The 113,991-nt window shown below is 66.5% G+C and carries 101 protein-coding genes and 1 pseudogene (2 of these 102 only partly in view); 68 read left to right on the forward strand and 34 right to left on the reverse strand.

Annotated features, from left to right (window positions below; translation table 11 throughout):
- From CU_RS01895 to CU_RS01915, 5 genes are all read left to right on the forward strand, one after another.
- On the forward strand, positions 1–617 hold the 3' portion of the coding sequence (locus CU_RS01895; RefSeq protein WP_012359630.1) for a bifunctional hydroxymethylpyrimidine kinase/phosphomethylpyrimidine kinase. Its footprint begins 1,021 nt before the window's first position; 617 of the gene's 1,638 nt are visible here — the last part of the coding sequence; its start codon lies beyond the left edge, outside the window; its stop codon occupies positions 615–617.
- A gap of 166 nt (positions 618–783) precedes the next feature.
- Positions 784–2,124, forward strand: coding sequence for a phosphoglucosamine mutase (gene glmM, locus CU_RS01900; RefSeq protein ID WP_012359631.1), 1,341 nt, complete (start codon positions 784–786; stop codon positions 2,122–2,124).
- A gap of 212 nt (positions 2,125–2,336) precedes the next feature.
- Entirely contained in the window at positions 2,337–2,651 is a 315-nt protein-coding gene (locus tag CU_RS01905; RefSeq protein ID WP_231837718.1) for a hypothetical protein, read from the forward strand.
- A complete protein-coding gene (locus CU_RS01910; protein WP_012359633.1) occupies positions 2,648–3,754 on the forward strand; it encodes a hypothetical protein in 1,107 nt (368 codons plus the stop codon). The genes CU_RS01905 and CU_RS01910 overlap by 4 nt, the downstream gene beginning before the upstream one ends.
- Positions 3,748–4,092, forward strand: a complete 345-nt coding sequence (locus tag CU_RS01915) for a hypothetical protein (protein ID WP_012359634.1) — start codon at positions 3,748–3,750, stop codon at positions 4,090–4,092. Before CU_RS01910 ends, CU_RS01915 begins: the two co-directional genes overlap by 7 nt.
- 30 nt (positions 4,093–4,122) lie before the next feature.
- Here the strand turns inward: CU_RS01915 and CU_RS01920 are convergent, their stop codons facing one another.
- Both CU_RS01920 and CU_RS01925 read right to left on the reverse strand, forming a co-directional pair.
- Positions 4,123–4,803 carry an alpha-ketoglutarate-dependent dioxygenase AlkB family protein gene (locus tag CU_RS01920; protein ID WP_012359635.1) on the reverse strand — a complete coding sequence of 227 codons (681 nt, stop codon included), beginning with the start codon at positions 4,801–4,803 and terminating at the stop codon, positions 4,123–4,125.
- Positions 4,804–4,942: 139 nt separating this feature from the next.
- Positions 4,943–5,737, reverse strand: a complete 795-nt coding sequence (locus CU_RS01925) for a MerR family transcriptional regulator (protein WP_231837719.1) — start codon at positions 5,735–5,737, stop codon at positions 4,943–4,945.
- 189 nt (positions 5,738–5,926) lie between these two features.
- Between CU_RS01925 and CU_RS01930 the strand changes: the two genes are divergently transcribed.
- Genes CU_RS01930 through CU_RS01940 form a run of 3 tightly spaced genes read left to right on the forward strand, consistent with a single transcriptional unit; the run spans position 5,927 to position 7,700 of the window.
- Complete coding sequence (locus CU_RS01930; protein ID WP_041628456.1) at positions 5,927–6,247, forward strand: helix-turn-helix domain-containing protein; 321 nt, start codon at positions 5,927–5,929, stop codon at positions 6,245–6,247.
- The gene (locus CU_RS01935; RefSeq protein WP_012359638.1) at positions 6,244–7,068 is read left to right on the forward strand and encodes an ImmA/IrrE family metallo-endopeptidase; all 825 of its coding nucleotides are present in this window, start codon (positions 6,244–6,246) and stop codon (positions 7,066–7,068) included. The genes CU_RS01930 and CU_RS01935 overlap by 4 nt, the downstream gene beginning before the upstream one ends.
- A 17-nt stretch (positions 7,069–7,085) precedes the next feature.
- The gene (locus CU_RS01940) at positions 7,086–7,700 is read left to right on the forward strand and encodes a PIN domain-containing protein (protein WP_012359639.1); all 615 of its coding nucleotides are present in this window, start codon (positions 7,086–7,088) and stop codon (positions 7,698–7,700) included.
- Positions 7,701–7,775: 75 nt separating this feature from the next.
- Here CU_RS01940 and CU_RS01945 read toward each other — a convergent pair whose 3' ends face one another.
- The gene (locus CU_RS01945) at positions 7,776–8,732 is read right to left on the reverse strand and encodes a hypothetical protein (RefSeq protein ID WP_012359640.1); all 957 of its coding nucleotides are present in this window, start codon (positions 8,730–8,732) and stop codon (positions 7,776–7,778) included.
- A gap of 2 nt (positions 8,733–8,734) precedes the next feature.
- Here CU_RS01945 and glmS point away from each other — a divergent pair, with 2 nt between their 5' ends.
- The 7 genes from glmS (at position 8,735) to groL (ending at position 18,693) form a co-directional block, all read left to right on the forward strand.
- On the forward strand, positions 8,735–10,597 hold the full coding sequence (gene glmS, locus CU_RS01950; protein WP_012359641.1) for a glutamine--fructose-6-phosphate transaminase (isomerizing): 1,863 nt from the start codon (positions 8,735–8,737) through the stop codon (positions 10,595–10,597).
- A gap of 112 nt (positions 10,598–10,709) precedes the next feature.
- Positions 10,710–11,639: an ADP-dependent NAD(P)H-hydrate dehydratase gene (locus tag CU_RS10890; protein ID WP_012359642.1), complete on the forward strand. Its 930-nt coding sequence runs from the start codon at positions 10,710–10,712 to the stop codon at positions 11,637–11,639.
- 10 nt (positions 11,640–11,649) lie between these two features.
- Entirely contained in the window at positions 11,650–12,912 is a 1,263-nt protein-coding gene (gene alr, locus CU_RS01955) for an alanine racemase (protein ID WP_231837720.1), read from the forward strand.
- Positions 12,899–13,528, forward strand: coding sequence for a tRNA (adenosine(37)-N6)-threonylcarbamoyltransferase complex ATPase subunit type 1 TsaE (gene tsaE, locus CU_RS01960; RefSeq protein WP_012359644.1), 630 nt, complete (start codon positions 12,899–12,901; stop codon positions 13,526–13,528). Before alr ends, tsaE begins: the two co-directional genes overlap by 14 nt.
- Before the next feature lie 210 nt (positions 13,529–13,738).
- Positions 13,739–16,375 (forward strand): tRNA (adenosine(37)-N6)-threonylcarbamoyltransferase complex transferase subunit TsaD, encoded by a 2,637-nt coding sequence (tsaD, locus tag CU_RS10285; RefSeq protein WP_231837721.1) that lies wholly within the window; start codon positions 13,739–13,741, stop codon positions 16,373–16,375.
- Positions 16,376–16,771: 396 nt separating this feature from the next.
- Positions 16,772–17,071, forward strand: a complete 300-nt coding sequence (gene groES / locus CU_RS01970; RefSeq protein ID WP_041628457.1) for a co-chaperone GroES — start codon at positions 16,772–16,774, stop codon at positions 17,069–17,071.
- 11 nt (positions 17,072–17,082) lie between these two features.
- Positions 17,083–18,693, forward strand: a complete 1,611-nt coding sequence (groL, locus tag CU_RS01975) for a chaperonin GroEL (protein WP_012359647.1) — start codon at positions 17,083–17,085, stop codon at positions 18,691–18,693.
- A 1,186-nt stretch (positions 18,694–19,879) separates the two neighbouring features.
- Here the strand turns inward: groL and CU_RS01980 are convergent.
- Positions 19,880–20,285 (reverse strand): annotated as a pseudogene (locus CU_RS01980) (DUF5319 domain-containing protein).
- A 224-nt stretch (positions 20,286–20,509) separates the two neighbouring features.
- Between CU_RS01980 and guaB the strand changes: the two are divergent.
- The 6 genes from guaB (at position 20,510) to guaA (ending at position 28,225) form a co-directional block, all read left to right on the forward strand.
- Entirely contained in the window at positions 20,510–22,069 is a 1,560-nt protein-coding gene (guaB, locus tag CU_RS01985; protein ID WP_012359649.1) for an IMP dehydrogenase, read from the forward strand.
- Between the two features lie 144 nt (positions 22,070–22,213).
- A complete protein-coding gene (locus CU_RS01990; RefSeq protein ID WP_012359650.1) occupies positions 22,214–23,392 on the forward strand; it encodes a GuaB3 family IMP dehydrogenase-related protein in 1,179 nt (392 codons plus the stop codon).
- A 227-nt stretch (positions 23,393–23,619) separates the two neighbouring features.
- On the forward strand, positions 23,620–24,651 hold the full coding sequence (locus CU_RS01995) for an ABC transporter substrate-binding protein (RefSeq protein WP_012359651.1): 1,032 nt from the start codon (positions 23,620–23,622) through the stop codon (positions 24,649–24,651).
- A gap of 2 nt (positions 24,652–24,653) precedes the next feature.
- The gene (locus CU_RS02000) at positions 24,654–25,760 is read left to right on the forward strand and encodes a FecCD family ABC transporter permease (protein ID WP_012359652.1); all 1,107 of its coding nucleotides are present in this window, start codon (positions 24,654–24,656) and stop codon (positions 25,758–25,760) included.
- Positions 25,757–26,581 carry an ABC transporter ATP-binding protein gene (locus CU_RS02005; RefSeq protein WP_012359653.1) on the forward strand — a complete coding sequence of 275 codons (825 nt, stop codon included), beginning with the start codon at positions 25,757–25,759 and terminating at the stop codon, positions 26,579–26,581. Before CU_RS02000 ends, CU_RS02005 begins: the two co-directional genes overlap by 4 nt.
- A 63-nt stretch (positions 26,582–26,644) precedes the next feature.
- Positions 26,645–28,225 carry a glutamine-hydrolyzing GMP synthase gene (guaA, locus tag CU_RS02010; RefSeq protein WP_041628458.1) on the forward strand — a complete coding sequence of 527 codons (1,581 nt, stop codon included), beginning with the start codon at positions 26,645–26,647 and terminating at the stop codon, positions 28,223–28,225.
- A gap of 187 nt (positions 28,226–28,412) precedes the next feature.
- Here the strand turns inward: guaA and CU_RS02015 are convergent, their stop codons facing one another.
- Positions 28,413–28,796 carry a hypothetical protein gene (locus tag CU_RS02015; RefSeq protein WP_012359655.1) on the reverse strand — a complete coding sequence of 128 codons (384 nt, stop codon included), beginning with the start codon at positions 28,794–28,796 and terminating at the stop codon, positions 28,413–28,415.
- A 588-nt stretch (positions 28,797–29,384) separates the two neighbouring features.
- On the opposite strand from CU_RS02015, the gene CU_RS02020 reads away from it, so the two are divergent.
- The 6 genes from CU_RS02020 (at position 29,385) to CU_RS02045 (ending at position 35,334) form a co-directional block, all read left to right on the forward strand.
- Entirely contained in the window at positions 29,385–30,125 is a 741-nt protein-coding gene (locus CU_RS02020) for a hypothetical protein (protein ID WP_231837722.1), read from the forward strand.
- Positions 30,122–31,792: a Y-family DNA polymerase gene (locus CU_RS02025; RefSeq protein ID WP_012359657.1), complete on the forward strand. Its 1,671-nt coding sequence runs from the start codon at positions 30,122–30,124 to the stop codon at positions 31,790–31,792. The genes CU_RS02020 and CU_RS02025 overlap by 4 nt, the downstream gene beginning before the upstream one ends.
- Positions 31,793–32,056: 264 nt before the next feature.
- Positions 32,057–32,743 carry a hypothetical protein gene (locus tag CU_RS02030; RefSeq protein WP_231837723.1) on the forward strand — a complete coding sequence of 229 codons (687 nt, stop codon included), beginning with the start codon at positions 32,057–32,059 and terminating at the stop codon, positions 32,741–32,743.
- A gap of 122 nt (positions 32,744–32,865) precedes the next feature.
- Positions 32,866–34,029, forward strand: a complete 1,164-nt coding sequence (locus CU_RS02035) for a sucrase ferredoxin (RefSeq protein ID WP_012359659.1) — start codon at positions 32,866–32,868, stop codon at positions 34,027–34,029.
- A gap of 205 nt (positions 34,030–34,234) precedes the next feature.
- Complete coding sequence (locus CU_RS02040; protein WP_050816660.1) at positions 34,235–34,918, forward strand: AzlC family ABC transporter permease; 684 nt, start codon at positions 34,235–34,237, stop codon at positions 34,916–34,918.
- On the forward strand, positions 34,915–35,334 hold the full coding sequence (locus CU_RS02045; RefSeq protein ID WP_012359661.1) for a branched-chain amino acid transporter permease: 420 nt from the start codon (positions 34,915–34,917) through the stop codon (positions 35,332–35,334). The genes CU_RS02040 and CU_RS02045 overlap by 4 nt, the downstream gene beginning before the upstream one ends.
- Positions 35,335–35,569: 235 nt before the next feature.
- On the opposite strand, the gene CU_RS02050 is transcribed toward CU_RS02045, so the two are convergent.
- The 3 genes from CU_RS02050 to CU_RS02060 all read right to left on the reverse strand — a co-directional run bounded on the left by CU_RS02050 (position 35,570) and on the right by CU_RS02060 (position 38,370).
- Positions 35,570–36,226 (reverse strand): methionine ABC transporter permease, encoded by a 657-nt coding sequence (locus tag CU_RS02050; RefSeq protein WP_041628562.1) that lies wholly within the window; start codon positions 36,224–36,226, stop codon positions 35,570–35,572.
- Between the two features lie 98 nt (positions 36,227–36,324).
- Positions 36,325–37,416, reverse strand: coding sequence for a methionine ABC transporter ATP-binding protein (locus tag CU_RS02055; RefSeq protein ID WP_012359663.1), 1,092 nt, complete (start codon positions 37,414–37,416; stop codon positions 36,325–36,327).
- Between the two features lie 84 nt (positions 37,417–37,500).
- On the reverse strand, positions 37,501–38,370 hold the full coding sequence (locus tag CU_RS02060; RefSeq protein ID WP_012359664.1) for a MetQ/NlpA family ABC transporter substrate-binding protein: 870 nt from the start codon (positions 38,368–38,370) through the stop codon (positions 37,501–37,503).
- A gap of 256 nt (positions 38,371–38,626) precedes the next feature.
- Between CU_RS02060 and CU_RS02065 the strand changes: the two genes are divergently transcribed.
- The 6 genes from CU_RS02065 (at position 38,627) to CU_RS02090 (ending at position 47,661) form a co-directional block, all read left to right on the forward strand.
- Positions 38,627–42,100: an error-prone DNA polymerase gene (locus CU_RS02065; RefSeq protein ID WP_012359665.1), complete on the forward strand. Its 3,474-nt coding sequence runs from the start codon at positions 38,627–38,629 to the stop codon at positions 42,098–42,100.
- Between the two features lie 189 nt (positions 42,101–42,289).
- Positions 42,290–43,624, forward strand: coding sequence for a CE1 family esterase (locus CU_RS02070; RefSeq protein WP_012359666.1), 1,335 nt, complete (start codon positions 42,290–42,292; stop codon positions 43,622–43,624).
- Between the two features lie 138 nt (positions 43,625–43,762).
- Entirely contained in the window at positions 43,763–44,422 is a 660-nt protein-coding gene (locus CU_RS02075; protein WP_012359667.1) for an ECF transporter S component, read from the forward strand.
- Positions 44,423–44,445: 23 nt separating this feature from the next.
- Positions 44,446–46,110, forward strand: a complete 1,665-nt coding sequence (locus tag CU_RS02080; protein ID WP_012359668.1) for an ABC transporter ATP-binding protein — start codon at positions 44,446–44,448, stop codon at positions 46,108–46,110.
- Positions 46,107–46,892: an energy-coupling factor transporter transmembrane component T family protein gene (locus CU_RS02085; protein WP_012359669.1), complete on the forward strand. Its 786-nt coding sequence runs from the start codon at positions 46,107–46,109 to the stop codon at positions 46,890–46,892. Before CU_RS02080 ends, CU_RS02085 begins: the two co-directional genes overlap by 4 nt.
- The gene (locus CU_RS02090) at positions 46,885–47,661 is read left to right on the forward strand and encodes a nucleoside/nucleotide kinase family protein (RefSeq protein ID WP_012359670.1); all 777 of its coding nucleotides are present in this window, start codon (positions 46,885–46,887) and stop codon (positions 47,659–47,661) included. The genes CU_RS02085 and CU_RS02090 overlap by 8 nt, the downstream gene beginning before the upstream one ends.
- Positions 47,662–47,689: 28 nt before the next feature.
- Here CU_RS02090 and CU_RS02095 read toward each other — a convergent pair whose 3' ends face one another.
- A complete protein-coding gene (locus CU_RS02095) occupies positions 47,690–49,030 on the reverse strand; it encodes a saccharopine dehydrogenase family protein (protein ID WP_012359671.1) in 1,341 nt (446 codons plus the stop codon).
- A 120-nt stretch (positions 49,031–49,150) separates the two neighbouring features.
- On the opposite strand from CU_RS02095, the gene CU_RS02100 reads away from it, so the two are divergent.
- From CU_RS02100 to CU_RS02110, 3 genes are all read left to right on the forward strand, one after another.
- The gene (locus tag CU_RS02100; RefSeq protein ID WP_012359672.1) at positions 49,151–49,738 is read left to right on the forward strand and encodes a tRNA (cytidine(34)-2'-O)-methyltransferase; all 588 of its coding nucleotides are present in this window, start codon (positions 49,151–49,153) and stop codon (positions 49,736–49,738) included.
- A gap of 85 nt (positions 49,739–49,823) precedes the next feature.
- A complete protein-coding gene (locus CU_RS02105; protein WP_095075337.1) occupies positions 49,824–50,687 on the forward strand; it encodes a bifunctional methylenetetrahydrofolate dehydrogenase/methenyltetrahydrofolate cyclohydrolase in 864 nt (287 codons plus the stop codon).
- A 30-nt stretch (positions 50,688–50,717) separates the two neighbouring features.
- Entirely contained in the window at positions 50,718–51,089 is a 372-nt protein-coding gene (locus CU_RS02110) for a DUF3017 domain-containing protein (protein WP_012359674.1), read from the forward strand.
- A gap of 80 nt (positions 51,090–51,169) precedes the next feature.
- Here CU_RS02110 and metX read toward each other — a convergent pair whose 3' ends face one another.
- Both metX and CU_RS02120 read right to left on the reverse strand, forming a co-directional pair.
- Positions 51,170–52,336, reverse strand: a complete 1,167-nt coding sequence (metX, locus tag CU_RS02115; protein WP_012359675.1) for a homoserine O-acetyltransferase MetX — start codon at positions 52,334–52,336, stop codon at positions 51,170–51,172.
- Positions 52,337–52,351: 15 nt separating this feature from the next.
- Positions 52,352–53,674 carry an O-acetylhomoserine/O-acetylserine sulfhydrylase gene (locus CU_RS02120; RefSeq protein ID WP_012359676.1) on the reverse strand — a complete coding sequence of 441 codons (1,323 nt, stop codon included), beginning with the start codon at positions 53,672–53,674 and terminating at the stop codon, positions 52,352–52,354.
- A 510-nt stretch (positions 53,675–54,184) separates the two neighbouring features.
- On the opposite strand from CU_RS02120, the gene CU_RS02125 reads away from it, so the two are divergent.
- Positions 54,185–54,865: an MOSC domain-containing protein gene (locus CU_RS02125; RefSeq protein ID WP_012359677.1), complete on the forward strand. Its 681-nt coding sequence runs from the start codon at positions 54,185–54,187 to the stop codon at positions 54,863–54,865.
- A 99-nt stretch (positions 54,866–54,964) separates the two neighbouring features.
- On the opposite strand, the gene CU_RS02130 is transcribed toward CU_RS02125, so the two are convergent.
- Positions 54,965–57,202 carry an NADP-dependent isocitrate dehydrogenase gene (locus tag CU_RS02130; RefSeq protein ID WP_012359678.1) on the reverse strand — a complete coding sequence of 746 codons (2,238 nt, stop codon included), beginning with the start codon at positions 57,200–57,202 and terminating at the stop codon, positions 54,965–54,967.
- A 232-nt stretch (positions 57,203–57,434) separates the two neighbouring features.
- On the opposite strand from CU_RS02130, the gene CU_RS02135 reads away from it, so the two are divergent.
- From CU_RS02135 to CU_RS02175, 9 genes are all read left to right on the forward strand, one after another.
- Positions 57,435–58,643 (forward strand): MFS transporter, encoded by a 1,209-nt coding sequence (locus CU_RS02135; protein WP_012359679.1) that lies wholly within the window; start codon positions 57,435–57,437, stop codon positions 58,641–58,643.
- Positions 58,644–58,697: 54 nt separating this feature from the next.
- Entirely contained in the window at positions 58,698–59,732 is a 1,035-nt protein-coding gene (locus CU_RS02140; RefSeq protein ID WP_012359680.1) for an exodeoxyribonuclease III, read from the forward strand.
- 17 nt (positions 59,733–59,749) lie between these two features.
- The gene (locus CU_RS02145) at positions 59,750–60,631 is read left to right on the forward strand and encodes a trimeric intracellular cation channel family protein (RefSeq protein ID WP_012359681.1); all 882 of its coding nucleotides are present in this window, start codon (positions 59,750–59,752) and stop codon (positions 60,629–60,631) included.
- Positions 60,632–60,642: 11 nt separating this feature from the next.
- Entirely contained in the window at positions 60,643–61,695 is a 1,053-nt protein-coding gene (gene trpS / locus CU_RS02150) for a tryptophan--tRNA ligase (protein ID WP_012359682.1), read from the forward strand.
- Positions 61,696–61,842: 147 nt separating this feature from the next.
- Positions 61,843–62,928: an inner membrane protein YhjD gene (gene yhjD, locus CU_RS02155; RefSeq protein ID WP_012359683.1), complete on the forward strand. Its 1,086-nt coding sequence runs from the start codon at positions 61,843–61,845 to the stop codon at positions 62,926–62,928.
- A gap of 92 nt (positions 62,929–63,020) precedes the next feature.
- Complete coding sequence (locus CU_RS02160) at positions 63,021–64,391, forward strand: adenosine deaminase (protein ID WP_012359684.1); 1,371 nt, start codon at positions 63,021–63,023, stop codon at positions 64,389–64,391.
- 212 nt (positions 64,392–64,603) lie between these two features.
- Complete coding sequence (locus CU_RS02165) at positions 64,604–65,578, forward strand: substrate-binding domain-containing protein (RefSeq protein ID WP_173362331.1); 975 nt, start codon at positions 64,604–64,606, stop codon at positions 65,576–65,578.
- Positions 65,579–66,727: an ABC transporter permease gene (locus CU_RS02170; protein WP_012359686.1), complete on the forward strand. Its 1,149-nt coding sequence runs from the start codon at positions 65,579–65,581 to the stop codon at positions 66,725–66,727. It begins immediately after the preceding gene.
- A 155-nt stretch (positions 66,728–66,882) separates the two neighbouring features.
- Positions 66,883–67,626, forward strand: coding sequence for an ATP-binding cassette domain-containing protein (locus CU_RS02175; protein ID WP_173362332.1), 744 nt, complete (start codon positions 66,883–66,885; stop codon positions 67,624–67,626).
- A gap of 128 nt (positions 67,627–67,754) precedes the next feature.
- On the opposite strand, the gene CU_RS02180 is transcribed toward CU_RS02175, so the two are convergent.
- The 4 genes from CU_RS02180 to CU_RS02190 form a co-directional block, all read right to left on the reverse strand.
- Positions 67,755–69,035 carry a hypothetical protein gene (locus tag CU_RS02180; RefSeq protein WP_012359688.1) on the reverse strand — a complete coding sequence of 427 codons (1,281 nt, stop codon included), beginning with the start codon at positions 69,033–69,035 and terminating at the stop codon, positions 67,755–67,757.
- Between the two features lie 11 nt (positions 69,036–69,046).
- Positions 69,047–69,214 carry a hypothetical protein gene (locus CU_RS10740; protein ID WP_162470315.1) on the reverse strand — a complete coding sequence of 56 codons (168 nt, stop codon included), beginning with the start codon at positions 69,212–69,214 and terminating at the stop codon, positions 69,047–69,049.
- Positions 69,215–69,320: 106 nt separating this feature from the next.
- Positions 69,321–70,418 (reverse strand): C40 family peptidase, encoded by a 1,098-nt coding sequence (locus CU_RS02185; RefSeq protein ID WP_012359690.1) that lies wholly within the window; start codon positions 70,416–70,418, stop codon positions 69,321–69,323.
- A complete protein-coding gene (locus CU_RS02190; protein WP_012359691.1) occupies positions 70,418–70,789 on the reverse strand; it encodes a hypothetical protein in 372 nt (123 codons plus the stop codon). Before CU_RS02190 ends, CU_RS02185 begins: the two co-directional genes overlap by 1 nt.
- A gap of 134 nt (positions 70,790–70,923) precedes the next feature.
- Between CU_RS02190 and upp the strand changes: the two genes are divergently transcribed.
- Entirely contained in the window at positions 70,924–71,571 is a 648-nt protein-coding gene (upp, locus tag CU_RS02195; RefSeq protein WP_012359692.1) for a uracil phosphoribosyltransferase, read from the forward strand.
- Here the strand turns inward: upp and CU_RS02200 are convergent.
- Both CU_RS02200 and CU_RS02205 read right to left on the reverse strand, forming a co-directional pair.
- A complete protein-coding gene (locus CU_RS02200) occupies positions 71,512–73,098 on the reverse strand; it encodes a phospho-sugar mutase (RefSeq protein ID WP_407919465.1) in 1,587 nt (528 codons plus the stop codon). The two genes, upp and CU_RS02200, sit on opposite strands and share 60 nt — an antisense overlap.
- Positions 73,099–73,115: 17 nt before the next feature.
- On the reverse strand, positions 73,116–73,964 hold the full coding sequence (locus tag CU_RS02205; protein ID WP_012359694.1) for a purine-nucleoside phosphorylase: 849 nt from the start codon (positions 73,962–73,964) through the stop codon (positions 73,116–73,118).
- A gap of 143 nt (positions 73,965–74,107) precedes the next feature.
- On the opposite strand from CU_RS02205, the gene CU_RS02210 reads away from it, so the two are divergent.
- On the forward strand, positions 74,108–75,319 hold the full coding sequence (locus tag CU_RS02210; RefSeq protein WP_012359695.1) for an amidohydrolase: 1,212 nt from the start codon (positions 74,108–74,110) through the stop codon (positions 75,317–75,319).
- Positions 75,320–75,363: 44 nt separating this feature from the next.
- Here the strand turns inward: CU_RS02210 and CU_RS02215 are convergent, their stop codons facing one another.
- The 4 genes from CU_RS02215 to CU_RS02230 form a co-directional block, all read right to left on the reverse strand.
- Positions 75,364–75,945, reverse strand: a complete 582-nt coding sequence (locus CU_RS02215; RefSeq protein ID WP_012359696.1) for a DUF1707 SHOCT-like domain-containing protein — start codon at positions 75,943–75,945, stop codon at positions 75,364–75,366.
- A gap of 9 nt (positions 75,946–75,954) precedes the next feature.
- Positions 75,955–77,568: a glycerol kinase GlpK gene (glpK, locus tag CU_RS02220; RefSeq protein ID WP_012359697.1), complete on the reverse strand. Its 1,614-nt coding sequence runs from the start codon at positions 77,566–77,568 to the stop codon at positions 75,955–75,957.
- A gap of 18 nt (positions 77,569–77,586) precedes the next feature.
- Positions 77,587–78,165 (reverse strand): hypothetical protein, encoded by a 579-nt coding sequence (locus CU_RS02225; RefSeq protein ID WP_012359698.1) that lies wholly within the window; start codon positions 78,163–78,165, stop codon positions 77,587–77,589.
- Between the two features lie 316 nt (positions 78,166–78,481).
- Positions 78,482–80,224, reverse strand: coding sequence for an acetyl/propionyl/methylcrotonyl-CoA carboxylase subunit alpha (locus tag CU_RS02230; RefSeq protein WP_187289741.1), 1,743 nt, complete (start codon positions 80,222–80,224; stop codon positions 78,482–78,484).
- 333 nt (positions 80,225–80,557) lie between these two features.
- Here CU_RS02230 and prpD point away from each other — a divergent pair, with 333 nt between their 5' ends.
- Together prpD and CU_RS02240 are read left to right on the forward strand one after the other, a co-directional pair.
- On the forward strand, positions 80,558–82,081 hold the full coding sequence (gene prpD, locus CU_RS02235) for a 2-methylcitrate dehydratase PrpD (RefSeq protein WP_012359700.1): 1,524 nt from the start codon (positions 80,558–80,560) through the stop codon (positions 82,079–82,081).
- Positions 82,082–82,221: 140 nt separating this feature from the next.
- Positions 82,222–83,409, forward strand: coding sequence for a bifunctional 2-methylcitrate synthase/citrate synthase (locus CU_RS02240; protein WP_012359701.1), 1,188 nt, complete (start codon positions 82,222–82,224; stop codon positions 83,407–83,409).
- Positions 83,410–83,528: 119 nt separating this feature from the next.
- Here CU_RS02240 and CU_RS02245 read toward each other — a convergent pair whose 3' ends face one another.
- The 3 genes from CU_RS02245 to CU_RS02255 form a co-directional block, all read right to left on the reverse strand.
- The gene (locus tag CU_RS02245) at positions 83,529–84,179 is read right to left on the reverse strand and encodes a Maf family protein (RefSeq protein WP_012359702.1); all 651 of its coding nucleotides are present in this window, start codon (positions 84,177–84,179) and stop codon (positions 83,529–83,531) included.
- A gap of 62 nt (positions 84,180–84,241) precedes the next feature.
- Positions 84,242–84,574, reverse strand: coding sequence for a hypothetical protein (locus CU_RS02250; protein WP_012359703.1), 333 nt, complete (start codon positions 84,572–84,574; stop codon positions 84,242–84,244).
- Positions 84,575–84,622: 48 nt separating this feature from the next.
- A complete protein-coding gene (locus tag CU_RS02255; RefSeq protein ID WP_012359704.1) occupies positions 84,623–86,119 on the reverse strand; it encodes an acyl-CoA carboxylase subunit beta in 1,497 nt (498 codons plus the stop codon).
- Positions 86,120–86,221: 102 nt separating this feature from the next.
- Here CU_RS02255 and CU_RS02260 point away from each other — a divergent pair, with 102 nt between their 5' ends.
- From CU_RS02260 to bsaP, 6 genes are all read left to right on the forward strand, one after another.
- On the forward strand, positions 86,222–87,103 hold the full coding sequence (locus CU_RS02260) for a biotin--[acetyl-CoA-carboxylase] ligase (RefSeq protein ID WP_231837724.1): 882 nt from the start codon (positions 86,222–86,224) through the stop codon (positions 87,101–87,103).
- Positions 87,103–87,645: a hypothetical protein gene (locus CU_RS02265; RefSeq protein WP_012359706.1), complete on the forward strand. Its 543-nt coding sequence runs from the start codon at positions 87,103–87,105 to the stop codon at positions 87,643–87,645. Before CU_RS02260 ends, CU_RS02265 begins: the two co-directional genes overlap by 1 nt.
- Positions 87,642–88,976, forward strand: a complete 1,335-nt coding sequence (locus tag CU_RS02270) for a 5-(carboxyamino)imidazole ribonucleotide synthase (RefSeq protein WP_012359707.1) — start codon at positions 87,642–87,644, stop codon at positions 88,974–88,976. The genes CU_RS02265 and CU_RS02270 overlap by 4 nt, the downstream gene beginning before the upstream one ends.
- Before the next feature lie 30 nt (positions 88,977–89,006).
- On the forward strand, positions 89,007–89,534 hold the full coding sequence (purE, locus tag CU_RS02275) for a 5-(carboxyamino)imidazole ribonucleotide mutase (protein WP_012359708.1): 528 nt from the start codon (positions 89,007–89,009) through the stop codon (positions 89,532–89,534).
- Between the two features lie 107 nt (positions 89,535–89,641).
- A complete protein-coding gene (gene bioB, locus CU_RS02280) occupies positions 89,642–90,658 on the forward strand; it encodes a biotin synthase BioB (protein WP_012359709.1) in 1,017 nt (338 codons plus the stop codon).
- Positions 90,659–90,673: 15 nt separating this feature from the next.
- Positions 90,674–91,036 (forward strand): biotin synthase auxiliary protein BsaP, encoded by a 363-nt coding sequence (bsaP, locus tag CU_RS11085; RefSeq protein ID WP_012359710.1) that lies wholly within the window; start codon positions 90,674–90,676, stop codon positions 91,034–91,036.
- Between the two features lie 122 nt (positions 91,037–91,158).
- On the opposite strand, the gene CU_RS02285 is transcribed toward bsaP, so the two are convergent.
- From CU_RS02285 to CU_RS02305, 5 genes are all read right to left on the reverse strand, one after another.
- Complete coding sequence (locus CU_RS02285; RefSeq protein ID WP_012359711.1) at positions 91,159–91,449, reverse strand: hypothetical protein; 291 nt, start codon at positions 91,447–91,449, stop codon at positions 91,159–91,161.
- 13 nt (positions 91,450–91,462) lie between these two features.
- Positions 91,463–92,293, reverse strand: a complete 831-nt coding sequence (locus tag CU_RS02290) for a carbohydrate ABC transporter permease (RefSeq protein ID WP_012359712.1) — start codon at positions 92,291–92,293, stop codon at positions 91,463–91,465.
- The gene (locus CU_RS02295; RefSeq protein ID WP_231837773.1) at positions 92,290–93,351 is read right to left on the reverse strand and encodes a carbohydrate ABC transporter permease; all 1,062 of its coding nucleotides are present in this window, start codon (positions 93,349–93,351) and stop codon (positions 92,290–92,292) included. The genes CU_RS02290 and CU_RS02295 overlap by 4 nt, the downstream gene beginning before the upstream one ends.
- Before the next feature lie 308 nt (positions 93,352–93,659).
- On the reverse strand, positions 93,660–94,913 hold the full coding sequence (locus tag CU_RS02300) for an ABC transporter substrate-binding protein (RefSeq protein WP_012359714.1): 1,254 nt from the start codon (positions 94,911–94,913) through the stop codon (positions 93,660–93,662).
- Positions 94,914–95,099: 186 nt separating this feature from the next.
- Positions 95,100–96,176 (reverse strand): ABC transporter ATP-binding protein, encoded by a 1,077-nt coding sequence (locus CU_RS02305; protein WP_012359715.1) that lies wholly within the window; start codon positions 96,174–96,176, stop codon positions 95,100–95,102.
- A 61-nt stretch (positions 96,177–96,237) separates the two neighbouring features.
- Between CU_RS02305 and CU_RS02310 the strand changes: the two genes are divergently transcribed.
- The 4 genes from CU_RS02310 to CU_RS02325 all read left to right on the forward strand — a co-directional run bounded on the left by CU_RS02310 (position 96,238) and on the right by CU_RS02325 (position 100,386).
- The gene (locus CU_RS02310; protein ID WP_012359716.1) at positions 96,238–97,491 is read left to right on the forward strand and encodes a sensor histidine kinase; all 1,254 of its coding nucleotides are present in this window, start codon (positions 96,238–96,240) and stop codon (positions 97,489–97,491) included.
- A 96-nt stretch (positions 97,492–97,587) separates the two neighbouring features.
- Positions 97,588–98,382, forward strand: a complete 795-nt coding sequence (locus CU_RS02315; protein WP_012359717.1) for a response regulator — start codon at positions 97,588–97,590, stop codon at positions 98,380–98,382.
- A gap of 181 nt (positions 98,383–98,563) precedes the next feature.
- Positions 98,564–99,550 (forward strand): ABC transporter ATP-binding protein, encoded by a 987-nt coding sequence (locus CU_RS02320; RefSeq protein WP_012359718.1) that lies wholly within the window; start codon positions 98,564–98,566, stop codon positions 99,548–99,550.
- A 77-nt stretch (positions 99,551–99,627) separates the two neighbouring features.
- Entirely contained in the window at positions 99,628–100,386 is a 759-nt protein-coding gene (locus tag CU_RS02325; RefSeq protein WP_012359719.1) for an ABC transporter permease, read from the forward strand.
- A 90-nt stretch (positions 100,387–100,476) separates the two neighbouring features.
- Here CU_RS02325 and CU_RS02330 read toward each other — a convergent pair whose 3' ends face one another.
- Together CU_RS02330 and CU_RS02335 are read right to left on the reverse strand one after the other, a co-directional pair.
- Complete coding sequence (locus CU_RS02330; protein WP_041628460.1) at positions 100,477–101,268, reverse strand: TIGR03089 family protein; 792 nt, start codon at positions 101,266–101,268, stop codon at positions 100,477–100,479.
- 165 nt (positions 101,269–101,433) lie between these two features.
- Positions 101,434–103,218, reverse strand: coding sequence for an LCP family protein (locus CU_RS02335; RefSeq protein ID WP_012359721.1), 1,785 nt, complete (start codon positions 103,216–103,218; stop codon positions 101,434–101,436).
- 186 nt (positions 103,219–103,404) lie between these two features.
- On the opposite strand from CU_RS02335, the gene CU_RS02340 reads away from it, so the two are divergent.
- From CU_RS02340 to CU_RS02355, 4 genes are all read left to right on the forward strand, one after another.
- The gene (locus CU_RS02340) at positions 103,405–104,511 is read left to right on the forward strand and encodes an SDR family oxidoreductase (RefSeq protein WP_231837725.1); all 1,107 of its coding nucleotides are present in this window, start codon (positions 103,405–103,407) and stop codon (positions 104,509–104,511) included.
- Positions 104,512–104,521: 10 nt separating this feature from the next.
- Entirely contained in the window at positions 104,522–105,478 is a 957-nt protein-coding gene (locus CU_RS02345; RefSeq protein WP_012359723.1) for a glycosyltransferase family 2 protein, read from the forward strand.
- 279 nt (positions 105,479–105,757) lie between these two features.
- Positions 105,758–106,870: a mannose-1-phosphate guanylyltransferase gene (manB, locus tag CU_RS02350; RefSeq protein WP_012359724.1), complete on the forward strand. Its 1,113-nt coding sequence runs from the start codon at positions 105,758–105,760 to the stop codon at positions 106,868–106,870.
- Between the two features lie 486 nt (positions 106,871–107,356).
- Entirely contained in the window at positions 107,357–107,665 is a 309-nt protein-coding gene (locus tag CU_RS02355; protein ID WP_012359725.1) for a WhiB family transcriptional regulator, read from the forward strand.
- Between the two features lie 124 nt (positions 107,666–107,789).
- Here the strand turns inward: CU_RS02355 and CU_RS02360 are convergent, their stop codons facing one another.
- Complete coding sequence (locus CU_RS02360; RefSeq protein ID WP_012359727.1) at positions 107,790–108,254, reverse strand: metallopeptidase family protein; 465 nt, start codon at positions 108,252–108,254, stop codon at positions 107,790–107,792.
- Between CU_RS02360 and CU_RS02365 the strand changes: the two genes are divergently transcribed.
- The 3 genes from CU_RS02365 to manA all read left to right on the forward strand — a co-directional run bounded on the left by CU_RS02365 (position 108,253) and on the right by manA (position 111,682).
- Complete coding sequence (locus CU_RS02365; protein ID WP_231837726.1) at positions 108,253–108,816, forward strand: DUF3499 family protein; 564 nt, start codon at positions 108,253–108,255, stop codon at positions 108,814–108,816. The genes CU_RS02360 and CU_RS02365 overlap by 2 nt on opposite strands.
- A 76-nt stretch (positions 108,817–108,892) precedes the next feature.
- Positions 108,893–110,281 (forward strand): phosphomannomutase/phosphoglucomutase, encoded by a 1,389-nt coding sequence (locus CU_RS02370; RefSeq protein ID WP_012359728.1) that lies wholly within the window; start codon positions 108,893–108,895, stop codon positions 110,279–110,281.
- A 129-nt stretch (positions 110,282–110,410) separates the two neighbouring features.
- On the forward strand, positions 110,411–111,682 hold the full coding sequence (manA, locus tag CU_RS02375) for a mannose-6-phosphate isomerase, class I (RefSeq protein WP_012359729.1): 1,272 nt from the start codon (positions 110,411–110,413) through the stop codon (positions 111,680–111,682).
- A gap of 98 nt (positions 111,683–111,780) precedes the next feature.
- Here the strand turns inward: manA and CU_RS02380 are convergent, their stop codons facing one another.
- Positions 111,781–112,599, reverse strand: coding sequence for a hypothetical protein (locus CU_RS02380; RefSeq protein WP_148264191.1), 819 nt, complete (start codon positions 112,597–112,599; stop codon positions 111,781–111,783).
- 247 nt (positions 112,600–112,846) lie between these two features.
- Here CU_RS02380 and ahcY point away from each other — a divergent pair, with 247 nt between their 5' ends.
- On the forward strand, positions 112,847–113,991 hold the 5' portion of the coding sequence (gene ahcY, locus CU_RS02385) for an adenosylhomocysteinase (protein ID WP_012359731.1). The gene runs 343 nt beyond the window's last position; the window shows 1,145 of its 1,488 coding nt (coding positions 1–1,145); its start codon is at positions 112,847–112,849; its stop codon lies beyond the right edge, outside the window.

The following is a 113,991-nucleotide window of genomic DNA, read 5'->3' on the forward strand; positions in this document are numbered from 1 at the left end:
GCCAGGTGTGGCAGGAGATCATGGAGCTGCCGTTCATCCGTGGGCTGGCTTCCGGGCGACTGCCGGAGGAGGATTTCAACTTCTACCTCGCCCAGGACGCCCTGTACCTGAACCGCTACTCGCGCGCGCTGGCGGAGCTGTCCACCAAGGCGCCGGATTCCGCGGGCCAGGTGATGTGGGCGAACTCCGCGGCCGGCTGCATCGAGGGCGAGGCAGAGCTGCACCGTTCCTGGCTGAAGGGCCGTGGGATCGAGGACGCGTCCGCGAATCCGGTGGCGCCGTCCCCGGTCACGCTCGCGTACACGAACTTCCTGGTCGCGACGGCCGCCGTGGAGCCGTATGTGTGCGGGGTCGCCGGGGTGCTGCCGTGCTTCTGGCTGTACGCGGAGATCGGGCTGGAGCTGACGCGGGCGAATCACGACGCCCACCCGTTTAAGGCCTGGCTGGATACTTACGCTGACGAGGAGTTCCTCTCCGGGGCGCGGGAGGCGATCCAGCGCACCGAGGCGGCTTTCGAGGCGGCGAGCGAGGAGGAGCGGGAGGCGGCGACGTCCGCGTATCTCAACGCGGCGGTCTACGAGCGGGAGTTCTTCGACCAGGCAGATCGCCGCTGGTAGCAGGCGGTGGCGCTCGTCCCCACAGCGTGGACGATGACGTCCGTCCCTTCCGCTTAGCTTTCGACGGGGACGTCCCTGCTGGTTAGGGCCCGCCCTTTGGTGCGCCACCGCACCCGCTCGCGCCGCAACCCGGTGGTGTCGCAGCCCTCTTGTAAGCTATTGAGCCATGGGAAGATTGTTCGGAACCGACGGTGTTCGTGGCCTTGCAAATGAGAAGCTGACTGCCCCGCTGGCTATGCGGCTGGGCGCGGCGGCGGCCCGGGTACTGACGGAAAAGAAGTCCACCGACCGCCGCCCGACCGCGATCATCGGCCGGGACCCGCGCGTGTCCGGGGAGATGCTGACTGCCGCCCTGTCCGCGGGCTTGGCTTCGCAGGGCGTGGACGTGCTGGACGTGGGCGTGCTGCCCACCCCGGCGGTTGCGTTCCTGACCGATGATTATGGCTCCGACATGGGGGTTATGGTCTCCGCGAGCCACAACCCCATGCCGGATAACGGCATCAAGTTCTTCGCCATCGGTGGGCGCAAGCTCGAGGACTGGATCGAGGACGAGATCGAGCAGGAGATGGGCAAGCTGCCGGAGGAAGGCCCCACCGGTGCGGCCATCGGCCGGGTTTTCGACCAGTCCCACAGCGCGCTGGACCGCTACCTGCACCACCTGCAGCAGGCGGTGCACACCCGCCTGGACGGCATCAAGGTCGTGGTGGACTGCGCCCACGGCGCGGCATACCAGGCCGCCCCGATGGCCTACGAGGCCGCGGGCGCGGAGGTCGTCGCCGTGTCGAATAAGCCGAATGGCTACAACATCAACGACGGTGTTGGTTCCACGCACATTGACCAGCTGCAGAAGGCTGTCGTCGAGCATGGTGCGGACCTGGGCCTGGCGCACGACGGCGACGCCGACCGCTGCCTCGCCGTGGACGCGCAGGGCAACGTCGTTGATGGGGACCAGATCATGGCCGTCCTCGCACTGTCGATGAAGGACGGCGGTGAGCTGAAGCGCAACACGCTGGTCGCGACGGTGATGTCCAACCTCGGGCTGAAGCTGGCGATGGAGCGCAACGGCATCACACTGCGGCAGACGCAGGTGGGCGACCGTTATGTGGTGGAGGACCTGCGCGCCGGGGATTACTCCCTGGGCGGCGAGCAGTCCGGCCACATCGTGATCCCGGAGCACGGCACGACCGGAGACGGACTGCTCACGGGGCTGTTCCTGATGGCCCGGATGGCGACGACGGGGAAGACGCTGGCGGAGCTGGCGTCCGCGATGCAGGTGTTGCCGCAGACGCTGATTAACGTGCCGGTGTCCAACAAGGCTGCGATCGCCGGTGACGCGCGGGTGAAGCAGGCCATCGCGAAGGCGGAGGAGGAGCTCGGCGAGACCGGCCGGGTGCTGCTGCGCCCGTCGGGCACCGAGGAGCTGTTCCGCGTGATGGTGGAGGCCGCGGATTCCGCGACGGCGCGCAAGATCGCCGGCCAGCTGGCGGCAGTCGTCGCCGAGGTGTAGCCGGGCGCGGGCCTGGGGCTCAGTCTGCGCGCATAGGCGTTGCATCCGGGCCTGGGGTTCGCGCCACGTGCCCACGAAGTCCCGCGGATTTCGGATTTTCGGGAACCTTTCGCCCCGTGGCGTTGTCTAATAGGGCGGAAGGTTTTTTGCTGCCCGGTGCCGGCCACGACCGGTAGGCGTTGGGCGCGATGCGCGAAGGGGGCGCGGGGGACGTGTCTGAGGGGTCGAAGTCGCTTGCGGTGGAGCCGCAGAAGCTGATCGAATACGCGGAGCTGCTGGGGCGCCACCAGCAGTCTTGGTCGCAACTTTTGGCAGGTCAGCGGCCAGACATCGCAGCCAGCGCGTTCGGGGAGGGCTTGAGCGCGCAGGGGCACCGCATCGAGCGTGTGCTCGCGCAGCTGCATGAGCTGCGGCAACGCCAGTCTGAGCAGGTCGCAGCGGAGGCGCGGGCAGCCGCCACACTGGCCCGGGACGCCGAGGACGCCGATCACAGCGCGGCGGGCGCCATCGCTGAGGTGCTCCGATGAAGCAACAGCAGCGCGTGGAGCGCGCCATCAAGCAGCTGGCCAGTTACGGCGTCCCGGTGGGGCCCGCGGAGTCCGCCGCCGGATTCACCCGCGGCCTGGACCCGGATGCCCTGCAGTCCGCCGCCCATCTTCTGTTCCGGACGCCACCGCCGGTACTCCAGGCGGACCCGAAGGATCTTGAGGGCTGCGGTGGTGTGCAGCTGGCCCAGGCGTGTGCCGCGCAGCAGCAGTATGACCAGGGTTTGGTGCATGTTGCGGAGTCCGGCCGGGGCGCCGCGGATCTCATCGGCAACCTCTGTGAGCACACGGCCGCGGAGGTGGAGCGGATCGTTTCCCGCTTTGAGGACCAGGTGGAGCAGTTCCGCATCGCGTTGCCGGAGTGCCCGCCGGAGCTGCTGAAGGCGATGGGGGATTCAGCCCAGCGCGCGGTGTGCGAGCAGCTGGAACGCCGCAACAAGGCGCTTGGCGAGGCGGCTGATCAGCTGGTCGCGGATTGCGAAGCGGCGGTGGCCGGCGGTGAAGGGGAGGTCCAGCTCAGCACCACCGATCCGGCGGTGCTGGAGGCGGTGAACGGACAGGACGTCGGCGGTGGCCACGGTGAGCAGCCAGAGCAGGGTGGCGAGGTTAGCTCGGAGGGGCAGGACGCCACGCCGGCTCTCGGCACGGACTCACCGGAACATGATGGTCGAGGGGGCGAGGCTGCGCTGGTCGCGGAGCCGCAGCCCCAGGAAGCGCCGGGCCCGGAGGGTGACGTGGCAGGTTCGGGCCAGGATGGTGCTGCGAACGACGATGCAGGCGGAACCACGACCTACGGTGGCGATGTGCAGTCGGGTGACGACGGGGCCGTCGTCGAACTGGAGACCTCCGGGGCGCTGCCGCAGGACGTCGAGCCTGCCGAGGTGGCGGCCTGGAGCCCGGATATCTGGCTGGCCGAGGGCGCGGGCACCGCCCAGGCAGAGCAGGCTTTCCATGCTTCCGGCGATGGGGCGATCGGTGGGGTGAATGCTGAGCCCGGAGGCTCACCCGCGGTGAAGCCCGCGACTACCGGGATCACCCTGGAACGGACCTATGAGGTGGGGATTGAAAGGAGCGGGCAGTGGTAGACCGCGATAAGTACGAGGCGATCATGGGGGAGTTCCTCGCCCGCATGGATGAGGCAGCGACGGCCTTCGAGCGTGAGATGTCCCAGCACCGGGATACCCTGGAGAAGCTTGTGGAACGCCAAGCCCAGGCGGGGCAGGATGGCAAGAGCGCTCACGGGGGCTTCGACGCCAGCACCGCCGGTGGCCGAGAGGCCGCGGACCGGGCAGCCGGCGCCACGGGCGTGGATAGTGACGAGCCCGCGAGCAACCGGGCGGGGGTCGGTCATCCCGGCCCGGGCCTGGCAGAGCGCGACATTAAGCGGGCCGGCTGGTGCGTGCCCTCGAACCTCTTCGACTAGGGGCACCAAGCGGGTTTTTCATAGAACCAGCTAGCGGTCATCCAACTGCCTGAAGGTGATGTTGATCCGGCCTTCCTTGAGCCCGCATCCGTCGGGCAGGGTCTCGGGCCTGGTCTGGGGGACGCCGTGGAAAGCCAGGCGCTTCGGTCCGCCGAAGACGATGACGTCGCCGCTGATCAGGGTCACTTCATCCCACGGTTGATTGCGAGTCTCGGTGCTCCCGATGCGGAACAGGGCCTCATCACCGATGGACAGCGAGACGACCGGTGCCAGCGAGTTCTCGTTGCGGTCCTGGTGCATGCCCATGGTCGCGCCGGGCGGGTAGTAGTTGACCAGCGCCATGTCGGGTCGGAAGGTGTCTGCCCAGGCGGACAACGGGGCGTCGTAGCGCGCGGCGCTGGCCAATGCCTGCCTAGCGATCTCCGCGAGGTTCTCCGGCACTTGGGGTACGCGATGCCCTGCGACGTGGGTGACGTAGCGGTACGTCGGTTCGGTCACCCACATGCGGCCCAGGTGCAGCATGAATACCTGCATGCGGCCGCTTTTCAGCTGCGGACGACTCATGCTCAACGGGGTGCCCGCCAGCTCACGGGCGATCTCGCGGAGCTGGGAGACGACCGCGGCCTGCTGCCCAAGCTCGAGCCAGCCCGGAAGATGCACGACGCCAGGGGTGATGCGGGCGTCGTCACGCGGGAGGTCGTCGAAAAGCATAGTGCCCCAAGTCTAGGACGCCTCGGCGCCGACTTGCCCTCGCTGGGAGGAAAGCGGCTGCAAGCGAGGGACGGTGACGCTCAAAGCGTGCCCCGGGGTTAACGCCACATGTTCTTTGTGGTGGCTTTCTATCTTTCGCTTATACCCATTCCGGGTTCTCGAGGTCTACGCCATGTGCAGCGGCGACATGCTCAATCGCGTTGGCGAGCCACTGCGCCAGGCCCTCCTGCTGGCGCTCGTAGTACTCCGTGAACCGCGGGTCGGTGATGTAGCCGCGGGAGATCAGGTAGTGCTTTGCATAGCTGACCGGGAAGAACTCGCTTAACACCTCGCGGTGTTCTGCAACCAGCTGGGCGGCCTCGTCGCTATCCGCGGCGACACCATTGGCCACCGCTGCGGCGAGACGGGCGTCCACAGCGTCGAACTTTTCCTTGTGAGCGGCCCAGTCCTGCGCGCCCCAGTTGCTGGTGCGCTGCTGGCTGATCTGCCAGTCGTCGGTACCTTCGTATCGTTCTTTGGCCTCGGCCTGGTGCTCCGCGAAGTTCGCGTTGCCGATGATGCGGCCGATCTCGTTGAGGTCTGGCTTGTTGTTTGTCATTTCCTTCTCCAATAGTTCGTCGATGGCGGTGAGCATGTCCGTGAGGTGAGCGCGCTGATCGATCAGGCTTTCACGCTGCCTGCGCAGGTGCTCGATAGCGGAGGATTCGCCGGCGAGCAGCTTCTTGATCTCAGCGAGCTTCATCCCAGTGACTCGGTAAATCAGGATGTGCTGGATTCGCTCCACATCCTCAGGGGTGTAGAGGCGGTAGTTAGACCAGCTTCTTTCGGTCGGTGTCACGAGGCCCTGGCTTTCCCAGTGGTGCAGAGTGCGCACTGTGACCTTCAGGGTCTCGGCTACCTCTCCGACGGTGTAGAGAGTGTCTTCTGTAGCCATGAACCTCATTGTGCTGTCTGACGCAGCGTCAGGGTCAAGCCCTTGGGCGAACTTGCCGTTAATTTATTGCCCCAGACTGCTGGTGATCGGAGCTACGGGTGTCTGGCTCGACCTATTGTCTTGTGGTCGGCGTTGCGATAGGCTTGAATCAAGAATCTAAAAGTGATTCACAGTTCGGGGGTGAGTGAAATGATTTCGGCAATTGAGAGCGCTCTTAGCTCTGCAGGCCTCTCGCAGCGTGACCTGGCCGCACGTACTGGACTTTCACAGTCAACGGTGCATCGCATACTCAAGGGGGAGCGGAACGTGAAGATGCCGGAGCTAATTCGCATCGCCGATGCAACTGGCTGCACCGTTGCGCAGCTCACGGGTGAAGGGGTTGCGAAACGTGTCGTGTGCGCAGCGCGCAGCACCAATGGCGCCAAGATGGACGTCATGCGCCAGAGGTTGCTCCACTTTATGGAGCTGGATGCCTACCTGGACGATCAAGCGATCGCGAAGGTCCTATGAACAGCTCGAACGAGACACAAGCGAAAAAGGCAGCCCAAGAATTTCGCACTGCCCATGGGCTGGGTGTGCAACCACTCGGAGACCTGGTCGGGATCGTCGAACGATTCACGGGGTACGACGTCGCGGTTGTTGAGGCGGAAGCAGACGAACACGGGCTGACCATGTTTGATCCGGCGCGTGAGCACATCCTCATAGGTGTGGCCCGCACGCGTCATCCGATGCGGCAGCGCAGCACTCTTGCGCACGAACTGGGGCACGTAATCTTCAAGGATTACCTTGAAGATCCGCAGATCCGTGCAAGTAATTGGGGCTCCCGCCGCCCAGCTGAGGAGGTCCGCGCAGATGCCTTCGCCCGGCACCTGTTGATCCCTCAAGAGGGCCTCAAGGCGTGGTTGGGGGTTGAGGAGCCTATCTCGGAGGTGACGCTTTCGCGGGTTGTGCAGCGTTACCTCGTGTCGCCAGCGATCGCTGCTATTGCGCTCCGGGACACGGGTTATATCAATTCTGATTTAACGGAAAAGTGGCAGCAGATCTCCACCGGTACGCTGGCGACGAAATACGGTTGGCGTGACTATTATCTTGGCCTCCAGGAGGAGGCAGACCGAATCCGAGCGCCGCAGAAACTTTTAGCTCGCGCCACCAGGGGGTATATCGAAGGCGTGGTGAGCGCCCAATCAATTGCCACGCTGCGCGGTATCCCTGAGGCGGAGCTACTTGCTGAGTTTGCCGAAGCAGGAATTGCGCCGAAGCCGCAGCCCGAGGATGAATTTGAGATTCAGCACTTGCCACCAGTGAACGTGGATCTCAGTGATTTGGAATAGGAGGGGGAGGGGGCCCGATGAAACATCGGCCAATCATGGATGCCGGGCCGGGCATTAACTTCTTCTCCACCAATAAAGAGCGTTTACTATTCGCGACGCTGGGCCCACTCGCGGTTCCTGAAGTGGTGAGAGAAGAAATCACACGTAAGGCGACTCAAGATCCCAGGTTTTCGGCTGCGAATAGGGTGATGGCCAAGCTCCCCGATCGGTTGCTGCAGACGCTTTCCGATGACGTAACCCCCGAGCTCAGCGTGGTGGTTAGTCGACTGACGGGGCTGCCACTGACAGAGCGTAAACGTCATAGCCGTGACCTGGGGGAGCTCATGGTCATCGCGCATGCCGTCGTCGCTGCTGAACAGGGGAACGACGTTATCGTCCTGATCGATGACGGAGGGGGACGCCGGATAGCGAATCAGGAGGCGCGCCGCCTCCAAAGACTACGGGCGAACGGATCCTCGGTCGGCAGTCTGGCGCTCATAAGTACGGTGACGGTTCTGAAAAATGCCGTTGGAAAAGAAGAGCTGCCGGACCGTTCTTCATTGCGGAAGTTGTACGCTCGGCTGCGCAGCCTTGACGATGGCTTAAAGCCGCTGGAGGAGACAGGGCTATTAGAACTGGACGTGTGGGGATAAGAGTCCAGTGGAACTTACTCCACCGCTCCAGCATCATCGGGAAACCGAAACGCTCCCGCCCCGCCCAGCAACCAGCTAGCCCAGCCGGATGTTGCTCAGCGCTTCCTCAACGTCGATGTTCTCCGGCAGCTCGCGGTACAGCTCCAGCTGATCCTTCACGCTCGTGTCCTTCAGCTCCGCGCGAGGGTCGCGGAAAGCCTCGTACTTCCGGGACTCATCCGCCAGCACGAAACCAGTCATCAGGCCACGCACCGTCTCCTGCGCGGCGAACTCCGGCAGCCCAGAGCCCATCACTAGGCGGCGGCCGTAATTCTCGTGGAAACCAGCCTGCGAAGCCTTATCCATCCGGCGGTACACAACCTCGCCCTGCCAGTTCGCGGCAAGGCGCTCCGGGTTACCGGACGGGGCGGCGTGAATACCACCAGGGGAGAGCACAAGGCCCGGGGCGTCCACGTGCTGCGCGGCATCGTACGGGCTCGGGTTCGCATCAGCCGGGTACACAGCCATCACACCAGCCAGGGTCGGCTTGTCCCCATAAGAATCAAAGCTGTCCTTGACGTACTCGCGGGCCGTTGCTGCCAGCACCGCTGCCGCCGCGCCCATGCCGTGACCAGCCAGGTACAGCTTCGACGGGTGCACCGTCACGTGGCCCTGACCCAGCTTCACGCCAGCCAGGATCTGCAGGGAGGTCTCCAGGTCGGAGGCGAAGCCACGGTGGTTCGGCAGCACGCCGCGCTCCGTATCGGGAGCGGCCACGGCGAAACCCCAGCTCGCAAGGTGCCGCAACGTCGCGTGGTAAGCCTTTACGCCCACCCGCCAGTCGTGCCCGAAGGCGATGCCCGGGATGCCCTTGCCCTCGGCAGGGGTGTACACGCGGCCCGGGATGCCAGCGAAATTCAGATCGCCGGTGAGCACCCGGTGCGGGCCACGCTTGCCGAGCCTTGGAACGAGGTTTTTCAAACTATCAGCCACGCAACTCACACTAGTAGAAAGTGCTTCCGCATGGGCCAAGCAGGCGTGTATCGTTTCCATTTATGTGCGCAATCGTTGGATACGTAGGAAAGAACCAAGCCCTGGAAATCGGGCTCGATGCACTGCAGAGGATGGAGTACCGCGGATACGATTCCGCCGGTATCGCCGTCAATAACGCAGAGGGTATCCGCGTAGAAAAAGCCGAGGGCAAGCTCAGCAACCTCGTCGAACGCATCGACATCATTGGGCGTGACACCCTGACCGGCAACACCTGCCTGGGGCACACCCGTTGGGCAACCCACGGCCGCCCGAACGACGTCAACGCGCACCCGCACCTCTCCTTCGACGGCAAGGCCGCCATCGTCCACAACGGCATCATCGAGAACTTCGCCGCCCTGCGCGACGAGCTCGAGGCCCGCGGCATCGAGCTGGTCTCCGATACGGACTCCGAGGTCGCTGCCCACCTGCTCGCCATCGAGTACAACGAGGGTGAGCACGCCGGGGACGTCGAGGCCTCCGCACTCGCCGTCCTGCGCCGCCTGGAAGGTGCGTTCACCGTCCTGTTCACCCATGCCGACGCACCGGGGCTCATCGTCGCCGGTCGCCGCAACACCCCGCTGATCGTCGGGGTCGGGGAGGACGGCATGTTCCTGGGGTCGGACGTCGCCGCTTTCATCGCCCACACCAAGAACGCCGTCGAGCTCGGCCAGGACAGCGCCGTCGCGATCACCGCCGATAACTACGAGATCATGGACTTCGACGGCGCCCCGGCCGAGGGCAGCCCGTTCACCATCGACTGGGACCAGGAGGCCGCCGAGAAGGACGGCTTCGACTCCTTCATGATGAAGGAAATCCACGAACAGCCCGCCGCCGTCCGCGACACCCTGGCCGGCCGCTTCGTCGACGGCAAGGTTGTCCTCGACGAGCAGCGCCTTTCCGACGACGATCTGCGCAACATCCAGAAGGTCTACGTCGTCGCCTGTGGTTCCGCCTACCACTCCGGGCTGCTGGCGAAGTACGCCATCGAGCACTGGGCCCGCATCCCGGTGGAGATCGAGGTGGCTTCCGAGTTCCGCTACCGCGACCCGGTGCTGAACCAGCAGACCCTCGTCGTCGCTGTCTCCCAGTCCGGCGAGACCGCCGACACCCTGGAGGCCGTGCGCCACGCCAAGACCCAGGGCGCGCGTGTACTGGCGGTGTGTAACACCAACGGCTCCCAGATCCCGCGCGAATCCGATGCGGTGCTCTACACCCATGCCGGCCCGGAGATCGGCGTGGCCTCCACCAAGGCATTCCTCGCCCAGGTGGCGGCGAACTACGTGGTTGGTCTGGCGCTCGCCCAGGCGCGCGGCACGATGTACCCCGACGAGATCGGCGATATCTACGCAACCCTCGCCGAGCTGCCCACCAAGATCGAAAAGACCCTGGCGCTCGCCGAGCCGATCGAGCAGCTCGCCGAGGAGCTCGGGCCCGTGAAGACGATGCTCTTCCTGGGCCGCCACGTCGGCTTCCCGGTCGCTCTCGAGGGCGCATTGAAGCTCAAGGAGCTGGCCTATATCCACGCCGAGGGCTTCGCCGCCGGTGAGCTCAAGCACGGCCCGATCGCCCTGATTGAGGACGACCTTCCGGTGGTTGTCGTCGTCCCGTCCCCGACGGGCCGCCCGGTGCTGCACTCCAAGATTGTGTCCAATATCCAGGAGATCCGCGCCCGCGGTGCGAAGACGATCGTCATCGCGGAGGAGGGCGACGAGGCGGTGCGCCCGTACGCCAACTGGCTGCTGGAGATCCCGGCGACGGGCACGCTGATGCAGCCGCTGCTGTCCACCGTCCCGCTGCAGTTCCTGGCCGCGGACATCGCCCGCCAGTGCGGTAACGAGGACATCGACAAGCCGCGCAACCTGGCCAAGTCCGTCACCGTGGAGTAGTCCTCGGGGCACCCGGGCTACTCCGCCGACACCTCACCCACCATCACGTTTCACCATCTCACCCGGAACGTTTCCATCACCACACAGGAGCTTCGCCCCATGCCGAATTTTTTTGGACGACACCCCGCCCGGCGAGCTGCTAGCCGCACGCGACTGCCTGGTCGCAGCCGGGGAGGTCTGGCCCTCCCCGCAACCACGGGAGGATAAATACGCCGGTGTGGTGGGCATTTTCGCAGGCTCCGATACGTTCCCGGGGGCCGCGCTGCTGGCACTCAAAGCGGCGGTGAAGTCCACCTCGCCGATGGTGCGCTACGCAGGCCCCGTGGACCCACGCCTGATCGCCCTGGCCCTGCCCGAGGTGGTCAGCGCCCCACGCCCGGAGAAAGCCGGGAGGGTGCAGGCCTGGGTCGCAGGCCCCGGGATCGACGAGGACGCACCGGAAGCACTGAACATCTTGGACTGGCTGGTGCGCCAGCCCGAACCCCTGCTGTTGGACGCCTCGGCGCTGCAGCTGGTGGCGAAGAATACGCAGCTGCTGCGCGGAATCATCAACCGCCACACCACGGGCCGGGCGACCGTGCTGACCCCACATGCTGGGGAGTTCGCCGCTCTCGCACGGGCGCTGGGCAACGAGGAGCAGGCTGAGGCCGCGGCCGTCGACCAGGATTTTGATCGCCGCCGCACCGCGTGCGCCTGGCTTGCCCGGCAGACCAAGTCGGTGGTGCTGCTCAAGGGGCGGCACACGATCGTCTCTGATGGAGACGTCGCCTGGGGCGTGGACGCAGGCCACTCCTGGTCCGCCACCCCGGGCTCCGGGGATGTGCTCGCAGGCATCGCCGGGGCCGTGATTGCGGCGGCCGAAAAGGCCCCGCTGCTGCACTGCATCCTCGGCGCGGTGGCGGTGCACGCGGTGGCGGCACTTCACGCTGCGGAGACCCCGGAGGGCTTCGCCCCGATTTCGGCATCCGACATCGTGGAGAGCATCCACGCTGTGGTCGCGGTCGCGCTCCGGCATGCGCATGAAGAAGCCGACGGCGACTAGCCTTAAGGCCATGACCCACACCCCGAAGGATAAAACGGGTCGCGGCGAGCTCATCCAGCTCGTCGTCGACCTGGGAGCACTGGCCAACAACACCCGCTTCTTCGCGGACTTCGTCGCACCCGCCCAACTCATGGCGGTCGTGAAAGCCGATGGCTATAACCACGGTGCGCTGCGTATCGCGCAGACCGCGCTGGACCACGGTGCGGCAGTGGTGGGGGTGGCCACCGTCCCGGAGGCTCTGCTGTTGCGCGAGCGGGGCCCGGTGAAGGACGGCGAGCCGGCTACCATCTTCGCCTGGATGTGGGAACCAGCCATGGACCTCACCCCGGCCTTCGACGCCGAGCTGACCCTGGGCGTGCCCTCCCTGGCACACGCCCGCAGCCTCATCGACCAAGCCCGTTCCCGGCAGGCTAAGCCACGTCCGGTGGTGGGCGTGATGTCCGATACCGGCATGTCCCGCTCCGGGATCAGCCCGGCTGAATGGCAGGAGACCATCGCGCTGCTCGCCGCCGCAGAGCAGGAAGGCCTCATCGCGGTGGACGGGGTGTTCACGCACCTGGCGTCCGCGGACGAGGACGCACAGCGCGCCGTGACGGACCGGCAGCACCAGCGATTCCAGCAAGCCATCGCCGACTGCCGCGCCGCCGGCATGGCCGTGCCCCGCAACCACATCGCCAACACCCCGGCAACGCTGACTCGCCCGGACATGCACCACGAGCTCGTGCGCCCAGGCCTCGGCGTCTACGGCGTGGACCCGGTGGCAGGCGGAACCCCCACCGGGGCGGCGGAAAACGCCGTACCGGGACTACCGGACGTCCTGCCCCTCCAGCGGACGATGAGCATGCGCGCGAAGGTCATCACCACCCGTGTGGTTCCGAAGGGCGAATCCGTCAGCTACGGCGGTATCTGGACCGCCCCGGAGGACACCCGCACCGCCGTCGTCGCCGCAGGCTACGCGGACGGGGTGCCGCGGTCGGCGTCCGGAAAGATGCAGGTCAGCATCAACGGGGAGAGCTACCAGCAGGTCGGGAGGATCTGCATGGACCAGTTCGTCGTCGCCCTGGGACCGGCCGAGAGCGCTGCCGCGGAGGCCGTGCAGCCGGGCGACTGGGCCGTGATCTTCGGCGACCCGGCGGCAGGGGAACCCAGCGTGGAGGACCTCGCCGCGGCCGCCGGCACCATCCCCTACGAGGTCGTCACGATGCCGCGCGGGCCACGCGTCCAGCGGGTCGTCGTGGACGTGGAAGGGCAGGAACACGTTGTCGAACGCTAAGGCTGGCAACGGGATGGACCTGGGCGAGGCGCAGGGGCACGCGCACGCCCGCACCCCGGAAGACATGCGTGCCATCGGCCGCGAGCTGGGGCAGCAGCTAGCCGCGGGCACCGTCGTGATCCTCACCGGACCGCTCGGGGCGGGCAAAACCACCATCACGCAGGGCATCGCCGACGGGCTGGCGGTCAAGGGGCGCGTGCAGTCGCCGACCTTCACCATCGTGCGCACCCACAAGCCCGGGGCGCGCGGCATCCGGCTGCTGCACATGGACGCTTACCGCCTGCTCGGCGAGGGGGTGGCTGAGTCCATCGCGCCGGGCGAGCAGCTCTCCCGCGACGACGTCCTGGACACGCTCGAATCCCTGGACATCGACGCCGACCTGGATGACGCGGTGCTCGTCGCCGAGTGGGGGCGCGGGGTCGTGGAGGAGCTCGCGGACCGGGTCCTGGACGTGGAGATCACGCGCGCCGTGGGGGCTGAGGTGAGTGATGGCAGCGACGCCGCGGCGGTGGACGTTCTAGGAGATGGTGGCCTCGCGGATAGCGGTGAGGTCATCGACATGACCGACGGCGACGAGGACGACCCGCGCGAGGTCCACTGGCGCTGGTCCGAGTAGCTGGGCTCGGCTGGCAGTCGACGGCGGACGGCGGTCGGCGGACGGCGGGGGCGCACCGACGGCAGACGGCGAGTGGCTGGACGTCGTTGAAAGTGGGACGGTGCCGTCGAAGGGGAGGACGGTGCCGTCGACGACCGGGGACGTCGGCGTCGTAGCGTGCGTTGATGGAGCGCGAAGGGCGTGTCTGCGCGGGGTAGTACACTAACCCCCATGCTCGTGCTCACGATTGATACCGCCACGTCCTACGTTGTTTCTGGCCTCGTTGAGGTCAACCGTCGGGCGGGCAGTTGGGGCACGTTCGAGTACTCCACGACGACGCTCTCCCAGCGGGTGCAGCGCAACCCGCGCGGCCACATGGAGCTGCTCGTTCCGCATATCCAGGAGTCCCTCGCGGAAGCGGGGCTGCGGCCGAAAGACATCGAAGCCGTGGTCGTGGGCGCTGGTCCGGGGCCGTTTACGGGGCTGCGTGTCGGGATGGCGACGGGGGCGGCGTTCGCGGATGCGATCGGTGTGCCGGTGTTCGGGGTGGATTCGTTGTCCGCCACCGCCGCCAGCGTTGCCGCTGGTCACCAGGAGTGCCTTGTTCTTTCCGACGCCAGGAGGCGCGAGTGGTACTCGGCCACCGCCACCGAGGCCGGTCGGCTGATCGCTGGGCCGGCCGTGGGCAAGCCCGTGGATGTGCTGGCCGAGCATGGATCCAAGCCCATCGCGGTGGCGCTGACCGCTGAGGTGGCGCGCGCGATCGAGAAGCTCGAGGGGGAGGAGAAGGCCGCGACTGAGGATTGGCGCATCATCACGGAGGATGCATATCCCACGCCCGAGGGGCTGGCGCTGGCGGGCGCGGATCAGCTGTGGTGGCTCGAGGGGGAGGGCCACTTTGTGGAGCGGCTGGGGCGCCCGCTGGTGGCGCAGTATTTGCGCCGGCCGGATGCCGCGGAGCCGAAGCGCAAGGAGCGCACTGCCGCGGTGAACTTCGCCGCGGCCGCTGAGGATGTGGCGGCTTTTGATCGGCTGGAGGCTGAGCAGCGTACGGCGGAGGCCGCGCTGGAAGGGGCGATGACCGAAGCAGCGGGTGTCGGCGCCGAGTCTGCGAATGCTGAGGCTGCGAAGGCCGAGGCGGCGGATGCTGAAGCTGGGAATGTCGAACCTGCGGATGCTGAACCCGCGAATGCTGAACTCACAGTGGAGCTGCTGACCCTGGATCGCGCATCCCTGGCTGACCTGGAGGAGATGGCGCGGATCGAGCAGGAACTCTTCAGCGAAGAATCCCCCTGGTCCCTGGAGGCCTTCCGCGCTGAGCTCGCCAACCCCCGCAACTACTACGTCGCCCTGCGGGTGGCAGGCCAGCTGCAGGGCTATGCGGGCATCGCGCTCAACGGGCCGCCCGCGGACCCGGAGTGGGAGATCCACACCGTGGCGCTGTCCCCGGAGCAGCAAGGCAAGGGCCACTCGCGGCTGCTGATGGACAAGCTCTTCGAGCCTCTGCAGGTCATCGGCGGGCCGGTGTACCTCGAGGTCCGCGACGGCAACGCCCCGGCCGTGGGGCTCTACGAAAGCTATGGCTTCGCGGTCACCGGCCGCCGTAAGGGCTACTACCAGCCCTCCGGGGCCGATGCCCTCACCATGTTCCGCCCCGACGAGAAGCGCCCGAGCCAGGCGGACGAGGGTGGGCAGGACGGAGCAGAAGGCATCGCCGAGCAGGACGCCGCCACGCCGGGGAGCGCTACTGATGCTGCAGAGTCCATGCTCGTCATGGGTATTGAAAGTTCCTGCGACGAGACCGGGGTCGGCGTCGTGCGCATGAGCAAAACCGACGGTGACCAAGAGGAAACAGGCAGCGCCCCGGTCGTCGAGGAACTCGTCAACCAGGTCGCCAGCTCCATGGAACAGCACGCCCGCTTCGGTGGTGTGGTCCCGGAGATCGCCAGCCGAGCCCACCTGGAAGCCATGCAGCCCACCATGCGGGCGGCGATGCGCAGCCTGCAGAAACAGACCCGTATCGGGCAGCGCCCGGATGCCGTCGCCGTGACCATCGGCCCGGGGCTCGCCGGCGCGCTCATGGTCGGTGCCGCCGCGGCCAAGGCCTACGCCGCGGCCTGGGAGGTGCCCTTCTACGCGGTGAACCACCTGGGCGGGCACGTCGCCGTCGAGGCGCTCACGGAGGAAGGCCGCGAGCCGCTGAAGAACGCCATCGCGCTGCTCGTCAGCGGCGGGCACACCCAGATCCTGCAGGTCGACGGGGTGGGCAAGCCCATGACGGAGCTCGGCAGCACCCTCGATGATGCCGCCGGTGAGGCCTATGACAAGGTCTCCCGCCTCCTCGGGCTCGGCTACCCGGGCGGGCCGGTGATCGACCGCCTCGCCCGCCAGGGCAACCGCAAGGCCATCGCCTTCCCGCGCGGCATGATGCGCCCGCAGGACTCCCGCTACGACTTCTCCTTCTCTGGTCTAAAGACCGCCGTCGCGCGCTTCGTCGAGCGCGCCGAAGCGGCCGGGCAGGTGGGGGAGAACGCCATCCCAGTCGAGGATGTTTGCGCCTCCTTCCAGGAAGCCGTGGCCGACGTGCTCACCGCCAAGGCCCTGCGCGCCTGCGAGGACACCGGCGCGAAGGTGCTGCTGCTCGGCGGGGGAGTCTCCGCGAACTCCCGGCTGCGCGGGCTGGCTGCCGACCGCTGCCGCGACGCCGGGGTGGAGCTGCGGATTCCGCCGCTGCCGCTGTGCACCGATAACGGCGTGATGATCGCCGCCTTGGCCGCGCAGCTCATCAGCGAAGGCGCCCAGCCAACCGCGATGTCCGTCGGCACCGACCCGGCCCTTGAAGTTGAGGTCCCGATCCTCACCGACTAGGCGGGGATAGGCACCAGCGGTGGCGGGGGCGTCGTCCGGGCGGGGCGTCGAACCCCACCGCCGAAACAGACGGACCAGCGGTGGGGGTGGCGTCGTCGTCAAAGAAAAAGAGGGGGACAAAGAACGGGAACGGGAGGGGCTGCGTCGGCGACTGAATCACGACGAGCGACCACGGCGGCAAGTTAAAGCGGGGCTGAGCAAGGCTGAGTAAGCCCGACTCAACCGGCACTGTTGAGGGTTAGCACTTGGGTGGGTAGAGTGCTAGTCAGGTTGTTTGACACACAGTTGTTCACCCGCGACGACGGCTGTGCACGGAAAACAAACCGGCACAAAAGAACCAAGCCCCAAAGAACGGGGCACAAAGAAAACCTTGAGGAATACACGGAGGTATTCAACGTGGCTAACGTCAACATCAAGCCGCTCGAGGACCGCGTTCTGGTCCAGATCGTCGAAGCAGAGACCACCACTGCATCCGGCCTGGTGATCCCAGATTCCGCACAGGAGAAGCCACAGGAAGCAACCGTCGTCGCAGTCGGCCCAGGCCGTTGGGCAGACGATGACGACCGCATCCCGATGGACGTCAAGGAAGGCGACACCGTCATCTTCTCCAAGTTCGGCGGCACCGAGCTGAAGTACGAGGGCCAGGAGTACCTGCTGCTCAACCAGCGCGACATCCTCGCCGTCATCGAAAAGTAAGCGGGTAACGCATGTCCAAACTCATCGCATTTGATCAAGAAGCCCGCCAGGGCCTCCAGAAGGGTGTCGACACGCTCGCTGACGCGGTGAAGGTGACGCTCGGCCCGCGCGGCCGCAACGTCGTGCTGGACCGTGCCTTCGGTGGCCCACTGGTCACCAACGACGGCGTGACCATCGCCCGCGACATCGACCTCGAAGACCCCTTCGAGGATCTCGGTGCGCAGCTGGTGAAGTCCGTCGCCATCAAGACCAACGACATCGCAGGCGACGGCACCACCACCGCCACCCTGCTGGCCCAGGCGCTCATCAACGAGGGCCTGCGCAACGTCGCCGCCGGCGCCAACCCGATCGCGCTGAACCGCGGCATCGCCACCGCCTCCGAGAAGGTCGTGGAGCTGCTGAAGGAGCGCGCGCAGGAAGTTTCCGACGCCGCTGCGATCGCCAACGTCGCCACCGTCTCCTCCCGCGACGAGTCCATCGGCAAGATGGTCTCCGACGCCTTCGAGAAGGTCGGACGCGACGGCGTGGTCACCGTCGAGGAGTCCCAGTCCCTCGAGGACGAAGCCACCGTCACCGAAGGCCTGTCCTTCGACAATGGCTTCCTGTCCCCGTACTTCGTCACCGACACTGACTCCGGTCAGGCCGTCCTGGAGAACCCGCTGGTCCTGCTGGTCCGCGAGAAGATCTCCAGCCTGCCGGACTTCCTGCCAGTCCTGGAGCAGATCGCCCAGTCCGGCAAGGAAGTACTGATCATCGCCGAGGACATCGAGGGCGAGCCCCTGCAGATGCTGGTGGTCAACTCCATCCGCAAGTCCCTGAAGGTCGTGGGCGTGAAGTCCCCGTACTTCGGTGACCGCCGCAAGGCGTTCATGGATGACCTGGCCATCGTCACCGGCGCCACCGTCGTCGACAAGGAACTCGGCGGGAAGCTTTCCGCCGTCACCCTGGACGACATGGGCTCCGCGCGCCGCATCACCGTCACGAAGGACGAGACCGTCATCGTCGACGGCGGCGGCTCCCAGGACGCCGTGGCCGAGCGCCGCACCCAGCTGCGTCGGGACATTGAGAACACCGACTCGAACTGGGACCGCGAGAAGCTCGAGGAGCGCCTCGCGAAGCTCTCCGGCGGCGTGGCTGTGCTGCGCGTCGGCGGCGCGACCGAGACCGAGGTCAACGAGCGCAAGCTGCGCGTCGAGGATGCGATCAACGCGGCCCGCGCCGCGGCGCAGGAGGGCGTGATCGCCGGTGGCGGTTCCGTTCTCGTGCAGATCGCTGAGGAGATCGACAAGCTGGCTGCTGCCGAGACCGGCGACGAGGCCGTGGGCATGAAGACCCTGGCTAAGGCGCTGCGTCGCCCGGCGTTCTGGATCGCTGAGAACGCTGGCCTCGATGGGGCAGTGGTGGTCTCCAAGACCGCGGAGCAGGAGAATGGCTCCGGCTTCAACGCTGCGACCCTCGAGTACGGCGACCTGCTCGAGCAGGGCATCATCGACCCGGTGAAGGTCACGCACAGCGCCGTCGTGAACGCCACCTCGGTGGCGCGCATGGTGCTGACCACCGAGACCGCTGTGGTTGATAAGCCAGAGAAGGCTGAGCCTGCAGCTGGTGGTCACCAGCACTAGCAGGTAGGGCGCTCTTGGAGGCTCTGGGCGCTCGGAAAATGAGCGCCCTGGGGATGCTCTGGGGTGGCGCTAGAAACGCGCCCTGGGGATGCTCTTGGGGGGGCGCCCTGCGCAACCTTGGAGTGATCTGGAACGCATTCTGGGAGCGCGTAGCCCCCGGGACTAGTTCATCGTGAACTGTCCCGGGGGTTTCGCTTTGGGTATTGCTTCCGCCTCGGGCGCGTGGGGCCACCTCGCCCCGTTTTGCAGAGTTTGATGCCGGAAAATCGTGAAAAACCGGCATTAAACTCTGCAAAACATAGAGAGTGGGAGGGATGGGGTGCTGGGGCCAGTGGGTCGGGGCGGACACTTGTGCGGTTTCGGGCCGTGGTGTGTCGGGCTCCGAGGGGTACATCCGGTTTTGGGCCGTGGTGTGTCGGGATCCGAGGGCACATCCGGTTTTGGGCCGTGGTGTGTCAGGAAACGTGCGAATTGTGGCACGGCACAGCCCAAAACGGGGATCCGTGGGGTCCGTGGGGTCCGGGCCGGGTACTGGGCTGTGTCGGGCACCGGGCTGGGCCTCGGGACTGCCAGAGGGGCTGAGGTGCTGGGAGAAGCGGAACGCATGTTTTGCAGAGTTTGATGCCGGAAAATCGTGAAAAACCGGCATTAAACTCTGCAAAACATAGAGAGTGGGAGGGATGGGGTGCTGGGGCCAGTGGGTCGGGGCGGACACTTGTGCGGTTTCGGGCCGTGGTGTGTCGGGCTCCGAGGGGCACATCCGGTTTCGGGCCGTGGTGTGTCGGGCTCCGAGGGGTACATCCGGTTTTGGGCCGTGGTGTGTCGGGCTCCGAGGGGTACATCCGGTTTTGGGCCGTGGTGTGTCAGGAAACGTGCGAATTGTGGCACGGCACAGCCCAAAACGGGGTTGTGGGGGTCGGTTCTCCGGTTTTCCAGGCCTTGCGGGACGTTTTGCAGAGTTTGATGCCGGAAAATCGTGAAAAACCGGCATTGAACTCTGCAAAACATAAAGAGTGGTGGGGTGGGGCGTGCGGCGCGTGGGGCAGGGCACCGGGTTCCGTGTAGAGCGAAAGCCCCGACAGGAAAGGCCGGGGCTTTCGGGGGTCAGTGGGGCTGCTCCAGGTCCTACAGTCGGCCGGTCCAGGGGTGCGCTGGGGTTGGGCTCTTGAAGGGGCTGCTCCAGGCCCTACAGCCGCCCGGTCCAGGGGAAGCGGGCGCGCAGCTGCTCGTTGGCGAAATCCATCGCATCCGCATAACCCAGGCAGTAATCCCAGGTCACATAATCCTGCGGGGAGGGCGCAGCCGAAGGCTCATGCACCGGCAGGTGCTGGTGGTTCAGCATGGAGACGATATTCGACTCGATGATCCCCCAGTCGTAGTAGTGCTGCTCATCGCAGTCCTCGCAGAGCATCGCCACGCCCCGCACGCCGTGCGGCTCCAGCAGCTCCCGGAAAACCCGCACGTTCGCGAGGTCTTCACGCAGCGCGGCTTCCTCAGCCGCGTCGATCGGCTCCATGACATCATCGCCCTCGATGGGCCCCAAAAAGGGACGCCGGATCGTTCGGATCATCCGCGAAGGGATCCGGCGGCATCTGATAGTTACTAAAGCTCACGAAACCCACCGTACCCGCAAGCCAACCCGGAAAACACATTGCAGACGTTTAGCGCTAAAGTAAGGGCTAATAAAAGCTCGTAACCGAAGCTGCGCTAGCGATTCCGGCATAACCCGCAGGCAGGTGCGTGTCTCGCGGGGGATGCGGAAGACCTTCGCCAGTGCGGATCGTGCGCTGACAACGCGATGGAAGGATCAGGCCTTATGGCAAACCCACAGTCCACTAACAACTCTCAGGCATCCCAGCGCGTGGAGACCGGGGGCGACGATCCGAACAAGGTCGCTCTCACCGGGCTCACTTTCGACGACGTCCTTCTGATCCCGGATGCTTCCGAGGTCATCCCTTCCGCCGTGGACACCGCGACCCAGTTCTCGCGCAACATCAAGCTGAACATTCCGATCGCTTCCGCAGCGATGGACACTGTCACCGAGGGCCGCATGGCCATCGCCATGGCTCGCCAGGGCGGCATCGGTGTGCTGCACCGCAATCTCTCCGTCGAGGCGCAGGCCGAGCAGGTCGAGATCGTCAAGCGCTCCGAGGCCGGCATGGTCACCAACCCGGTCACCGCGAGCCCGGACATGACGATCGAGGAGGTCGACGAGATCTGCGGCCGTTTCCGCATTTCCGGCCTGCCGGTCGTCGATGAGGATCAGACCCTCCTGGGCATCATCACCAACCGCGACATGCGCTTCGAGCGCGACATCAACCGCCCTGTCCGCGAGGTCATGACGCCGATGCCGCTCGTCGTTGCCGAACAGGGCGTTTCCGCCGACGCCGCGCTGCGCCTGCTGTCCGAGAACAAGGTTGAGAAGCTGCCGATCGTCGATGGCGCGGGCAAGCTGACCGGCCTGATCACCGTCAAGGACTTCGCGAAGCGCGAGCAGTACCCGAACGCTGCGAAGGATTCCTCCGGCCGTCTCCTCGTCGCCGCAGGTATCGGTACCGGTGAGGACGCCTGGAAGCGCGCCACCGCTCTCGTCGACGCTGGGGTGGACGCCCTCGTCGTCGACACCGCACATGCCCACAACCGCGGCGTGCTGGACATGGTCTCCCGCGTGAAGAAGGAGTTCGGCGACCGCGTGGACGTCATCGGCGGCAACCTCGCGACCCGCGAGGCCGCGCAGGCGATGATCGACGCCGGCGCCGACGGCATCAAGGTCGGTATCGGCCCGGGCTCCATCTGCACCACCCGCGTCGTCGCTGGTGTGGGTGCCCCACAGATCACCGCGATCATGGAGGCAGCCGTGCCGGCCCGCGCCGCTGGCGTCCCGATCATCGCGGACGGCGGCATGCAGTACTCCGGTGACATCGCCAAGGCCCTGGCAGCCGGCGCTTCCACCGTGATGCTGGGCTCCATGCTGGCGGGTTGCGCCGAGACCCCGGGTGAGGTCGTCACCGTCGGTGGCAAGCAGTACAAGCGCTACCGCGGCATGGGCTCCTTGGGCGCGATGCAGGGCCGTGGCCTGACCGGAGAGAAGCGTTCCTACTCCAAGGACCGTTACTTCCAGGCCGATGTGAAGTCCGAGGAGAAGCTGGTGCCGGAGGGTATCGAGGGTCGCGTGCCATTCCGTGGCAGCCTGGACCAGATCCTGCACCAGCAGGTCGGTGGCCTGCGCGCCGCCATGGGCTACACGGGTGCCGCCACGATCGAGGAGCTGAATAACGCTCGTTTCGTGCGCATCACCTCTGCTGGCCTGCGCGAGTCCCACCCGCACGACGTGCAGGGCATCGCCACCGCACCGAACTACGACCCGAACCGCTAACCCCATCGGCCGGCTTCGCACACAGCGGAAGCCGGCCGCTACCGGTTAATCTTTTTCTAGAGATAAGCCTCCCACCCTGGCCAGCGGGGTGCGCCGCCCACACCACCGCAGCGCACCCCGCTGACCCACGAAATAAGGACCAACATGCAGGAATACAAGGACATCGGCCGCGGCCGCTCCGCGCGCCAGGTCTTCGGCCTCAACCAGATCGACATCGTGCCTTCGCGGCGCACCCGTTCTTCCCGGGACGTGGACACCTCCTGGCGCATCGATGCCTATGAGTTCGACTTCCCGATCATGACGCACCCGACCGACGCCGTGGTCAGCCCGGAGTTCGCCATCGAGTTCGGCAAGGCCGGTGGGCTGCCGGTCATCAATGCGGAGGGCCTGTGGGGTCGCGCGAAGGACCTCGACGCCGCCTTCGGCGAGATCGTTTCCGCAGCCGAGCGCGGTTACTTCGGTTCCTTCAACGAGGGCGCGGACGAGGACGTCGCGGCCGAGGCGCTGGAGACCCCGGAGTTCGCCGCGAACCAGGTGCTCCAGCGCCTGCACCAGCAGCCGCTGGACCTGGACCTGCTCCAGGAGCGCCTGCAGCAGGTGCGCGACTCTGGCGTGCGCTTCGGCGTGCGCGTCTCCCCGCAGCGCGCCCGTGAGCTCGCCCCAACGCTGATCGTCGGCGGGCTCGACCTGCTGGTCATTCAGGGCACCCTGATCTCCGCGGAGCACGTGGATACCGACGGCGAGCCGCTGAACCTCAAGGAGTTCATCGGTTCCCTGGACGTTCCGGTCATCGCCGGGGGAGTGGTGGACTACACCACCGCCATGCACCTGATGCGCACCGGCGCGGCCGGCGTGATCGTGGGCGCAGGCCCGGTCACCAACAGCCAGGCCCTGGGTATCGACGTCCCGATGGCCACCGCCATCGCCGACGCCGCCGCTGCCCGTCGCGACTACCTGGACGAGACCGGTGGCCGCTACGTGCACGTCATCGCGGACTCCGAGCTCTCCTGCTCCGGCGACATCGCGAAGGCCATCGCATGTGGCGCGGATGCCGTCGCCCTCGGCGCGCCCCTGGCCGCCGCGGAGGAGGCCGGCGCCCCGAACTGGTTCTGGCCCTCCAGTGCAGCGCACCCGAAGCTGCCACGCGGCACCGTGGACGCTCTGCTGCCGCCGACCTCCGTGCCGCTGAACCAGCTGCTCTTCGGCCCGACCCCGGACCCGCTGGGCCACGAGAACCTGGTGGGTGGCCTGCGCCGCTCCATGGCGAAGTGCGGCTACACCGAGGTCAAGGCCTTCCAGAAGGTGGATATCGCGGTCCGCTAAAGCCGTGAAATAGGGGCGCAGAAATAGCGGCTATGCGCGCTGTGGCGCCTAACTAATGGCGCCACGCGGCGCCGGAATCATCAGAAGATAAAGCGGTCGAACTCCTGCTTGTGAGTTCGACCGCTTTATTCATGCTTAAAATGACAATCAAATGTTCGCTCGGTAAGTTGAAAACTGTCTGCCTTATTGCAATGGGCGATTGATTCAACTTCTTTTGGAGGAATATTATGCAGCGCGCACACAAGCTCCGCACCGCCGGTCTCATGAGCATTCTGGCTTCCGGGGCTCTCGTCCTCGGGGCGTGCTCGGACGCCGGCGAGAACGGGGCACAGGACTCCCAGAACAACGCCTCGGGGGAGGGCTTCGAGTTCAGCAACTGCGGCTTCACGATGCAGCTGGATAAGCCAGCCGAGCGCATCATGTCCGTCGAGCAGGGCACCACGGATAACGTCCTCGCCTTCGGCCTCGGCGATAAGCTCGCCGGCTACTCCCACCAGAAGGATGCCCCGCTGGAGGGCTACGAGGATGAGATGAAGAAGTCCACGGAGGTCTCCCCGGAGATCGCCACCGCCGAGCAGATCCGCACGGTGGACCCGGACGCCATCGTCTCCCCGTTCGAGTCCGTCTACACCGATGACCAGTCCGGCACCCGCGAGGAGTGGAAGAAGCTGGGCGTTGCGACGTGGTACTCCAACGTCGAGTGCCGTGACAAGGACGGCAACGAGGGCAAGAACGGCTTCGACCTCCTGCTGAAGGACTACCAGCAGCTCGGCCAGCTCTTCGGCGCCGAGGACAAGGCCGCCGAGCTCGAGAAGAAGCACAAGGAGCACGTCGACGCAGCCACGGAGAGCGTCAAGGACGCGCCGAAGGACCTCTCCGGCGCCCTGCTGTACTCCATCTTCGACGGCGCGCCGTACATCGGCGGCAAGCTCTCCATCGCGCAGGACATCTTCGATCTCACCGGCGTGAAGAACGTCTTCGAGGACGCTAACGAGGCATGGCCGGAGCTCAGCTGGGAGGCCCTGGCTGACAAGGACCCGGACTTCATCGTCCTGGCTGACCTGCCGGGCCGCGGCGCACCGGGAGACAAGGCCGAGGAGAAGATCGAGATGCTGGAGAAGGACCCAGCAACCCGTAACCTCAAGGCCGTGAAGGAGAAGCGTTACGTCATCGTGAAGGGCATCGGCCTGTCTGGCTCCGTCCAGTCCTACGAGCCGCTCGAGGACGTCGCTGAGTACGTGAAGAACTGGAAGAACTAGGTATGGCATCGAGCGCTGACACTCGCCGCGAGCCCGGAAAGGGCGCGAAGGCATCCCCCCTGGAGGGCACGAAGCTCGCACCCGCGCGCCGCGTGCCCACCTGGGTGGCGTGGGTCGTCGGGCTGATCCTGCTGGCCCTGGTCTGCTACATGGCCCTGTTCATGGGCGCGGCCACCCTGACTCGCGACGAGGTCTGGGGCTCGATCACCCATAAGCTCGGCATCTTCGCCAGCGATTCCCGCCCCGCACCCAGCCTGATCCGACAGTCGATTCTCTTTGACCTGCGCATTCCGCGCATCGTCATGGGGATCTTCGTCGGCGCGGGCCTCGCGGTCGCGGGTGCCTCGCTGCAGGCGATCACCCGCAACGATCTCGCGGAGCCGTACCTGCTGGGTGTCTCCTACGGTGCCTCCACCGGCGCGGTCGTGGCCCTGCTGCTCATGCCCGTCAGCTTCGCGCTGGGCCTGACCGGCGGCGCGGCCATCGGCGCCCTGCTGAGCTTCGGCCTGCTGATGCTCCTGCTGCGTGGCACGGGCTTCGTCTCCACCCGCGTGGTGCTCACCGGTGTGCTGGTCGGCCAGTTCTTCTCTGCCATCACTAGCCTCATCCTGGTCGCCCGCGGCGACGCGGAATCCGTCCGCGGCATTACCTTCTGGCTGCTGGGTGCGATGGGCGCCTCCCGCGCCAACACGATGTGGATCGTGCTGATCGCCGTGGTCATCACCAGCCTGCTGATCTGGATGATGTCCCGCTACCTGGACGCCATGAGCTTCGGTGACGAGACCGCGAAGTCGATGGGCGTGCCCGTCGTCGGTGTGCGCGCCGCTGTGCTGATCCTGGTCGCCCTCATGACGGCAGCGACGGTCTCCGCCGTCGGCGCGATCGGCTTCATCGGTCTGCTCGTGCCCCACGCGGTGCGCATGATCGTGGGTTCTGCTCACGCGCGCCTCATCCCGCTGTCTGCCTTGGTCGGTGCGATCCTGCTGGTGTTCACCGACGCGCTGGCCCGCAGCGTGTTCCAGCCGCAGGAGGTCCCGGTCGGTGTGTTCACCGCACTGCTGGGCGTGCCACTGTTCTTCTTCATCCTGAACCGGGGGCAGCGAGTATGAGCATCGTCGAAATCCAGAACGTCTCCATCACCTACCACCGCAAGTCCACCCCGACGGTGGCCAACGTGGACGCCTCCTTCGAGGCGGGGACGGTCACCGCGCTGGTGGGGCCGAACGGTGCCGGTAAGTCCACCTTGCTGAAGTCCGTCGCCGACGTCGTGGACTTCGACGGCGAGGTCATGATCGACGGCGCCCCGCTGCGCAGCTACAGCCGACGCGAGAAGGTCAAGCAGGTCGCGTTCGTCGCCCAACACGGTAACGCGAACTCCGAGCTGCTGGTCCGGCAGGTCGTCGAACTGTCCCGGATGGCCTCCAAGGGGCCGTTCGCCCGGCAGACGGACGAGGACCACGACGCCATCTCGCATGCGGTGGAGCACGCGGACGTCGCTCATCTGATGGATCGCACGTGGAACACCCTGTCTGGCGGTGAGCAGCAGCGCGTCCAGCTGGCCCGCGCTATCTCGCAGAGCGCGAAGGTGCTGGTGCTGGACGAGCCGACGAACCACCTGGACATCCACCACCAGTTCCGCCTCATGGAGCAGTTGCGCCACCTCGCGGCCGATCACAATGTGTGCGTGATCGTCGCGATGCATGACCTGGGGCTGGCCTCCCGCTACTGCGACCAGATTGTGCTGCTGGAGGACGGCGCGCTCGTGAAGTCCGGCACCCCGCACGAGGTCTTCACCCCGGAGCGGCTGATGAGCGTGTTCGGGATCGACGCCGAGATCACCACGGTGGGCGGGCACCTGGACCTTGCGGTTAATAGCGCGGTGCCGAATTGGAAGCACCACCACGAGCCGAAGGAAGACCTCGCGCACTAAGGCGGTGCGAAGTGCCCACGGGTGTTACCCACCCCGTGGGGGACTAGCCATATATGCGATAGGATGAGCAGCGTGAATCACCAAAATCATCAGCCAGTCCTCGTGGTGGATTTCGGCGCGCAGTACGCACAGTTGATCGCGCGCCGCGTGCGTGAGGCTCGGGTCTACTCCGAGGTCGTTCCGCACACCGCCACCATTGAAGAAATCAAGGCCAAGAACCCTGCGGCCATCGTGCTGTCGGGTGGTCCGAGCTCGGTCTACGCCGATGGTGCACCGGCCCTGCGGCCGGAGCTGCTGGAGCTGGGCGTGCCGGTGTTTGGCATTTGCTACGGCTTCCAGGCCATGACGCACGCGCTCGGCGGCACCGTTTCCGAGACGGGGCAGCGCGAGTACGGTCGCACCGAGGTCGAGATCCTCGATGACGGCGGCGTGCTGCACGCGGGCCTGGGCTCGCACAAGGCCTGGATGAGCCACGGCGATGCGGTCTCGCAGGCCCCGGAGGGCTTCACCGTTACCGCGAAGTCCGCCGGTGCGCCGGTCGCCGCCTTCGAGTGCCTGGATCGCCGCATGGCCGGCGTGCAGTACCACCCGGAGGTCATGCACAGCCCGCACGGCCAGGAGGTGCTGGAGCGCTTCCTCACGGAGGTCGCGGGCCTGGAGCAGAACTGGACCGCCTCCAACATCGCCGAGGAGCTCATCGAGCAGGTTCGGGAGCAGATCGGTGAGGACGGCCGCGCCATCTGTGGCCTGTCCGGTGGCGTGGACTCCGCCGTGGCCGCTGCGATCGTGCAGCGCGCCGTCGGCGACCGCCTGACCTGTGTGTTCGTGGACCACGGTCTGCTGCGCGCAGGGGAGCGCGAGCAGGTGGAGAACGACTTCGTCGCCGCGACCGGCGCGAAGCTGGTCACCGTGGATGAGCGCGAGGCCTTCCTCAAGCGCCTGGACGGCGTGACCGACCCGGAGGCCAAGCGCAAGGCCATCGGTGCGGAGTTCATCCGCTCCTTCGAGCGCGCCGTCGCTGGCGTGCTGGCCGACTCCCCGGAGGGCTCCACCGTGGACTTCCTGGTCCAGGGCACCCTGTACCCGGACGTCGTCGAGTCCGGCGGCGGCTCCGGCACCGCGAACATCAAGAGCCACCACAACGTCGGTGGCCTGCCGGATGACGTCGAGTTCAAGCTGGTCGAGCCGTTGCGCCAGCTGTTTAAGGACGAGGTCCGCGCGGTGGGCCGCGAGCTCGGCCTGCCGGAGATTATCGTCGCCCGTCAGCCGTTCCCGGGCCCGGGCCTGGGCATCCGCATCATCGGCGCGGTCAACGAGGAGCGACTGGAGACGCTGCGCGCGGCGGACAAGATCGCCCGCGAGGAGCTCAGCGCCGCTGGCCTGGACGGCGAGATCTGGCAGTGCCCGGTCGTCCTGCTCGCGGACGTGCGCTCCGTGGGTGTGCAGGGCGACGGCCGTACTTACGGTCACCCGATCGTGCTGCGCCCGGTCTCCAGTGAGGACGCCATGACCGCCGATTGGTCTCGCATCCCTTATGACGTGCTGGAGAAGGTCTCCACCCGCATCACCAACGAGGTGGCGGAGGTTAACCGCGTGGTGCTGGACATCACCAGCAAGCCGCCGGGAACCATCGAATGGGAGTAATCCCAGCAGCTTGAGGCGCCCAGCGGGGTGTACCCCAAGTAGAAAGCGCGTCGCACGATGAGGTGCGGCGCGCTTTCGCGTTCGTGGGGGTGGGGCGTGGGCTAGCCAGGATCAGCGGGTAGTCCGCACTGTGGGGCAGGGGCACTGGCGTTGAGCGGGGCCGTGTACCTGGCTCAGAACGTGGGGCTTAAGCGTCGTCCCGAACCTGCCCGGTCCCAGGTTCGGCGAGATAGCGGGTGCCGTCGATGCTGGGGAACGAGACCCACGCATAGGCCCCGGCCAGCGCGAGCACGATCAGTGCCGCGATCCAGGAGTGGATCTGGAAGGCGGGCAGGATCATCAGCGTGAGCCAGAGGGGGAATAGCGGCATGATCTGCGCGACGGAGGTCTTGTACTTCCGTCCTGTCGACTCCACGGCCGCGCGCACCTTCTTGCGGTAGGGGTGGCTGAAGGTTACGAGGAAGCCCGCCCCGATGGCGATGACCAGCACCATGACCTGCCAGGTCGTCGCCAGCGGCATGACCATCGCCGCCACGCCGAGCCCGAGCAGGAGAGACGCGGCGGCACGCACGCCCTCGGGGGCGCGGACGAGGATGGTCGCCTCGCTGGGGGCGCTGCCCTGCTTGTTCCGCGCTGCGCGGTCCTGGGATGCGCTGTCCCGTGGTGCGCTATTCTGCCGCGCTGCGCGGTTCTGCGCTGGGCTGTCCTGCTGAGCGCGCGAGGAGCGCTGCGGGGTGGGGCGCTGGACGTTCTTGCGGGGCTGGTTCTTTTTTGCTCATATGTGACGAGTCTAGTTCCTCGCGGGCGCGCGGTCTTTTTCGGCGGTGAGCAGGGCGTTGGTGAACCGCGCCAGGTGGGTCTAGAATCCCTAAATTAGAACACCTGTTCGACTTGTCTGGTCTGTTTTCTAGCTTTTAGGACGTCAATCCGGTCGGCCTGGCCGGAGCTGTGAACTCAACCTTAAACCCCGGCGGGAGCGGGCTGGCCTGCATGTTTCCCGAGCTGATGGTGCCGATATAGAGGAGGGAGTGCTGTGCCCATGCTGATCGACGAGAGCAATGTTGTCCATGCGATCGAAAAGCTCAAAAGCAACCGTGCGGCGGCGCGGGCTGCAGCGCAGACTGTGGCCACGGGTTCGCGTGCGGCGGAACCTCGGGGCATGGCGGAACCTCAGGGCGCAGCGGAGCCACGGGGTGTGGCTGGGCTGCAGAGTGTGGCGCAGCCTCAGGTTGTGGGCCAGGAGGCGGAATCTGCCCGAGCGGCCGCGCCGCTGCGCGCGGTGGCGCCCGAGCCCGCGACGGTGGGGCGGGCGCGGACGCTCGGCATGCCCGAGTGGCTCGCGGGCCAGCTTGCTGGCGGTGGGCTGGCGCGCGGGGCGGTGACCGCGATGGCAGACTGCCCCGCCGCGGTCGTCGATATTCTCGCGCATGTCACCGCGAACGGCGGGTGCGCGGCGGTGGTGGGCTACCCGAAACTCGCGCTGGCGGCCGTCGCCGCGGCGGGTGGGGAGCTCTCCCGGCTGATCATCGTGCCGGATCCCGCGCCACACGTCGGGGCGGTGCTCTCGACCCTGGCCGAAGGGCTGGATCTGGTGGTTTACGTGCCCGTCCAACGGGTCACTCCCACCTTCGCGCGCCCCGTGGAGGCGCGGCTACGCAAGAGCAGCTGCGCACTGCTTAGCTGTGGGACGCCCTGGCCGGGTGCGCGGCTGAACCTCGACGTGCAGGTGGCTGGCGTCCACGGCCTGGGCCGGGGGAGCGGCCGTATCCGCTCGATCGGCGTGACCGGACGCGTTTGGGGCAAGGGGCAGCCGCCGCAGCGCATCACGGCGGAACTGACGGGCCGCCGCGATGGTGCTGGCGGTCAGGCTGATCAGGCTCGGATCGAGGTGGCGCTGTGACTGGCCGGGGGAAGACGGGCGTGCAAGGCAGTGCCGAGGCGGGCGCTGTTGCGGCCGAGCGCGTGACCGTCCTGTGGTTCCCGGATTTCCCGGTCTATGCCGTGAGGCTTGCCCGCGGCTGGGATATGCTGCGGCCTGCTGCCACGATCGCGGATTATCGCGTCCAGGCCTGCAATGCCGCAGCCCGGGCGCAAGGGGTGCGCCAGGGGATGAAGCAGCGTCACGCGCTCGCGACCTGCCCGGAGCTTCGGCACGCGCCCGCCGACCCGGTGCAGGAGGCCGCGATCCACGAGGACATCGTGGCCGCCCTGATGGACGTGGCTGCCGGAGTGGAAACACTACGTCCCGGCCTCGTCGCGCTGCCCACCCGCCCGCTGGCGAATTACTACGGCGGGGAGGCTGCGGCCGTCGAGCTCTTACTGGACTCCGCGGCCCGGCTGGGGGTGGAGTGCCTGGCCGGTACCGCCGACGACCTGATGCCCGCCGTGTGGGCGGCTCGTCGCGGGGTGCATGTCCCGCCCGGCAGGAACTCCAGTTTCGTGCCCACCCTGCCCATCGGGTTTTTGGCGGTGGAAGCTGTGCTGAGTGCCCCCGCTGAGCTGGTCAGCACCCTGCAGGAGCTGGGGGTGCGCAGCCTGCGAGACTTCGCGGCGTTGGGCCGGAAGCACGTAGCGGGGCGCTTCGGCGCCGAAGCTGTGTACTGGCACCGCGTGGCTTGCGGCGAGCCTGGCCGGGAGGTCTCCCCGCAGCGCCCCGCCCAGCCCGTCGAGGTGCTGCACCAGGTAGAGGAGCCTATTCGGAGCACCGAAACCGCGGCCTTCGTGGCCCGCCAGGCAGCCGCCCGGCTGCACGGGGAGCTCTTCCGTCGCGGGGAGGCCTGCCTCCGGCTGACCGTGCGGGTGCACCTCAACCCGCCTGCGGAGTACACCGGTCCCACCGTGGTGGAGCGCGCCTGGCGCTGCCGCGAGCCCCTGACGGAAGAGGACACCGCCCAGCGCGTCCGCTGGCAACTCGATGGCTGGATCACCCGGCTGCGCGCCAAGGTTGGCGAGCCGGAGCAGGAGGGCTTCGAGGATTCCGCCGCCGGCGTGGTCGCCATCGAGCTGCTCCCGGTCGAGACGGTGCCCGCGGGCACCATCGCCGAACCGCTCTGGGGTGGGGCGGACGAGGGGCTGCGCGCGGCCCGCGCCGCCGCTGGGCGCGCGCAGGCCCTCATCGGCATGGCTGCCGTTCAGCAGGTCGTCCACCGGGGTGGGCGGGCCATCGGCGGGCGCGTGCTCACGCTGCCCTATGGCGAGGAGGTGCCCGAGGAGATTTCCGCGCAGCCCACGACCCAATGGCGGGGTGAGCTGCCCGCGCCGCTGCCCGCGACCGTGGGGGAGGCCGCTAACCCCAGCGCGGGGCACCCGGCTGCATCGATCGCGGTGCTCGGCGAGCGCGCACAGCCCGTGCACGTGACCGGCCGTGGCCTGATGAGCGAGCCACCCCAACGGCTGCGGTGGGGTAACCGGACACTACCCATCCGGGGGTGGGCTGGCCCCTGGCCCGTGGACGAGCAGTGGTGGGCCGAAGGCAAGCGCTACGCGCGCCTACAGGTCGCCACCGATGAGGGTGCCTACCTGTTGGTATGCAAGGGGCAGAAGTGGCGAATCGAGGCGACTTACTGAGAGCCGACTGAGTTGCGTTAGCGCTGGAAGATGGGGTGAAGTCGGTGGCGAGAAAAAATAAACCGGAAATAGTTTCTCAAAGGAATGTACTGGTGCTAAGAAAATAGTAAGCTGCCAGACACTGGGGTTGACCCGGGGTCATTCCAGAGAGCGAGATACCTCGGCAAGCGACAGGCGGGACCGCCCAGCGCACCCAGTTCCCAGTCCTCAAAGACACAAAAGGCCAGCGCGCCGGCGCGGGTCAGAATGAAAGGGTCCAAAGAAATGGCGACCAAGAAGATCAACGCAATCGGCAAGGCCACCATTGCCCTCACCGCAGCGACGGCCGTCGCCATGGGCGGCGTCACCGCCGCAGGCGCAAGCCCGCTGGGCAGCCTCGGCAGCCTCGGCTCCTCCTCCCCGAAGGACCTGGAGCAGGCCCAGGGCAAGCTGTACAAGCTCGGTAACGTCGGTGGCCCGGCCTGGAACGTGGACGTCTACAAGCAGCTCGTCACCGGCGCCGAGACCGTGCGCCCGGGCGCGACCGTCAAGACCCGCATCAAGATTCAGGGCGTGAAGGGCGAGACCAAGGTCAGCGACCTCATCGAGCGCATGCCGGAGAGCTTCCAGCTGGTCAAGGTCGAGACCTTCGAGAACGGCCTCCTCGGCGGCAGCATCAAGCAGCTCGACCAGAGCCAGTACGGCGTGACCACCGACAAGGGCGTCAAGCAGGTCAACGTCGGCCTGAAGGAGGGTCTGATCTTCAAGGGTGACAGCACCGTCAGCACCCACAAGTCCCTCGTCGTCGACTTCACCTGGAAGGCCGGCTCGGAGGAGGGCACCTTCGCCACCGGCGGTGGTGCAAAGGTCGGCGCAGCCGTCAACAACTACAAGACCTTCGACAACGGCCCGAAGATCACCGTCAAGAAGGGTGCTTCCAAGCCATCCGGCAGCATCTCCCTCAGCTCCTAAGGGCACCCGCGGGCCTTCCGCCCGCCCCACGGGCGTGAGCCCGTAAACCCTGAAGCGGCCGCGATCAACAGATCCGGCCGCTTAGGTCTGCCTAAGGCCTTCCATTTGGTACCTTGTCAGTTATGGCTACCAGCAGAAATCCACTCGCGGGAGTCTCGCCACACGAGTTCACCACCGAACAGCTCGACGACGCCCCCACCATTTGCTCCACCTTCACCGGAGAGCAACTCGCTGGCACCGCAAAACCCGGAAAAATCGTCCTCTGCCTGGAGTTCTACACCGGCTGGGGGCACGACATCCTCGACGGCACCGCCTTCGGCGCCGAGCTGAACGCGAAGATCAAAACCTTCCTCAAGGACAACGGGGCCGAACTCCAGTTCATCCGCCGCCCCGGCCGGGAAGGCCAGGACCGCCGCCAGAACAACACCCGGGTGCTCTACATCGCCTGGGCCACCGGCACCGAACCTGTCCTCGAAAGGATGGACCTGCCCAGCGTCGAGGCCCTCCTGGACATCGATCTGAGCATCCCGGGCAACACCCCGGGCGCCCGCCGCGTCGAGCACCCAATCCTGCTGGTCTGCACCCACGGGCGCCGCGACCGCTGCTGCGCCGTCCGTGGCCGCCCGCTCGCCGCCGCGCTGAACAACCACTTCGCCGACGCCGCCACAGGGGAAAACCGCACGTCCGGGGCCGGGGAACGCAGCGCTCTCGCCCAGAACCACGCCGATGCCGCCGGAGTGGGAGCCGGGCCGGTGGATCCCAAGCGCACCGAATTCGAGGAATTCGACGACCACCCCTCGGTGGACCCCATCGACCCGATCATCTGGGAGTCCTCCCACACCAAGGGGCACCGCTTCGCGCCCTCCATGCTCCTGCTGCCCGCCAACTATTCCTTCGGCCGCATGGCTGAGGGCGGGGCGCGCAGCATGGTGGAGCACGCCCAACGCGGGGAGCTCTGGCTGCAGGGCAACCGCGGCCGCGGCTGCCTCGACCCCGCCAGCCAGGTCGCCGAACTCCGCGTGGCCCACGAGCTCGACGACCGCGGCCTGCCCGTCGGCCTCGCCGCGCTGACGTCCTGGGAGGAAACCCCAGAGGACAGCGACGAGGACACCACGCAGGCAGCCGCCGACGTCGCCGTCCGCATCGTGGAAGACACCGCCTCGGGCCTGCGCTTCCGGGTCCGCATGGAGCGCCGGGACAGCGTCATGGTCGTGTCCTCCTGCGGCGATAAGCCCAAGCGCGCGAAGTCCTGGATCGCGGTCGGCTGCGAGGAGATTCTTGGGTAGCTCGCGGCGTCCCGAGCAGAGTCAACCCGATCAGGGCAGCACTCAGCCGGGCAACGCCTCGCACGCGACGCCGGAATACAACGGCGCAGCCGGACACGACCCCCAAAAAGACCGCACCACGCCGCACGAGCACGACAGCGAGCAGAAGATCGATAACCAGCACAATCCCGACCAGGGGAGCATCCGGCACGCCATCGGGCTGGCCATGCCGGTGGGCCTCGGCATGGTTCCGCTCGGCCTGGCCTTCGGAATCCTGCTGACCCAGATGGGCTTCGCGTGGTTCTGGGCGCCGATCTTCTCGTTCGTGATCTACGCCGGATCTATGGAATTCCTGGCGCTCAGCCTCGTCACCGGGGGAGTGGGACCACTCTCAGCCGCGCTCTACGGGCTGCTGGTGAACTTCAGGCATGTCTTCTACGCCCTGAACTACCCGCTGCACGTCATCCGCAGAAGGCTCGCCCGCGCCTATGGCATCTACGCACTGACGGACGAGACCTATGCGATCGTCAGCGCCAACCCCAATCAACGCTTCACCGGCCGCCAGGTCATCGCCATCCAGATCGTCCTGCAGTGCGCGTGGGTCGGCGGGGGCGTCCTCGGCGCACTCTTCGGCGACGCCATCCCCTGGAAGCTCGAGGGCATGGAGTTCGCGCTCACCGCGCTGTTCGTCGTGCTGCTGATCGAGTCCTTCCTCGCCACCAGGGACGTCTCCCTGGTCCTTACGGCCGCGGTGACCGCCACGGTGGCGCTGCTGGTCTCCCCGGGCAACATGCTGATGATCGCGATGCTGCTGTACTTCGCCGTGCTGCTCGCCCGTTTCTACCTCCCGGGCCTGGACCGCGCCCTCCAGCTGCGTTGGCGCACCGGGGACGAAAGGCAGGAAGTATGAGCACCCAACCCACTGTTCTGGCCACCGAGGTTGTCCACGCGGCCGATACCCTCCACGCCGCCGAGGCCGCCGGCAGCTACGGCCTGCCGGCTGGCGTGAGCCTCGGCACCACCATCGGCGTGCTGCTCCCGCTCTGCATCGTCACCGTCGCCCTGCGCGGCCTGCCCTTCGCGGCCCTGCGCTCCTTCCGGGAATCCAAGCTCGTCGCATGGCTCGGCATGGGCATGCCCGTGGGCGTAATGAGCATCCTCGTGATCTACACCGCCGCCGACCGGATGGACGCCCCCGGCGGCCTGGCCTCCCTGCTCATCGCGGTGGCTTTCACCACGGCCTGGCATCTGTGGCGCCGCTCCGCCACCCAGTCCATCCTGCTGGGCACGGTGTTCTACGTGCTGCTCGTCAACCTCGTCTTCTAGACGACGACGCCGCGCCCGGCACCGACCCCGGTTCGTCACCGTCGCCCACCCCCGCGGCAGCGCACACCGGTCCTCGCGCTCACCCCCGCTCGGCCAAAGCCCACTCGGTCCAGGCCCACTCGGTCCAGGCCCAGCCCCGCTTTAGACAGAAAAAAGAACGCCGCCCCCCGCACCGAAGTGCAAGGGGGCGACGTCCTCAAAAGAGGGGCACAAAACCCCGGAGAAGGGTGAGCTCCTAGCGGCGCATAACCTTCTTGGCCAGCCAGTTACCGAACAGCTGAGCAGCCTGGACGATAACGATGATGACCAGCACGGTGATCCACGTGACTTCGTCGTTGAAGGCGCGGTAACCGTAGACAATCGCGAAGTCACCCAAACCGCCAGCGCCGATGTAGCCAGCCATCGCGGACATATCCACGATCGCGATGAACATGAACGTAAAGCCCAGGATCAACGGCCCCAGGGCCTCCGGGATAATCACCGTGAAGATGATCCGCAGCGGCGAGGCACCCATGGACTTCGCCGCCTCGATCACGCCCGGGTCGATGGTGACCAGGTTCTGCTCCACGATGCGGGCCGCGCCGAAGGTCGCGGCGATCACCATGCCCAACACCGCGGCCTTCAGACCGATACGGCTGCCCACCAGGGCGTCGCTCAACGGACCGATGGCGGTGAGCAAGATGATGAACGGGATGGGGCGAACGAAGTTCACCAGGAAGTTAATCACCCAGTAGATGGGCTTATTCGACAGCACCCCACCCGGGCGGGTGGTGTACAGCAGCATGCCGAAGACCAGGCCCAGCAGGCCACCGATGACGAGGGTGGCCAGCACCATCGTCAGGGTGTCGTAGATCGCCTGGGTGAAAGTGCCGCCCAGCCGGTCCCAGTCCATCGCGGCGAGCACGAGGGTGTCCGGGGACGCGGTGGCAGGGGCGGTAGCGGCTGTGGTGGCGGTGGAGCCCGCGGCGGTCGGGAAAGTAGTCAGCGCGCTCATCGGATCTCCTCAATATCGGTTCGCTGGGACAGGTCGGCGTAGAACTTCTCGATCGCTGCCTCACCGGCGGCGTCCTGAGCGGTCACGCGCACGGTCAGGCGGCCGAAGGAGTGGTTCTGCAGGGTGGTGACCCCGCCGTGGACGATGTTCACGCTCACATCCGCGGCCGAGAGCTCGGAGACGGCGTCGAAGAAGCCCACACCCTGGTTCATCGTGATGGTGAACAGGCGGCCGTCGCCGGCCTGCAGGGCGTCCGCTTCCACGTTGTCCGGGGTGTTGCGCAGGGAGGTAGCCACGAAGTTCTTCGCGACCTCCGTCTGCGGGTTGGAGAAGACCTCGTAGACCGAGCCCTGCTCCACCACGCGGGCGTTGGACATGACGACGACCTGGTCGGCGATGGAGCGGACGACCTCCATCTCGTGGGTGATCACCACGATGGTGATGCCCAGCTCCTCGTTGACGCGGCGCAGCAGCGCGAGCACGTCGCGGGTGGTGGAGGGGTCCAGCGCGCTGGTTGCCTCGTCGGCGAGCAGCAGGCTCGGGTTCGTCGCCAGGGCGCGGGCGATGCCCACGCGTTGCTTCTGGCCGCCGGAGAGCTGCTCCGGGTAGCTGCGGCCCTTATCAGCCAGCCCCACGAACTCCAGCAGCTCGGCGACGCGTGTCTCGCGCTCGGCCTTCGGCATGCCCTGCAGTTTCAGCGGGTAGGCGATGTTGCCCGCCACGGTGCGGGAGGAGAACAGGTTGAACTGCTGGAAGATCATGCCGATATCGGAGCGCAGCTTGCGCATCTCCGGTTCCTTCAGCGGGACGATGTCCTGCCCGTCGAGCAGGATCTCACCGCTGGTCGGCTTGTCCAGCCCGTTGATCTGGCGCACCAGCGTGGACTTGCCCGCGCCGGAGTAGCCGATGATGCCCACGATGGAGCCCGGCTGGATGGTGATGTTCACGTCCTCCAGAGCGGTGACGGACTTGCGTCCCTGCTTGAAGACCTTGTGGACGTTGCGAAATTCGATTCCCGTTCCCGTGCGGGCGCCCCGCTGGGTTGCGGGGGCGGCCGCGTCGGGGGCGGCGGATGTGCCTTGGGCCATTGGGGTGCCTTCCGGTTTAAAAGGCGTGTCTCGGCTGGCGGGCTGGTGGGCCGGCCATGCGAGACACGCCTTTTGGGGTTGGGTTTACTGCTCCTTGAGCTTCTGCTGGGTGGTGTCCAGCACCTTCTGCAGCTCATCGCCGGACATGGTTACGGCGACGGAGGTTCCCTTGGTCTGCTCGTCGATGGCGTCCTGGACCGGCTTGGAGTGCCAGATCTCGACGAGCTTCTTCAGGTCCTCTTCGTCCTTGCGGTCCTTGGTGGTCACGAAGCCGTTGATGTACGGCTGTGCCTCCTCCTTCTCCGGGTCGTCCTGGAAGATGGCGGTCTTCGGGTCGATGTCCGCGCGGTCCAGGAAGGAGTTGTTGACGATGGCCGGGGTGCCGTCGAGCCAGGAGGTAGCGGTCTGGGCTGCGTCGACCGGGGTGACCTTGATCTTGGACTTGTCGGTGTCGATGTCAGCCGGGGTCGGGGTCAGCAGACCCTCCTTCTTCAGGGTGACCAGGCCAGCCTGGACGAGGACGTTGATGGCGCGGCCCTGGTTGGTGGAGTCGTTCGGGATGGCGACCTCGCCAGCCTTCTCGACGTCCTTCAGGTCGGAGTGGTCCTTGTAGTACAGGCCCAGCGGCAGGATCTCGGTGGCGCCGACCGGTGCGAGGTCGGTGTTGTTGCCGTTGTTGTACTCGGCCAGGAACATCATGTGCTGGAAGTTGTTGACGTCGATCTCGCCGTCGGTCAGCGCACGGTTCGGGATGGAGTAGTCGTTGAAGGACTTGATCTCGGTCTTCAGGCCGGCGTTATCCAGCTCCTGCTTGAAGACCTGCCACTGCTTCTGCTCGGAGTCGGTGGTGCCGATGACGATGGTGTCGTCGTCGTTGCCGCCGGAGCAGGCCACGAGGCTGAAGCTGGTGGTCAGGGCGATCGTCGCGGCCAGGGCCTTGCGTCGAAGAGTCATGGTGATCCTCCTAGATCTGGGGGTGTCCGCCGTGTGCCGTCGTTGGCACGGGTGTTTTTTGTTTGGCGGGTCACTGTTTGTTGAAGGCAAATTTAGCACCGTAGGGCAGCATGGACAACTTGGTCTATTTTCTTGTCATTTATGCACGTGGTGTCGTCGATTTCTGCCTTGAGGGAATGGCGGTACAGGGGCGGTAGGCAGGGGCGAATGCTGTGCTATATCGAATAGATGTTCGATTTAAGGTAGGGTTCTTCCCGTGACGTATACGCGCGGATTCAACAACCCCAAGGCCCTCAGCTGGTCGCGGATCGAGCGTATTCTTTCGGGGAAAACCACAGGTGAGAGCGTTGAAGCCCGATCTCGGAACGAGGTACGGCGCGGCGAACAGGGCGGTGGCCGACGTGTCGATTATTCCGGCGAGGTCCAGCGTGGGAAACGGCCTGGTGGGTCCAGCGGGGTGCAGGCCGCGACGGGGCAGCCGAGCAACAGGGCACGCGCAGCCGCAGCGCACGTGGAATTCGCGGAGCTGCGCGCCGCCAGCAGCTATCACTTCCTCCACGGTGCCAGCGAACCCGAGGAACTGGTGGAGCAGGCTATCGCGCTCGGTATCACCGCGCTGGCCTGCCTCGACCGGGATGGCATGTACGGTGCCGCGCGTTTTGCCACCGCCGCCGCAGAGGCAGAGGGCGAGCTCAAGACCGTCTTCGGCGCGGAGCTCAGCATCGACGGGCCACAGGCTCCCGGCCTGGCGGTGCTCTGCCGCGGCCAGGAGGGCTACCGGCGGCTTAGCCGCAGCATCACCGCCGCCCGGATGGCCCACCGGGACAAGGACGCGGTCGAATACCCCAGCTTCGGCGAGCTCGCCGAAGCAGCTGGTGGGCACTGGCTCGTCCTCATCGACGCCGCCCAGCTTTCCATCCCCGGCCGGGCCGCCGAATTACTAGAAGCCTTCGGCACGCAGCACTGCCTCGTGCAACTGCAGCTGAGCATGGACCCGGCCGACGTGGACCACAACGAGGCCCTCCACGCCTTCGCGACCACCCACGGGCTGCGCGAGATCCTCTCCTCGCAGCCCACCTGCGCGACCCCCAGCCAGGCCCGCTTGGCCGGCGCCAAGGCCGCCCTGCGGCGGCGCTGGGACGTCGCCCGCGCCGAACCCGTTACCCACCCCATGGGCGGATCCTGGCTGCGCTCCGGGGCGGAACTGCGACAGCTCGCCGGGGACTGCGCCTGGCTCGCGGAAGCCACCGCAACCAGCGTGGACGTCGCCGAAGAATGCGCCTTCACCCTCAACCTCGTCGCCCCGGAACTACCGCACTTCCCCGTGCCGGAAGGCCACAGCGAGATGTCCTGGCTCCGCGAGCTCGTGGAAAGAAATGGAACCCACCGCTACGGGTGGCGCGGCTCCACCGCAGCGGCGCAGAAGGCCTGGGAGGTCATCGACCGGGAGCTCGGCGTCATCGAAAAACTGGGCTTCCCCGGCTACTTCCTCATCGTCCACGACATCGTCGACCACTGCCACAGCAACAACATCCTCTGCCAGGGGCGCGGCTCGGCGGCGAACTCCGCCGTCTGCTTCGCACTCGGCATTACCTCCGTCGACGCCGTCGCCGCCGGCCTGCTCTTCGAACGCTTCCTCTCCCCGGAGCGCGAGGGGCCACCCGACATCGACCTCGACATCGAATCCGGACGTCGCGAGGAGGTCATCCAGTACGTCTACCGCCGCTACGGGCGGGATAACGCCGCCCAGGTCGCGAACGTCATCACCTACCGGCGCAAGGGGGCGCTGCGCGATGCCGCCCGCGCGCTCGGCTACCCGGCAGGCCAGGTGGATGCCTGGACCCGGGGGGCCGCGGAGGCCCCCGAGCGGGTCCGCCAGCTCGCCGAACAACTGATCGGCCAGGCCCGCCACCTCGGCATCCACTCCGGCGGCATGGTCATCTGCGACCGCCCCATCGCGGACGTCGTGCCCACCGAGTGGGCGCGCATGGAGAACCGCTCCGTGGTGCAGTGGGATAAGGACGACTGCGCGGCCGTCGGGCTGGTGAAATTCGACCTGCTGGGCCTGGGCATGCTCGAGGCCCTGCACCACGCCATCGACCAGGTGGCCACCCACCGTGGCCGCCGTATCGAGCTGTGGCGGCTGGCCCCGACCGAGGAAGCGGTCTACGAGATGCTCAGCCGCGCCGACGCGGTGGGCGTGTTCCAGGTGGAGTCCCGCGCCCAGATGAACACCCTGCCCCGCCTGCGACCCCGGCGCTTCTACGACCTGGTGGTGCAGGTCGCGCTGATCCGCCCCGGCCCCATCCAGGGTGGGTCGGTCCACCCGTTCATCCGGCGGCGCAACGGCCTGGAGCCGGTGACCTTCGACCACCCGTGCCTGGAACCCGCGCTCAGCAAGACCCTCGGCATCCCACTGTTCCAGGAGCAGTTGATGCAGGTCGTGGTGGACGCCGCCGGGTTCACCGCCGCGGAGGCCGATACGTTGCGCCGCGCGATGGGGTCCAAGCGTTCCCCGGAGCGGATGGCGCGGCTCAAGGAGCGCTTCTACGAGGGCCTGGAGCGCACCAACGGCATCACTGGGGAGGTCGCGGACCGGCTGTGGGAGAAGATCACGGCGTTCGCAGCCTATGGCTTCCCGGAGTCCCACTCCCAGTCCTTCGCCGCGCTGGTCTACTACTCCGCCTGGTTTAAGTACCACTATCCGGCGGAATTCTGCGTGGCCTTGTTGCGCGCCCAGCCGATGGGCTTCTACTCGCCGCAGTCGCTGATCGCGGACGCCCGCCGCCACGGGGTGCGGATCCTGCCGGTGTGCGTCAACGCCTCCGGGGCGCAGGCGGATACGGATCTCTCGGCCGGTTCTGCTGCGTCCCCGTCCGTTTCTTCTTCCTCTTCTTTTAAGGACGTCAACCGCGCCCGCGGGGTGCACGGGCTGGGGCGGGGCACCGCAGAGCCCATCGGTGCGATCCGGCTGGGGCTGGCATCCATCGCGGGGATCAGCGAGGAGGCAGCCGAGCGGATCGTCGCCACGCGGGAAGAGCAGGGGGAGTACCGGCAGGTCAGCGACCTCTCCCGGGAGGCCGGGCTCAGCGTGGCGCAGGTGGCGGCCCTAGCGCGGGCTGGCGCCCTGGAGAGCCTCGGGCTCGATCGGCGGCAGGCGGTGTGGGCTGCGGGGCTGGCGGCCACGGAGAGGGAGGGCATGCTGCCGGGGACGTCCGCCCCGTCGGTGCCCGCGCTGCCCGGCATGAGCGCCTTCGAGCTGGCCGCCGCGGATCTCGCGGCCACGTCGGTGACCCCGGACGGCCACCCCGTGGAGCTGCTCCGGGGCCAGCTTTCCCAGTGGCACGACCTGCCGGTGCGCGCCGGGGTGCGCCGCGGACAACGCAGGGGCGGGGCGGCGGTGGTGCCCGCCGTGGACCTGCTGCACGTGCCAGATGGGTCGCGGATCCGGGTGGCCGGCGTGATCACGCACCGGCAGCGCCCTGCGACCGCGGGCGGGGTCGTCTTCCTCGGGGTGGAGGATGAGACCGGCATCGCGAACGTGATGCTCACCCAGGGCCTATGGAAGAAGCAAAGGCAGGTGGCGATGACAGCACGCATCGTGGTGGTTCGTGGGATCGTGCATAACGCGGAGGGGGCGGCCAGTGTTACCGCCGATCTGCTGGAGGCCGTGGAGCCGGAACTGAGTGGCACGACGGCGCTGGGTAGCCCGTCGCGGGACTTCCGCTGAGCTGTGCCACACTCGCCCACTGTGTCGCCCACTGGGCGAGCCCGGCGGGGCCCAGGGTGTTTGCGGCGCGGGTGAAGGTGCACTCGCGGTCGGGAGAGGAGAGCGCAAAGATTGATCAAAACGTGGGGAATAACACTTATGTGATTTACCGATTGACAATCACCGCGCCCACCCTCCAATATCGAGTGAATGACCACCCCTGACCCTCCCGGGCGACCCACCAGCCAGCGGCGCTATATGCTGCGGCGAATCATCGCCCTTGCACTGGCAGCCGTGGCCATTCTGCTCGCGGCCGGGGCCGGGGTGTGGCTGCAGAAAAACACCGGCTGGAGCGTCGATCACCTCACCCGAAAAAGCCGACACAGCCTGGTCAGCGATCGCACCGAGCACGAATCCGCCGTGGCCATCCCGGAGCGCTCGAGCCGGGCGACGGGAACCAGCAACGACCGCACCCCAGGGGCTGGTGACGCCAAGGAAAATCAGCCCGGTGTGGGCGAACCCAACGCTCGCGATAACCGCGGTGGGGAGCCCGGCCAGGGTGCTGCTGTGGACCCCGCCACCAGCACCAACCCCGCACCCGTGCTGCGCAACACCCAGCATTCCGCCCCGCTGCGGGGAGCCCCACGTCCCGGGCACAATGGCCGAATTCAGCTGAAATCGGGAGGGCTTGACCGGCAGGCAGTGCTGCACGTGCCCGCCGACGCCCTGCCCCGCCAGTCCCAGGCCACCCGGCCCAAGCCACTGATTCTCGCCTTCCACGGTTATGGGCAGTCCGGCGCATCCATGGCCCGCTTCGGCGACCTCGCCAGGGATGGCGCCATCGTCGCCTACCCCGACGGTGTCGACAAAGCCTGGTCGGGGGCGCCTTATGCCACGGCCACCGGGAAGCAAGACCTGGCCCTGGTCCGGGACCTCATCAACCGCATCGCCGCCACCTACCAGGTCGACGACCTGCGCATCTATGCCGCGGGAATGAGCAATGGCGGCGGCTTCGTCGCCAAGCTCGCCTGCGAGATGCCCCAGGAATTCGCCGCCTTCGCCTCGGTGGCAGGGGCCTATTACAAGGGCACCTGGCAGGGCTGCGCAACACGGGCACAGCGTGGCAAGGAACACCCACAGTTCCGCGGCAGCAGGGCGACGTCCTTCCTCGAAATCCACGGGGAGAACGACGGCCGCATCCATTACGAGGGAGGCACCCGCTACGGCACCCCTTACCTCGGGGCGATGAGCTTCACCTCTGCCTACGCCCATCGCGCCTCCTGTTTCGGGGCGCCTGCGGTCCGCAACGTCACCCCCGTCGTACGTCGCTACCAGTGGCGCGACTGCGCAGCGGACAAGGACGTCATGCACATTGCGGTGAAGGGGATGGGGCACACCTGGCCCGGCGAGGGCGAAGCCGCCCGGCCCGGCGAGTCCGGGATCGCCGGCGGGCGTAACGACGGTGGCCAGCAGAAGGCGAACCCCACCCGCGCGGTCAATGCCGGGGCGGAGATCTTGAGTTTCTTCACCCGGCACCGGAAATAGGGCTGTCCAGGGCTGCTGCTAGGGTTAGACCCGACCAACGCGGGAGTCCGGGAGAAAGTCCGGGCTGAGAGGGCGCCAGCACCGTGGTGCCGACCGTTACACCTGATCCGGATCATGCCGGCGATAGGGAGGATAACCGTGAGCATCACGCCCGAAAACCCACCACAGAACAGCGAAACCCGCGGCTTCTCAGGCGAGCAGCAAGCGCCCCAGCACAGCAAGTCCTGGCGGGTGGTGGACATCATCGTCGCCGCCGTGCTGGGTGTGGCCTGCGGCCTGATCTTCTGGGTCTGGAACGGCATCGGGGGCGCGGCCTATGGCGTGTTCGACGCCGCCACCCCGGGCCTCGGCGGACTCGCGGTCGGCATCTGGCTGCTCGGCGGCGTGCTGGGCGGGCTGATCATCCGCAAGCCAGGTGCGGCACTCTTCGTCGAGGTACTCGCCGCCGTCGTCTCCGCGCTGCTGGGTAATCACTGGGGCATCGAGACCGTCTACTCCGGCCTAGCCCAGGGGCTGGGCGCGGAGCTGGTCTTCGCGATCTTCGCCTACCGTCGCGCCGGGCTGGGCGTGGCCATGGCCGCCGGTGCCGTGGCTGCCATCTTCGAGTTCGTCCTGGAGCTGGCTACCAGCGGAAACTACGCGAAGTCCCTGGCATTCAACGCCACCTACCTGTCCACCATGATTCTCTCCGGCATCCTGCTGGCGGGCCTGGTGGGCTGGCTGCTCGTCCGCGGCCTGGCCGCCACCGGCGCGCTCGACCGTTTCCCGGCGGGCAGGCAACGCCAACAACTGGTCTAGGCAGGAAAAAGGGGAGAAAGGCCATGACAAGCCACGGGCGGCCGCCGGGCGGGGCGGTCGTGGAGATCACCGACTTCGGCTGGCGCCACGCCGGCCGAAAGAACCCAGCCATCGCGAACATCACCGCTTGCGTTGAACCCGGCGAGCGCGTCCTACTGCTCGGCGCATCGGGTGCGGGGAAATCCACCCTGCTCGCAGGCATCGCCGGGGTGTTGGGGGACGCTGAGGACGGTGAGCAGCGCGGCACCATCCGCGTGGATGGCAAGGACCCGGCCCAGGCCCGTGGCCTGGTGGGCATGGTGCTGCAGGACCCGGACTCACAGGTCATCGCCGCCCGAGTGGGCGACGATGCCGTCTTCGGTTGCGAGAACCTCGGCATCCCGCGGGAGGAGATGTGGCAGCGCGCCACGGATTCCCTGTGCACCGTCGGACTGGGGGATCTCGACCTCGACCGCTCCACCCATCGGCTGTCTGGCGGGCAGAAACAACGGCTCGCGCTGGCCGGGGTGCTGGCAATGCGCCCCAGGGTGATCGTGCTGGACGAACCCACCGCGAACCTCGACCCGGAAGGCGTGGCTGAGGTGCGCGACGCCGTCATCCGGGCCTGCGAGGACACCGGCGCCACCCTGATCGTGGTCGAGCACCGCGCGGCCACCTGGGCCGGGCACGTCGACCGCATCCTCGTGCTCGGAGAAACCAACCCCAGCGGCGTGGGGGAGCAGGCCAGCGCCGGACGGCAGGCCGGGGGAGTGCTCGCCGATGGCCCAGCCCGGGAAATCTTGAACACCCACGCCGACCGGCTCGCCGAGTCCGGCATCTGGGTGCCGGGCGTCGCACCCGCGCTGCGTCGCATGGGAACCCCGCCGCCCGAGCTGGGCGCAATGAAGGCCGCACCTGGATCGACTGGCCACCAGAGCCACGCTGATCATCGAGGCGATGTTGATCACCCGGTCGACGCTGGTGCCGCGCACGCAGGCAGGAACACGCAGACGAGCGGGAAGCTCCTGCTTCGCACCCAGGACCTAGCCATCGGCTGGGGCGACCACGCCATCCGCACCGGCATCACTGCCGCCCTGGAACCGGGATCGACCTGCCTGACCGGCGGTAACGGCACCGGAAAATCCACCCTGGCTCTTACTCTCGCAGGCCTCGTGCCCGCGGCGGGCGGGGAGCTGGACGCCAGCGGGCTCCAGCCCGCCAAACCCAGGCGTCGGGAAAACCCGGATCCCCGCAGCTGGCGCTCGAAGGACCTGGTCCGCCGCATCGGATACGTCTTCCAAAGCCCGGAGCACCAGCTCGCCGCCCGCACTGTCCGCGATGAGCTGCTGCTCGGCCCCAAGGCCGCCGGGATGGACGCCGCCGCAGCCGAGCACCACGCCGATGAGCTGCTGGGCACCCTCGGGCTGACCCACCTCGCGGCGGCCAATCCCTTCACCCTCTCGGGAGGGGAGAAACGCCGGCTCTCCGTGGCCGCGGTGCTGACCACCGAGCCGCGCCTGCTGATTCTGGACGAACCGACCTTCGGCCAAGACCTCAACACATTCACCGCCCTGGTCGGGTTGCTGCAGCAGCTGGCGGACAGCGGCATGGGGCTGCTGTCCATCACCCACGACGCGGACTACTTCGCCGCCCTGGGTCAGCACCACTGGCACTTGCCCCAGGGCCCCGGCCTGGAGGTGCGAGCATGATCCTGGAACGCATCGACCCATCCACCCGGCTGCTCGCGCTCGCGCTGCTGACCACCCCGCTGCTGATCAGCATCGATATCGTGAGCGCCAGCGTGTCCTTCGCGCTGACGCTGCTGGTCGTCGCGCCCCTGTGTGGGGTCGGTCCTGCCCGGCTGTTCCGCCGGGCCTGGCCGCTGCTGCTCTTAGCTCCGCTGACGGGTGTGAGCATGCTCTTCTACGGCCGTGCCAGCGGGCAGAGCTATGTCGAATGGGGTTTCATCCACATCACCGAAAACTCGGTGCAGCTGGCCATCGCGGTGATGATCCGCGTGCTGGCGGTTGGCGTGCCCGCCGTGGTGCTCACCGCGGACATGGACCCCACCCGCCTGGGGGACGGCCTGGCTCAACTGTGGAAACTGCCCACCCGCTTCGTCATCGGCGCGGTGGCAGGCGTGCGCCTGGTCAGTCTGTTCCGGGAGGACTGGACGGCCGTGGAACGCGCCCGACGCGCCCGCGGCCTAGGGGACGAGGGCAAGCTGAAGCGTGCGCTGCAGCAATCCTTCAGCCTGCTGGTGCTGGCGCTGCGCCGCGGCTCCAAGCTGGCCACCGCGATGGAGGCCCGTGGCTTCGGTGCCACCCATAACGCCGAGGGCCAACCCATCGAACGCACCTGGGCCCGGCAGGCCCGCTTTGGCGGCTGGGACTGGGCCGTGGTTGTGGGCTCGTTGGCCCTGAGCCTGCTCTCCCTGGGGGTCGCGGTGTGGACCGGCCACTTCGTGCTGCTGGGAGTACAGAATGGCTAGCTTGCCGGGGGACCCGCATCCTGAGCACAGCTGCGGGCCTGCTGCTCACCGTGCTGCGGTGACGCCCCCAGCGATATCTCCGGCGGAGGCTATCGGGGAGCTCGCCGCCTGGGTTGCAGGCCAGCCAGGCCACCGAACTGCGCAGATCGAGCCAGCCACTACACCCCGCCGCCACGCAGGCCGCGACCCCCGGTGGGTGATTCTCATTGACGGTCGCAGCGGCTCCGGCAAGACCCGCTTTGCAGAACACCTGATGGCCGCACTCGGTGCGACCAGCGGGCAGGCCGGCGCATCCCGGAGCACGCTGCCGGCCCCCAACACCACGCCCCAGCTGGTACACCTGGAGGATTTCTACCCCGGCTGGGGTGGGCTCTTCGCCGCGGCCCGCATGCTCGCAGCCGAGGTGCTGCAGCTCAATTGCCCGGGCTTTCGCCGCTGGAACTGGGAGAAGAACACCCCCGGGCCGTGGCAGCCCCTGGACCCCGGACGCCCGCTGGTCGTCGAGGGGGTCGGTGCCCTAAGCCCCGAGGTCCTGGCCGTGCTCCGCCGCCGCGGTATCCCACACCGGACCCTGGTGCTGGATGCCCCCACTCCGCTGCGCAAGCACCGTGCGCTGCACCGCGACCCCTACTACGCCCCCTGGTGGAATATGTGGGCGGCACAGGAGCGCGCCCACATCGCCCGGCGCCCCGCCCCGGAACTCGTCGTCGTCAACGGCCCAGCCCGGTCGAAGGGCGAGACCACCGGCCCCGCCCGAAGCGGCGCCTGACTCGCCAGCTACTCGCCAGCTACTGCAGCTACTGCGGCGTGGAGGTGCGGTAGAGCCCGCCCCGCGCGACGTCCAGGCGCATCCCGGATTCCCGCAGGCGACGCACGTACACCATGCCCAAGCCCGTCGCTGGGGTCAGCACGCCACCCTCAGCGCCCGGCAGCTCCGCCTCATCCTTGAGCAGCGTGAGCGCCGCGGTGCCCAGCATCCGGGAAGTCGAGCGGTATCCCGGATCCCCCTGGGAGTACAGGGTGGCGATGTAATCCGGCTCCACGTTCGGCGCCGGGTTCGGCTTCACGAAACCGTGGAATACGCAGCGGAAGTAGCCGTTCTCCTGCGCCTTGCTCGTCGGACCCTCACCCGGCTCGGGTGCCCACTGGGAGATGAAGTCCCGCAGCTTCGGCGCCTTCATCGCGGTCAGCATCGTCCGGTGCACCCCGCCCATGGCGTAGGCCTGCGCGCGGCCCTTCAGACCCGGCCCGGTGGCCTGGAACTCGCGGTAGCGCAGGGACTTGCCGTACTTGAAGCCGCTCAGCGCGTTGGAGCGGCGCACCACGCGGGTGTTCACCGACGCCATGAGGAAAGGACCGGCCCAGCCCTCCGGGGCGCCGACAGTCTCGGTCTGCAGCACGCCATAGTCCGGCTGCTCGCCCAGCTCTGGCTCCGCCTCGCGCGCCGGGCTCAGGGAGTACGGGTCGGCCAGCACGCGCCGCTGCTCCGGGTCGCGCTGTGCGGCCTGGAACTGCTCACGTGCGGATTCCACGGTGCCGCCGGACATCGCCCCGCGCATGCTGACCAGGTTCGTCACCTCGGCCAGCTTCTTACCATCCTTGGCCGCGGCCTCGCTGATCAGCAGCATGCCGATATCGGAGGGCACGGAGTCGAAGCCACAGGCGTGGATGATGCGCGCCCCGTGAGCCTTCGCCACGTCGTCGTACTTGTCGATCATCTTCCGCATGAACAGCACCTCGCCGGTGGAGTCCACGTAGTGCGTGCCGGCCTCCGCACAGGCGCGCACGAGGTCCTCGCCGTAACGCACGAACGGGCCCACCGTGGAGATCACCACGCGGGTGTTCTTCGCCAGCTCGGTCATGGCGTCCTCGTCGAAGGCATCCGCCTCCACGATCCGCCAGTCCATCACGCCCTGGTGGACGGTCAGCAGCTGCTGCTTGAGGAAGACCAGCTTCTCGCGGTTGCGGCCAGCCAGCGCGATGGTGACGTCCTTCGGCGCGTGCTCCGCCAACCAACCCGCGAGGATCTTGCCGACGAATCCGGTCGCGCCGAACAGGGTGATGTCCACCGGGCGCTGCGTGCCGCCGGTCGGGGTCTTCTTGCCTTGCGGTGTTGCGTCCTTCGGTGCATCAGCCATGTCTGATCGACCTCTTTCATCGTCTGATGGGCGTCGTGCCCGATCGTCGGGGTTCTTCCCCTCCATTCTTACCGTGTTCCGGTGCCGTCAGCGCCTGCGGGCACGGTTAAGGTGAGTGGCGTGTCTTCGCAGCCCTCCACTCCCGCTTCCGCCGCAGGTCGCTCTTCTTCTTTAACGACGTCGCCCCGGCCGGCCGCCGAACCGCCCTTCCATATCCTGTTTGATCAGCCGCAGATCCCGCCGAATACGGGCAATGCGATCCGCATGTGTGCGGGCACCGGGGCCACGTTGCACCTGGCGGGCCCACTGGGCTTCAACTTCGAGGAGAAGCACGTCCGCCGCGCCGGGCTGGACTATCACGATCTGGCGAATGTGCAGCTCCACGAGGATTTCGAGGCTGCGGCCGCGCACCTGACCGGGCTGAGCAGACAGCAGGCGGCAGCTGGCGCGCAGCCGCAGACCCGGATCTTCGCCTTCACGACGCACGCGAAAACCTGGTTTACGGACGTGGACTTCCGCCGCGGTGACGTCCTCCTCTTCGGTCCGGAACCCACCGGCCTGGACGAGGAAACCCTGGCGGACCCCCGGATCACCGCGCAGCTGCGGATCCCGATGCTGCCGGCCCGTCGCAGTATGAACCTGTCGAACGCGGCGGCGGTGGCGGCCTACGAGGCGTGGCGGCAACTCGGCTTCCCAGGCGGGCAGTGACCCGCGTTCCGCCACTCGCCCTGAAGTGGGGGAATCGGGGCGCACGCCGGTTGGGTAGCGGTCGCGCTGTGGAATAATGGCGGGCATGGCTGCGATTACCCTGGATGGAAAGAAGTACCGCGACGAGATCTTCGCGGACCTGAAGCAACGAGTCGACGCTCTGCGGGCCAAGGGGGTCACCCCGGGCCTGGCAACGGTCCTGGTCGGGGACGACCCGGCGAGCCACTCCTACGTGCGGATGAAGCACAAGGACTGCGAGCAGATCGGCGTGAAGTCCATCCGTAAGGACCTGCCTGCGGACGTGACCCAGGAGGAGCTCAACGCCGTCATCGACGAGCTCAACGCGGACCCGGAGTGCACCGGCTACATCGTGCAGCTGCCGCTTCCGAAGCACCTCGACGAAAACGCGGTGCTGGAGCGCATCGACCCGGCCAAGGACGCCGACGGCCTGCACCCGGTAAACCTCGGCAAGCTGGTGCTCAATGAGCCCGCCCCGCTGCCGTGCACCCCGAACGGTGCGATCAGCCTGCTGCGCCGCTACGACGTCGAGCTGGACGGCGCGAAGGTCGTCGTCATCGGTCGTGGCGTGACCGTTGGCCGCCCGATCGGCCTGATGCTGACCCGCCGCAGCGAGAACGCCACCGTCACCCTGTGCCACACCGGCACGAAGGACCTGAAGGCGGAGACCACCAACGCGGACATCATCGTCGCTGCTGCAGGTAAGCCGCACATGCTGACCAAGGACATGGTCAAGCCGGGTGCAGCGATCCTGGACGTCGGTGTCTCCCGCCTGGACGGCAAGCTCGCGGGCGACGTGCACCCGGATGTCTGGGAGGTCGCGGGCGCGATCTCGCCGAACCCGGGTGGCGTGGGCCCACTGACCCGCGCCTTCCTGGTCCACAATGTCGTGGAGCGCGCCGAGCTGCTCGCTGAGCAGGGCCAGAACTAGGGGAATAGAGCGCTAGAGGGGCTGGGCACGATGCCAGACACTCCGGAGGAGCGGGCGGAGGCCGCGCAGATCGGCGCCTATCGCCGCAAGCTGTTGGCGAACCCGCACGACCGGGACGTGCCCGCCTCTCGGTTGCCGGTGATCGCCCAGCGGGTGCTCATCGGGGTGTTTTTGCTGCTATTGGCGGTGGGGGTGTTCTTCATCGCGGTGGATCGTTGGCGGCGTGGCACCACGGCGATGGGGGCTAGCCTGGTGTTCTTGGCCACGATCCGGTGGGTCGTGGACTCCGACGTGCTGGGGATTTTCGCGGTCCGCAGCCGTAAATTTGATTGCCTTTTCGCCGGGGGCGTGGGGCTGTTGATGATGTATCTGGCGATCAGCGTGGACACGCTGGGCAGCTAGGGATACCCGGGCAGAGTCCGCGCGAAAGGGGCGCGCGGCGCTGGGGAGGGCAAGGGTAGCGGCTGTTCGGTGGCTGCCCTTTAGTGATGGTGCTGCTGCAGGATGTTCGCGCGCTGCTCCGGATCCTTGGCCAGTTTCTCGGCTGTTACGAGGAACTTCTCTAGCACATTGCCCATCTGGCGGGCCTCGATGAGGAAGCCATCGTGGCCGGTGGGGGAGGTGATCTGGGACAGCCCAAGGAAGGTTCCCAGGTTGCGGGAGAGGTGCTCCTGCTGGTGATAGGGGTAAAGGATGTCAGTGTCGATGCCACAGACCATCGTGGGCACCGTGGAATTACCCAGGGCGGCGTTCATGCCGCCACGGTCCCGACCCAGGTCGTGCCGGTTCAGGGCGTCGGTCAGGGTGACGTAGGAGCCGGCGTCGAAGCGGTTGCGCAGCTTCATCGCCTGCCGGTCCAGGTAGCCCTCGACAGAGAAACGCTGATCGGGGGAGCGGAACTTGCCCAGTGGGTTTTCGCCCTGCTGTGGCTCTGCACCGAAGCGCTCATCGACCTCCAGCTCACCGCGGTAGGTCAGGTGCGCGATGCGGCGGGCCTCGCCCAGGCCCCAGACCGGGCCCATGCCAGCTTCGTAGTAGTCCCCGCCGTGCCATAGCGGGTCGGCCTCGATCACGCGGATCTGGGCGGACTGGATGCCGATTTGCCAGGCGGAGGCGCGGGCGGAGACGGCGATGGGGAGGATGGCGTCCATCATCTCTGGGTAGAGCAGCGACCACTCGAGGGTGCGTGCCCCGCCCATGGAGGCGCCAATGATCACGTGGACCCGTGGGATCTCCAGTACATCCAGCAGCTGCTTTTCGGCCTGTACGAGATCGCGGATGGACAGCCCCGGGAAACGGGAGCCCCAGAAGCCACCCTCCGGGTGCAGCGAGCTGGGGCCCGTGGAGCCTGCGCAACCGCCTAGCGCGTTGGCGCAGAGCACCAGGTACTTGGCGGTGTCGATCGGCTTGCCAACGCCGACCATGTCCGCCCACCAGTCGGCGGCGTTACCGTCGCCGGTGAGGGCATGTTCGATCAAAACGATGGGGCGCTCCTCCGGCGGTGTGGGGACCGCCGCCTGCTCGGCTGCGTCGTAGAACGCGTACAGCCGCAGTGAGGTTTCGGGAATGCTTGCGCCCGCCTCGGTGAGCACCTCGCCGATGGGAATATCAGCGTAGGTACCGGAGGCGGGCAGCAAGTCGGAGCGCATAGAAAACCTCGTGAGTTAAATCTGCTCGAAGCCCTGATCGAGGTCGGCGATGATGTCGCGGACGTCCTCGATACCGACGGACAGGCGAACCGTTGCCTGGGAGATGCCAGCGTTGCGCAGGTTCTCCTCGGTGGACTGCGAGTGCGTGGTGGTGGCCGGGTGGACGACTAGGGAACGTACGTCACCGACGTTAGCGAGGTCGGAGTGCAGCTTCAGGGAGTCGATGAACTTCCATGCAGCCTCGCGTGGATCGGCGTCGCCGGTGGCAAGGTCGAAGGCGAGAACGGAGCCGGTGTACTCCAGGCCCAGCTTCTCCTTGACCTTGTTCCACGGGCTGGACTCCAGGCCGGCGTAGGCGACGCTGGCGACCTTCGGGTGCTTGTCCAGGAACTCGGCAACCTGCTTGGCGTTCTCGTTGTGCTGCTTGACGCGCAGGTTCAGGGTGTCGAGACCCTGGATCGCGAGCCAGGCGTTGAACGGGGAGAGGGAGGCGCCAGTATCGCGCAGCAGACCCGCACGGGCGCGCAGACCGAAGGCCGGCTCGCCAAGGTCGGCGTACTTCAGGCCGTGGTAGGCCGGATCCGGGGTGACGAAGCCCGGGAAGACCGGCTTGCCGTTGCGCTCCTGGGTCCAGTCGAACTTACCGCCGTCGACGAGGATGCCGCCGATGGAGGAGCCGTTACCGGTGTAGAACTTCGTCAGGGAAGAGACGGAGACGTCGGCGCCGAGCTCCAGTGGCTTCACCAGTGCTGCGGTGGCCAGTGTGTTGTCGATGATCAGCGGGACCTTGTTCGCGTGGGCGACCTTGCTGATCTCCGGGATGTCCAGGACATCTGCCTGCGGGTTGGCGAAGGTCTCACCGAAGAAGGCGACGGTGTTGTCCTGCACTGCATCCTGCCAGGACTGCGGGTCGTCTGGGTTCTCGACGAAGGTAGTGGTGATGCCCAGGCGCGGCAGGGTAACGAGAAGCAGGGTTTCGGTGCCGCCGTAGAGGCGCGGGGAGGCGACGATGTGGTCACCGGAGTTCGCGACGTTCAGGAACGCAGCGGTGATGGCAGCCATGCCGGAGCCGAATGCGACAGCGTGGACGCCACCCTCGAGGGTGTTGATGCGGTTCTCGAGGACCTCGACGGTCGGGTTCGTCAGGCGGGAGTAGATCGGGCCCGGATCCTCGAGTGCGAAGCGTTGCTTGGCGTGCTCGGCGCTGTCGAAGACGTAGCTGGTGGTCATGTGGATCGGCAGGTTACGGGAACCAGTCGGGTCCACAGTCTGGCCGGCGTGGATCTGCTGGGTGGCAAAGCCCCACTCTGCCGCGTTGGAGTTGTCGTACTTTGTCATGGCTTTTCCTGTCTCTTTCGTGTGGTCGAGGCGGTGTTGTGAATCGTGGTGATCCCGGGTGGATCCGGGTGGATTGTGCCGCTCGATCGCTGTGTGGTGACCCACTTTATAGTCCGCGTTGAAAAAAAGTAAACCGCTCTGTCTAGTTTTGGCGTTGTGCGGGCTTAAATGCGCAGTTCAGACGTGTTTAAAAATTTATACCACTTGGTCTACTTTTGGGCGTTTTGAAGGATGATGATTGGCACTTGTGGGGTCATATTGGCGATGTTTCGGTACCGCTTGGTTCGGGTTCGTCTTGCCGGCGGAAGTGGTACGCCGAGGCCCGATGTGCGCCGCCTCGTTGGACGCAAATGAGCGAGGGTCAACATATTTTTGGCGAGAAAAAAAAATTTGCGGGTAGCACCAGCAAGTGCCGTGGAGTCACTAGGGTGGGGTGGTATACGGGCTGAGAAAGACTCCCAGCGCAACGAGCAAAAATCGGGCCACAAGGCGCCAGAAAGGACCTGCACCATGGTTAATACAGACGCTGCATTCCTGATTGACGCAGAGCCGAGCGTGCTCCAGGTGGCGGTTGGTCGTCCACAGTCCAACCCCGCCGGAACCTATGAAAACACCGGCATTGAAAAGCTGCCGCAGTCGCACATCGACGTGCTCGCGCCGGGCCCGAACTACGGTGACGGCAGCGGTGTCGTGGGGGACACGATCGGAGACGATAAGCACCACGGCGGGGCAGATAAGGCCGTCTACGCCTTCGCTCGCGAGGAGCTGGACTTCTGGGAAGGGGAGCTCGGCCGTGAGCTCGTCTACGGCAGCTTCGGGGAGAACATCACCACTGCCGGGGTGAAGTGGTCGGAGGTCTACATCGGCCAGCGCGTGTCCATAGGCAGCGCTGAGCTCGAGGTGAGCGTGCCGCGCACCCCGTGTGCAACCTTCGCCGCCTGGCTCGATGAGAAGGGCTGGGTGAAGCGCTTCGCGCAGCGCGGCGACTGCGGATCCTACTTCCGCGTGATTACCGCCGGCCGCATCCGCCCGCTGGACGAGGTCCGCTTCGGACCGGTGCCGGAGCATGGCGTGACGATGGGGGAGGCCTTCGCCGCCAAATTGGGCGACAAGGATGCGGCTCGCAAGGTTTTCGACGCCGGGGTGCTTCCCGGGCACCATCATGAGCAGCTCGGTCGCCTGCTGAACTAAAGCCCGCCAGGCCGAGGCTGGGGGGGGCGGCTGGCGGAAAAGAAAAACTGGGCCTAGCGGCGCTATCTCTAGCTCGCCAGGCCCAGTCGGGGAGAGGTACTAGCCCTCCAGGGAGTTATCTGCTGCAGCGAGATCGTCGATGATCTTGTTGAATGCAGCGACCGGACGCATCACAGCGTTCGCCTTCTCCTCGTCCAGGTGGTAGTGGCCACCCAGCTCCACGGCCTTGCCCTGGATGTCGTTAAGCTCCTTGATGACCTCGTCCTCGGCAGCCTCTAGAGCGTCGGCGACCGGGGCGAAGAGCGCAGCCAGGTCGGCGTCGTCCTTCTGGTCGGCCAGGGCGCGAGCCCAGAACATTGCCAGGTAGAAGTGGGAACCACGGTTGTCGAGGGTCTTGACCTCGCGCTGCGGGGACTTGCCCTCCTCCAGGATCCGCTCGGTGGCAACGTCCAGCGCGTCGCCCAGTACCGGGGTGCGTGGGTTGTTATCCGTGTCGGCCAGCTTGCGCAGGGACTCGGCCAGCGCCAGGAACTCGCCCAGGGAGTCCCAACGCAGGTGGTTCTCCTCGGTCAGCTGCTCGACGTGCTTCGGTGCAGAACCACCAGCGCCGGTCTCGAAGAGGCCACCGCCCGCGATCAGCGGAACGATGGAGAGCATCTTCGCGGAGGTGCCCAGCTCCAGGATCGGGAACAGGTCGGTCAGGTAGTCACGCAGCACGTTACCGGTGACGGAGATGGTGTTCTTGCCCTCGCGGATGCGGTCCACGGAGAGCTGGCAGGCCTCGACCGGGGAGAGGATGCGGATATCCAGGCCCTCGGTGTCGTGGTCCTTCAGGTACTTCTCGACCTGGGTTGCCATGTTGCGGTCGTGGGCGCGCTCCGGGTCCAGCCAGAAGACGGCCGGGTCGCCGGTCTTGCGGGCACGCTCGACGGCCAGCTTCACCCAGTCCTGAACCGGGATGTCCTTGGCCTGGCAGGCGCGCCACAGGTCGCCCTCCGAGACCTCGTGCTCCATGAGCACGTCGCCGGCCTTGTTGAGGACCTGGACCTTGCCGTCCGCCTCGATCTTGAAGGTCTTGTCGTGGGAGCCGTACTCCTCAGCCTTCTGTGCCATCAGGCCAACGTTCGGGACGGTGCCCATCGTGGTCGGGTCGAAGGCACCGTTCTTGCGGCAGTCGTCGATGACGACCTGGTACACGCCTGCGTAGGAGGAGTCCGGCAGTACGGCCAGGGTGTCCTGCCGGGCGTCGTCCTTGTTCCACATCTTGCCGGAGTCACGGATCATGGCCGGCATGGAAGCGTCGACGATGACGTCGGACGGGACGTGCAGGTTGGTGATTCCGCGGTGGGAGTTAACCATCGCGAGATCCGGGCCGTCCTCGAGAGCCTTGTCGAATGCAGCGCGGATCTCCTCGCCGTTGTCCAGCTCGGACAGGCCGTCGAGGATGGCAGCCAGGCCGTCCTCGCCGTCGAGGCCAGCAGCCAGCAGCTGCTCGCCGTACTGCTCGTAGACGTCGGAGAAGTAAGCGCGCACGGCGTGGCCGAAGATGACCGGGTCGGAGACCTTCATCATCGTGGCCTTCAGGTGCACGGAGAACAGCACGCCCTCAGCCTTCGCGCGGGAGACCTGGGCGCGCAGGAACTCGTCGAGCGCGTCAGCGCGCAGGACGGTGGAGTCCACGATCTCGTTCTTCTGGACCGGCAGAGAGTCGCGAAGCACGGTGGTCTCGCCGTTGGCCTTCACCAGCTGGATGCGCAGGTCATCCTCGGCCGGCATGATGACGGACTGCTCGTTGTGGCGGAAGTCGTTGGCCTCCATGGTCGCAACATTGGTCTTGGACTCGGCGGTCCACTCACCCATGGTGTGCGGGTGGGTGCGCACGTAGTTCTTCACGGCCTTCGGCGCACGGCGGTCGGAGTTGCCCTCGCGCAGCACCGGGTTTACGGCGGAGCCCATCACGGAGCTGTAGCGGGCGTAGGCGTCCTTCTCCTCCTCGGTGTTGACCTCGAGAGGGAAGTCCGGCAGGTCGTAGCCCGCCTTCTGCAGCTCGCCGATGGCTGCGCGCATCTGCGGAACGGATGCGGAGATGTTCGGCAGCTTAAGGATATTGGCCTCAGGGGACTGGGTCAGCTCGCCGAGCTCCTTGAGGGCGTCGTTGACCTGCTGCTCCTTCGGGAGCTTATCGTTGAAAGCGGCCAGGATACGACCTGCCAGCGAGATGTCACGCGTTTCCACGTCCACGCCACAAGTCGATGCAAAAGCTTCCACGATCGGCTTCAGTGAATACGTGGCCAGAAGTGGGGCCTCGTCGGTACGGGTGTAAATGATCTTGGCCATAAGGCGGTATCTCCCTGCTTTCACTTCGTCTTCGGTGAACCGTTAAAGTCACTCGATTTTTATCGTGCCACCCAGCTTACGTGAAGTAGAAAAATCATGAATCATACGGGTACTGTCGCAACTTCGCTTGCGAAAGGCGAAAAAAAGTTATTAAAAATATTGATTCTTTTTCGTTACTTCGCATTCATCCAGCCCAGCCGAAAATATTAAGAAAGCGTGCCCCGTGCCAACCATGCCGAACCGCCGCCCCGTGCCAACACAAACCACCATGGGCAACCGCAGGAGGATCATCACCATGCTGGCCATCGCGCTCGGTGGCTTCGGCATCGGCACAACCGAGTTCGTGGCGATGGGGCTGCTGAACCTCATCGCCGAGGACTTCCAGATCTCGGAGTCCACCGCCGGGCACGTCATCTCCGCCTACGCCCTCGGCGTGGTGGTGGGTGCGCCGCTGATCACCACGCTGACCAGTACCGTTCCGCGCCGCCGACTGGCGCTGGTGCTCATGATCGCCTTCACGATCGGTAACGGCCTGACTGTGCTGGCCAGCAGTTATAACATGCTGCTGCTCAGCCGCTTCATCGCCGGCCTGCCGCACGGCGCCTACTTCTCCGTCACCGCGCTCATCGCCGCCTCGATGGCCCCGCCGGGGCAGCGCGGCAAGGCCGTGGCCTTCTCCGGGCTGGGGCTCTCCGTAGCCACCGTCGCGGGCGTGCCCGCCGCACAGTGGCTGGGCACCCATTTCGGCTGGAACTTCGCTTTCCTGCTGGTCGCCGTGATCGGCCTGGTGACCTTCGTAGCGCTGTATATTTCCCTGCCACACATGACTCTCATGCCGAAGAGTAACCCGATCACCGAGCTCGGTGCCCTGATCAACCCGCAGGTGCTGCTCACCCTGGCGATTGGCACGGTCGGCTTCGGCGGCATGTTCGCGGTCTATACCTACATTTCTTGGACGCTGACCGAACGCGCCGGGTTCAATGAAGCCCTCATGTGGATCCCGTTGATGGCCTACGGAATCGGCATGGTCTTTGGCACGTGGTTCGGCGGAGTGCTCGCCGACCGGAACCTGGAGTACACCATCGCCGGCAGCCTCATTTGCCTCATCGTGGTGCTTGGAGCGTTCTACTTCACTTCCACCAATGCCATCACAGGCATCGCCAACTTCGGCCTCATCGGGTTCCTGGGCTCCTGCCTGGTCCCAAGCCTGCAGACCCGCCTGATGGACGTCGCCCGGGACGCCCAGAACCTCGCCGCGGCCCTCAACCACTCTGCGCTGAATATGGCCAACGCTGCTGGTGCTGCCATCGGTGGCGCGGTCATTGGCGCTGGCTTCGGCTACGCTGCCCCCGCCTTCGCGGGCGCGGCGCTGGCTGCCACCGGTGCGGTGGTCTGGCTGCTGGCCTTCCTGCTACGACGTCGCCAGCTCGCCGCCGCCTAGCCCGTCCGCTACGCGGCTGCTGGTGTGTCCGGGCCACGGCCTATATTGGTGGGCATGGGTTTTACAGTCGCTACGGTTAACGTCAACGGAATCAGGGCCGCCGCGAAGGTGCGCCACGAGAACAACCAGGGCATTCTCCCGTGGTTGGCCGCCCACCCGGCTGATGTGGTGCTGATGCAAGAGGTCCGCGCCGACGAAGCGCAGACCGCTAAGGCGATCGCGCCCGCCCTGGAGGATGGCTGGCATCTCGCTCAGGCTCCAGCTGCGGCCAAGGGGCGGGCCGGGGTGGCGATCCTTTCGCGCCTGCCGTTGCAGGACGTGCAGATCGGCTTCGGCCACGAGGCCAACCCGGAGTACCCGGGCGCCGAGGAAGCCGCCCGCGAGTTCGACGGCTCTGGCCGCTACATCGAGGCCACCGTCGACGCCGAGGTCGGGGGAAGCACCCAGCCGATCACCGTGGCCTCCCTCTACCTGCCCAGTGGTGCCAGCGGCACCGAGAAGCAGGACGAGAAATTCCGCTTCCTGGATGCCTTCGCGCCCTTCATGCACCAGCGCGCAGCGGCTGCCGAGGCTGGTGGCCAGCAGATGCTCATCGGTGGCGACTGGAATATCTGCCACCGCCGCGCGGACCTAAAGAACTGGAAGCCCAACCGCAATAAGTCCGGCTTCCTGCCAGCCGAGCGTGCCTTCCTCGACCATGTGCTCGGCACCTACCCGGATGGTGCAACACAGGTGGGGGACGCGGAGGACTCCGGCCGGGCCGGTAATCCTGCCGGGGCGGCCGAGGACTTCTTCGGTGCGGTGGACTACCAGCCCGGCGAGCTCGCCCAGGCCCGCATCGCGGCAGGAGCCGCCACCCAGCCAGGCTGGCACGACGCCGTGCGCCACCTCCACCCCGACGAGGACGGCCCGTACTCCTGGTGGAGCTACCGCGGCAAGGCCTTCGACACGAACGCGGGCTGGCGCATCGACCTGCACGCCGTCACCGGCGGGCTGCTGGAGCACACTACCGTCGCCCGGGTGGACAAGGCACCCACCTACGACCAGCGTTGGTCCGACCACAGCCCCGTGATCCTCGAGTTCCGCTAAACCCACCGGGAGACGGCATGTTCCTGATCGTCCTCTTCGTCATCGGCATCACCGCCGAAGGCGCGACCGGAGCCCTGGCCGCCGGCCGAGAGCGCATGGACCTCTTCGGCGTGGCCATCATCGCCTGCGTGACCGCCATCGGTGGCGGCTCCGTCCGCGACGTGCTGCTGGGGAACTACCCGCTGGTGTGGGTGGAAAACCCGATCTACCTGGTCTTTGTGCTCGTCGCTGCGTTCATCACCGTGGCGATCCCCGTGATGATGACCTACTTCCACTGGGTCTTCCTCATCCTCGACGCCGTCGGGCTATCTGTGTTCACGGTGCTCGGCACGCAGATCGCCCTGGGCGCTGGGCATGGGGCGCTCATCGCAATCGTCGCGGCGGTGCTCACCGGGGTTTTCGGCGGAGTGCTCCGCGACATCATGAGTAACCGCGTCCCTCTGGTTTTCCAGGGGGACCTCTACGCCTCGGTCGCGGTCTCCGGGTCCATCCTGTACCTGGCGCTCAACGCCGCCGGGGTGAACGACAACGTTAACGCGATCATCGTCCTCGCATTCACCTTCGGCCTGCGGCTGTGCGCCATCTTCTTCCACTGGTCCCTGCCTGTCTTCGAGTACCAGGAGCGTGAGTTCACCCGCGACCGGGAGCACAGCCTGTCCAACCGTTTGCTGAACAAGGCCCGGGAACTGCGCCCCGCAGGCCCACGCCAGCTGCGCATCACGGAGGGGATCGCCGGGCTGCGGCACCGTCACCACGGCGAAGACCCGGGCGAGACCGCCACAGGAAAAAATCCACAGACCGGCGGACAACCGGCGCCCGAGGGGGACGTCGACAAGGAATGTGGCTGCGATTGCCACGGACAGGGGGATGGCGACACGCCGCCGAAACCTGGTGAGTAGCATTAGAAAACATGACAAGCAGCGAAAACCCACAGCAGAGCCCTAACGGCGCGAAGAAGCAGCGCGTCGTTTCCGGCCTCCAGCCCACCAGCGATTCCTACCACCTGGGTAATTACCTCGGGGCGGTCAAGCAGTTCATTACCCTGCAGGATGACTACGACGCCTTCTACTTCATCCCGGATCAGCACGCCATCACCGTGCCGGGATATAGCCCGAAGGACCTGCGCAACCGCACCCTCGCCGGTGCCGCGCAGCTACTCGCGCTAGGCATCGACCCGGATCGCTCCACCCTCTTCGTGCAGTCGCACGTCCCGGAACACAGCCAGCTCGCGTGGGTGCTGATGTGCATCACCGGTGACGGTGAAGCCCGCCGCATGACCCAGTTCAAGGACAAGTCCAGCAAGCAGGGCAATGAGAACACCACCTCCGGCCTCTACGCCTACCCGATGCTCATGGCCGCGGACATCCTGCTTTACCGCCCGCACCTCGTGCCAGTGGGGGAGGACCAGCGCCAGCACCTGGAGCTGACCCGCAACCTCGCGGAGCGCTTCAACTCCCGCTACAAGAAGACCTTCGTGGTGCCGGAGGGCATGATCCCGCAGGGCGCGGCGAAGATTTACGACCTGCAGAACCCGACCGCGAAGATGAGCAAGTCCGCCGAGAACCCGCGTGGCCTGGTGAACCTGCTGGATGAGCCGAAGGTCTCCGCCAAGCGCATCCGGAGTGCGGTGACGGATAACGACAACGAGATCCGCTACGACGTCGAGAACAAGCCGGGTGTGTCCAACCTCCTGGTCATCCAGTCCGCCCTCGGTGACAAGAGCATCGACGAGCTCGTCGCCCAGTACCAGGAAGCCGGCTCCGGCTACGGCGACCTGAAGAAGGACACCGCCGAGGTACTCGAGGCCTTCTGCTCCCCGCTGCGCGAGAAGTACAACGAGTACATGGACGACCGCGCGGAGCTGGAGCGCGTCCTGGCCAAGGGTGCGGAGCGTGCCCGCGAGATCGCTGCGAAGACGGTGGAGCAGGTCTACGACCGCGTCGGCTTCCTGCCAAAGCCCTAAACCGGCACACCGCGAATCTTAAAACGACATAATGAGGTACGTGCCCAGGTCGGCCAACTGCCGTCCGGCGCGTGCCACGAAATGATCCGACCCCGGATCGACAACCCGAAGCCCCGACAGCCTGCCCAAGGAAGGATGGACGCGCTGATGGCGAAAACATCAACGACGCCCGACTATGACAAGCTCGATGCCTACGGCGTGGAGCGCAGCCGCAAAGACGACGAAGGGGCGCTGGTCAAGCTCCGCGACAAGTGGCCGTGGTTCGACCACATCATGCGGATGAACGAGCGCTACGGCGAGCAGGGCGGCAACCAGTTCGCCGCGGGTATTACCTACTTCTCCGTCCTGTCCATCTTCCCGCTGACCATGCTCGTGCTGGCAACAGTCGCGATCATCCTGGCGAATAACCAGGAACTGTTGGACAAGGTCATGGATCAGGTGACCTCCATGGGCAGCGGCGAGATGGGCGACACCCTGGGCACCATCGTCGAGGGTGCGATCGATCAGCGTAAGTCCGTGTTCTCCATCGGTCTTCTGCTGGCCCTGTGGTCTGGCCTGAGTTGGATGAATCACCTGCGCATTGGTGCTTCCGAGATGTGGAAGGTCGATAACAGCCCGGAGAATTTCATCAAGGGCAAGCTCTCCGACCTGCTGGGCCTGCTGGGTCTGCTCCTCGCCCTGGTCGTGGCCTTCGCCGTCACCACCATCGGTAACTCGGGGCTCACCGAGAAGCTGCTTGGCGTGGTGGGGCTGGACGAGGTCCCGGGCATCCGATTCATTACCTTCCTCGTGGCTCTGGTCGTTGCGCTGCTGGCCAACCTGCTGGTCTTCTTCTGGCTGATGGTCTACCTGCCGCGGGCGAAGGTGCCGCGCAAGTCCGCTTTCAAGGCGGCCATCATCGGCGCAGTCGCGTTCGAGGTCTTCAAGCAGTTCGCCACAATGTTCTTCTCCAACGCGCTGAGCAACCCGGCGGGCGCTGCCTTCGGTCCGATCATCGGTGTGATGGTGCTGTTCTACTTCATCTGGCGCATCACCCTGTACTGCTCCGCGTGGGCAGCCACCACGCCGGAGTCCCTGGCCATGATGACCCCGCCGGTGCCGCCGGCAGCGGTGATCCGCGTTCGCCAGGAGGTTCGCACCGGCTCCACCGACGCCGGCCGCGCCGGGCTGGTCGGCCTCGGGGCTGCCGTGGGCGTGGTCCTGGGTGGGGCCATCCGCTCGATCTTCAAATAAGTCGCCGGTTTCCTCACCGGGCTTCACATGGCGGGGTGGTTAGACCTCCCGCCCACCACCATGGGGCACAGCTGCCGAGTAAGCTGTGCCCCATGATTGATTCGGACGTCATTGCATCCCTGCCCAAGGTCGAGCTCCACGACCACCTGGACGGCGGCCTCCGGCCAGCCACGATCGTGGAGCTGGCCGCCGAGATCGGCTACGAGCTGCCCACGACGGACCCGGTGGAGCTCGAGAAGTGGTTCTACGACGCCGCGAACTCGGGCGACCTGCCGACGTACCTGACCACCTTCGACCACACCACCGCCGTCATGCAGACGAAGGAAGCGCTGGTGCGCGTCACCCGCGAGGCCGTCGAGGACCTGGCCGCGGACAACGTGGTCTACGCCGAGCTGCGCTATGCCCCCGAGCAGCACCAGGCCAACGGGCTGAGCCTGCAGGAGGTCGTGGAGGCCACCGTGCAGGGCGCGAAGGAGGGCGAGCGCGCCGCCGCCGCGAAGGGCAAGCGCATCCACGCCCGTCTGATCCTGTGCGCCATGCGGCACGCCGACCGCGCCACCGAGATCGCGCAGTTGACCGTGGATAACTACCCGATCTCCAGCCCGGGCGAGGGCTACGTGGTCGGCTTCGATATCGCGGGCGCGGAGGACGGCTTCCCGGCCGCCAACCACGCTGAGGCTTTCCAGCTGCTGCGCGAGAACCTCGTTCCCTTCACCATCCACGCCGGCGAGGCCGCGGGCGTGGAGTCCATCAAGGATGCGCTGGTGCAGGGCACCCTCCGCCTGGGCCACGGCGTGCGCATCTACGAGGATCTCAACGCGACCCTCTCCGGCATCGAGCTGGGGCCGGTAGCCCGCCACGTGCGCGACCGGGGCATTCCGCTGGAGATCTGCCCGACCTCCAACACCCAGACCGGTGTTGCCGAAGAAATCGCCGATCACCCCTTCAACCTGCTCTACGAGCTGGGTTTCGTGTGCACGGTGCACACCGATAACCGCCTGGTCTCCGGCACGACGATGACTCAGGAGTTCGAGCGCCTCGCGGAGGTCTTCGACCTGGAGTACTGGCAGATGCTGGAGCTGACCACCAATGCGCTGGATCACGCTTTCTGTGATGCCCCGCTGCGCGCCGAGCTGGAGCAAACCGTGATCTACCCGGCCTACGCGAAGCTGGGGGAGGAGCTCGGCCTGAGCACCGCGGCTGGCGCGGGTGTTGCTCATGATCACGAGCACGATCACGCGGGCCATGATCACGAGCACATTGGCGGGCCGGGGCAGGGCATCTCCGCGGGACTGCAGGGCCTGCACAGCCCGAACGGTGCGGCAGGCGCACTCGGGGAGGACGCCAACCTGGAGCTGTCCATGGAGAACCTCAAGGCAGAGCTGGAGCAGCTCGGTCTGAGCCTCGACGACGAGCCCGGTAGCGACGAGGACTCCGCCGACGAGGGCTCCGCGGAGAAGTAGTAACCACGACGTCCCGCCGACCGCGCCCCACGCCCGTGGTGCCGCGGGGCGGGGCGTATCGGCGCGGTATCGATGCAGTACAGCGCGTCTTGAAGGATTCAGAAGGCCCGCTCGCGGTTTGACTTAGGCCTCTGACCTGCGAAAAATCGGGAAACGTGCAGAAAAATAATCCCCGAATCAACACCGCGTTCAAGCGGGCCCTCGCGGTGCTCATGGCTCTGTCGGTGGGCGCGGTTGCGGCCTGCTCCGCCACCGGCGGTCGCCCGCGCGAGAACGCGAACGGCGAGGGCGGCGCGGCCGGTGGCGTCGACACTCCCCGCTACACCGTCGCGATGATCAGCCACGGCGCACCCGGCGATACCTTCTGGGATCTGGTCCGCCGTGGCGCCGAGGACGCCGCGAAGAAGAACAACATCGAGCTGCGCTACGCCAGCTCCCCGCAGGCGCCCGACCAGGCCAACCTCGTGCGCAACGCCATCGACTCCCAGGTCGACGGCATCGCGCTCACCATGCCCACCGCCGAGGCGCTGGGCCCCATCGCCCGCCGCGCCACCGAGCAGGGTATCCCCACCGTCGGCCTGAACTCCGGAATGAGCCACTATCAGCGCTACGGGGTGTCCGCCTTCTTCGGCCAGGACGAGCACGTCGCCGGTGAGGCCGCGGGCGAGCGGCTGGCCAAGGATGGCGCGAAGAAGGTGCTTTGCGTGATCCACGAGCAGGGCAACCCCTCCCAGGAAGCCCGCTGCGGCGGTGCCAAGAAGGCCCTCCAGGCCAAGGGCGGCGGCACGCTGGAGACCCTCTACGTCAACGGCATGGATATGACCAGCGTGACCTCCACGGTTCAGGCGAAGCTCGCCCAGGACCGCAGCATCGACTGGGTGCTCAACCTCGTTGCCCCGGTGGCCCTGGCCTCCGTCAACTCTGCCCGCGCCGCCGGGTCTGATGCCAAGATCGTCACCTTCGACACCGACGCCGAGCTCGTCACCGCGATTAAGGACGGCACGGTGCAGTGGGCTGTGGATCAGCAGCCCTACCTGCAGGGTTACCTCGCGGTGGACGCCCTGTGGCTCGCCAAGCGCAATGGTGCGATCCCGGGTGGCGGCCAGCCCGTGTTCACCGGCCCGGCCTTCGTGGATGCCAGCAACGTGGACAAGATCGAGGATGCCGCCAAGGAGGGCCTGCGCTAAATGACTGACGCTAAGCCCGAGCAGGGCACCGGCCCGGCAGCGGCGGAGAAGAATGCCCAGGCGGCGCCGAACCTGACGTCGTCCCTGAACAAAGAGAACACCGCGGAGAAGAACGCGAATAACGCAGCGGAACAGAACGCAGGCAAGGCCGGGGAGAACGCCGTCCTCGCGGCTTTCAAGCGCCCCGAGCTGACCTCCCTGGTCGGCGCGATCCTCATCTTCGCGCTGTTCATGATCCTCGCCCCGGCCTTCCGCAGCGCGGATGCCTTCGCCACCGTGCTGTACTCCAGCTCCACGCTGGGCATCATCGCCCTCGGCGTGGGGCTGCTGATGATCGGCGACGAATTCGACCTCTCCTCCGGCGTGGCCGTGACCACCGCCGCGCTCGCCGCCACGATGCTGAACTACAACCTGTGGCTGAACTCGTGGACGGGCGTGTTCCTCTCCCTGATCATTTCGCTATCCATCGGCGCGATCAACGGCTACCTGGTCACCAAGACCGGCATCCATTCCTTCCTTATCACGCTGGCGATGTTTCTCATGCTGCAGGGCATCAACCTCGCCGTGACGAAGCTGGTCACCGGGCAGGTCGCCACCCCGACGATCTCCGACATGGAGGGCTACAACTCCGCCAAGGCGTTCTTCGCCTCCAGCTTCGAGGTCTTCGGTGTGGACGTGCAGATCACCGTGGTGTGGTGGCTACTGTTCGTGGCACTGGCCAGCTGGTTGCTGTTCAAGACCCGCTTCGGTAACTGGATTTTCGCCGTCGGTGGGGACGCCGACGCCGCCCGCGCCGTGGGTGTCCCCGTACGGCGCGTGAAGATCACCCTGTTCATGTTTGTCGCCTTCTCGGCGTGGTTCGTGGGCATGCACAACCTCTTCGCCTTCGACTCGATCCAGGCCGGGCAGGGCGTGGGTAACGAGTTCCTGTACATCATCGCCGCCGTGATCGGTGGTTGCTCGCTGACGGGCGGCCGGGGCACGGCGATCGGTACGGCCATCGGTGCGCTGATCTTCGGCATGACCAACCAAGGCATCGTCTACGCCGGCTGGAACCCGGACTGGTTCAAGTTCTTCTTGGGCGCGATGCTGCTGCTGGCCGTGCTGACCAATAATTCCTTCTCTCGGGTGCAGGGAGGTGCCAAGTGACTCGCGATAGCAAGCGGAAGGACGCGGCGACGGTGACGTCGACCGGGACGGGCGCGGTAGGCGACATCATCGTCGATAAGGATGCTGTTGTTGACGGCGCTGCTGATAAGGACGTCCCCGGCGCCGAGGACGGTGCCACCCCGCCGATCATCGAGATGCGCGGCCTGGAGAAGGCCTATGGCGAGCGGCTGGTGCTCAAGGGGATCGATATGGAGATCCGCCCCGGCACCGTGACCTGCGTGCTGGGCGATAACGGCGCCGGTAAGTCCACGCTGATTAAGGCGCTTTCTGGGCTGCACCAGCCCACCGGCGGCGAGATGCTGATCGACGGGCAGCCCGCACGGCTGCGCAACCCGAAGGACGCCCTCGACCGGGGGATCGCCACCGTGTATCAGGATCTCGCGGTGGTGGGGCAGATGTCCGTGTGGCGGAACTTCTTCCTCGGCCAGGAGATCACCGGCGCGCTGGGGCGGCTGAAGGCCGACGAGATGCGCAAGATTACCGCCGAGCAGTTGCAGAAGATGGGCGTGGATCTGCCGGACGTGGAGGTGCCGATCAGCACGCTGTCCGGTGGCCAGCGGCAGGTTGTGGCGATCGCCCGGGCGATCTACTTCGGCGCGCGCGTGCTGATCCTGGACGAGCCCACCGCGGCGCTGGGTGTGAAGCAATCCGGCATGGTGCTGCGCTTCGTGAAGAAGGCCCGGGATTCCGGGGTGGCGGTCATCTTCATTACCCACAACCCGCACCACGCCTACCTGGTGGGGGATCGCTTCATGATGCTCAACATGGGCCAGCAGGTGATGAACGCTGACCTGGCGGACGTGACGCTGGAGGAGTTGACCGTGGAGATGTCCGGTGGTGGGGAGCTGGACGCGCTGAGCCACGAGCTGCGCAGCTAGCCGCCACGGCTGGCTGCTGGGGCGGGGCGGACGGTACAAGGCACACCGATGTGAAAAGGGCGCCTGACGAAAGATCATCCTTTCGTCAGGCGCCCTTTTAGCTTCCTGAAGGCAGCTAGCGACTCACACTAGAACTTGCTGAAGCGCTTGATGAGGTCTTCCTCCAGCTGCTTCCAGCCACGCACCTCTTCATCGAAGGGTGCGGTCGGGGTGGTACTCGACGGGGAGCCCGTGACGTAGGCGATGTAGGTCTGCAGGCGCGGGAAGCCGACCAGGACCTTGTTTACGGCGTCATCGCCCGCCCAGTCGGCGGCGTCGGCCAGCAGCTCATATGCGCGGCTCAGCTGCTTCGGATCCACCGCGTCCACGGACTTGGCGATGTCCTCGCGCAGCCCGGTGAAGGTGTACTGGTTCATGTCGTGAACCGTGACCTCCAACTCGCCGGCATTCGCGGCCTGGACGATCTCGCCCCAGGTCTCCATCTCCTCGAGGTCGTGCTGCGGGGCGTCGATGAGCCAGCGCACCAAGGAGCGAGGGTTGGGGAAAGTGTTGATCTGGCCGTGGCGGCCCAGGAACACCGGCTTGCCGTCGACGTAGCAGCGCAGGGTGTAGACCCGCTGGCCGTTTAGAGAGATGCGGATCGGGTCGATACCGGCCTGTGCCCACACCGTCTTGTCGTACGGGTCGGTCTCCTCGTCCGCGGCGTGACCAGCAGCGGACTTCTCCGCAGCGGCATCTTCGCGCTTCTTCGCGGCAGCAGCGCTGGCATCGGCTGCGGCCTTTTCTACTGCGTCGATGCGCTTCTGGGACTCCGTGACGGCATCCTCGGCCACCTCGACCTCGGTGAGTCCGTCCTCGAGGTCGTCGAGCATCTCCGCCCACGCGCCGAGCACGATGCGGCCCATCGCGGTCCACTCTTCGACGCCGTTCTGGCCGGAGTAGTGGTCCGCGCCGCGGTAGACGTTCTGCAGCATGGAGTAGGAGCCGAACCACTTGTTGATCGACTCGATGCCAGCGACACCGCCGATGGACTGCAGCAGGCGGTAGGCGCGGCCGACGTCCCGGACGTTCTCGTAGCTCGCCCGGCCGGCCAGCTGGTTCGGAGCCTCGATCAGGGAGATCTCCTGGATCTTCTGCGCCGACATCTGGGCGTCAGCGTCCGCCTTGAACTCCTGCCACTTCGGGTGTTCGGCGAGCACGTGGTCGTTGCTGCCGACAACGTGGGCGTGGAGCTCGGCGGGGGAGGAGAACACGGAGATCGTGTCGTCCTTACCCAGGAATGCCTGCCACTTTTCGCCCCTGACGACCCACAGCGGGGCCCAGACGGTGTACCAGGTGCCGCTGGTGGTCTCCATCTTCAGCGTCACAAGCTGGTTTGGTTTAAACGTTGTCGGTTTGGAAGCTGCCATGATTGCGGATTCTACCCGGCCGGATCGGAACTCATAGCCTCGACATTGCGAAGCCGGGCGTCGAGCACCTTCGGCACCACCGCAGGGGGTGTGCCCAGGAACTGCGCCTCCAGATATTCCTGCTCCTCTGGCTGCGTGACGATCCGCGCCAAGCCCGGAATGCCCCGGGAAGAATGCACCCCACCCATGTTCTGAAATCCCCCTTTGTTGAACCGGTTCTGCGTGAACTAGTTCTTCTGCGAACTATTTCGGCGAAGCTTCTCAGTGCCCACAGACTAGCCCCAGCTAGCCGGTGGGGCGGTAGAAACCGTGGAAACCCATGCCGATATTCTCCGTGCGGATCGGGCTAATACCCACCGGATCACCGGCCTCGATCAGCTGACCGTCCTCAATGACCATCGCCACGTGGCCGTCCCATACCGCCAGGTCCCCGGGCTGTACCTGGTCCATCGGGATCTGCGGGCCCACCGCTTGCTGATCGGCCAGCCGTGGCAGCTCCACCCCGGCCTGCCCGTAGGCCCACTGAACGAAGCCGGAGCAGTCGAAGCCCTGCCCCGGTGTGGTGCCACCCCACACGTAGGGGGTGCCCAGCTGGGTCTTCGCCGCGGCCACGGCCTTGGCCGCCGCTTCGGTCGGGGCGCCCGCCACAGCGTCGCCGGAATCCGCAGCATCGCTGGAATCTACAGCCGCGCCACCGCGAGCCACCCCGGATGCTGCGGTACTGCCCGCGTTCGCCGGTGCGGCAGGCGCCTCGTTCGACCCCTCGGACGGCGCGGGTGCTGCTGGGATCGCCTCCGCCGGTACCGCGGTGGCCGTGGCCTCCTTCGCCAGACCCAGCAACTCCTGGCCCAGCGACTGCACGCGGGCCTCCGCCCGGCCCAGGTGCTTGCAAGCGATGGCCTGTGCCTTCGCCAGCGCCACCGGCGCAGTCGGGCCGAGCAGCTGCACTGGGTTCACCGTCGCGCCGATCTCCGCCAGAGCTTCCATCGCGATCGCTCCGATATCCTCGATCGCCGCCAGGATGGCCTGTTGCCCGCGCGCGGCGACCGCATCCAGCTCCTGCCGGACCTCCTCAACGAGGTCTACCGCCTCCGAGCCTTGCACGAACTTGGCGGCCATCGCCCCACCGGCCTCCCCGAGCACAGCCGAGCCGACCGTCCGGATCACCTCCCCGGCAAGCCCGCTGACCCCGGAGCCCAGCAGCGCGGAGACTCCTGGCTGCAGTGGCTGTGGGATCAGGGCCGCGATGGGCTCCACAAGCCCCAGAAAATCCGGAACGCAGCCACCCCCGCTGAACAAGGAGCCAGCCACCTGCCCAAGCGCGGAGCCGAGCACTTCCTCGATCACAGCCCCTCCAGCTGGTGCCAATACAGGTGCACTCATCACCGAACACCTCCCTCGAGGGCGGCGAAGCCAGCTTGGGCGGCCTGCTCATGTTCGTCCACGCGCCCCCGGAATTCATCCAACGCGCCTGCCGCACCTTGATAGAACCTCGCCAACTCCCCGGTGGCCTCGTGGTGCCGTGCCCGGGCCTGCTGCAGTGCAGCCAGGAAGCTCCCCAGCTCCGGCAGGAAGGGCAGCTCTACGTGCGGTGTGTGGGGAGGGGCTGTCGCCGCCAGTCCTTCCGCCACCGCCCGCGCCTCCTGCGCCGCTGATTGAATCCGCTCCTGCTCTGCGATCACCTGGCCGTCACTGCGTTCCCCACTGCGTCCCCCAGTGCCGTTTCGCCCAGTACCGTTCGTCAAAGGCACCATTGTTCCCCCTGAATCTTCCTGAATCGTCTCGGTGCGTGAAGCAACTCAGAGGTATTAGACAACGGGGACGGTCATTTGGTTCCCGTCCATGTCAATTTTCTCGCGTGCCCGGTGCTTAACGTAGATTTGGAGTCATGGACATCAAGGTGGTCAATCATCCTCTCGTGCGCGCCCGTCTGACGATTATGCGCGACGCCCGCAGCAACAACGTTGTCTTCCGCGACGCCCTCGCGGACCTCGGTGCGATGCTGATCTACGAGGCCAGCAACGACCTCGAGACCGAATCCTTCGACGTGGAAACCCCCGTCTCCACCGCCGAAGGGCACCGATTGAAGAACCCCCCGATCATCGTCCCCATCATCCGCGCCGGCCTCGGTATGATCGACCCGGCCCTCTCTATGATCCCGGACGCCCAGGTGGGCTTCATCGGCCTGGCCCGCGATGAGAAGACCCACGAGCCGGTCCCGTACCTCGAAGCCCTGCCGGATGACCTCTCCGGCCAGCCCGTCATGCTGGTCGACCCGATGCTCGCCACCGGCGGCTCCCTCCTCAACGCTGTGGAGCTGCTCGTCGAGCACGGGGCGGACGATATCACCTGCGTGTGCATGGTCTCCGCACAGCCGGGCGTGGACAAGCTGGTGAACTCCGGCCTGCCGGTACGCAAGCTCGTCACCGCCACGATCGACCCGGCGCTCGACGAGAACGCCTACATCGATCCGGGCCTAGGAGACGCCGGCGACCGCCTCTACGGCCCGCGGAATATCGACCTCGAGAGCCGCTAGCGCCGCCTCTACCTGCTCGCGGTCCGCGGCCTCGCCCACGGCCTCCAGATAGAATTTCGCCTTCGGCTCCGTCCCGCTCGGTCGGGCGACGACCCGCAGCGCCACGTCATCCGCGTCGCCCACCAGGCGCAGGCCCTCCGTGGCTGCTTCGCCCAGCAGTTCGGCGCTCATCGCGGCCCCCGCCAGGTTTTCCGGCGGTGCGGCCGCGAATTTTTTAATGACGTCCGTGGCCTGCGCAATCGACTCCAAACGAATCGACAGCTGGCTGGAGCGGAAGCAACCGAACTCCTGCTCAATGGCTGCCAGCTCATCCGCCAGGCCCCGTCCCGCAGCGGCGAGCTCAGCCGCCCACGCAGCCGCGATCAGCGCGGTGGCGATGCCGTCCTTATCGGCGACGATGCCGGGGGCAGGGCAGGTGCCGATGGCCTCCTCGTAGGCGAAAGCCAACTCCCCGGGGCGGCCTTCCGCCGCGCGCGCCAGGTGCTTGAAGCCCGTCTTTGTCTCCACGTACTCCCACCCGCTGGCCTGGGCCATGACACCCAATAGCTGGGAGGAGACGTAGGTCGTCGCGACCACCGGCGGGGCAGCGGAGTCTGCCGCAACGCTAGAGAGCACGCGGCGGGCCAGCAGCGGGCCGGCCTCGTTGCCATTCAGCATTCGATAGGCCGGCTCGCCCCCGGTGGGAACGCCAATCATGCAGCGATCCGCATCCGGGTCGAGTGCTATCAGTAGGTCCGCGCCGACCTGCGCCCCCAGTGCGAGAAGCAGGTCAGTCGCGCCGGGCTCCTCCGGGTTGGGGAAGTCCACGCTCGGAAACTCCGGGTCCGGCCAGCGCTGCGCTGCCACCGCATGGATATCCGCGAAGCCATTGGCTTGCAGCACGGACTCCAACGTGTCCCCGCCGACCCCATGCATCGGGGTATAGGCGATGGTCAGGGCGCGCCGTGCGGTGAGCACCGCGTTCTCGCTGCTGACGACCGGGGCGCTGATTGCGGATTCGTAGCCCTGGGACGCTCCGAGTTCCAGCTGCACGCTGCGGGAGCGGGTGATCTCCTCGGCCGCCGGCTGGGACGCGATGGCTGCCTCGATCTCGCGATCGGCGGGGGAGACCAGCTGGGAACCACCGGACAGGTACAGCTTGTAGCCGTTATCGCCCTTCGGGTTGTGGGAGGCGGTGATCTGCACGCCGGCGTCCAGGCCGCGGTCGCGCACCAGCCAGGCCAGCACCGGGGTGGGGTTGTTGCCACCCAACAAGGTGACGGTGAAGCCCTTGGCTGCGAACACCTCGGCGGTGGCTCGCGCGAAGGTCTCAGAGCCGTAGCGGGCGTCGTGGGCGACCGCTACGGCGATATCAGCTGCCGCTCGGTCTGGATGTTGGGCAATCAGCCAGTCGGCCACTCCGGCGGTCGCCCGGGTGACGGTGGCGACGTTCATCCGATCCGGGCCCACGCCCACTGGGGCGCGCAGCCCCGCGGTGCCGAAACTCAGACCCGGCTGGGAACTGTTGTCCTGCTGGGCTGGGCTCATATCCTGCTGGGCAGAGCTCACGACTGGATCACGCTCGCGAGCAGAGAACCCATTTCCTGAGCCGCGGCCTGGCCGGCGGCCAGCACCTCCTCGTGATTCAGTGCCTCGCCGGTCACCCCCGCCGCGAGGTTCGTGACCAGCGAGATGCCGAGCACACCCACGCCGGCCTCCCGGGCAGCGATGGTCTCGTAGACGGTGGACATACCCACCAGGCCCACCCCGAAAGTGCGCAGCATGTGGATCTCCGCCGGGGTCTCATACTGCGGCCCTGGCATCATCGCGTACACCGCCTCACGAATACCGGGGCGCAGAGCCTTGACCTTCTCGCGCAGCTCGGGGGAGTACGCATCCACCAAGTTCACGAAGTTTGCGCCCACCAGTGGGGTCTTCGCCGTGAAGTTGATGTGATCGCTGATCAAAACCGGCTCGCCCACAGACATTCCCTCAGTCAGCCCGCCTGCCGCGTTGGTCAGCACGACCTGTTTCACCCCGGCAGCGGCAGCGGTGCGCACCGCGTGCGCACACCGCCACAGCTCGTGGCCCTCGTAGGCGTGAGTGCGGCCCAGCAGGATCAGCACGTTGCGCTCGCCGATGCGCAGCGCACGAATGGTACCCCCGTGGCCCTCTGCGGTGGGTGGCAAAAAGCCCGGCAGATCGGACATCGGGAACTCCTGGACGTCGCTTTCTGCGGCCTCGCAGACCACGTCCGCAGCTGGTCGCCAACCGGAACCCAGGACGATGGCGGCGTCGAAAGCAGAAAGACCAGTCTTCTGCAGCAACGCCGCGGCAGCCTGCTCAGCGAGCTCGTAGGGGGCCTGCCCGGGATTCGACGCCGCGGGCGAGGATTGCGCATTGTGGCTAGACATGGCCCAAGGCTACCGCGAAGTCACGCGCCACAGGGGTGGGCATATAGAATGGGGTGTTGTGCGGCGTAACTAGACAACTCGGTCTTGAAGCGCCACAATCAGCAGACATCGATAGTTATTGGCTTAAAGCCGGGAGGCATGCAGTGCAACACGGCGGAACCACCTCTGAGGCGGCGCATCTCACTCAGTTCGTCACCCTGTGGCTGAACGAGAACGTGGACCGTCTGATCGAGTGGCGGCGCCACCTGCACCGGAACCCGGAACTCTCCCACATGGAGGACGGCACCACCGCCTTCATCATGGGAATCCTCCGCGACGCCGGCCTCGAACCGCACGAGATGGCCTGCAAGGGAGCCACCGTGGACATCGGGCCCGAGACCGCACCGATGATCGCCTTCCGCGGAGACATCGACGCCCTGCCCGTCACCGAAACCACAGGCCTGGACTTTAGCTCCACCGTGCCCGGCGTGATGCACGCCTGCGGCCACGACATGCACACCACCATCCTGCTGGGCCTCATGGTTGCCCTGGCTGCCTACGTCGAGGAGTACGGCGAGGACGCCCTGAGCGTGCGGGTGCGCGGCATCTTCCAGCCCGCTGAGGAGGTCCTGGACGGCGGGGCTAAGGATGTGATCGAGGCCGGCGCCCTGCGTGGTGTGAACCAGATCTTCGCGGTGCACTGCGAACCGAAGCTGCGCTGCGGGCAGATTGGCGTGCGCGTAGGCGCGATCACCTCCGCCACGGATGTCATGGAGATCGTGCTGCGCGGACCCGGTGGCCACACCTCGCGCCCGCACCTGACGGCGGATCTCATTAACGCTGCTGGCCTGGTGGTCACGATGCTGCCGCAGCTGCTCAGCAGGAGGGTGGACCCGCGCAGCGGCACCGTCGCCGCCTTCGGCTCGATCCACGGTGGCCAGGCCTTCAACGCGATTCCAGAGGAAGTTCGCCTCGTCGGATCCTTCCGCACCGCCGAGGTCGGCGTGTGGCGCGAAAGTGAGGAGATCGTCCGCGAGCTGCTGGACGAGATCGTCGCCCCGACGGGCGCGACCGCGGAACTGCACTACACGAAGGGCGTGCCGCCGGTGACCAACGACGACGTCGCGACCGCGCTGCTCGCGCAGTCCGTGCGCAATGTCGATCCGCACTCCCTGGTGGAGGCGCCGCAGTCCAGCGGCGGGGAGGATTTCTCCTGGTACCTGGAGCACGTGCCGGGCTCGATGGCGCGCCTGGGCACGTGGACCGGTGAGGGAGACAAGCCGGACCTGCACCGGCCGAATATCGTCTTCGACGAACGTGCCCTGGGCATCGGGGTCCGGCTCTTCGCCGGAGTCATCGACCAGTTCCGTCCCTGAGCGACCCACCCCTGCAGGACCTCACACGGGTTGAGTCGCAGGGGCTAGTGCCCGTCGATGCGGCGTTGCAGCCGTTGCTGACGCAGTACCTGGCGTTGCTGGCGTAGTGCTTGCCGCTGTTCACGTTGAATCTGCCGATTCGTCGGCATGTACCAGGACGACGGCCCAATCTTGAGCATGTACAGCAGGATTGCCACGACGGGGATGATCCACATGAACCAATCCGAGACGGTGGTCAGCATGAGTGCGCTGACCACGGAGAGCGCCATGATTCCGCCGCGGATATTGCGCCCCCGACCGGCAGCCGCTGCCACCTCCTCCGCGGTGTAGATCTGCTGACCGTACCCCGGCACCGCCAGCGCTTGCGATGGCAGCGCCTGATTGTCGCGTGGGATGCGGGGGAGATCCAGGAAGACTTCCGAGAGTTCGCCATGCACCCTGGCGTTGGCGATGTGGCGGCAGCGGTCGTCGTACTCTGAGATGTCTAGCCGGCCCGCCTCGAGGTGCTTCGAGAGCAGGTCCATGGCCTCTTCGCGTTCCTTATTCCCGATGCGAACACCGCTGCGGGGGTCGGGCCGCGAACCGTGTGCCCCCGGCCGGTTCTGCGGATCATTCGGAAAAGTCATATCTAGAGCTTACGCTTTCGTGTCCCAATCGAAGGTGCGTTCCACAGCCTTATTCCACATGCGGTAGAGCTCGTCCCGCTCCTCCTCAGAGGCCCGCGGCGTGAAGGTGTGTTCCTCCCGCCAGAGCCGCCGGATCTCCTCCTCATCCCGGAAGAACCCCACCGCGAGTCCCGCGGCATAGGCCGCACCCAGGCAGGTGGTCTCCGTGATCTTCGGGATCGTGACGCTCACGCCCAGCTGATCGGCCTGGAACTGCATCAGCAGGTTATTTTCCACCATGTCGCCGTCAGCCTTCAGACTGGTCAGCGAGACGCCGGAGCCCGCGTTCATCGCCTCGACGACCTCCCGGGTCTGGAAAGCGGTGGCCTCCAGGGCGGCGCGCGCGATGTGGGCTTTGGTGACGTAGCGGGTCAAGCCCGTGATCACCCCGCGGGCCTCGGGGCGCCAGCGGGGCGCGAGCAACCCGGAGAAGGCGGGGACCACGTAGCAGCCACCGTTATCCGCCACGGAGCGGGCGAGGGGCTCGATCTCGTCGGCGGAGTTGAAGAAACCCAGGGAGTCGCTGAGCCACTGCACCAGCGAACCAGTCACCGCGATGGAGCCCTCCAGCGCGTACTTCGGTGGCTGATTCCCGAGACGGTAGGCGATGGTGGTGATCAGCCCGTGCTTACTGCGCTGGGGCTCGTCGCCGGTGTTGAGCAGCAGGAAGCTGCCCGTGCCATAGGTGGACTTTGCATCCCCCGGCTCCAGGCAGGCCTGCCCGAAGGCAGCGGCCTGCTGATCGCCCAGGATTCCCGCGATGGGCACGCCCTGCACCGGGCCGGAGCGACGCACGCGGCCGATGACCTCGCTGGAGGAGACGATCTCCGGCAGCAGGGACATCGGGATGTCCCAAATCTTGCAGAGCTCCTCGTCCCACTGCTGGGTGGACAGGCCCATCAGCATGGTGCGGGAGGCATTCGTGACGTCAGTGACGTGCTTGGCGCGCTGGCGTCCTGGCTTGGCCCCGGAACGGCGACCGGAACGGGAGCGAGAGGAACGGGTCAGCTCCCAGATCACCCAGGTGTCGATCGTGCCGAAGGCCAACTCTCCGCGTTCTGCGCGCTCGCGGGCGCCGTCGACGTTGTCCAGGATCCAGCGGATTTTCGACGCCGCGAAATACGTCGACGGTGGCAGGCCGGTGCGTTCTTGGATGAGCTCCCGCTCCTCCTCTGTCAGTGCGTCGACGAGGTCGGAGGTGCGGGTGTCCTGCCAGACGATCGCGTTGTAGATCGGCTCGCCGGTGGCGCGGTCCCAGATCACCGTGGTTTCACGCTGATTGGTGATGCCGACGGCTGCGATTTCCTCCGGTGTGATGTCTTCGGAGGCAGCCGCATCGGCGATGACGCGGCGGATGTTGAGCCGGATCTCCTCCGGGTCATGCTCCACCCAGCCCGGGTGCGGAAAAATCTGCTCGTGCGGCAGCTGGCTGCAGCTCGCGATATCACCGCGGCCGTCGAAAATGATGCAGCGCGTGGAGGTCGTCCCCTGGTCGATGGAGAGGACGAATCCTCGACGGGAGTTGGTCAGGCGAGCGTACTGCTCGGCGACCTGGTTGGAAAACTGATTCGCGAGGGTGTCCATCGTGTGCGGTTGAGGGACCTAGCGGGTTTCCCGACCGCGGAGAACTGCGGACACGATGAGCAGAGCGATGCCGCTGCCCACGCCGATCATCGAGATCCAGCGGAGGGCATTCAGCGTGCCGCCGGACTTGGTGGAGATGTAGTTCTTTCCCTCGTTGCACTGGATGTGTGCGCCCTGGAGGTTTTCGGTGAACTCCACCCGGGCGTAGACTCCCTTGACCTTGGTGAAAGGAAGGGAGACGTCCTTGATCTTGACGTCCTCGTCGGTGAGGTCCTCCAGGTCCTCGACCTTGTCGTGGATGGGCGTGCTGCCCGGGCCGAAGAAGCCACAGGCGGTCGCCTCGAGGGCGTCCTTATCGGCGAGCAGGTAGTAGGAGGTGTCCGACTTCACTGCGGTGGGGTGATCCTCGGAGAAGCCCTTGATGGAGGAGAGGCTGACGATCCACGTGATCGCGCCGATGACCAGGAATACGGTCCCGATGATTCCCAGCAGCTTGGGGGAGACTCGTTGCGTGCCGCGGTCGTGCTCTTCTGCCTCGGTGAACTTGTTGGTCACCGCATCTGGCTGGTCCGTGGGGTCGATGTGGTTATCGGTCATAGCTTTAAAAACTCCGCAAAACAGGGTGGGCACTGGGTGGAAGCGGACTGTGCCGCGAACTCAAAGCCACGTTCGCGGCCAGGAGCGCCGCCCCCAGGGCATAGGCCAGGCCCCAGCGCTGGGTCGTTGGTGACCACTGGCATGGACCAGATCTAATAATCCATTCTAAACAGACCCACATGCCGGTGGGTAGCCAACCCTCGACCTAGCGCGCTGTATTCGACCGAGCGCGCTGAGTTCAACCTAAGCCCGGTCCGCCTGGGAACTCTTTTGGAAGCGTCGGGAGAGGAAGGGGGAAAGGGGGTAGGGCAGCGGGTTAGTCTTCGAGAATCTCGAAGAGTGCCTGGTTCTTCGTCACGCTGTCGCCCGGGGCGATTGCGAGTCCGGTGACCACGCCAGACTTGTGGGCCTGCAGGGCGTTTTCCATCTTCATGGCCTCCAACACCAGCAGCGTATCGCCCTCGGCGACGGTTTGGCCCTCCGAGACCTCGATCTTCACGATCGTGCCCTGCATTGGGGCGGCGACGGTATCACCGGTGATGGCGGCCTCGCCGGCGGCGGCGCGACGGCGAGGCGCCCGCTTCGTGCGGCCACCGGCGGCCATCAGCTCACCCGGGACGGTGATCTCCACGCGCCGGCCCTCCACCTCGACGGTGACGCGCTGGCGGGGAAGCTTGTCCTCGCCGCTCGCCGCAGCGGGCGCATCCTCGGTGGCCTCGGGCAGGGAGCCGTCCCACTCTTCTTCGATCCAGCGGGTGTAGACCTTAAAGCCATCCTCCGCGGTGAAGTCGGGGTTGTTCAGCATCTGCTGGAAGAAGGGGATGACCGTCGGCAGCCCAGCAACCTGGAACTCCGCCAGGGCACGCTTCGAGCGGGCGATGGCCTGCTCGCGGTCCTCGCCCCACACGATGAGCTTGGCCAGCATGGAGTCGAACTGGCCGCCGATCACGGCGCCCTCCTCGATTCCGGAGTCCATGCGGACGCCCGGGCCGGAGGGCTCACGGTAGGCGGTGATCATGCCCGGGTTTGGCATGAAGTTATTGGCCGCGTCCTCGCCGTTAATGCGGAACTCGATGGCGTGGCCACGCAGCGTCGGGCGGCTCGTCCGGGACAGTGGGCGGCCCTCTGCGATGCGGAACTGCTCGCGCACCAGGTCCCAGCCGGTGATCTCCTCGGTGACGGGGTGCTCGACCTGCAGGCGGGTGTTGACCTCCAAGAAGCTGACCAGACCGTCGGAACCGACCAGGTACTCCACGGTGCCCGCGCCCTGGTAGCCCGCGGCGCGGCAGATTTCCTCGGCGGACTCGTAGATCCGGCGGTTCTGCTCGGCGGTCAGGAACGGGGCCGGGGCTTCCTCGATGAGCTTCTGGAAGCGACGCTGCGTGGAGCAGTCGCGGGTGGAGGCGACCAGGACGTTGCCGTGCTTATCGGCCAGGACCTGCGCCTCCACGTGGCGGGCGCGGTCGAGGTAGCGTTCGACGAAGCACTCACCGCGGCCGAAGGCTGCGATGGCCTCGCGGGTGGCGGAGTCGAAGAGATCCGGGATCTCCTCCATCGTGTAGGCGACCTTCATGCCGCGGCCACCGCCACCGAAGGAAGCCTTCACGGCGACCGGGAGGCCGTGCTCCTTGGCGAATTCCTCAACCTCGGCGGCGCTGGAGACTGGGCTCTTCGTTCCCGGCGTCATGGGAGCATCCACCATCGCTGCGATCTGGCGGGCGGTGACCTTGTCGCCGAGGCGGTCGATGGCCTCCGGCGGTGGGCCGATCCAGTTCAGGCCAGCGTCGATGACGGCGCGGGCGAAATCAGCGTTCTCCGCGAGGAAGCCATAGCCGGGGTGGACGGCGTCCGCGCCGGACTCCTTGGCCACGGTGATCAGCTTGTCGATATTCAGGTAGCTTTCGGCGGAGGTCTGCCCGCCCAGTGCGAAAGCCTCGTCGGCCATGCGGACGTATGGGGCGTCGGCGTCGGGCTCGGCGTAGACCGCGACGGAGGCAATGCCTTCGTCTTGCGCGGCGCGGATGATGCGGATCGCGATTTCGCCACGGTTGGCGATCATCACCTTCTTAATGGGGGTGATGCCCTCGGAGCTCGCCGTCGCAGCAGCATCTTGAGCTGGCGCGCTCGACACCTGATCCGTCTTGGCCGTCACGACGTTAACTCCTCCAATTTGGGTCCTCGTTGAACTCATCACCCTACCGCTATTCGTTGCCGAATTGTTACCTGGCGCGCGGTGTTTCGCCCAAGGTCTTCTGAACTGGGGTGGGGCTGACGTGCTCCTGGCCGGAGAACTATGAATTCTCTCACTAGCGGTCTTGAGGGAAAGCGCTCCGCGTGTCCACCATGCAGTCTATTATTTTCGCCAAGCTAAGGAGTTGTGAGGAGGCTCATAGTGGAAAACCACGTTGTCCGTACCCGAAAGTCTGCCGAAGAGTTCCCCAGGGAAGAACACCTGGCCTGGAAGATCGCGACGATGGCCGCCGACCCTGTCGCCGTCGACGAGGACGTCGAGGAGATGGTCGTCAACCGCGTGATCGACAACGCGGCCGTCGCGGTGGCCTCGGTGCTGCGCCGCCCGGTGTCCTCTGCCCGCGCCCAGGCGCTGTCGGTTGGCCGACCGCTGCAGGGGGAGGGCGCGACCGTTTTCGGTGTTGCAGAAAGGGTGTCCCCGGAGTGGGCGGCCTGGGCCAATGGGGTGGCGGTGCGGGAGCTGGACTTCCACGACACCTTCCTGGCCGCGGACTACTCCCACCCAGGGGATAATATTCCCGCCGTGCTCGCGGTCGCCCAACACCGCGGGGCGGACCTGGGGCTGAGCGGCAAGGACGTGATCCGCGGGATTACCACCGCCTACGAGACCCAGGTCAACCTTGTGAAGGGGATTTGCCTACATAAACACAAGATCGACCACGTGGCCCACCTGGGCCCGGGAGTGGCTGCGGGGCTGGGGACCCTGTTGTCGCTGGATCCGGAGCAGACCTACCAGGCCATCGGCCAGGCGCTGCACACCACGACCGCGACCCGCCAATCCCGCAAGGGAGAGATCTCCAGCTGGAAGGCCCACGCCCCAGCCTTCGCAGGGAAGATGGGCATCGAGGCTGTGGACCGCGCATTGCGCGGAGAGGGTGCGCCCGCCCCGATCTGGGAGGGGGAGGATGGCGTGATCGCCTGGCTCCTCGACGGACCGGAGGGCGAGTACAAGGTTCCGCTGCCGGAGACGGGGGAGCCCAAGCGCGGAATCATGGACACCTACACCAAGGAACACTCAGCCGAGTACCAATCCCAGGCGCCCATCGACCTAGCCCGGCGCATGCGCGATCAGGTCGGCGACCTCAACCAGATCGAATCCATCGTGCTGCACACCAGCCACCACACGCACTACGTCATCGGCACCGGCTCCGGAGACCCGCAGAAATTTGACCCGTACGCCTCGCGCGAGACCCTCGACCACTCGGTGATGTACATCTTCGCCGTGGCTCTCGAGGACGGCACGTGGCACCACGAGCACAGCTACGCCCCGGAACGGGCGCAGCGACCAGAAACCATCGAGCTGTGGCGGAAGATCTCCACGGTGGAGGACCCGGAGTGGACCCGCCGCTACCACTCCGACGACCCCGCGGAAAAGGCCTTCGGGGCACGCGCGGTGATCACGTTGAAGGACGGCACCGTCATCGAGGACGAGCTTGCCGTCGCCGACGCTCACCCGTTGGGCGAACGGCCCTTCGAACGAGCCAACTACGTCGAAAAATTCCGGACCCTGGCGGAGGGCGTCATCGACGAAGCGGAGCAGAACCGCTTCCTGGACGCAGCCGAAAACCTGCCTGCGATGAGTGCTGCGGACTTCGGGGAACTCAACATCCGATTCTCCGCGGACACCCTGGCCCGCGCGCCTCAGATCCCGCGGGGCATCTTCTAGCGCGCAGCAGAGCCCCGGGGGTGCGAAGGAACCGGGAAGACCAGCAGCAACCGATTCCACGCAACACCCGCTTCACAGCAGCGCCAAAACCCAAGTGCACCACCTGAGCCACAGCAACGAGGAGCAAAGGAGCTTCCATCATGAGCACGAACACTCAGAACGCCAACACTCAGAACACCACAGCCGAACAGCCGGAGGTCCGCAAGGGGCTCTACGGTGTGGTCGCCGACTACACCAGCGTGTCAAAGGTCATGCCGGAGACGAACTCGCTGACCTATCGCGGCTACGCGGTCCAAGATCTCGTCGAGAACTGCAGCTTTGAGGAGGTCTTCTACCTCCTGTGGAACGGCGAACTGCCCACCGAAGCCCAGCTCACCGAGTTCAACAAGGCAGGCCGCTCCTACCGCAAGCTCGATGCCGGGCTCATCTCTCTGATCCACTCCCTGCCCACCGACTGCCACCCCATGGACGTCATGCGCACCTCGGTGAGCTACATGGGAACCAAGGATCCGGAGCACTTCACCCCAAACCGGGAGCACATCACGCACGTTGGCCACAACCTGCTGGCACAGCTGCCGATGGCCATGGCGATGGACATCCGCCGCCGAAAGGGCGAGGACATCGTCGCCCCGGACCCGGAGAAGGGGGTGGCGGAAAACCTGCTGGCCATGGTCTTCGGCAACGGGCCGGACTCGCCGGCGAGTAACCCGGAGGACGTGCGAGACTTCGAGAAATCCCTCATCCTCTACGCCGAGCACTCCTTCAACGCCTCCACCTTCACCAGCCGCGTCATCACCTCGACGCGCTCCGACGTGTACTCCGCGATCACCGGCGCGATCGGCGCGCTGAAGGGGCCGCTGCACGGTGGTGCCAATGAGTTCGTCATGCACACCATGCTGGAGGTCGACGACCCGGCGAAGGCAGAGGAGTGGGTGAATAAGACGCTGGATAACAAGGACCTCATCATGGGCTTCGGCCACCGTGTCTATAAGAACGGGGATAGTCGCGTGCCGAGCATGGAGCAGTCCTTCCGCGCACTGGCCGAGCGCCACGATGGGGCCAAGTGGGTGGCGATGTACGAGAACCTCGCCGCGGCGATGGACAAGCGCACCGGGATTAAGCCGAACCTCGACTTCCCAGCCGGCCCTGCCTACTACCTGCTGGGCTTCCCGGTGGACTTCTTCACGCCGCTATTCGTCATCGCCCGCGTGGCGGGGTGGACGGCGCACATCGTGGAGCAGTATGAGAACAACTCGCTGATTCGCCCGCTGTCGACCTACAACGGGCCCGAGCAGCGGAAGGTCGTGCCGATTGCCCAGCGAGGCTGATTTGGGCCCAGCGAAGCTGATGACCAGGTCGCACAGCGAAGTTGGGGGCCGGAGCACCCAGCGAAGCTGATACCGGCGGCGCGCCGGGGCAGTGAGCGTATCAGCTGCCCTGGCTGTGGCTAGCGGTTCCAGAAGTCCGAGACGCTGAACCCGAAGTGCTCCAGCGCCCGGCGCACCAGCGGCAGGGAAAGCCCAATGACGCTGGAGGGATCCCCCTCGATGCGGTCGATGAACCAGCCACCGAGAGCCTCCAGCGTGAAAGCACCCGCGCAGCCCCAGGGCTCACCGGAGGCGGCGTAGGCCTCGATGTCTTTATCGCTGGCATCTGCGAAGAACACGCTGGTGGCCGAGGATCCCTCGAACCATTGCCCGCCGTGGTAGATCGCGTGCCCGGTGATCAGCTCCGCCCGCTTGCCCCGTTGCTGCTGCCAGCGGCGCACGGTTTCCTCCGCGGTGTGGGGCTTGCCCTGCAGTTCCCCGTCGAGCAGCAGCATGCTGTCCCCACCAATCAGGACGTCGCCCTCGCCGAGCTGGAGCCCGTCTTCCAGGACGGCATTCGCCTTGGCCTTGGCCAAGTGGCAGACCTTCTCGGCGGGGGTGGGGGTGCGCCCCTGGCTCGCGGCCTCGTCGATCAAACGCTGAATCGCGGCGTCCTCGTCCACACCGGAGACCTGGACTACTGGCTCCACCCCGGCGCTGCGCAGGATGGACAGCCGGGAGGGGGAGGAGGACGCCAGCACGATGCGTGGGCTGGCCTGTGAATCAGGCATGTCTCGCTCCTTGAAGGGGATGGGAGTAGTCAGCGGCGAGCAGCCGCCATCAGACGTGGTCGCTAGGCCTGCGGCAAATTCGGGCTTCGGAAGCCTGCCGGGTTTGGCTCCGGTGCGTTGGGAAAAGGCTCGGCGGCGGAGCCGTACCAGCCGCGGGTGTCCGGCTTCGCGCGACGGCGCTCCTCGGCCTTTTCGGTGAGCTCACCCACCAACTTCTCTAGGGCCTGGCGCTGTTCTGGCGTGGGATTGCCCTTCACCACCTCGACGGCTGCCTGTCGCCCCGCCTGAGGTGCTTCCTGCTCAGCCGACGCCGCGCCGGTGCGGTGCGTCAACCGTGCGCTGGTGATCTCTGTGGGCTGTGTACTGCGGCGGGCGCGGGAAAACTTTCTGCTCATGGGTGCTCCAAACGGGGGCTCGGCGGGGCTGGGGGGCGCAGCGGGGCGCTAGAACGTGACGATGCTGTGCTTGCGCGGGTAGCCGTCCTCAACCTTGCGCTCCAGCAGGCCGAGGCCTTCGACCAGCTTCTGGCGGGTCTCGCTCGGCGGCAGCACCGCATCCACCAGCCCGCTCGCGGCGGCCTCGTAGGGATCCTGGGCGGTCGCCTCGTCCGCGCCGATCTCGGCGGCGAAGGTATCCGCGTCCGCCACCGCGACCTCCGCGGTCGGCCACGCGAAGACCAGGTCCGTGCCCATCCGCTTCGCAGCCAGGGCCAGGTAGGCGGAGCCGGTGGCCTTGCGGGTGATCACCGTGATCTTGCCGACCGATGCTGCAGCCGTGGTGTGGAAAAGCTTCGCGGTGCGGCGGATGACCGGCGCGTCCGCCTCCTCCGGCAGGAAGCCCGGGGCGTCGACGAAGGAGACCAGGGGGACGTTAAAGGCGTCGCAGAGCTGGATGAAGTAGCTGACCTTTTCCGCGGAGTCGATGTCGATGCCGCCGGCCTTCACGGTCGGCTGGTTGGCGATCACGCCGATTGCTCGTCCCTCGAGGCGGGCGAAGCCGGTGATGATGTTCGGTGCGAAGCCCAGGCCGAGCTCCAGCAGGCTGTCCTCGTCCAGGACTGCGGCCAGCACATCGCGCACGTCGTAGGTTTCGGACGCGGAGTCCGGGATCAGGTGGTTGATCTCGTGGACCAGGGCAGCGTCATCGGCGCCCTCCTCGGCGCGGCGGTTCGCCAGCTCAGTGTTCACCGGCTCCGTGGCCGGGGCGATTGCCCGGTTATTGGAGGGCAGGTAGCTCAGCACGTCGGCCACCGTGTCCTGTGCAGCGGACTCGTCGGGAACCACGATGTGGGCGGTGCCAGTCTCCTGTGCCTCGACCACCCCGCCCGCGTTGGCGTCCATGGACAGGGAGCCCTGCCCGTCGACGGAGATGACGACGTCGGACATCGCGATCCCGTGCACCTGAACGCCACGGCACTCGCCGGCGACGACCGCGATCTGCGGGATCACGCCGGAGGCCTGGGACTGCAGGCGAAGGATGCGGGAGTACATGTCCAGGGCGATGATGCCTTCCTTGAGGCGGGCACCGGCGCCGTCGTAGAAACCGATCACTGGGGTGCCGGACTTCAGTGCCAGCTCCAGCACCTTGATGATCTTCGCGCCGGTCGTCTCGCCGATCTTGCCCTCGAACAGGGTCGCGTCCTGCGAGAAGACACAGACCGGGCGACCGTCGATGGTGCCGTGGCCGGTGACGACGCCATCGGTCAGCGGGCGCTCTTTCTCCAGATCGAAGGCCTTGGAGCGGTGGCGGGCCAGGGCGTCGATCTCCACGAAGCTGCCATCATCCAGCAGTGCTTCCACCCGTTCGCGGGCAGTGAGGCGACCGGCGCCGTGCACCTCCCGCACCGCGTCCTCACCGGCGGGTTGGCGGGATTTCGCCAGGCGATCCTGGAGATCCGCGATCTTGCCGGCCGTGGTGGACGTGTCATTCTGAGGATTCATGGCACACAGTGTAGATCATGCGGCGGCGGAGTCCTCGTGCCACACGGGCTGGGCGGCTGTGGTCGGCGGGGTGTGTCCGCGCCGTGTTCTAACATCAAGGGCATGCAAACTTCTCGTGTTCTTCTCGACTCCGCCACCTTGCGCGAGGTGCTGCCGGCCCTCGGCTGTGGGGCCGTGGAGGTACTCGATCAGACGACGAGCACCAATAGCGTGCTTGCTGAGCAGGTCCGGGCGGCGTTAGCAGCGGGCGAGGAGGTGCCGGAGTTCTCCGTACTCTTCGCCGAGGAGCAGACGCAGGGTCGGGGGCGGCTGGATCGGGCGTGGGGTGCGCCGCGCAGCAGCCAGCTGATCGTCTCTGTGGCAGCCCGACTGCCGGGGGTGGATGTGGCGAACCGGCTGGGCCTTTTGCCGCTGCTGACCGGTGTCGCAGCGGTGGACGCAGTGCGCGCGGTCAGCGCGGCAGCCGGTGCGGAGGTGCCTGCGGAGCTGAAGTGGCCCAATGACCTGATGGTGGACGGCCGCAAGCTCGGTGGAATCCTCGTGGAGGCCGTACAGCTTGAACCCGAACCGATCGTGGTGATCGGCCTGGGACTGAACGTGGATCTTCAGCGCTCGGAGCTGCCGGTGCCGCACGCGACCTCCTTGGTTCTGGAGGGCATGCCGGGGGGCCAGGGGGCCACCGAGCATGGCCCCGGGGTGCGCACCCGCCTGGCCATCGCGCTGATCGACGAGCTGTTCAGCGGGCTGCGCCGCTTCATCCAGCTGGGCGGGGCGCCGCAAAGCGTGCTGCCGCGCTACCGGCAGGTCGTGTCCACCCTGGGCACGAAGGTGGTCGTCCACCTTCCGGACGGCACGACCACCCACGGGGTCGCCCGCGACGTGGAGGGCACCGGTGCGCTGATTGTGGACGTCGACGGTGGCGGCGAGTTGGTCGTCGCCGCCGGGGACGTCACCCACCTCCGGCCCGCGGAAGGGGAACGCTGATGGCTTTCGGGAAAATCACCTTCGAACCAGGCGAGCGGATCCTTGCGGAGCTGTGCCCCAACCGCCGCTCCCTGGTCTTCCCCGTGTTCGAGCTCCTGCTGATCACCGGGGTCACCTGGGCGCTGATCGGGCTGATCGACCACTTCCTCGACGCGGAGGCTCTCCGGCTGCTCGGCTATAGCCTGCGAGTGCCCAGCCAGCTGGCACAGCAGGTTGGCGAACCGCTGTACGTCGCAGCCCAGTGGGGTCGGCGCGCGCTGGTGGTGCTGTGGCTCTTCCTGGCCTGGCGGCGCTGCGGGAGCCAGATGGTCTTCCGCGCCCGCAGTCGGATGATGCTCACCAACGAACGCCTCATCACCGCGACCGGGCACTGGCGCAGCCAGACCGCGCAGGTGCCGCTGGAATACATCGTCGATGCCCGCGCGAAAGGTTCCACCGTCTCCGTGTTCGTGATGGGTACCCGCAATCCGATCGTGCTGCGGGACGTGCCTTATGCCAAACGCTTCGTCCGCCTGATCCGCAGCTACACGCGGGCACTATGATTGGCCGTGTGAAAGATTCAGCTCATTCTTCTGCACCATCCGCTTCCGACTCCAACGCTGAGGCCAGCATGACCCGCGCCGCCGACTGGTCCATCGCCCGAGCGGCTGCCCACGCGCCGGGCGCCCCGCTGGTGACCATCATCGGCGACGGTCAGCTGGCCCGCATGATGCAGCAGGAGGCCGTGGAACTGGGCCTGTCTGCTCGCGTGCTCGCAGGCTCCGCCGCCGCCTCCGCCGCGCAGGTCACCGCGGACGTCGTGCTGGGGGACTACACCAATAAGGCACACGTCCTGGAGGTCTCCACGGACGCCGACGCCGTGACCTTCGACCACGAGCACGTGCCGAATGAGTTCCTCGACGAGCTCATCGCCGCCGGCATCAACGTCCAGCCGCAGCCGAAGGCCCTGATCAATGCGCAGGACAAGCTGATACAGCGTCAGCGACTCTCCGAGCTGGGGGCCCCGGTGCCGGCCTTCACCGCCATCGAGAACACCGAGGACGCCGCCTCGTTCTGGGCCACCACCGGCGGCAAGGTCTGCCTCAAGGCCCGCCGCGGTGGCTACGACGGCAAGGGCGTGTGGTTCCCGGATTCCGAGGCCGAGCTCAATGAGCTGGTCGCCGAGCTGCTGGACCAGGACGTTCCGCTGATGGCTGAGGAAAAGGTGGTGCTGGTCCGCGAGCTCTCCGCGCTGGTTGCCCGCACCCCGTCAGGGGAGGCGAAGGCCTGGCCGATCACCGAATCCGTCCAGGAGCGCGGCATCTGCGTGGAGGCCGTCGCCCCAGCACCGGGCCACGACGGTGAGGTGCTGAACCAGGCCCGCGAACTGTCCCGCACCATCGCCACCGAGCTGGACGTCACCGGCGTGCTCGCCGTCGAGCTCTTTGAGTTCCGAGACGCCGAGGGCGAGCTGGCGATCAGCGTCAACGAGCTGGCCATGCGTCCGCACAACACCGGGCACTGGACCCAGAACGGGTCCGTGACCAGCCAGTTCGAGCAGCACCTGCGTGCGGTGCTGGATCGCCCGCTGGGCAGCACGGATCTCACCGCGCCCGCCACGGTCATGGCCAATGTGCTGGGGCACGACGATGCTGACCCGGCCATGCCGATGCACGAGCGGATGGACCAGGTCTGGCGCCGCTTCCCGGCGGCGAAGATCCACATGTACGGCAAGGACTGGCGCCCGCGCCGCAAGATCGGGCACGTCAATCTCTCCCTGCCCGCCGACCAGCCCGCGACCGACGAGGCGGTGGCACAGCTGCGCCGCGAGGCCCGCCTGGCCGCGGACTTCCTCGTCGCCGCCGAGTGGTCCGACGGCTGGACCGAAGCTTAAAAACCGATCAGCCCCAGGAGGTACACAAACATGACTAGCAACAAGAACTCTGCCCCCACCGGCCCGCAGGTCGGCCTGATCATGGGCTCTGATTCCGACTGGCCGACCGTCGAGCCTGCCGCCGAGGTGCTGGCCGAGTTCGGCATCCCCATGGAGATCGGCGTGGTGTCCGCGCACCGCACCCCGGAGCGCATGCTGGACTACGCCCGCGAGGCGCACAAGAACGGCGTGAAGGTCATCATCGCTTGCGCCGGGGGTGCTGCGCACCTGCCGGGCATGGTCTCTGCCGCCACGCCGCTGCCGGTCATCGGCATCCCGCGGGCGCTGAAGAACCTCGACGGCCTGGACTCCCTGCTCTCCATCGTGCAGATGCCAGCGGGCGTTCCGACCGCCACCGTCTCCATTGACGGCGCGAAGAATGCGGGCCTGCTGGCCGTCCGTATGCTCGCGGTGGCTGACCCGGAGCTCATGGAGCGGATGGTGAAGTACCAGGAGGATATGCGCGATAGCGTCATGGACAAGGACGCCGCCCTCAAGCGCAAGCTCCTCGGCGAGTAGCGCGGCTGCGTCCCCGCGGGCGTGCTGCCTCTCCGGGGAGCCACCCCGATAAGGCAGGTTGCTGGCTCCTGGAGACCCGCTGGGGCCACGTTGTATGGTTTTCTCCTATGAACGACATTTCCTCCCAGACCCCAGGCATTCTGGCCACCGCCCGCGAACAAGTTCTGCAACGTGGGGAAGGCCTCAGCCAGGAACAAGTTCTGGAGGTCCTCAACCTCCCCGATGAGCAGATCGAAGAGCTTCTCGCCCTCGCCCATGAGGTGCGCGTGAAATGGTGCGGCGAGGAGGTTGAGATCGAGGGGATTGTCAGCCTCAAAACGGGAGGATGCCCGGAGGACTGCCACTTCTGCTCGCAGTCGGGCCTGTTCGAAACACCTGTCCGCAGCGTGTGGCTGGATATCCCGCTGCTGGTCGAGCAGGCCAAGCAGACGGCGAAAACCGGAGCTACGGAGTTCTGCATCGTCGCCGCAGTCAAAGGGCCAGACGAGAACTTGATGCGGCAGCTCGAGGTCGCCGTCGAGGCCATCCGCGCAGAGGTAGATATCAACGTCGCTGCCTCCGTGGGCATCCTCACCCAGGAACAAGTGGATCGCCTCACCGCTATCGGCGTGCATCGCTATAACCACAACCTGGAAACCTCCCGCAGCAACTTCCCCAATGTGGTCACTACCCACAGTTGGGAAGAGCGCTACGAGACCCTCAAGATGGTCAAGGAATCCGGGATGGAAGTGTGCTGCGGCGGAATTCTCGGAATGGGGGAGACCCGGGAACAGCGCGCGGAGTTCGCTGCGGAACTGGCATCCCTCGAACCCCACGAGGTCCCGATGAACTTCCTCGACCCGCGCCCTGGCACTCCGTTCGCGGATTATCCCGTCATGGCAGGCTCGGAGGCGCTCAAGACGATCGGTGCCTTCCGCCTCGCCCTGCCACGCACGACCCTGCGCTTCGCCGGTGGCCGGGAACTGACTCTCGAGGACTTCGGCACCGAAGCTGGTCTGCTCGGCGGAATCAACGGCATGATCGTCGGCAACTACTTGACCACCCTTGGCCGTGATCAGGAGGCTGACGTGGATATGCTCAACCGGCTCAGCTTGCCCATCAAAGCACTGAACCGCAGTGTCTAGATCAGGGGCAGGTGCATGACGCGCAAGAACACCTCGGCCGCACCCTGGGCGGTGCCGCCACCGTGGGAGGGGCCACCCCGAACGCAGGTGGTGACCCCACCAGAGGTCGGTGCGGAGCTCTCTGCTGCCACCTTGGCGCTACTCGACCCAACAGTGGCGGAATTCGATCCTTTTACCGGTGCGGGCATCGCCGCAGATACGAGCGCGGAGCAAAGGGCTGAAAGTTATTCTCCGTCGCAGCGCAAGGGGCTGGATGCGCCGCGCTACTGCCCCTGCTGTGGACGGCGGATGAAGGTGCAGGTGCTGCCGACGGGGTGGCTGGCAGAATGCAGCCGCCACGGGATTGTGGATTCGACGATGCTGTATCCCCACACCTAACGGGCACACCTGCGCACCGTGCAGCGCCACCTGCCACAAAGCAAGAAAGCGCCCCTCGGGGCGCTTTCTTTATGCTTGGCCATGGCCGGCAGGAGAGCGTGCTGCCCGGCGTGGGCTCGGCGCTAGTACTCCCGGTAGCGGCGGTAGCTACGCCATACGAGCCAGCTCAGCAGCAGCAGGACCGCGAAGAATACACCAGGCCAGGGGGAGGGCTCGGGCTGGAAAACATTCCACACCGCCTGCACCCCGGCCAGCAGAGTGAAGAAGCCCACGAAGCCCAGGGCGGACTCCCAGACCAGCTTCTTGCGCTGGCCGTCCGGGTCCACCTCGCCGACGGGTTGAGACGGTGTACCAGCCCCGCCGGCAGGCCGGTCCTCGAACGCGTCCCGCGCCGCATCCTCAGGTTTCGACATCCTCAACCAACCCCTACTTCACGCCACCGGCGGTGAGCCCGGAGACGATGCGTCGCTGGAAGACCAGCACCATCACGACCAGCGGCACCGTCACCAGCGCGCCGGCAGCCATCGTCGCCGCATACGGGAACTCGTAGGCCGAGGCACCAGAGAAGCGGGCGATCGCCACGGTCACTGGCTCCACCGCGGGGGTGGACAGCTGCTTGGCGAGCATGAACTCGTTCCAGGTCGCGATGAACGCCAGGATGGCCGTCGTAAACAGAGCGGGCGTGGCCAGCGGAAGAATGACCTTCCGGAAAGCCAGACCACGGGAGGCGCCATCCACCCGGGCAGCCTCCTCCAACTTCCACGGCAGCTCGCGGAAGAAGCTGGTCAGCGTGTACACCGTCAGCGGCAGCACGAAGGAGATATTCGGGATGATCATCGCCTGGTAGGTGCCGATCCACTCGATCTTCGAGAAGAGCTGGAACAGCGGGGTGACCAGCGCGATCCCTGGGAACATCGAGGCCGCCAGGATGATGCCCGTGACCAGCCCCTTGCCGCGGAAGTCCACGCGCGCCAGGGCGTAGGCGGTGAATACTCCCACCGTGAGCGCAATCGCGGTGGTCGCAGCACCGATGAGCAGCGAGTTGCCGATGGCCCGGAGGAAGTTATTGCCCGCGTCGGTGGCGAGAGCGTCCCGGAAGTTCTCCAGCGTCAGGTGGCTGGGCAGCGGGTTGGTGGAGAAGGTGTAGCGCTTGTCGCGTAGGGCGGTGACCACCATCCAGTAGAACGGCGCGAGCCCCCACGCCAGGATCACGATGACGGCGAGGTAGTTGCGCAGAGTCTGGGTTGCCTTCTTCATCGCTGTCCTCCCGTCGCTGCGGTGTCTGCGGTCTGCGTGCTCTTCGCTCCCGCTGCGTTGTTCTGGTCGGTGACGTCGCCGCGACCGATCTCAGCCTTCTGCTCGTCCTTCTTCTTATCGACGACGCTCCCGCCGCGCAGCCTGCTCAGCAGGGACTTCTTTGGCTTGCTGCCCGCCTCCTGGGTACCGCCGATATCGGCGCCCAGGAACCGCACCATCACGTAGGCCACCCCGAAGATCAGCAGGAAGATGAGGGTGGACAGGGCGGAGGCGGAGTTGTAATTGCCCTGCTTGGTGTCTGTGATCACCAGCTGGCTGATCACGGCGGTGGGGGAGTTGGAGGACTCGGAGATCATGATGACCGGCAGATCGTACATGCGCAGCGCATCCAGGGTGCGGAACAGGACTGCGACCATCAGTGCGGGACGAACCAGCGGCAGGGTGATCTGCGTGAACTGCTGCCACTTGGAGGCACCATCCACGCGGGCAGCCTCGTAGACCCCCTTCGGGATCATCTGCAGGCCCGCGAGGATCAACAGCGCCATGAAGGGGGCGGTCTTCCACACGTCTGCGATGATCACTGCGAAGCGAGCGGCCCAGGGGTCGGTGGTCCAGTGGATCTGGGTGCCGAGCAGGGAGTTGATGATGCCCTGGTCCGCGAAGATGAACTGCCAGAGCTTCGCGGTCACCGCAGTGGGGATCGCCCAGGGCACCAGCACGGCGGCGCGCAGCAGGCCACGGCCGAGGAAGCTGCGGTTCATCACCAGCGCCATCCACAGACCCAGCACAGTCTCCAGGCTGACGGTGACCACCACGAAGAAGAGGGTGATGCCCAAGGCAGGGTAGAAGTCCGTTGGCAGCATGCCGGAGGTGCACTCCACCACGGTGCCGTTCGGACTCATGCAGCGCTGGGCGATCCACGTGAGGTAGTGGTCGAAGCCCGCGAAGCCGCCCTCCACGAACATGCCGGTGTCCGGGTTAAGGTGCCGGTTGGCCTGGAAGGAAAGATAGATCGCTCGCAGGATCGGGTAGCCGATGACGAGAGCCAGCAGCAGCATGGCCGGGCCGACGAGCCAGATCGCGCGCAGGTCGCGGCGCGGCGTGCTCCTGCTCGTGTCCGTCGCCTTCCTGCCGTGCGACGTGGCACCCGGTCCAGGCTGCTGGTTGGCCGGTGCCGCCGATGTCGGCGAGGTGCTCACAGGCTTTCTCCTTTTGCCGTTGACGGGCCCGCCGGGGACACCAGCGGGCGGGTTGCATAAAAAGCATAGTCGCCAGTCCCGACAGGAATGGCGAGGCGGCCACCACATCATGGTGATGCGGTGGCCGCCTGAGTGTCGCGCATCGCGACGAGAGGGGTGAAGAGGCTTTAGCCCTGAGCAGACTCGATCGCCTTCTTCATGTCCTCGGTAGCCTTGTCGATTTCGCGCTTCTGGGTCAGCGCTGCGTAGGAGTTATCCTGCACCGCCTTGGACAGGGCGTCGTAGGTCGGGGACGCCGGGCGTGGCTTCGCGTTCTCCAGGGAGACCTTCAGGGCCTCCATGTACGGGAACTCCTCCTGGATGTCCTCCTCGTCGTAGATGCTTGCCAGCACCGGCGGGAAGGAAGCCTTGGCGAAGGAGCGCTGGTTCTCCTCGTTGATGATGAACTCGATGAACTCCTTGGCCGTGGCCTTGTGCTTGGAGTTGATGTTGATGCCGTTGTTGTAGCCACCCAGGGTGGACACGCCGACGCCGTCCTTACCGACCAGCGGGGAGACCTCGGTCTTGCCCTTCACCGCGGAGCCCTCCTCCTCGGCGTTGGTGTACATGTACGGCCAGTTGATGGCCATCGCGGTCTGGCCCTGCGTGAAGGCGAGGTTGACCTCTTCCTCGGTGGCGCCGGTGGAGCCGGAGGAGATGGTCTTGTCCTGGTAGGCGTCCACCAGAGCCTGCAGGCCTTCCTGGGACTTCTCATCGGTGACGGTGACGTTGCCGTCCTCGTCCATGATGGCCCCGCCCCAGCCGCGCATGAAGCTATCGGTCATGACGGTCAGGCCCTCGTACTGCTTCAGGGTTGCGGTCAGGCAGTCCTGGTCCTTGACTTCCTTGCACTGCTCGACGAGCGCGTCCCAGTTCTCCGGGACGTCCTTGACGATGTCGGTGTTGCGGTACAGCAGCTGTGCGTTGGTGTTCTGCGGCAGCGCGTAGAGCTTGTCGTTGTAGGTCGCGGACTCCACGGTCGGCTTCAGCAGCTTGCTGGTGTCGACCTCGAGGTCGCCCTCCAGCGGTGCGAGCCAGCCGTTGGCTGCGAACTGGGCGGTCCAGACGACGTCCAGTGCCATGACGTCGATGTCGTCCTGACCTGCCTGCAGGGACTGCACCAGGGTGTCGCGCTGGGCGTCGGCCTCGCCGGCGAGCTCCTGCAGCTTGACCTGCTCGTCCGGGTGCTCCTTGTTCCATGCGTCGATGATCGGGCGGAGCTTATCGGTGTCGTTCTTGCCCATCGCGAAGGTGATGGGGCCACGGGCGTCGGCGCCCTCCTGTCCCTTGGCGGAGTCGTCGGAGCCGCCGTCGGAGCAGGCAGCCAGGGCCATTCCGGATGCCGCGAGGATGGCCAGCATCTTCTTGTACTGGTTTGCCATAGTGGAGCCTTTCTAGAAGGTATTCCCAGCTGACCCTCCCGGCGGAAGATACAGGGAAGCCACCCACCACTGCGCCGCGGGGCACGGTGGTGAGTGGCAGTCAGCGGGGAAGCTGAAAAGTCTGCACCCCAAGTTTAGGTAATCGGGGGGAAGATCCCACGATGAATATCTTTCTAGTGGTGAATTCTAGCCCCGGCCGTCACCCCCGACCCGCTTCTGGGTCTGGGCGTCGAAGAAGTGGATTCGGGCTCCTGCTGCGGGGGAAAGCACCACGGTCTCCCCGATGGCGGGCTGCGCGCCTGCCCCACCCCGGGCCACGAGGGTGCCGTAGTCCGTCTCCGCATAGATATAGGAGTCCGCGCCGAGTTCCTCGACGAGGCTGACCTCGCCGCGCACGCCGCGAGCCGAGCCCTCGGTATCGACGGTGAGGTGCTCTGGGCGCACGCCCACGATGAGCTCCTTGGAGCCACCATTGCCTGCGTAGCCCGCTGGCGGGGCCTCATCGAAGCCTGGCAGCGGCTCGGTCGTGGGCAACAGGTTCATCGCGGGCGAGCCGATGAAGCCCGCCACGAAGGCGTTATCCGGGTTCTCGTAGAGCTCCTTCGGGCTGTCCACCTGCTGCAACACGCCGTCCTTGAGGACGGCCACGCGGTCGCCCATCGTCATTGCCTCCACCTGGTCGTGGGTGACGTAGACGGTGGTCACCCCCAGGTTCTTCTGCAGCTTCACGATCTGCGCGCGGGTCTGTACGCGCAGCTTGGCATCCAGGTTGGATAGCGGCTCATCCATGAGGAAGACCTGTGGTTCGCGGACGATCGCCCGGCCCATGGCCACGCGCTGCCGCTGGCCACCGGAGAGGTCTTTGGGCTTGCGATCCAGGAACTCCTCCAGTCCCAGGATTTCCGCCGCGCGGTCCACTCGCTCGGCGATCTCGGACTTCGAGCGCTTGGCGACCTTGAGCGCAAAGCCCATGTTCTCTCGCACCGTCATGTGCGGGTAGAGGGCGTAGTCCTGGAAGACCATCGCGATGTCGCGAGCTGCCGGTTCAGTGCCGGTGACATCCTTGCCGCCGATGGCGATGTGCCCGCCGCTGGTCGCCTCCAGGCCAGCGAGCGCGCGCAGGGTCGTGGACTTTCCGCAGCCGGACGGGCCCACGAGCACCAGGAACTCGCCGTCGGCGATGTGCAGGTCGAGGTCCCGCACGCTGGGGCGTTCCGCGCCGGGGTACTGGATCGTTACGTCATCGAATTTCACGTCGGCCATGGGGAAGATGATACTTCAGGACGACGAGCCCCCGACCCAGCCGACCCTAGAATGTCGAACTATGCCCGAAAACAATGTACCCGGCGCGCTCGGCCACAACCCGCTGAGCACCGGCCCCCTCGGTTCCAACCCGACGTGGTGGCGCGACCCGGCTCGGCGCCTGCAGTTCCTCGTCATCTCGCTGCTGTTCCTCCTGCTTTCCTTTCCGGAGATTGGCTTCGCCTCCGGTCAGTCCGGGGGTTGGCAGGCCCCGATACTCCTCGCTGGTATCGCCATCTCCTACGCGGGCTTGATCGCCCAGCAATGGCGCGTGGAGTTGGGGGTGGCGATCATCGCGGTCGGCCTGGCCCTCTCCGCGCTGTCCGGGGGTTTCGCAGTGTTACTCGGGTATCCGCTGGTGTGCTGGCAGGTGTACGTGATCCGAGCACATCTGCCATACCGTCGGCGGTTGTGGTTGGCGATCGCAGTGGTCGGCAGCCTCGCGGCGATCACCTGGCAGTTCATCGCCGACCGGCTATATAACCCGATTTTTAAGGAAGAAAACAGCCTGGAGTCGGTGCTGGCCGACCCGGAGATGTGGCTGACCATCGGCCTGGCGAGCCTGCTGGCCCTGGTGTCCATCGCCCTGTGCTGGCAGTTCGGTAAGCAGTCCTATGCGCGCCGGGAAGAGGTCGCCAACCTCGCGGCACGTGCGGAACTGGCCACGGTCTCCGAGCGAAACCGCATCGCCCGCGAGATGCACGATATCGTCGCGCACTCCCTGACCGTCGTGATCGCGCAGGCTGATGGCGGCCGCTACGCCGGGCGCAAGGACCCGGAGAAGGCCATCGAGGCGCTCGAGACGATCTCCGTCCGCGGCCGCGAGGCGCTGACGCAGATGCGCAGCCTGCTCTCCGTCCTCCACACGGAGGAGGGGCGGGACGTCGCCGCCACCCCGGGGATCTCCGGCATCCAGGACCTCATCAGCGACGCTAACCGCTCCGGCGCCCACGCCACCCTCGCCGTCGAAGGTGAGGAAGTTCCGCTCGACGAGACGAAGGGGCTGACCGTCTACCGGGTGGTGCAGGAATCTCTCACCAACGTCATTAAGCACGCGGGCCCCGTCGAGGTGCGCGTCCGCCTGCTGTGGGAGGACGCGCGCTTGACCGTCACGGTGGATAACTCCCCAGGCGAGGAGCAGCTGACGGGCAGCGGCCGGGGACTGACGGGTATTAAGGAGCGCGTGCGGATCCACGGTGGGAAGGCCAGCTGGGGGTCGAGCGCGCTCTTCCCCGGTGGCTGGAATGTCACGGCCAGCATTCCGCTCGGCGCGTAGGGGCTGCGTGTCTGACCGCAGTGCTACCGTGACGGCAGCAGGCCAGCAGAAGAACTAATGACCGAAGAAACGTTACGAGGCGAGGGGCGCACAAACATGATCACCGTGGGATTGGCTGATGACCAGCAGCTCGTGCGGGCCGGCTTCGCGATGGTGCTGGATAGCCAGGATGATCTCTCCGTGGCCTGGGAGGCCGCCGACGGTGCGGAGGCCTGCGAGCTGGCCGTAGCGCTGCCCGTGGACATGATCCTGATGGACGTGCAGATGCCCACCATGGACGGCATCGCGGCGACCCGCCGCATCCTCAACGAGCTTTCTCCCACGGGGCCTGCGGGGGAGCCCACCCGGGTGGTCGTTCTCACCACCTTCGATAGCGATAACTACGTCCTCGGCGCCGTCACCGCCGGGGCCAGCGGGTTCCTGCTCAAAGACGCCGACCCGGAGGAGCTCATCAACGCGGTCCGCACCGTCGGGGAGTCAACGGCCGTGATCAGCCCGGCGGCGACCGCGAAGCTCATCCAGCGCCTGCGGGCAGATGGGGCCGCAGCCAACCCTGAGGGGCCAAAGAGCACGCCCGCGCCGGGTGTGCCACCACAGAACACCGCGGCCCCGCAGCCGGCAGCGGCTAGGCCGGCCACCCCGGATGCCGAGGATGACCTCGGGCTGGTGGACCCGCTGACCCGGCGCGAGCGGGAGATCCTATGCCTCATCGCGAAGGGCCAGAGCAACCAGGAGATCGCAGAGAAACTCTTCATCTCCCTGCCCACGGTGAAGACCCACGTCGGGCGGGTGCTGATGAAGACCGGCTCGCGGGACCGGGTGCACGCCGTACTTTTCGCCCTCAAACACCACCTCGTGGACCCGGAAGAACTGCTGACTGCCGAAGGCTAAGCGACAACCGGGTCAGGCACGCCAACCCGGTGGGGAACACAGCGGAAGCACCGCACCACGGTGGGCCCTGCGGATGACCGGAAGGGACGGACGTCATACCCCGGTATGAAAGAACAGAAACGGCGATAATCATTCGCCGGGCCGATGTGCCGGGGTGGGGACAGAAGCGAAACTGTGAAGCATGATCACAGTTGAACAACTCAGCAAGAGTTACGGAAAGAACAACGTCCTGAAGGACATCAGCTTCCACGTCCCGGACGGGCAGGTCACCGGCTTCCTCGGGCCGAACGGTGCGGGCAAGTCGACCACCATGCGCTGCATGCTCGGCCTGGATCGGCCAACCGCCGGACACGTCACCTTCAGCGGCGAGTACCGCGACGGGCAGTCCTACGACGGGGCGTTTGCCACACTAAAGAACAAGTCGCAGGTCGCCGGCGCAGTGCTGGACGCCTCCTGGTTCACCCCGGCACGCACCGGCCGCAACCACCTGCGCGTGCTCGCACACGGCGCGGGCATCAGCGACAAGCGCGTGGATGAGTGCCTTGAGATCGTGGGTCTGAGCAGCGCGGCGAAGAAGAAGGCCGGCGGCTACTCCCTGGGCATGAAGCAGCGCCTCGGACTGGCAGCGGCACTGCTCGGCGATCCGCAGCACCTCATCATGGACGAGCCGGTTAACGGCCTGGACCCCGAGGGCGTGACCTGGATGCGCAACACCATTCGGGCGCTCGCGGCGGAGGGCCGCAGCGTGCTGGTCAGCTCCCACCTGCTCAGCGAGATGCAGCTCACGGCAGATCGCCTCGTGGTGATCGGCAAGGGGCAGATGATCGGGGAGTACTCATTGGATGAGTTCCTCGCCGGCGGCACCGTGGTCACCGCGGAGTGCCGGGAGGCGGTGCTGCTCAGCGAGAAGCTGCAGCACAAGGGCCTGAAGGTGGAACTGCAGCGGCCCCGCAGCATGCGCATCGTCCTGCCGGAGGGGCTGAGCGAAGAGGAGCTGCGCGAGTTGGTGGCGAAGACCGCGATGGAGGAGAACTTCCTCATCACGAAGCTGGCCGCGGAGACGGCGAACCTGGAGCAGCGCTTCCTGACGGCGACGTCCGAAGCTCAGGAATACCGCACGGGGGCGGTAGCCGACGCTGGAGCGCGGCGGCAGGCAACTGGCGCATAGGGCCCCAGCGCTCGCCACACAGAACAGCTGAATCACAAGAAGACAACGGCGCACAACAAAGAAAGAAGGCGCACCCCATGAGCAGCTTCCTCAGCTCAGTGAAATCCGAAACAACCAAACTCCTCACCCTGCGCAGCACGTGGATCTACTTCATCCTGCTGGGCGGATCCCTCGGCGGGCCGATGTTTCTCTACCTCCTCCTGTCGGAGAAGAACCTCACTGCGGACTTCTCGGACGTAGGCACCGGCGGCATGATCGCCCTGATGATCTGCATCGTTTTTGGTGCGTCCACCACGGCAGGTGAGATCAACACGAAAATGCATGCCCAGGCTTTCCTCACACAGCGGTCCCGGTGGTACTGGCTGGCCGCCAACGGCCTCGTCGCGAGCGCCTTCGTGGTGTTCACGCTTGCGCTGGCGATGGCCCTGACCGTGCTGATGATTGTGATCTGGCCGGGAGCGACATTCGTGGGCGAGCAGAATAACACCGTGTGGTCGCTGCTGATCGGCGGGGCCGCGTTCACCCTGCTCGCGATGGGAACCGCCAGCCTCTTGCGCTCCCGCGTCGCGGGCATCGGCGTGCCGCTGGTCTGGATGCTCGTCGTGGAGCCACTGATTTCCCTCGGGGGCGAGAAGTTCGACATCCTCCAGAAGATTTCCGAGGTCATGCCCGCAGGCACCATCACCGAGATCCAGCGGTACTACACCTTCCAGGCCGATGGCGTCCTGATGGAGGGGGAACACACCCCGGCGTTCTACCTCACTGTGTTGGCTGTGTGGGTCGTGGTCCTGCTGGCCCTGGGCTTCTACCGCAACTGGCGCGCTGACGTGCGCTAGGCGAGCACAACCCGGGGGTACTCGCGCGCGGCGTCGGCCGCGCGCTTTTCGCATGTCAGGGCTTCAAAGTTTTTCGCGTACCCGTCGCCGTCAGTGAGCGAGGAGGGCGTTTTCCGCCTCCCCAAGTTCCGCGAGCCGCTCCGGGGCAGCATCCGTGCTCATGACGACGGCCCCGCCCGCAGCCCACGGCCGCAGGGTCTGCGCCAGCTGGAGCACGTTGTCCCAGGGGCCGAAGATCAGGCGCTCGCCGTCCGCGTGACCGTCGCCGTCTTTCCCGGCGCCCAGCCACTGGCCCTCGCTGAGCTGCTCGCCACTGCTGGCAGCCAGCACCCTGCCCGCATCGGCCACGGCGGCCGAGCCCAGAAAAGCATCGGGCTGGACACGCAGCTCGGGGGAGAAATCATTCAGGCCGAAGGGCAACTCGCCGCCGGACTCCGTGACACCCCGACCAAAGGGGTCGGTGGAGAGGACAAAGACCTCCTCGACCGGCTCGCCCAGTTCACCGAGGTCGCCCAGCCCGGCCACATCCAGCCCAGCGAGCCCCTCGTCGGCGAGCCGCTCGGCCAGCTTGACCGAGTCCGTGAACGCGGCGACAGGCGGGCCGGCGGCGTCGGAAACAGAATCGGGGAGGGGACCGCGGGCGTCCACGACGGTCGCGCCGATCAGCCACGCGCCCACCGCGATCGTCACCGGCTGCCACCCGGGCTCGGCGTCGCAGATGATCACCGAACCAGGTCCCGCGCCCAGACCCAGCAGGAGATTGGCCACCTTGGCCTGCCAGTTCTGCAGCGTCTGGCCCGAAAGCTCCATGCGGCCGGCATCGGTGTAGGTGGTCAGCCGCGGCGCGGCGGGATCAGTCAAAAGGGCAGAGAGAGCATCCATGCGCCCCATCCTAGAGGTCCCCACACGCGGGGCGTGGCGAGGCCAGCGCGAATCCTGGTGCGGTGCCACAGCTCGGGGTGCGGTGCCCCCAAACGCAATGAAAGCCCGGCCCAGTGGGCCAGGCTTTCATGCTGTGAGCGGCTATGTTCACCCGCCCGGGTGCGCCTAGTTCACGCACATTGGGCCGTCGCCGCCCGCGTCGATCTCCTTGACCGGAGACTCGGCCTTCGGATCCTCGGTGTTCTCCAGCGGGTTGCCGTCGCCACCGATGCTGCCCGTCTGACCAACGGTGTCGCCGCTGTCGCCGGAGTCGGTGCCCTCGTCCGGGATCCCGTCGCCGTCAAGGTCGCGCATGCCCTCGGTCAGCGTGCCTGCATTCGGGTCATTCGGCTCGACCAGCGGTGCGGTGCCAGGGACGGAGCCCGGGCCGGAGTAGGTGCCCGCCAGGGTGACGGAGAGTTCCTTGTCACCTAGGGATGGATCCTCGACGATCTCCAGGCCACCGAGCTGCTTGGCCAGCCCACGGGCGGCTGGGTCGTTCTTATCCTTCGCGTTGACCTGGGACTCCGAGACGCCGGTCTCCTCGGAGTCACCGACCTCGCCCTCCTGGTAGCCGTAGTTTCGGGTCAGCTCGGAGACGTTCGCGGCGATCCCCGGGATATTGGAGGCGTTGAAGACGTTCACGCGGTAGTCCTTCGCGTCGTAGTCCTCGATCGGGCCGTCCTTGTCCTTATCCTTGGCGGCCTCATCGCCGCCGTCCGCCGGGGCATCCTCGCCGAGCAGTTCGTTGAAGAACTCGTGGACCTGATCGACGTCGACGGTGACGATGGATTCGCCCATGTCGCCGACCCCGTCGATGGAGGTCACGGGGATGGTCTGGAACTTCACGTTGCCGCCGGCCAGGTCCTGCATCTGGGTGGCCAGGGACATGACGTCCCAACCCTGGTCCAGGACCACGGAGCGTTCCACGGCGTCGTTGATGCGGTTCAGTGCGGTAGGGTCGGTCAGGGTCTTGGAGGAGAGCACCTTGTTGACCAGGGAGGCCATGTAGGCCTGCTGGCGGGTGATGCGGTCCAGGTCGCCTCGGGGCAGGCCGTGGCGCTGGCGGACGAAGCTCAGTGCCTGGGGACCCTTGAGCGTGTAGCGGCCCTTCGGGAAGTTCGCGCCGGAGAGCGGCTCCTTAACCTCTTCTTTGAGGCAGACGTCCACGCCGCCGACCGCGTCGGTGAGCAGGACGAAGCCGAGCAGGCCGATCTCTGCGTAGTGGTCCACGGTGATACCCGTCAGGTCGGCGACGGAGTGGATCAGCGCCTGGCGGCCGGCCTGCTTGGAGGCTTCCTCGTCGCTCTTCTCCTGCTCAGCATCCGCCGGCTCGGTGCGGCGCTCGGCGATCTTCTGTTCTTCCTCGAACTTCGCGGTGCCGTAGACGCCGTTGAGCTTCATGTTGCCGTTCGGGGTGGCGACGTACGTGTCGCGCGGCAGGGAGACGGCAGTTGCCCCGGAACCGTCGTTGGGCACGCGGATGAGGATGATCGTGTCCGTGTTGGTGACCTCCTCCTCGCCCGCGTTGAGCATGTCGATCTCCTTTTGGCTCAGGGGGTTGCCCTGGGCATCCGTGCGGGAGTCGATGCCGACCAGGAGGATGTCGGTTGCGCCGTCCTGGTTATCGCCGAGGGCGAGCTCGCCGGTCTGGGCGAGCCGCCCGTCGAGCTGGCCGATCGCCTTATACCCAACCGCGCCGAGCACCAGCACCAACGCTGAGACCGCGGCGAGCACCATGCGCACCGGCTTTGAGCCGATCTGGCGGGTGGCAGTATCCCCGGGGGCGGGCATGATTTGGCGGGAGGAGCGCCGCGGCGTGGCAGGCTCCGAATCCACCCTGCCTGCGCGATCAGTCCGCGAGCGGTAGGCGCGGGGCTGCTGGTCGCCAGCGTTGGGGGGCATAGTCATAGGGTTTTCTTCTCATTCCCGGTTGGCAGATCCGCTGGGGCGCGGGCGGCCTCGTGGCACACAAAACTCCGATAATTATAGGACTTTTCCCTTGCCAAGCCCACCACCTCCACGGTGGGTACAGCGACCGCCCGGGAGCGCTCTGCTTCCCCCGTTGGGCTGTGGGGCCTTAGTAATCTGGACGCCATGCCACAGTCACAAGATTTCCCGACCAACCCCGAGCGCCCGTTGGGCGCTCACGGCGACGCTGCCCGCAGCACCGGCGCCGGCCGTGAGGCTGACCGGATGTACGAGAGCCTCGCTGCGGGAACGGGAACAACCGGTGGCGTGGTGCCCGGCATCGTCGTGCTGGGTGCCGGGGGCCAGCTGGGCACAGCGCTTGTGGCCGGGCTGGCAGACCACGCCGCCCCGGTGGTGGCGCTCGGCCGCGCCGAGCTGGACCTGACCGCCAGCGATGAGGAGTGCGCCACCGCCCTGCGGGCAGCCATCGAGCAGGCGGGTGGCCGCGACGTTGTGGTTATTAACGCCGCTGCCTGGACGGCGGTCGACGCTGCGGAGGACCCCGCCAACGCGGCCGCGGTCGAGCGGGTGAACGCGACCGCGCCGGGCATGCTCGCACAAGTGGCTGCCGCGCAGGGGGCCGGTTTCATTCACGTCTCCACCGACTACGTCTTCAGCGGGGAGGCGGGTCAGCCGCGGGCGGCGTCCCCGGAGGATTCCCCGGCACCGGTGAATGAATACGGCCGAACGAAGCTGGCGGGGGAGCGTGCGGTGCTGGATGCCGGCGGGACCGTGGTGCGCACGGCCTGGGTATTCAGCGGCCCCACCGGCCCCGGCCGGGACTTCCTGGACACGATGGCGGGGCTGGCTGAACGTGGTGTGGATCCCAAGGTAGTGGACGACCAGTGGGGCCGACCGACCTTCACCGGGCACCTCGCCGCGGGGCTCGTCGAGCTGGCAGTCACGCTGTGGCGCCAGCGTCGGGCCGGGGAGCATACGCAGACGAGCGTGCCCTCGTCGGGCGGGAGCGGGGATGACGCGCGCACGCCGGAGCTGCCGCGACTGCTGCACGCCACCGGCAGCGGTGAGGTTACGACCTGGGCGGGCTTCGCGGCCGCAATCTTCGACGCCACCGGCCACGACCCGGCCCGCGTGAGCCGAATCCCCACCGCGGAGTACCCCACCCCGGCGCGCCGGCCGGTTGGGGTGTACCTGGACACAAGCTGCTGGGAAGCGGCCGGGCTTTCCCCGCTGCCAGCGTGGCAGGACGGACTGCGGGCGGCTCTGGGGTAACGTTCCCCCCGTGGCACCCATAGCGATTATTACGGTGACGTACTCGCCCGGCGAGTACCTCACAAAGTTCCTGGACTCCATCCCCGCTGCCGCCGTGCAGGGGGCGCACGTCGTCATGGTCGACAACGGTTCGACAGACGGCGCGCCGGAGGCTGCCGTCGCTGACCGTGGCGGACGTATCAGCGGACCCGGGGCTGAATCCAAGGACGCAGCACCGGACGCGGCCGGAAACGAGAAAGAACTGGGCCTGGAGCTGCGCTATTCGGGTGGCAATATCGGCTATGGCTCTGCGATGAACCTCGGCGCCCGTAACCTCCGCGACCTGCGCGACGCGGGCGAGATCGACGACGAGTTCCTCATCATCTCTAACCCGGATGTCGTCTTTACCCCGGGGTCCATCGACGCGATGCTCGAGTGCGCCCGTCGCCACCCGCGCGCAGGGGCGATCGGCCCTCTGATCCGCGAAGCCGACGGTTCCGCCTACCCGAGTGCGCGCAGCGTCCCGCGCCTGGGGGCCGGTATCGGACACGCCCTGCTGGGCGGGGTGTGGCCGTCCAACCCATGGACGAAGCAGTATCGCCACGACGATGACCTGGACCGCGAGCGCGAGGCGGGCTGGCTCTCTGGCTCCTGCCTGCTGCTGCGGTGGAAGGCCTTCGAGTCGGTCGGCGGTTTCGATGAGCGCTACTTCATGTACATGGAGGACGTGGATCTGGGCGATCGCCTGGGCCGGGCGGGCTGGCAGAACATCTTTACTCCCACCGCGGAGATCAGCCACGCCAAGGGGCACGCTGCAGGTGAGCACCCGGAGAAGATGCTGCCCGCCCACCACGAGTCCGCGTACCGCTTCCAGGCCGACCGCCTGCCCGGTGCGAAGAATGCGCCAATCCGATTGCTGCTCAAGGTCGGGCTTACGGTGCGCGCCAAGGTGTCGGTGTGGCTCGCCGAGCGGAAACGCAAGGGTTAGCACCGTAAGCGTCCGCGTCGAGATGCGCCATGCCCCGGCGCTGCCCATTATCGCCGCGGGGCCTTCTGCCCGGTCCCGGAGAGTGGAGGGGAAATTTGTCCCAGTGTCTCGGCCTCCGGCGTGGAGGCGGGATTATCGCTCGCTGGGGCGCTAACGTCCCTAGGGACACCAACCCCACGATCAGTCGGCCCCAGCATGGTGCATGGGAGCTGCTCATCCGGGGTGAAGCGAATAGTTTTTGACTGTCTACAGCAGTTGCCGAATATGAGGGAGTAAGCGATGGCACAGGTGCCTCAGGACAGCCTTGATACCCGAGCTCTGGCGGAGCAGACTGACGCGGTGATCCTCGTCGGAGGGAAGGGAACCCGGTTGCGCCCCCTCACCAACAGCATCCCGAAGCCGATGCTTCCGGTGGCGGGAGCCCCGTTCCTGCAGCACCTGCTGGCCCGCATCAAGGCTGCGGGGATGACCCACGTGGTGCTGGGCACCAGCTTCAAGGCAGAGGTCTTCGAGCAGTACTTCGGCGATGGCTCCGAGATGGGCCTGGAGATCGAGTACGTCGTCGAGGACGAGCCGCTGGGCACCGGCGGCGGCATCCGCAACGTCGCGAGCAAGCTGCGCCACGACCGCGCGATGATCTTCAACGGCGACGTGCTGGGCGGCACGGACCTCGGCGCGATCCTGCGCACCCACGTGGAACAGGACGCGGAGGTCACCCTGCACCTGCTGCGCGTGGCCGATCCGCGTGCCTTCGGCTGTGTGCCGACGGACGAGTCCGGTCGTGTCGAGGCCTTCCTGGAGAAGACGGAGGATCCGCCGACGGACCAGATCAACGCGGGCAGCTACGTCTTTAATAGGGACGTCATCGAGTCCATCCCACAGGGACGTGCGGTGTCCGTGGAACGGGAGGTCTTCCCGGAGCTGCTGAACCGCGGGGCGCGCGTGTTCGGGCACGTGGATCAGGCGTACTGGCGCGACCTGGGCACCCCGGGGGACTTCGTGCGCGGTTCCTCCGACCTGGTGCGCGGGATTGCTCCCTCCCCGTTGTTGGAAGGGCGTCACGGCGAGGCGCTGGTCGACGAGTCCGCTGCGGTGTCCAGCGGTGCGCTGGTTTACGGTGGTTCGGTGATCGGCCGTGGTGCGGAGATCTCCGGTGGTGCTCGCGTGGAGTCCTCGGTCGTTTTCGACGGCGTGCAGATCGAGGCTGGGGCCACGGTGGAGCGCTGCGTCATCGCGGAAGGCGCGCGCATTGGGGCGCGGGCGCACCTCGAGGACTGCGTGATCGGCGAGGGGGCCGTGATCGGTGCCCGCTGTGAGCTGGAGTCCGGCGCGCGCGTGTGGCCGGGCGTTGCGATCCCGGACGGTGGAATCCGCTTCAGCAGTGACGTCTAGCGCGGCCTGGTCGCGCTAGGGGCGGGGCCGGTAGAGCCCACCGGCGACACCGGTGAGGCGTCATGCTGGCCCTGCGGCGGGACTTTCGGGGGTGGAAATAAAATTTCTTCGAATTTCCAATATCTTGTGCGCAGAGCGTAAGTTCCACTGATTGTAGGCCTATATGTAGTGGTTCCAGTGGGGGCGTGCGGGATATCTCGTTACCTTCGAACGCCTGTTCTAGCTGTCTGCTGCGGACGATATAGTGGCCCCTGTGACAGCTGTGGCTTTTGGGGCGGGCGGGTTTTTCAGAAAGTTTGACGCGACGTAACTACACGTGTGTAATCTTCGATATAGCTGCAATAACAACACACCCGGTGAGGCGCTTGACTTTCACCTCAGGCGATACCTTTACAGCACCGGGAGTGGGGACCAGTAAGGAGAATTGCCGTGGATAAGCCAGCGAGCTCGGCCTATCCCACCCCGCCGCAGCAGGGGTCAGCGGCAATGGAAAGGGAGGCTCGAGTGGACACCGGTGCCCGCCAGCACAACCTCTTCGACCTTACGCAAGACTTCGACAAGCTCTTCGACGCCGTGGAGCAGGACTGGCAAGAGCAGGCGCTGTGCGCCCAGACGGACCCGGAGGCCTTCTTTCCGGAGAAGGGTGGCTCCACCCGCGAGGCTAAGCGGATCTGCATGGCCTGCGGCGTGCGAGATGAGTGCCTCGAGTACGCCCTCGCTAATGACGAGCGCTTCGGCATCTGGGGCGGCCTCTCCGAGCGCGAGCGACGCAAGCTGAAGAAGCGCCTCGGCTAACCCCAGGACTACACGCACGGCCGCCATGGCTGCATCGCACGTGTGACCTCACGCGACCTGAACGGGACCGCGTGAGTTTTTCTTTTCTTTAGGCAGCTACCAAGAGCTTCCGCGCAGTGGCCGACTAGCGATCCCAGTCGAAGCGTGGGTCGATGGTCTCCGGGCCGACGTTCAAATAATGCGCGACCAACCGGGTCACGATATAGCGGAGCATGTCCGCCCGCTCCTCCTTGCTGCGCGCCCGCATCTCCACGGGGCGGCGAAACACGATCAGCCGGGGACGGGTGGGGGAGCCGCTGGAATCCACGCCCGCGGGGATCAGCCGACCCAGTGGCACCTTGCCGTCGGCGACAACATCCGAGGGCCACTGCGTGTAGCCGTGCTGCAGGCGCATGCGGGGGACCAGGTCCACCGCCAGGTCCAGGGAGGCGAGCTGATCGTCGAAGCGATCGAGTATCCGCTCGTAGGCATCCAGCACCGCCTGATCGAAGTCCTCAGAGCGGGTCCGGTAGCGCGGCAGATCCGGCAGCAAAATGCCGCGCGGGCCGCGCCCCCGGGAGTCGTTCCTCACTCTGCGGATGTGGCTCATGAGTATTGAGCCTACGCGGTCGGTGGGCTTGCGCCCCGCGGCGCGCGGGCAGATGTACAAGCTGGTGAATCTGGCTAAGATGTTCCGCGTGACTGTACACCGAAATTGCTCCCGCCCCGGCTGCCAGCGCCCGGCCGCGGCGACGTTGGAGTTTAATTACGCGGATCAGATCGCCATCATCGGACCGCTGCAGCCGGCCGGCAATCCCCACCGCTGGGATCTGTGCGAGGACCACGTGGAACGCACGTCCGTCCCGCAGGGGTGGCGCCTCGTCCGTAAGACTGAGGACGCAACCTTGCCACCGGCACTTGGCGGCGCGAGCGCCGTCGGGGCGGCTGACGGCCACGCGGCGGACGACGAGGCTGATGAGGAGGAGCTCCTCGCCCTCGCCGAGGCGGTGCAGCAGGCCTATGAGGAGTCCGGCGAGCTGCCGAACGACCCGGGCCCGCGCCTCGTGCGCCGCGAGGAGATCCCGCTGCCCACCGGCCACCACCCGGCCCGCGGCAACCTGCCGAGCAGTCGCCCCCGCCGCCACCTGCGTGCGGTGCAGGAAAACGACTAGAATCTGACCCAGAACCAACGCCGACCCCGCCCGACCGCCCAGCCTGCGCTGGGCAGCATTGCAATCAGGAGAATATATGGCACAGCAGTCCGCCCAGCGCGATATCGACGCCGTGAACGCCGTCATCAAGGCCTACGACGTCCGGGGTGTGGTCGGCGACCAGGAAGGCCAGATCAACGAGGACTTCGTCCGCGACGTCGGAGCCTCCTTCGCCCGCCTCATGCGCGCCGAGGGCGCGAAGAGCGTGGTCGTTGGCCACGACATGCGCGATAGCTCCCCGGGCTTGGCCGCCGCCTTCATCGAGGGCGTGACCGCCCAGGGGCTGGACGCCGTGAACCTCGGCCTGACGAGCACCGACGAGCTGTACTACGCGGCGGGCGTGGGGGAGTGCCCGGGTGCGATGTTCACCGCCTCCCACAACCCGGCCCAGTACAACGGCATTAAGCTCTGCCGCGCCGGTGCCAAGCCGGTCGGCCAGGGCACGGGTCTCGAGCGCATCGTGGAGGAGCTCGTCGCTGGCGTTCCGTCCTACGACGGCGAGCCGGGGACGTCCTCCGAGAAGGATGTTCTCGACGGCTACGCGGACTACCTGCTCTCCCTGGTGCCGATGGACATCCGCCCGCTGAAGGTCGCGGTGGACGCCGGTAACGGCATGGGCGGGCTGACCGTCCCGGCCGTGTTCGGCAAGCTGCCGGTGGAGCTGAAGGACCTCTACTTCGAACTGGACGGCAACTTCCCGAACCACGAGGCCAATCCGCTGGAGCCGAAGAACCTGGTGGACCTACAGAAGTTCACCGTCGATAACGGCTGCGACCTGGGCATCGCCTTCGACGGCGACGCTGATCGCTGCTTCATCGTCGACGAGAACGGTGACGCGGTCAGCCCGTCCACGGTCTGCGCGATGATCGCTGAGCGCTACCTGGGCCAGCATCCGGGCGCGACGATCATCCACAACCTCATCACCTCGAAGTCCGTCCCGGAGATCGTCTCCGAGCTGGGCGGCACCCCGGTGCGCACCCGCGTGGGGCACTCCTTCATCAAGGCGAAGATGGCCGAGACGGGCGCGGTCTTTGGCGGCGAGCACTCCGCGCACTACTACTTCTCGGACTTCTTCAACGCGGACTCCGGCATGCTGGCTGCGCTGCACGTACTGGCCACCCTCGGGGCGCAGGATAAGCCGCTCTCCGAGCTGAAGGGCAAGTACGAGCGCTACATCGCCTCCGGCGAGATCAACTCCGAGGTCGCGGATCAGGCCGCCAGCACCAAGGCGGTCGTGGAGGCCTTCGCGGATCGCACGGAGAGCAGCGACGACATGGACGGCGTGACCGTCGAGCTGACCGGCGGTGCGTGGTTCAACGTGCGCGCGTCGAACACCGAGCCACTGCTGCGCCTCAACGCCGAGGCGGCGACCCAGGAAGAAGTGGACGCGATCGTCGAGGAGGCCCTGCGTCACATCCGTGGCTAGCTGCGGAAACGCCGCGGGCGCGCCCCGCGGATTACCGCCGGCGGGCGGGTGAGAGGCTAGAATAGCCGGCTAGTTGAATGGCCGACCCCGCAGCGGTAAGCGGTCGACGAGCGTTGAAGGCTGAGGAAAGTGTATCTACTGAAGGGCAACATCCACTCTTTCGAGTGGGGCTCCACTGAACTCCTTGCAGGAGTCATGGGGCGCCCTTCGCCGACCCCGGAACGCGAGGCGGAAGCGTGGTTTGGCGCGCACCCGGGCGGTCCCAGCGAAATTCTTGCGGGCCCTTCCGGTGCAGGATCGGGGCTGCCCCACGACCTGGCCGAGGCTATTAGCCAGGACCCGGCGGGCCAGCTGGGACCGGACCTGGCTGAGCTGCCCTTCCTGGTGAAGCTGCTGGCCGCCGATAAGGCGCTGAGCATCCAGGCGCACCCCTCCAAGGCGCAGGCCGAGGCCGGGTTCGCCGCGGAGAATGCCGCCGGGCTGCCGGCTGGTGATCCGACGCGTAATTACCAGGATAAGAACCATAAACCGGAGCTGCTCGTCGCGCTGACGGAGTTCCACGCGCTCGCTGGCTTCCGGCCAGTGGCGCAGACCGTGGAGCTGCTGCGCGAACTGGACGTGCCGGAGCTGGCCCCGCAGTGCGAGGCGCTCGCGGCCACCCTGCCGGGGGCGGAAGGTAGTGCGGCTCGGGTCACCGAGTCGGCTGCCCTGCGCGAGGTGCTGGGCGAGTGGCTGAGCCTCTCGCCCGCCGATGCTGAGGGGCGCGTCGCCGCCCTGCTTCAGCGCTGCGAACCGCTGCGCGGGGAGCCGGGCATCTTGGGCGAGGCGGCCCGCACGGTGGTGGAGCTGCAGCGTGATTACCCTTCCGACCCGGGCATCCTGGTCGCCCTGCTGCTCAATCGCGTGTCCCTGCGCCCCGGGGAGGCGGTGTTCCTTGCCGCCGGCCAGCTGCACGCCTACCTGAAGGGCATGGGCGTGGAGGTCATGGCGAACTCCAATAACGTGCTGCGCGGCGGCCTGACCGCCAAGCACATGGATGTCGCCGAGCTGCTCAATATCTTGGACGCCTCGCCTCTTGCCGAGCCGCGCTGCGAGGTTTTCGCTGACGGCGACCAGGCGACGGCTGAGTACCGCACCCCGGTGGCGGACTTCCGGGTGCGCACGCTGCGACCGGGGGCCAGCATGGTGATCGAGGAGCCCGCGGTGGTTCTGGCCGCTGGCGGTGAAGTAACGGTGACGTCAGCGACGCAGGAGCTGCCCGTCGCCTCCGGTTCCGCCGTGTGGGTGGGAGCCGCCGACGGCCGCGTGTCCGTTACTGCTCGCGGTGAGGGGGCCCGGGAGTCTGAGTTCGACGCCACCGCCTTTATCGTGACCGTTGGCGACGCCGCCGCGCTCGACTAATCTCGCCGCGACGGTGTTGTTCAGCCGCGCAGAGTTAAAACCGCGCTCGCGAAAGGATCCCGCGTGAAGGGAGCGGGGAAGGAAACCGCTCCTGCGCTTTAGCGCTGTGGGCGGGGCTTTGGATCGGGGGTGGGGGCCACCTCAGGCTGGGAGTCGCCCTTCTTCTCTGCTCCCTCGCCGTCGGCCTTGGTGCCGTTACCCGGCTTCGTGGACGGGGCGGGCGTACCGCCCTGGCCACTGTCGCTCGAGCCTGCGTTCGGACGATCCGGCTGCTGGCCTGGGTCGACCTCGCCGCCGCCCGGCTTCGTGGGCTTATCGTCCGGCACGCTTGGCTTCGGAGTCGTCGGATTGGACGGCTTCGGATTGTTGGTAGTCGGAGGCTTCCCAGGAACGCCCGGCAGCGTGGATGGCCACTCGGTGGGCAGGGGCGGGAGCTTGATGTCCGGAATCTGCGATTGGTTCGGAAGGCTGTTCTGGGACGGTACGGACGAGTCGGTGGGCTCTGCGTCCTCCACGATCGTCTGCTGCGGGGAAGGCGCCTGGTAGCCGCCCCGCCAGGTGTCCGGCGGCAGCAGCGGGTCATTACCCAGCGGGGCGAGGTTGCCGCCACGGGCGAGCGCATCGATCTTCTCGGTCGGATCTGCCGGAGCTCCGTTGCTGCCCCCATCCTGCTCCGGTGCGGGGGAGGAGGTGGAACGGGTGGCCTTCGAGCTGGAGCTTGTGGCGGTGGACCGGGAGGCCTGATCGCTAGCGAGCTGGCTCGTCGCAGCGGTGCTCATTTCGTCCGGGTCGGCCGCGGTGTTGGACACCGCGGAATTCCAGGTCCAGGCGGTGATACCCACAGCGAGGGTCAAACCGGCAGCGACGAAGCTGAGGATGCCCTTGGAACCAGAGCGTGGCTCGTCCGTGTTAGTCACGGCGCTATCCTCCTTCGTCATCTTCGGTTGCGTGTTTATGTCGCGTGACCGTGCAGTGTGTTTGTGCAGGGGCCGATCGACACCATTTATAACGTTTTCATTACGCTATCTGATTTCGGCAGCTCACGCCACCCCCAACGCGAGATTATTTCCCACCTCACCCGTGCCCAGGGCGGCACCGTGTCGGGCGAGACGGCTAGACTTGGGCAAGTTAAAGCATTCGGCACCCCAAGGAGAGTATTCGAATATGGCAACCCTGACTCCAGACAGCATCGGAGACCTCGAATTCAAGATCCGCGACCTCAGTCTCGCTGAGTCCGGCCGCCACCAGATCCGCCTGGCGGAACACGAGATGCCGGGCCTGATGGAGTTGCGCCGCGAGTACGCCGACGAGCAGCCCCTGGCCGGCGCTCGCATCGCCGGTTCCATCCACATGACGGTCCAGACCGCCGTCCTTATCGAGACCCTCACCGCCCTGGGCGCGGAGGTTCGCTGGGCTTCCTGCAACATCTTCTCCACGCAGGACGAGGCCGCAGCGGCCATCGTCGTGGGTGACGGCACCCCGGAGCAGCCTGCGGGCGTGCCCGTCTTCGCCTGGAAGGGCGAGTCCCTGGCCGAGTACTGGTGGTGCCTCGAGCAGATCTTCACCTGGGGCACCGACGCCAACGGTGAGGCCGTTTACCCGAACATGATCCTGGACGACGGCGGCGACGCCACCATGGCCGTCATCAAGGGCAAGGAGTTCGAGCAGGCCGGCCTGGTGCCGGAGCCGGGCGAGGGCGACTCCGATGAATACGGCGAGTTCCTGGGCATGCTGAACCGCGTCTTCCAGCGCGATAACACCTTCTGGACCAATAACGCCGACCAGATTAAGGGTGTCACCGAGGAGACCACCACCGGCGTGCACCGCCTGTACCACTTCGCCGAGCAGGGCATCCTCCCGTTCCCGGCGATGAACGTCAACGACGCGGTCACCAAGTCCAAGTTCGATAACAAGTACGGCACCCGCCACAGCCTCCTGGACGGCATCAACCGCGCCACCGACATGCTCGTCGGCGGCAAGTCCGTCCTGGTCTGCGGTTACGGCGACGTCGGCAAGGGCTGCGCCGAGGCCTTCGCTGGCCAGGGCGCGCGCGTCGTCGTCACCGAGGCGGACCCAATCAACGCGCTGCAGGCGCTGATGGACGGCTTCCCGGTCGTCACCGTCGACGACGCCATCGGTGCGGCGGACATCGTCATCACCGCGACGGGCAACCTGGGCATCATCACCTTCGAGCAGATGCAGAAGATGAAGGACCACGCCGTCCTGGGCAACATCGGCCACTTCGACAACGAGATCGACATGGCCAGCCTCCTGCACCGCGACGACGTCACCCGCGTGAACATCAAACC

It is taken from the genome of Corynebacterium urealyticum DSM 7109 (assembly GCF_000069945.1).
Classification (GTDB): domain Bacteria; phylum Actinomycetota; class Actinomycetes; order Mycobacteriales; family Mycobacteriaceae; genus Corynebacterium; species Corynebacterium urealyticum.

What these genes read in the sequence shown, in the direction of transcription:
- glmM (WP_012359631.1), top strand. Translation starts at nt 784, where the DNA reads ATGGGAAGATTGTTCGGAACCGACGGTGTTCGTGGCCTTGCAAATGAG.
- CU_RS01910 (WP_012359633.1), top strand. Translation starts at nt 2,648, where the DNA reads ATGAAGCAACAGCAGCGCGTGGAGCGCGCCATCAAGCAGCTGGCCAGT.
- CU_RS01920 (WP_012359635.1), bottom strand. Translation starts at nt 4,803, where the DNA reads ATGCTTTTCGACGACCTCCCGCGTGACGACGCCCGCATCACCCCTGGC.
- CU_RS01925 (WP_231837719.1), bottom strand. Translation starts at nt 5,737, where the DNA reads ATGGCTACAGAAGACACTCTCTACACCGTCGGAGAGGTAGCCGAGACC.
- CU_RS01930 (WP_041628456.1), top strand. Translation starts at nt 5,927, where the DNA reads ATGATTTCGGCAATTGAGAGCGCTCTTAGCTCTGCAGGCCTCTCGCAG.
- CU_RS01935 (WP_012359638.1), top strand. Translation starts at nt 6,244, where the DNA reads ATGAACAGCTCGAACGAGACACAAGCGAAAAAGGCAGCCCAAGAATTT.
- CU_RS01940 (WP_012359639.1), top strand. Translation starts at nt 7,086, where the DNA reads ATGAAACATCGGCCAATCATGGATGCCGGGCCGGGCATTAACTTCTTC.
- CU_RS01945 (WP_012359640.1), bottom strand. Translation starts at nt 8,732, where the DNA reads ATGGAAACGATACACGCCTGCTTGGCCCATGCGGAAGCACTTTCTACT.
- glmS (WP_012359641.1), top strand. Translation starts at nt 8,735, where the DNA reads ATGTGCGCAATCGTTGGATACGTAGGAAAGAACCAAGCCCTGGAAATC.
- alr (WP_231837720.1), top strand. Translation starts at nt 11,650, where the DNA reads ATGACCCACACCCCGAAGGATAAAACGGGTCGCGGCGAGCTCATCCAG.
- tsaD (WP_231837721.1), top strand. Translation starts at nt 13,739, where the DNA reads ATGCTCGTGCTCACGATTGATACCGCCACGTCCTACGTTGTTTCTGGC.
- groL (WP_012359647.1), top strand. Translation starts at nt 17,083, where the DNA reads ATGTCCAAACTCATCGCATTTGATCAAGAAGCCCGCCAGGGCCTCCAG.
- guaB (WP_012359649.1), top strand. Translation starts at nt 20,510, where the DNA reads ATGGCAAACCCACAGTCCACTAACAACTCTCAGGCATCCCAGCGCGTG.
- CU_RS01990 (WP_012359650.1), top strand. Translation starts at nt 22,214, where the DNA reads ATGCAGGAATACAAGGACATCGGCCGCGGCCGCTCCGCGCGCCAGGTC.
- CU_RS01995 (WP_012359651.1), top strand. Translation starts at nt 23,620, where the DNA reads ATGCAGCGCGCACACAAGCTCCGCACCGCCGGTCTCATGAGCATTCTG.
- CU_RS02000 (WP_012359652.1), top strand. Translation starts at nt 24,654, where the DNA reads ATGGCATCGAGCGCTGACACTCGCCGCGAGCCCGGAAAGGGCGCGAAG.
- CU_RS02005 (WP_012359653.1), top strand. Translation starts at nt 25,757, where the DNA reads ATGAGCATCGTCGAAATCCAGAACGTCTCCATCACCTACCACCGCAAG.
- guaA (WP_041628458.1), top strand. Translation starts at nt 26,645, where the DNA reads ATGAGCAGCGTGAATCACCAAAATCATCAGCCAGTCCTCGTGGTGGAT.
- CU_RS02020 (WP_231837722.1), top strand. Translation starts at nt 29,385, where the DNA reads ATGGCGGAACCTCAGGGCGCAGCGGAGCCACGGGGTGTGGCTGGGCTG.
- CU_RS02030 (WP_231837723.1), top strand. Translation starts at nt 32,057, where the DNA reads ATGGCGACCAAGAAGATCAACGCAATCGGCAAGGCCACCATTGCCCTC.
- CU_RS02035 (WP_012359659.1), top strand. Translation starts at nt 32,866, where the DNA reads ATGGCTACCAGCAGAAATCCACTCGCGGGAGTCTCGCCACACGAGTTC.
- CU_RS02040 (WP_050816660.1), top strand. Translation starts at nt 34,235, where the DNA reads ATGCCGGTGGGCCTCGGCATGGTTCCGCTCGGCCTGGCCTTCGGAATC.
- CU_RS02045 (WP_012359661.1), top strand. Translation starts at nt 34,915, where the DNA reads ATGAGCACCCAACCCACTGTTCTGGCCACCGAGGTTGTCCACGCGGCC.
- CU_RS02050 (WP_041628562.1), bottom strand. Translation starts at nt 36,226, where the DNA reads ATGGACTGGGACCGGCTGGGCGGCACTTTCACCCAGGCGATCTACGAC.
- CU_RS02055 (WP_012359663.1), bottom strand. Translation starts at nt 37,416, where the DNA reads ATGGCCCAAGGCACATCCGCCGCCCCCGACGCGGCCGCCCCCGCAACC.
- CU_RS02060 (WP_012359664.1), bottom strand. Translation starts at nt 38,370, where the DNA reads ATGACTCTTCGACGCAAGGCCCTGGCCGCGACGATCGCCCTGACCACC.
- CU_RS02070 (WP_012359666.1), top strand. Translation starts at nt 42,290, where the DNA reads ATGACCACCCCTGACCCTCCCGGGCGACCCACCAGCCAGCGGCGCTAT.
- CU_RS02080 (WP_012359668.1), top strand. Translation starts at nt 44,446, where the DNA reads ATGACAAGCCACGGGCGGCCGCCGGGCGGGGCGGTCGTGGAGATCACC.
- CU_RS02085 (WP_012359669.1), top strand. Translation starts at nt 46,107, where the DNA reads ATGATCCTGGAACGCATCGACCCATCCACCCGGCTGCTCGCGCTCGCG.
- CU_RS02090 (WP_012359670.1), top strand. Translation starts at nt 46,885, where the DNA reads ATGGCTAGCTTGCCGGGGGACCCGCATCCTGAGCACAGCTGCGGGCCT.
- CU_RS02095 (WP_012359671.1), bottom strand. Translation starts at nt 49,030, where the DNA reads ATGGCTGATGCACCGAAGGACGCAACACCGCAAGGCAAGAAGACCCCG.
- CU_RS02105 (WP_095075337.1), top strand. Translation starts at nt 49,824, where the DNA reads ATGGCTGCGATTACCCTGGATGGAAAGAAGTACCGCGACGAGATCTTC.
- CU_RS02110 (WP_012359674.1), top strand. Translation starts at nt 50,718, where the DNA reads ATGCCAGACACTCCGGAGGAGCGGGCGGAGGCCGCGCAGATCGGCGCC.
- metX (WP_012359675.1), bottom strand. Translation starts at nt 52,336, where the DNA reads ATGCGCTCCGACTTGCTGCCCGCCTCCGGTACCTACGCTGATATTCCC.
- CU_RS02120 (WP_012359676.1), bottom strand. Translation starts at nt 53,674, where the DNA reads ATGACAAAGTACGACAACTCCAACGCGGCAGAGTGGGGCTTTGCCACC.
- CU_RS02125 (WP_012359677.1), top strand. Translation starts at nt 54,185, where the DNA reads ATGGTTAATACAGACGCTGCATTCCTGATTGACGCAGAGCCGAGCGTG.
- CU_RS02130 (WP_012359678.1), bottom strand. Translation starts at nt 57,202, where the DNA reads ATGGCCAAGATCATTTACACCCGTACCGACGAGGCCCCACTTCTGGCC.
- CU_RS02135 (WP_012359679.1), top strand. Translation starts at nt 57,435, where the DNA reads ATGCCGAACCGCCGCCCCGTGCCAACACAAACCACCATGGGCAACCGC.
- CU_RS02140 (WP_012359680.1), top strand. Translation starts at nt 58,698, where the DNA reads ATGGGTTTTACAGTCGCTACGGTTAACGTCAACGGAATCAGGGCCGCC.
- CU_RS02145 (WP_012359681.1), top strand. Translation starts at nt 59,750, where the DNA reads ATGTTCCTGATCGTCCTCTTCGTCATCGGCATCACCGCCGAAGGCGCG.
- trpS (WP_012359682.1), top strand. Translation starts at nt 60,643, where the DNA reads ATGACAAGCAGCGAAAACCCACAGCAGAGCCCTAACGGCGCGAAGAAG.
- yhjD (WP_012359683.1), top strand. Translation starts at nt 61,843, where the DNA reads ATGGCGAAAACATCAACGACGCCCGACTATGACAAGCTCGATGCCTAC.
- CU_RS02160 (WP_012359684.1), top strand. Translation starts at nt 63,021, where the DNA reads ATGATTGATTCGGACGTCATTGCATCCCTGCCCAAGGTCGAGCTCCAC.
- CU_RS02165 (WP_173362331.1), top strand. Translation starts at nt 64,604, where the DNA reads ATGGCTCTGTCGGTGGGCGCGGTTGCGGCCTGCTCCGCCACCGGCGGT.
- CU_RS02170 (WP_012359686.1), top strand. Translation starts at nt 65,579, where the DNA reads ATGACTGACGCTAAGCCCGAGCAGGGCACCGGCCCGGCAGCGGCGGAG.
- CU_RS02175 (WP_173362332.1), top strand. Translation starts at nt 66,883, where the DNA reads ATGCGCGGCCTGGAGAAGGCCTATGGCGAGCGGCTGGTGCTCAAGGGG.
- CU_RS02180 (WP_012359688.1), bottom strand. Translation starts at nt 69,035, where the DNA reads ATGGCAGCTTCCAAACCGACAACGTTTAAACCAAACCAGCTTGTGACG.
- CU_RS02185 (WP_012359690.1), bottom strand. Translation starts at nt 70,418, where the DNA reads ATGAGTGCACCTGTATTGGCACCAGCTGGAGGGGCTGTGATCGAGGAA.
- CU_RS02190 (WP_012359691.1), bottom strand. Translation starts at nt 70,789, where the DNA reads ATGGTGCCTTTGACGAACGGTACTGGGCGAAACGGCACTGGGGGACGC.
- upp (WP_012359692.1), top strand. Translation starts at nt 70,924, where the DNA reads ATGGACATCAAGGTGGTCAATCATCCTCTCGTGCGCGCCCGTCTGACG.
- CU_RS02200 (WP_407919465.1), bottom strand. Translation starts at nt 73,098, where the DNA reads ATGAGCCCAGCCCAGCAGGACAACAGTTCCCAGCCGGGTCTGAGTTTC.
- CU_RS02205 (WP_012359694.1), bottom strand. Translation starts at nt 73,964, where the DNA reads ATGTCTAGCCACAATGCGCAATCCTCGCCCGCGGCGTCGAATCCCGGG.
- CU_RS02215 (WP_012359696.1), bottom strand. Translation starts at nt 75,945, where the DNA reads ATGACTTTTCCGAATGATCCGCAGAACCGGCCGGGGGCACACGGTTCG.
- glpK (WP_012359697.1), bottom strand. Translation starts at nt 77,568, where the DNA reads ATGGACACCCTCGCGAATCAGTTTTCCAACCAGGTCGCCGAGCAGTAC.
- CU_RS02225 (WP_012359698.1), bottom strand. Translation starts at nt 78,165, where the DNA reads ATGACCGATAACCACATCGACCCCACGGACCAGCCAGATGCGGTGACC.
- CU_RS02230 (WP_187289741.1), bottom strand. Translation starts at nt 80,224, where the DNA reads ATGATCGCCAACCGTGGCGAAATCGCGATCCGCATCATCCGCGCCGCG.
- CU_RS02240 (WP_012359701.1), top strand. Translation starts at nt 82,222, where the DNA reads ATGAGCACGAACACTCAGAACGCCAACACTCAGAACACCACAGCCGAA.
- CU_RS02245 (WP_012359702.1), bottom strand. Translation starts at nt 84,179, where the DNA reads ATGCCTGATTCACAGGCCAGCCCACGCATCGTGCTGGCGTCCTCCTCC.
- CU_RS02250 (WP_012359703.1), bottom strand. Translation starts at nt 84,574, where the DNA reads ATGAGCAGAAAGTTTTCCCGCGCCCGCCGCAGTACACAGCCCACAGAG.
- CU_RS02255 (WP_012359704.1), bottom strand. Translation starts at nt 86,119, where the DNA reads ATGAATCCTCAGAATGACACGTCCACCACGGCCGGCAAGATCGCGGAT.
- CU_RS02260 (WP_231837724.1), top strand. Translation starts at nt 86,222, where the DNA reads ATGCAAACTTCTCGTGTTCTTCTCGACTCCGCCACCTTGCGCGAGGTG.
- CU_RS02265 (WP_012359706.1), top strand. Translation starts at nt 87,103, where the DNA reads ATGGCTTTCGGGAAAATCACCTTCGAACCAGGCGAGCGGATCCTTGCG.
- CU_RS02270 (WP_012359707.1), top strand. Translation starts at nt 87,642, where the DNA reads ATGATTGGCCGTGTGAAAGATTCAGCTCATTCTTCTGCACCATCCGCT.
- purE (WP_012359708.1), top strand. Translation starts at nt 89,007, where the DNA reads ATGACTAGCAACAAGAACTCTGCCCCCACCGGCCCGCAGGTCGGCCTG.
- bioB (WP_012359709.1), top strand. Translation starts at nt 89,642, where the DNA reads ATGAACGACATTTCCTCCCAGACCCCAGGCATTCTGGCCACCGCCCGC.
- bsaP (WP_012359710.1), top strand. Translation starts at nt 90,674, where the DNA reads ATGACGCGCAAGAACACCTCGGCCGCACCCTGGGCGGTGCCGCCACCG.
- CU_RS02285 (WP_012359711.1), bottom strand. Translation starts at nt 91,449, where the DNA reads ATGTCGAAACCTGAGGATGCGGCGCGGGACGCGTTCGAGGACCGGCCT.
- CU_RS02290 (WP_012359712.1), bottom strand. Translation starts at nt 92,293, where the DNA reads ATGAAGAAGGCAACCCAGACTCTGCGCAACTACCTCGCCGTCATCGTG.
- CU_RS02295 (WP_231837773.1), bottom strand. Translation starts at nt 93,351, where the DNA reads ATGCTGCTGCTGGCTCTCGTCATCGGCTACCCGATCCTGCGAGCGATC.
- CU_RS02300 (WP_012359714.1), bottom strand. Translation starts at nt 94,913, where the DNA reads ATGGCAAACCAGTACAAGAAGATGCTGGCCATCCTCGCGGCATCCGGA.
- CU_RS02305 (WP_012359715.1), bottom strand. Translation starts at nt 96,176, where the DNA reads ATGGCCGACGTGAAATTCGATGACGTAACGATCCAGTACCCCGGCGCG.
- CU_RS02310 (WP_012359716.1), top strand. Translation starts at nt 96,238, where the DNA reads ATGCCCGAAAACAATGTACCCGGCGCGCTCGGCCACAACCCGCTGAGC.
- CU_RS02315 (WP_012359717.1), top strand. Translation starts at nt 97,588, where the DNA reads ATGATCACCGTGGGATTGGCTGATGACCAGCAGCTCGTGCGGGCCGGC.
- CU_RS02320 (WP_012359718.1), top strand. Translation starts at nt 98,564, where the DNA reads ATGATCACAGTTGAACAACTCAGCAAGAGTTACGGAAAGAACAACGTC.
- CU_RS02325 (WP_012359719.1), top strand. Translation starts at nt 99,628, where the DNA reads ATGAGCAGCTTCCTCAGCTCAGTGAAATCCGAAACAACCAAACTCCTC.
- CU_RS02330 (WP_041628460.1), bottom strand. Translation starts at nt 101,268, where the DNA reads ATGGATGCTCTCTCTGCCCTTTTGACTGATCCCGCCGCGCCGCGGCTG.
- CU_RS02335 (WP_012359721.1), bottom strand. Translation starts at nt 103,218, where the DNA reads ATGACTATGCCCCCCAACGCTGGCGACCAGCAGCCCCGCGCCTACCGC.
- CU_RS02340 (WP_231837725.1), top strand. Translation starts at nt 103,405, where the DNA reads ATGCCACAGTCACAAGATTTCCCGACCAACCCCGAGCGCCCGTTGGGC.
- manB (WP_012359724.1), top strand. Translation starts at nt 105,758, where the DNA reads ATGGCACAGGTGCCTCAGGACAGCCTTGATACCCGAGCTCTGGCGGAG.
- CU_RS02355 (WP_012359725.1), top strand. Translation starts at nt 107,357, where the DNA reads ATGGAAAGGGAGGCTCGAGTGGACACCGGTGCCCGCCAGCACAACCTC.
- CU_RS02365 (WP_231837726.1), top strand. Translation starts at nt 108,253, where the DNA reads ATGAGTATTGAGCCTACGCGGTCGGTGGGCTTGCGCCCCGCGGCGCGC.
- CU_RS02360 (WP_012359727.1), bottom strand. Translation starts at nt 108,254, where the DNA reads ATGAGCCACATCCGCAGAGTGAGGAACGACTCCCGGGGGCGCGGCCCG.
- CU_RS02370 (WP_012359728.1), top strand. Translation starts at nt 108,893, where the DNA reads ATGGCACAGCAGTCCGCCCAGCGCGATATCGACGCCGTGAACGCCGTC.